Source organism: Teichococcus rhizosphaerae, from assembly GCF_002631185.1.
Taxonomy (GTDB): Bacteria; Pseudomonadota; Alphaproteobacteria; order Acetobacterales; family Acetobacteraceae; genus Pseudoroseomonas; species Pseudoroseomonas rhizosphaerae.
Genome location: NZ_PDNU01000006.1, coordinates 53,777 through 156,939, shown reverse-complemented (window position 1 = coordinate 156,939; position 103,163 = coordinate 53,777). Strand labels below are relative to the sequence as shown.

Here is a 103,163-nt window from a genome sequence, read left to right as displayed (position 1 = left end):
TGCCCGCCCACCCGCGTCGCCGCGATGGACTGCGCCAGCGTGCCGGGGCCGCCCACCTCCACCACATGGTCCACGCCGCGCCCGCCGGTCCAGTCGCGCGCGCGGCGGCCCCAGTCCTCATGCGCGCGGTAGTTGATGGTGCAGGCGGCGCCGAGCGCGCGGGCGCGCTCCAGCTTGGCGTCCGAGGAGGAGGTGACGATCACCTGCGCGCCCATCATGCGGGCGAATTGCAGCGCGAAGATGGAAACGCCGCCGGTGCCCAGCACCAGCACCACATCCCCCGCCTTCAGCGCGCCATCCGGCACCAGGGCGCGCCAGGCGGTGAGGCCGGCGGTGGTGAGCGTCGCCGCCTCGGCATGGCTCCAGCCGCGCGGGGCGCGGGTGAACCAGGTGGCGGGGCGCAGCACCGCCTGCCGCGCATAGCCGTCCACCCCGTCGCCCGGCACGGTGGAGAAGTCCCCCAGCGTCGGCCCGCCATCCTGCCAGCCGGGAAAGAAGACGGAGACCACATGGTCGCCCGGCGCGAACTCCGCCACGCCCTCGCCCACCGCCTCCACCACGCCCGCGCCGTCCGACATCGGAATGCGCCCGTTCGCTGCCGGCATCCGCCCCGACACCACGCCGTAATCGTGGTAGTTGAGCGAGCTGGCATGGAGGCGGAGGCGGATCTCGCCGGGGCCGGGGGCGCCGGGGTCGTCCATCTCCACCCGCTCCAGCCGGTCCAGCCCGCCCGGGGCGTGCAGCACGATGCCTTTCATTCCGAGGCTCCCTTGTCCCTGGTCCGCGTGATCGGTGGGAGAATGAAGCCGGGCGGCGCATCGTTGCAGGCGGGGCGTGAGGGGCAGGAGCGGGCGGGGCGGCAGGCGGCGCGCCCCGGGGCGCTCAGGCATCCACCAGCGTGGAGAAGCCGCCATGGATCATGCGCCGGCCGTCGAAGGGCATGGGGTTCCCACCCTCCATCATGGCCTTCATGCGCGGGTCGGCCATCACGCGCGCATGCGCCGTGTCGCGTGCCGCCTTGCTCGGGAACTCCATCCAGCTGAAGACCACCACCTCGCCAGCCTCCGCCTTCACCGCGCCGCGGAAGTCGGTGACCTTGCCGTCCGGCACGTCGTCGCCCCAGCACTCCACCACGCGGGTGGCGCCGAACTCCCTGAACAGCGCCGCCGCCTCGGCGGCGTGGCGGCGAAAGATCTCCCTGTTGCCGGCCGGCACGGCCAGCACGAAGCCTTCCACATACTGCATCCCGCTTTCCTCCCGATCGGATGAGGCGGCAGGTCGCACCGGGGAGCGCCCGCCTTGACAAATAAGTTGATATCAACTTAAATGGGCCATGTCAAAACCCGTCCCCTTCACGACCACGCTAGAAGTCCGGGATGCCTGTCTCTGCCTGCACGCGCAACGCGCCGCCCGCGCCCTGGCCCGCCGCTTCGACGAGGCGCTGCGCCCGCTGGGGCTGACCAATGGCCAGTTCTCCCTGCTGATGGCGCTGAACCGCCCCGAGCCGCCGCGGCTGGGCGCGGTGGCAGCCCTTCTGGCCATGGACCGCACCACGCTGACGGCCGCGCTGAAGCCCCTGGAGCGGGATGGCCTGGCCACCTCCGAGGCCGACCCGGCGGACCGGCGCTCCCGCCGCCTGCGGCTGACGGAACCGGGGGAGGCGCTGCTGGCGCGGGCCGTGCCGGTCTGGCGCGCGCTGCACGGGGCGGTGGAGGCGGAGCTGGCCGCGATGCCCGGCCTGCCGCCGGCCGGCGCGCTGCGGGCGGCGTTGCGCGCCCTCTCCTGAGGCGCGCCCCCCCCGGCCCCCTGGCCTCGCGGGCCCTCAGCCTCCCATCAGCCGCTGGAACATCGGCACCGCCGCCGCCAGCCGCGCCAGATGGGCGCGCTCGCGCGGGGAATGGGCGGTGTCCATCACCTCGGGGCCGAGGATCACGCAGGGGGCGATCTCCTGCAGCTCGCTCGCATCGGTGCCGAAGGGGCGGGTCTCGGCGGCATGGCCGGTGGCGGCCTCGGCGGCGCGGATGAAGGGGTGGGCGGCCGGCGTCTCGGGCGGCCTGCCCTGGCGGACGATGCTGAGCCCGATGCCCGCGCGCGCGGCCGCCGCCTCCACCGCCGCCACCACGGGGCTCGGGTCGATGGAGCGGCTGTAGCGGAACTTGATGCGCGCGGTCGCCTTCGGCACCGTCACGTTCACCGCCGCGCCGTGATTGTCCAGCACCAGGTTGAAGTCGCTGAAGGGCGGCGCGTAGGTGGCGTCGTGCAGGCTGGCATCCGCGCGCAGCCGCTCGGCCAGGGCCTTCATCTCCACGAGGAACGGGATCAGCGCCCAGTTGGCGTTGCGCCCGGTGCCGAGGGAGGAGTGCGCCTGCACCCCCTCGGCCACCGCGATGAAGTCGATGTTGCTGCGGTGGCCGCGCACCGGGACCATGCCGGTGGGCTCGGCCACCACGATGCCGCGCGGCGCCGCCCGCCGCGCCAGGGCGGAATGGTCGGCGATGCGGCGCGCGCCCATCTTGGTGGTCTCCTCGTCGGTGGTGATGAGGAGGGTGGCGGGGAGATGCGCGGGCAGGGTGCGGGCGGCCACGACGCAGGCGGCGAGCGGCCCCTTCATGTCGGCGGCGCCGAGGCCGTGCAGCACGCCATCGGCATCGATGCGGCCCGAGAAGGGGTCGTCGGTCCAGCCCGTGTCCGGCACCGTGTCCATGTGGCCGGACAGCGCCACGCCTCCCGGCGGGCCGCGATGCGCGACGATCACCTGCTTGGCGACGCCGGCGGCGTCGGCGTAGTCGAGCCGCTCCAGCTCGAACCCTTCCAGCTCCGCCGCGAGCCGGTCGGCCACCGCGCGGTTGGAGACGAAGCTCCGGCTGTCCAGGCGGACGAGGTCGGCGGCGAGGCGGGCGACGGCATCGGCGTGTTGCATGGGGGCAAGGGCCTACCCTTGCCGGGCGCCGCCGCGCAAGCCAGGGTGCGACATCATGCGACACCCCGCCTATCTCGACCCCCGCACCGGCCGCACCTGGCCGCTCGCCACGCCGCGCTGGCGCGGTCCCGAGGGCCAGCCCCTGCTGCTGACCGACCTGCCCGGCATCACCCGCGCCGAAATCCGCCGGGAGGAGCGCAGCCTGTGGCGCTACGCCGCCGCGCTGCCCTTCCTGCCCGAGGCGCCGATCAGCCTGGGCGAGGGCTGCACGCCCTTGCTGCGCGGCGAATGGGCCGGGGCGCCGGTGCGCTTCAAGTGCGAGTGGTTCATGCCGAGCGGCAGCTTCAAGGACCGCGGCGCCTCGGTGATGCTCTCGCTGCTGCGGGCGCAGGGGGTGGACCATGTGCTGGAGGACAGCTCCGGCAATGGCGGCGCCGCCATCGCCACCTATGCGGCGGCGGGGGGGATGCGGGCGCGCATCATGGTGCCGGCCTCCACCAGCCCGGCCAAGACGGTGCAGTCCCGGGCGCTGGGCGCCGCGATCGAGCTGGTGCCCGGCAGCCGGCAGGACTGCGCCGATGCCGCGCTGGCGCTCGGGAACGACCCGGCGGGGTCGGTCTTCTACGCCAGCCACAACTGGCACCCCTTCTTCCTGCACGGCACCAAGACCCTGGCCTACGAGCTGTGGGAGGATCTCGGCTTCCGCGCGCCGGACAACGTCATCGTCCCGTGCGGGGCGGGCTCCAACGTGCTGGGCTGCGGCATCGGCTTCGGCGAGCTGCTGCGGGCGGGGGAGATCGGGCGGCTGCCGCGCATCTTCGCCGCCCAGCCGGAGAATTGCGGCCCCATCGCCCGCGAATGGCTGGGCGAGGACGCTGCCGACCCCATCCCCACCATCGCCGAGGGCACGGCCATCGCCCAGCCGCTGCGCATGGCCGAGGTGCTGGCGGCGCTGCGCGGCAGCCGCGGCGGCGCCGTGCTGCTGAGCGAGAGCGAGATCGTCCGCGCCACGCGCGGCCTGGCGCAGCGCGGCCTTTACGTGGAGCCGACCTGCGCCCAGGCCGCCGCCGCCTTCGCCCGGCTGCTGGAGGACGGCACCATCCGCGCGGACGAGACCACCGTGGTGGTGCTGACGGGAAGCGGCCTCAAGGCCACGCAGCGCCACGCCGAGCTGGCGGGCGTGCCGCTCTAGCGGGGCGGCCCCCCAGCAAGGCGCGGGAGGGGGCGGCCCCCTTCTCCCGTGCCCTTCCTGTCATCGTGGCGCCGGAGCCGACACCATGCGCGAAAACCCCCGCATCGCCCTGCTGGGCTTCTCCATCGAGTGCAACCGCTTCGTGCCGCCGGTCGGGCGGGAAGGGTTCCGCTGCTGGCTGGAAGGGGAGGAGATCCTCCGCGATGCCCGCGCCGTGGCGCCGGTGGCGCTGGCGGAGATGCCGGGCTTCGTGGCGGAGATGGACGCGGCCGGGCCATGGCGGCCCTGTCCCATCCTGCTCGCCATGGCCGAGCCGAACGGGCCGGTGGAGCAGCCCCTGTTCGATGCCATGCTGGCGCAGTGGCGGGCGGGGCTCGAGGCGCTGCGCGGCGCGGTCGATGGCGTCTATTGCGTGATGCACGGCGCCGGGCTCGCCACCGGGATGGACGACCCGGAAGGGACGATCCAGGCCATGATCCGCGAGGTGCTGGGGGAGGGCGTGCCGCTGGTGTGCAGCTACGACCTGCACGCCAACGTCTCGGACGAGATGGTGCGCCATTGCGACGCCTTCGTGGGCTACCGCACCAACCCGCATCTCGACATGCGCGAGCGCGGCGCGGAATCGGCGCGGCTCCTGCGCCGGCTGCTGGCGGGCGAGCGCTTCCACCGCGCCTTCCGCCGGCTGCCCATCGTGGCGCCGACGGTCAGCCTGCTCACCGCCCACGGCCCCTATGCCGAGGTGATCGACCTCGGGCAGGAGCGGCTGGCGGCGCTGGGGCCGGGGCGCGTGGTCAATGTCTCCGCCATGGCCGGCTTCGCCTATGGCGACACGCCCTTCAACGGCTTCGCCATCGTCGTCACCGGCGCGGATGCGGCAGCCTGCGAGGCGCTGGCCCGCGAGCTGGCCGAGGCCGCCTGGGCGCGGCGCGGCCGCTTCGTGGCGAGGCTGACGCCGCTCGCCGAGGCGGTGGAGCGCGCCCTGACCTCCGAGGTGCCGCTGGCCTTCGCCGATGTGGCGGACAATCCCGGCGGCGGCGGTGGCGGCAACACCATGTTCATCCTGCGCGCCTTCCACGAGGCGGGGGTGCGGGACGCCATCTTCGGCGTCATCCACGACCCCGCCCTGGCCGCCGAGGCGCACGCGCTGGGCAGGGGCGCCCGCTTCACCGCCCGCTTCAACCGCGACAGGGAAGGCCATGACGGGGCGGCGGCGGATTTCGCCCACCCCTTCGCCGCCGAGGCGGAGGTGGTGGCGCTCTCGGACGGGCGGGTGACGGGCCGGCGCGGCATCTTCGCCCGCACCGCCATGCGCCTCGGCCCCACCGCCGCGCTGCGGATGGGCGGCATCACCGTGGTGGTGATCAGCCGCCGCACGCAATGCGCCGACCCTGCCTTCCTGGAGCATCTGGGCCTCGACATCGGCGCGGCGCGGGCGGTGGTGGTGAAGTCGCGCGGGCATTTCCGCGGCGGCTTCGACGAGTTCTTCTCCAACGGCCGGATCGTCGAGGTGGACGCGCCCGGCCTGACCTCCCCCATCCTCGACCGCTTCCACTGGACCAGGCTGCCGCGCCCCGTGCTGCCGCTGGACCCTGAGACGCGCTGGAGCCCCGCATGACCACGCTCGACGACCTGCCCACCCCCGCCCTGGTGCTCGACCTCGGCATCCTGAAGCGCAACCTGGCGCGCATGGCCGCGGCGGTGGCGCGCCACCCCGGCGTGGCGCTGCGCCCGCACATGAAGACGGCCAAGAGCCTCGACGTGGCGGCGCTGGCCGCGCCCGGCCACGGCCCCATCACCGTCTCGACGCTGGCCGAGGCGCGGTACTTCGCCGCGGGCGGTTATCGTGACCAGATCTACGCGGTCGGCGTCACGCCACGGAAGCTGGACGGGATCGCCGCGCTGAACGCCGCCGGCGCCTCCGTGAAGGTGATCCTGGACGACCCCGAGGTGGCGCGTGCCGTGGCGGCGCATCCCGGGCCGCTCGCCGCGCTGGTCGAGGTGGATGTGGGCGAGGGCCGGGGCGGGGCGGCGCCCGATTCGCCGCTGCTGGCCGAGCTGGCCGCCGCCCTGGGCGGGCGGCTGGCGGGGGTGATGACCCATGCGGGCCATTCCTATGCCGGGCGCTCGGCGGCCGAGATGGCGCGCATCGCCGAGGCGGAGCGGGCGGGCGTCACGCAGGCGGCGGAGCGGCTGCGGGCCGCGGGGCACGCGGTCGGCATCGTCTCGCTCGGCTCCTCCCCCACCGTGCTCCATGCCGAGCGGCTGGACGGCGTGACCGAGGTGCGCGCGGGTGTCTACATGTTCGGCGACCTGTTGCAGATGCAGCTCGGCGTGCACGCGCCGGAGGACATCGCCCTGACGGTGCTGGCCAGCGTCACCGGCCGCAAGCCGGAGCGCCAGGCGGTGCTGCTCGACGCCGGGGCGCTGGCGCTTTCCAAGGACCGCAGCACCCAGGCCGCGCCACGCGACTACCAGTTCGGCTGGGTGCTGGGCGAGGATGGCGCGCCGCGCTTCGGCGATGCGCTGGTGGTGCGCACCCACCAGGAGCATGGCGAGGCGCGCGGCGGCGAGGGGCTGCTGGCGCTCCGCCCCGGCGAGCTGGTGCGGGTGGCCCCCAACCATGCCTGCCTGACGGCGGCGGCCTTCGACCGCTACCATGTGGTGGATGGCGGGCGCGAGGTCGTCGCCGTGTGGGACCGCGTGAACGGCTGGTGAGAAAGGGGCGGCGGGAGCGGGGCGCGCGCTCTCCCCCGCCTTCAGTCCGGGTAGTCCCGCCCCGGCCTCGGCCTGTAGGTGGGGAGCGACCAGCTGTTGCGCAGCGCGGCGGCGCGGATGAGGAAGGCGGCGGCCATGCCCGCGCACACCGCCAGGCCCCGGTCCATCCCGAGCAGGGTCATCGCCACGAACAGCGCCGCGCCGGCCGCGGCGGCCGTGGCGTAGATCTCCTTGCGCAGGATCAGCGGCAGCTCGCCGCAGACCACGTCGCGCAGGGCGCCGCCGAAGGTGGCGGTCATCATGCCGAGCAGGATGGCGGCCCAGGGGCTGGCGCCCTCGTCCAGCGCGGCCTCGGCGCCGAGCACGGCGAACAGCGCCAGGCCCACCGCATCCGCCCAGAGCAGCGGCACGAAGCGGCGCTCCAGCCGGTGCGCGGAGAAGAACACCGCCAGCGCCAGCAGCGCCACCATCAGCGCCAGCCCCGGCGTGCCGAGCCATTGCGCGCTGCGGCCGAGCAGCACGTCGCGCACCGTGCCGCCGCCGAAGGCGGTGGTGGCGGCGATCAGGATGAAGCCCACCGGGTCCATCTGCTTGCGCGAGGCGACCAGGGCGCCCGACAGCGCGAAGGCCGCCGAGCCGGTCCAGTTCAGCACCTCCAGCAGGAGGCCAAGGCCCGCCACCGTGATCGGCTCGGCCCCTATTCGGCGGGGGCGGGGCTGGGGGCGCGGGGAGCGCGCGCCGCGCCGCGCGCGCCGCCCATGCAGAGCAGCGAAAGGCCGAGCAGCCCGGCCGCCAGCGGCAGCACCAGGTCGGGCCGGCCGGCATCCATCACCATGCCGAAGGCCGGCGTCAGCGCGCCGCCCAGCGGCAGGCCGGCGGAGATGAAGCCGAACACCTTGCCGATCTGCCCCGGCGGCGCCGCGTCCTTCACCATCACGTCGCGCGGGGTGCGGCTCGCACCCAGCGCCAGCCCGGCCAGCAGCGCCACGCCGATGGCGCCGAAGCCGGGCAGCGGCACCAGGCCCAGCACCAGGATCAGCGCCATGGCCACCAGCGTCAGGCTGACCACGAAGGTGCCATGCCGGCGCGAGCGGTCGGCGAACCAGCCGCCCACCAGCACGCCGAAGATGTTGCCGGTGAAGTAGCCGGTCAGCAGCGTCGAGCCGAGCGCCAGCGGCAGGCCCCAGAGCTGGTTCATCACCGGGATGGCGAAGGCCTGGATCGCCGAGCCCGCCATGGAGGAGAGCAGGAAGAACACGAAGAACAGCAGCATCGGCCGCGACATCAGCACGCCGGCGCCGTCCTGGCCGGGCTTGCCGCCGCGCGGCTTGGGCTGGTCGGCCAGGATGCGGCTCTGCCACAGGATGGCGCCCACCACCGGCACGCCGAGCAGGCCGACCAGCAGCAGCGCCTCGCGCCAGCCGATCCACAGCGCCAGCACCGCGATGGCCGGCGGCGCCGCCGCGAAGCCCAGATTGCCGGTGAGCGTGTGCATGGCGAAGGCGCGGCCCATGCGCGACTTGTTGATGCTGCCGGCCAGGATGGCGTAGTCGGCCGGGTGGATGACGCTGTTGCCGATGCCGGACAGCACCGCGAGCAGCAGGATCACCCAGTAGTTCGGCGCAAAGGCCATGGCGGAGATCGACAGCGCCATGACCAGCGTGCCGCCCACCAGGTAGCCCCGCGCGCCCTGCCGGTCCACCAGGAAGCCCACCGGCGTCTGCAGCGCCGCCGTCACCACCCCCATCAGCGCGACCGAAAGGGCGAGCCAGGTGTAGGAAACGCCGAACTCGGCGCGCCACATCGGGAACAGGGGCGCCAGGCACAGCATGTAGAAGTGCGACAGGAAGTGGCCGGTGCCGATCAGGCCGATGATGCGCCAGTCATTGCCGGAACCCCCGGCTTCGGCCGGGGGCGGGGTGTCGGGGCCGGAGGGGGCCATGGGGTGTTTCCTCGCGCGGGCTTTGCGCCCGAGGCTGCGCCCGGCGCCGGGCGCCTGTCAAACGCATGCCGGGCGCCTCTCGAACGCGCGCGGGGCGTCCGCCGGGGAGGGGTCTTTCCCCAGCTCTCAGCCGCCCAGGCTTTCCCGGATCAGCGCGATCAGCGGCTCGACGAGCTGGGTCTGGTTGGTGGCGTCGCCGAACACCGCCATCTCGGCCACGCCGAGCGGCGGCAGGCCGGCAAGCTCCGCCAGCCCGTCCGGCAGGCCGGAGCGGCCGAGCACCGTGGCCGCCAGCCCCGCCTGCGCCGCGGCCGCCACGCCGAGCAGGCTGGCCGAGACATACACCACCTCGAAGGCCAGCCCGGCGCGGGCCAGAGCGGCCAGCGCCCGGTCGCGGAACATGCAGCCCTGGGGCAGCATGGCCACGGGGAGGGGGCGGCCCTCGGGCGGCATCCAGCCCGGCGGCGCCACCCAGACGATCGGCTCGGTCCAGATGGGGCGGCCTTCCGTCTCGCCCTCGCGCCGCTTGCCCAGCACCAGGTCCAGCGCGCCGCGCTCCTGCGAGGCGCGCAGCTCGTGGCTGCGGCCCACCTCGATCTCCAGCCGCAGCTCGGGGAAGGTGCGGGCGAAGCGGGCCAGGATCGGCGCCAGGTTGCGCGGCACGAAATGGTCGGCGACACCGAGGCGCAGCCGGCCCGTGACGGGCGGCGCCACCAGCCGGCGCACCGCCTCGTCGTTCAGCGCCAGCATGCGCCGGGCATAGGCCAGCAGCGTCTCGCCTTCCCGCGTGAGCGCGATGCTGCGGCTGGTGCGCTCCAGCACGCGCTTCTGGAGCAGGTCCTCCAGCCGCTTCACCTTCAGGCTGACGGCCGATTGCGTCAGGCCGAGCGCCGCGGCGCCGGCGGTGAAGCCGCCGCGCTCGGCCACCTGCACGAAGCAGCGCAGCAGGTCGAGGTCGAGATCGGGGATGCGCATGGCGCCAGCTTTCGCTCCTGGGGGCGCCGCGGGCAAGCGGGCATGAAAAAAGGCCGGGGGAGGTTCCCCCGGCCCGGCGCCGGCCCGGCCCCGCCCCGGAAGGGGGCGGAGGGGCTCAGATCTCCTCGTCGAAGCCGCCATCCTCGAAGCCGCCGGCATCGTCGCCATAGGCGTCGTTGCCATAGCTGTCGGCGGCGGCGTCCTGGGCGCCGGGATCGGTCCAGGGGCTGGAGGCGGGCACGGCGTCCTGCGCGAAGTCGCCGGCCGCGTCCGTCGCGGCGGTGGCGGCTTCCGCCGCGCCGCCGGAGAAGGCGCCCATCAGCATGTTGCCGAGCACCATGCCGCCGGCGACGCCCGCCGCCGTGGTCAGCGCCGAGCCCAGGAAGCCCGAGCCGCGGCCCTGCTGCATCATGGCGGGGTTCATGCCCTGCGGCGGCATCACCGGCTGCGGGCGCGGCGTCATCGGCACGGGGCGGTTGTTGTTGCCGCCGCCGAACATGCCGCCGAACAGGCCGCCACGGCCCTGCTGCTGCGCGGCCTCGGCCTGGCGCTGGGTGTTCTCCAGCTGCCACTCCAGCTCCTGGATGCGGTTCTGCGCCTGCACCAGGGCGTGCTCCTGCACGAAGGCGGTCTGCGTCAGCCGGTAGCGCGCCTCGGGGTAGCGCGCGAAGAGGTCCGAGATCAGGCGGTCCGCCTCGGGATCGACCGGGGGCAGGGGCGGGCGGGACTGGGTGGCCGGCACGCTGCTGCCGCCCCAGGGCGAAGGCGCCTGTTGCGGGGCGGAAACCCCGGCCATGCGCTCCACGAAGGCGGAAATGATGCGGCGTTCTTCTTCGGTCATGTCCGATCCCCGGGTGGGGCCTTTCCAGACGGGTTGTCATTCGCGCTCTGCCCAGGGAGTCGCGTATCTCCCATGCGCCAAGAGCGAGGCTGGCATCTGGACCGCCCCGGGCCGGCTTTCAAGCGAAAATTAAAAACCGGACATGTTTTGTCACGGGCCGCCCCGCCGCGCCCTTCGTCCCGGCTATCGGCGGGAAGCCTCAGGCGGCGGTGGAAAGCCGCAGGCGCGACCACTCGATCACCGGGCAGCGGTCCATCACCGCCACCAGCCCAGCGCCGCGCGCCCGCTCCGCCGCCGCCTCGTCGATGACGCCGAGCTGCATCCAGACGCAGCGCGCGCCGAGGCGGATGGCCTCGTCCACCACGGCGCCGGCCTCCTCGCTGCGGCGGAAGATGTCCACCATCTCCAGCGGCACCGCCGCCTCCAGCGATTCGGCCACCGCGCTGCCATGCAGGCGCTGCCCCGCCAGGCCCGGATTGACCGGCGTCACGTCGAAGCCGCGCCCGACGAGAAAGGCGGTGACCTCGTTGGAAGGGCGCATCGGATTGGCCGAGGCCCCCACCACCGCGATGCGCCGCGTGTTCAGCAGCACCTCGCGGATCGTCTCGTCGCTCAGTCCGTCGATCGCCATGGTCGTCCTTCCTTTCCGTAGGGCCTTTCCGTGGGCCTTGCCGCCGGCGCTTCCGGCGCGCCGCCCCCCGGCATGAGGCTCGTGAAGCGCCTCATCCCGCCCCGCAACGGAAGGAACGCGCCAGCGCCGCGGCCGGTTGAGCCGCGCGGGGCGGGTGCCCGCCCCGCGCGGGGCCCGGTCAGTAGACCACGACGCCGCGGATGCTCTCGCCCCGCGTCATCAGGTCGAAGCCCTCGTTGATCCGCTCGAGCGGCATGGTGTGGGTGATCAGGTCGTCGATGTTGATCTTGCCGTCCATGTACCAGTCGACGATCCTCGGCACGTCGGTGCGGCCGCGCGCGCCGCCGAAGGCCGAGCCGATCCAGCGCCGGCCGGTGACGAGCTGGAAGGGCCGCGTGCTGATCTCCTGCCCCGCCGCCGCCACGCCGATGATGGTGGAGACGCCCCAGCCCTTGTGGCAGCACTCCAGCGCCTGGCGCATCAGCGTGGTGTTGCCGACGCACTCGAAGGAATAGTCGGCGCCACCCTTGGTCAGCTCGACGAGGTGGCCGACCAGGTCGCCCTTGACCTCGCTGGGGTTGACGAAGTGGGTCATGCCGAACTTGCGCGCCATGGCCTCGCGCTCGGGGTTGATGTCCACGCCCACGATCATGTCGGCGCCCACCATCCGGGCGCCCTGGATGACGTTCAGCCCGATGCCGCCCAGGCCGAACACCACCACATTGGCGCCCGCCTCTACCTTGGCCGTGAACAGCACCGCGCCGATGCCGGTGGTGACGCCGCAGCCGATGTAGCAGACCTTGTCGAAGGGCGCGTCGTTTCGGATCTTGGCCAGCGCGATCTCCGGCACCACGGTGTGGTTGGCGAAAGTGCTGGTGCCCATGTAGTGGTGGATGGGCTTGCCGCGGCAGGAGAAGCGGCTGGTGCCGTCCGGCATCTGCCCGCGCCCTTGCGTCACGCGGATCTTCTGGCACAGGTTGGTCTTGCGGCTGAGGCAGTAGTCGCACTCGCGGCATTCCGGCGTGTAGAGCGGGATGACGTGGTCGCCCGGCTTCAGCGTCCTCACCCCGGGCCCGACATCGACCACCACGCCGGCGCCCTCATGGCCGAGGATGGCGGGAAAGATGCCCTCCGGGTCGGCGCCGGAGAGGGTGTACTTGTCGGTGTGGCACAGGCCGGTGGCCTTGATCTCCACAAGCACCTCGCCCTCGCGCGGGCCTTCCAGGTCCACCTCCTCGATGGACAGCGGCTTTCCGGCTTCCCAGGCGATCGCGGCGCGGGTCTTCATGGGCGGCTTCTCCTTCAGGGTATCGGGTGGCGGGCCGTGAACGGGCGCGCGTTCGTCGCACTTCTTGTTCCGGCGGGAAAGGTGGTCATCTCCTGGGGCATGCAAATCCCTTTCCTGAAGCGCCCCCCGCAGGTGGCGCTGGTCCGCCTGTCCGGCGTCATCGCCGCGCGGGGCGGGGTGGGGCCCGCCGGGCTGAGCCTGGAGGGCATCGCCCCCGTGCTGGAGCGCGCCTTCACCCTGAAGCGCCTGGCCGGCGTGGTGCTGGCCATCAACTCGCCCGGCGGCTCGCCCGTGCAGTCAAGCCTGATCGGCGCCCGCATCCGCCTGCTGGCCGAGAAGCACAAGGTGCCGGTGATCGCCTGCGTCGAGGACGCGGCGGCCTCGGGCGGCTACTGGATCGCCTGCGCGGCGGACGAGATCGTGGCCGACCCGTCCTCCATCGTGGGCTCCATCGGCGTCATCTCGTCGGGCTTCGGGCTGGAGGGGCTGGCGGAGAAGCTCGGCGTCGAGCGGCGCCTGACCACGGCGGGCGGCCAGAAATCCTTTCTCGACCCGTTCCGCCCGGTGGAGCCCTGGCAGCAGGCGCGGCTGGAGGAGCTGCTGTCCGCCCTGCACACCGAGTTCGCCGGCTGGGTGAAGGGGCGGCGCGGCGCGCGGCTCTCGGCGCCGGAGGGGGAGCTGTTCACCGGCCGCTTCTGGACGGGGCGGGAGGCGCTGCCGCTCGGCCTGATCGACCGGCTGGGCGACGCCAAGGGCGAGATCCTGCGCCGCTTCGGCGACAAGGCGCGGGTGGTTCCGCTCGGCCAGCGCCGGCCGCCGCTGCCGCTGCGCCTGCTGCGCGGCGCCGCCGCCGAGATGCTGGCCGCGGCCGAGGCGCGGGCGGCCTGGGCGCGGCTCGGCCTGTAGCCCCCGGGGAGGGTGCGCCTGGGGCCACCCCACGCGCCGCGCGGCATTTTTCCGCTTGCGGCGTGGCCGGCCCGGGCCGAGCCTTTCCGCCCCCTCCGGAGATGCGCGCCCATGGACATCCTGGTCTCGAACGACGCCTATGAAGCCTTCCTGCGCGCCGAGCTGGGGCATGAGCTGGTGGAGGAAGGGCTGGCGGAGAAGCGGCTGGAGATGGCGGGGGACGCCTTCGGCTTCCTGCGCGCCACCTATTTCCGCTGGGCCGAGACGGCGCTGGAACTGTTCCCCGAACTCGCCGGGGCGCCCACCGTGCTGGCGGTGGGCGACATCCACCTGGAGAATTTCGGCACCTGGCGGGACGCCGAGGGCCGCCTCGTCTGGGGCGTGAACGACTATGACGAGGCGGCCGAGATGCCCTACGCCCTCGACCTGGTGCGGCTGGCCACCAGCGGCCTGCTGGCCAGCCCGGACCCGGACTGGCGCGAGGCGGGGCCGATCGCCGAGCGGCTGCTGGACGGCTACGCGAAGGGCCTGCGCAAGCCGGGCCCCACCCTGCTGGACCGCGACCACCGCTGGCTGCGCCACACCGTGATGGTGCCCGACGAGCACCGCGACGCCTTCTGGCAGAAGCTGAAGAAGAAGCGGAAGCATTTCGGCCGCCGCCCCGATGACGAGCGGCCGGTGTTCTTTCCCCGCTACGAGGCCGCGCTGCGCGCCGCCCTGCCGCAGGGCGCGGGCCGGCCGCGCTTCTGGTACCGCAGCGCGGGCCTGGGCAGCCTCGGCCGGCCGCGCTGGGTGGCGCAGGCGAAGTGGCGCGGCGACTGGGTGCTGCGCGAGGCCAAGGCCGTGCTGCCCTCCGCCTGGGTGCGGCTGCACGGCCGGCACGGCCGCGCCGTGCGCTGCCTCGAGCTCGCTTCCGGCCGGCACCGCGCGCCGGACCCGTGGTACCGGGTGAACGATGGCGTGGCCGTCCGCCGCCTTTCGCCCAACAACCGCAAGATCGAGACGGACCGCCCCATCTCCCCGGGCTGGGAGCACGGGCCGGAGGAGCCGCTGGGCCGCGAGGTGCTGCTGGGCGAGAGGATGCTGCGCGCCATGGGGCGGGAGATGGCCGCCATCCATCTCGGCGCCGGCGACCACGCGGCGGCCATCCGCGCCGACCTGGCGAAGCGCCCGGCGGGCTGGCTGCGCGAGGCCGCGCTGCGCGCCGCCCAGGCCACGGCGGCGGAGCACCGGCAGTTCGCGGCGCACATGGCCCGGCACGCGGAGGCGGGGCCTTCCCCTTGACAGGGCGCCCGCCCGGGGCCGCATTGGCGGGGGCCGCGCCCCTTCCGCCCGGGGCGGCGCGGCGCCAGATCGGTTCCCAACGGGCCGCGTGCCGGGCCGCCCCTTTCCCGCCCGGCGCACCGCCGCCACCTGCCGAGGACACGCCGCATGGACCAGCCAGTGCCAACCACCGCCCAGACCTCCGCCGCCCCGGCCGAGGACCCGCGCCTGGACCGGCTGGCCGAGCTCGCCGTGCATGTCGGCCTCGGCGGCATGAAGCCGGGGCAGGAGCTGGTGATGACCGCCCCCATCGAGTCGCTGCCGCTGGTGCGCCGCATCGTGGCCGAGGCCTACCGGGCGGGCGCCTCCCTGGTGACGCCGCTCTTCTCCGACGACGAGACGGCGCTGGCCCGCTACCGCTTCGCCGCCGATGGCAGCTTCGACGTGGCGCCGGCCTGGATGTATGAGGGCATGGCCGCAGCCTTCCGGGGCGGCGCGGCGCGGCTGGCCGTGGTGGGGGAGGACCCCAACCTGCTGGCGGGCCAGGACCCCGAGAAGGTGTCCCGCGCCAACCGCGCCCGCTCCAGGGCCTACCGCCCGGCGCTGGAGCTGATCACCGCCTCCGCCATCAACTGGACGCTGGTGCCCTTCGCCTCCGCCGCCTGGGCGCGCGCCGTGTTCCCCGAGCTGCCCGAGGCGGAGGCGGTGGCGCGGCTGTGGGACGCCATCTTCGCCGCCACCCGCGCCGACGCGCCGGACCCGCGCGCCAACTGGGCCGCGCACAACGCCGCGCTGATGGCCCGCCGCCGGATGCTGAACGAGCGCCGCTTCCGTGCGCTGCGCTTCACCGGCCCCGGCACCGACCTCACCGTCGGCCTGGCGGACGGGCATTCCTGGATGGGCGGCTCCTCGAAGGCGCTGAACGGCATCACCGGCAACCCCAACATCCCGACCGAGGAGGTGTTCACCACCCCCCACGCCGCGATGACCGAGGGCACAGTGGCCGCCACCAAGCCGCTGGCCCATGCCGGCACGCTGATCCGCGACATCCGCGTCCGCTTCGAGGGGGGGAGCATCGTGGAGGCCCATGCCGGCACCGGGCAGGACGTGCTGCAGAAGATGATCGGCACCGACGAGGGCGCGCGGCGCCTGGGCGAGGTGGCCCTGGTGCCGCATTCCTCGCCCATTTCGCAGACGGGGCTGCTGTTCTTCAACACGCTGTTCGACGAGAACGCGGCCAGCCACATCGCCCTCGGCCAGGCCTACAAGAAGTGCTTCACCGACGCCGAGGGGATGAGCGACGAGACCTTCGCGGCGCGCGGCGGCAATTCCAGCCTGATCCATGTGGACTGGATGATCGGCTCGGCCGGGGTGGACGTGGACGGCATCGGCTTCGACGGCTCGGCCACGCCGGTGATGCGCAAGGGCGAGTGGGCGTGACGGGGCCGGGGCGCGGGAAGGCCGCGCCCCGGCGCGGTCGTCAGAGCCGCGCCACGAAGGCCGCCGCGTCCTCGTAGCAGTCCATGTGCGGCACGATCTCGGTGTTGCCGTCCCGCTCCGCCAGAAAGGTGGGGAAGCTGGTGGCGCCCACACGCTGCATCAGCCGCCGCGTGGTGTTGATGTGCGCCTCGACCGGCGCGGCGGCGAGGCCGGCGCGGAACGCCGCCTCCTCCAGCCCCAGCGCCAGGGCGAGCGAGACCAGCACCCCTTCCTCCACCACCCGCTGCCCTTCCACGTAGTGCGCGCGCTGGATGGCGCGCAGCATGGCGGGGGCGAGCGCCTCGGGCACCGCCAGCAGGGCGGCGATGGCGGGGCGGGAATGCAGCACCGTCTCCGGGTCGGCGAGCAGGCTCCGGTAGGCCGCGCCGAAGGGCTGGCCGGTCAGGGCGGCGATGCGGGCATCGGCTTCCAGGATGTGCTGGCGCTGCCCGTCCCGCAGCCGCGTGGCGGGGTGCCAGAGGCCGCCGCCATGCATCCGCAGCCGGATCTCGGGCCGCGCCCGGGCGGCCTCCAGCATGGCGGTGGCGGCGTAGCACCAGCCGCAGAGCGGATCGTGGATGTAGTGCAGGATGGTCATCGATATCCAACGCTGAAGGGGCGGAGCCGGGGGTGCCGGCGAGGGAAGCCCGCCAGCCCTTGCCCCGGCATGTTCGGCGAAGGAGATGGGGCGCGCCTCCCTTCCGTACACCGCTGGCCGTGCCGCTGCGCCGGGAAAGGAGGGCCCGGGCCCTTGAAAGCGCGGCCCCGCGCGAGTCGCGGTCGCGCGCCGTGCCCTGTTGGGGGGGCTCAGCCGCCCACCTGGGCGATCCAGTCGGCCAGGTTGTAGTGGTTGGAGACGCGGGCGATCCGGCCTTCCCGCACCTCGAAGAAGGCGCCGGCCGGCAGGACATAGGCCTGGCCGCGCGCCTCGGGCAGGCCGGCATCGGTGGCCAGGTAGGTGCCGTGGACGGTGAACTCGGCCGCCGCGCGGGTGCCGTTCTCGCCCACCATCACCACCACGTCGCGCAGCTGCTCGCGGTAATGCGCGTTCATCCGGGCCATGAAGGCGCGGAAGGCCGGAACCCCCGTTTCGCGGGCGCCCTGGTTGATGTCGTGCGCCACGTCCTCGGTCAGCAGGGCCAGCATGCCTTCCACGTCGCCGGCGTTGAAGGCGTCGTAGTAGCTGCGGATCAGGGTTTCGGTGGCGCTCATGTGCGGCATGCCCTTCCTTGCCGGGGGGTGGGGCGGGTCTTATGGTGCGGTGCATAACACGGCCGCAAGCCCAAGAGCATGATGACCGAGACGCAGATCACACGCCCCCCCGCGACGACGCCCGCGACGCCGGCCGGCAAGCCGCTCAGCTTCCAGGACATCATCCTGACGCTGCACCGCTTCTGGAGCGCGCAGGGCTGCGTGATCCTGCAGCCCTACGACATGGAGATGGGCGCCGGCACCTTCCACCCGGCCACCACCCTCCGTGCCCTGGGGCCGAAGGACTGGAAGGCCGCCTATGTGCAGCCCTCCCGCCGCCCCTCGGATGGCCGCTACGGCGAGAATCCCAACCGCCTGCAGCACTACTACCAGTACCAGGTGATCCTGAAGCCGAGCCCGGCGGACCCGCAGGCTTTGCTGATCGAGAGCTACCGCGCGCTCGGCATCGACCCCGCCCTGCACGACATCCGCTTCGTCGAGGATGACTGGGAAAGCCCGACGCTCGGCGCCTGGGGCCTGGGCTGGGAGGTGTGGTGCGACGGCATGGAGGTGACCCAGTTCACCTACTTCCAGCAGGTCGGCGGCATTCCGGTGGAGAAGCCCTGCGCCGAGCTGACCTACGGCCTCGAGCGCCTGGCCATGTACATCCAGGGCGTGGAGAACGTGTACGACCTGGACTTCAACGGCCAGGGCGTCACCTATGGTGATGTCTTCCTGCGCGCGGAGAAGGAATTCTCGGCCTACAACTTCGAGCACGCCGACACCGCCCTGCTGTTCCAGCACTTCCGGGACGCCGAGGCGGAATGCGCGGCGCTGGTGGACAGGGCGCTGGCCCTGCCGGCCTATGACCAGTGCATCAAGGCCAGCCACTGCTTCAACCTGCTGGATGCCCGCGGCGCCATCAGCGTGACCGAGCGCGCCGCCTATATCGGCCGCGTCCGGGCGCTGGCGAAGCGCTGCTGCGAAACCTGGCTCGCCCCGGAACCCTCCCGGGGCTGAGGCCGCCCGCCCGCCTTATTGCCGCCCGAACCCGCGCGCAGCCTTTCCCCGGCCAGCCTCCCTTCCGGCCCTCGACCCTCCGCCAAGGCCCACGATGCCCGAACTCCTGCTCGAACTCTTCTCCGAGGAAATCCCCGCCCGCATGCAGGCGCGCGCGGCCGAGGACCTGGCGCGGCTGCTGGGCGAGGCGCTGAAGGGCGCGGGCCTGGCGGCGGAGGGGCTTCGCACCCTGCACGGCCCGCGCCGGCTGGCCCTGGTGGCCGAGCTGCCCGCCGGCACCGCGGCGGTGGAGGAGGAGCGGCGCGGCCCGCGGGCGGACGCCACCGGCCCGGCGCTGGAGGGCTTCCTGCGCTCCACCGGCCTGACGCGGGACCAGCTCGAGGCGCGCGAGGGCAAGGGCGGCACCTATCTCTACGCCGTCATCCGCCGCCCCGGTCGGCCGACGGCGGAGGTGCTGGCCGAGATCATCCCCGGCCTCCTGCGCCGCTTCCCCTGGCCCAAGTCGATGCGCTGGGGCGGCACCAGCAACTTCGTCTGGGTGCGGCCGCTGAAGCGCATCCTCTGCCTGTTCGACGGCGCGGTGGTGCCCTTCGGCCTCGCCCCGGGAGACAGGCCCGGCGAGGATGACGGGCATGGCCTGGCCAGCGGCGACCGCACGGAAGGGCACCGGATCCTCTCCCCCGGCGACTTCGCGGTGAGGAATTTCTCGGAATATGCGACGCAACTCGCCGCACGACACGTCGTTATCGACCCCGTTGAGCGCGCCAAGCTTGTGCGTGACGGTATCGCGGCCCTGGCCGCGGCGGAGGGGATGACGGTGGTGCCGGATGAGGGGCTCGTGGCGGAGGTGGCGGGGCTGGTCGAATGGCCGGTTCCCCTGCTCGGCCGCATCGACGACGCCTTCATGGACCTGCCGCCGGAGCTGATGCGCACCACCATGCGCGTCAACCAGCGCTACTTCGCCCTGCGCCGGCCGGATGGGGGGGCGGCGCCGTTCTTCGCCGTGGTGTCCAACATCGCGGCCCGTGACGGCGGCGGGGCGGTCGTCGGCGGCAATGAGCGGGTGCTGCGCGCCCGCCTCGCCGATGCCCGCTTCTTCTGGGACCTCGACCGGCGGCAGCGGCTGGAGGACTTCCTGCCGAAGCTCGACAGCGTGGTGTTCCACGCGAAGCTCGGCACACAGGGGCAGCGCGTTTCCCGGCTGGAGCGGCTGGCCGGCTGGCTGGCGCGGAGGGTGGGCGCCGACCCGTTGCTGGCCGGCCGCGCCGCGCGCCTCGCCAAGGCCGACCTCGCTTCCGGACTGGTGGGCGAGTTCCCCGAGCTGCAGGGCGTCATCGGCCGCTACTACGCGCTGAAGGACGGCGAGGATGCCCGCGTGGCCGAGGCCATCGCCGCGCATTACCGCCCCATGGGCCCGGGCGACGCGGTGCCCGCCGAGCCCGTCGCCATCGCCGTGGCGCTGGCCGACAAGCTGGACCAGCTCGCCGGCTTCTTCGCCGCCGACGAGCGCCCGACCGGCTCGGGCGACCCCTACGCGCTGCGCCGCGCGGCGCTCGGCGTCATCCGCATCCTGCGCGAGAACGGGCTGCGGCTCGACCTGTCGGACGCGCTGGCCGAGGCCTTCTTCGGCTACCCGCAGGCGGTGGGCAGCACGGCCGAACCGGAATTCGGCATGGCGGTGGCGCAGGAGGCGATGAAGGCGGGCTTCCAGCCCGACCCGAAATCCGCCCACCCGCCGATGGTGGCGGCCTTCGCCGCCGGGCTGCTCGACTTCCTGGCCGACCGGCTGCGCGTGCAGCTCCGCGCCGAGGGCGAGCGGCACGACGTGCTGGCGGCGACGCTCGGCGCCAACGGGGCATCGGGCGGCGGCGCCGACCTGGTGCGGGTGCTGACCCGCGCCGCGGCGCTGCGCGCCTTCCTGGAAGGCGAGGACGGCGCCAACCTGCTGGCCGCCTACCGGCGCGCCGCCAACATCCTCCGCATCGAGGACAAGAAGGACGGGCCGCACCGTCCCGAGACCGATCCCGCCCGCTTCACGGCGGCGGAGGAGGCGGAACTCTCCGCCGCGCTGGACGGCGCGCTGCCGGAAGCGCGGGCGGCGCTGGCCGCCGAGAACGACATGGCCGCCATGGCCGCGCTGGCCCGCCTGCGCGCGCCGGTGGACGCCTTCTTCGAGAAGGTGGTGGTGAACGACGCGGATGCGCAGCGAAGGCGCACCCGCCTAGGCTTGCTGGCCCGACTCCGGGCCGCGATCGACCAGGTGGCCGATTTCTCCAAGATCGAAGGCTAAGGGAAACCCGAGATGCAGAAGTGGGTGTATGGCTTCGGAGCCGGCCGGAATGACGGCAAGGCCGAGATGCGCAATCTGCTGGGTGGCAAGGGCGCCAACCTGGCGGAGATGGCCTCGATCGGCCTGCCGGTGCCACCGGGCTTCACCATCACCACCGAGGTCTGCACCTACTACTACGACCACGGCAAGCAGTACCCGGCCGAGCTGGAGGCCCAGGTGGCCGAGGCGCTGGCGCGCATCGAGCAGGCCGTCGGCCTGAGGTTCGGCGACGAGGCGAAGCCGCTGCTGGTCTCGGTCCGCTCCGGCGCCCGCGTCTCCATGCCCGGCATGATGGACACGGTGCTGAACCTCGGCCTGAACGACCGCACGGTGGAGGGGCTTTCCGCCGCCTCGGGCGACCCGCGCTTCGCCTGGGACAGCTACCGCCGCTTCATCCAGATGTATGGCTCGGTGGTGCTGGACGTCGATCACCACCGCTTCGAGGAGATCATCGAGGACACCAAGCTGGACAAGGGCGTCTCCGAGGACACCCAGCTCACGGCCGATGACTGGAAGCAGGTCGTCACCCAGTACAAGGCGATGGTGGAGGAGGTGCTGGGCCAGCCCTTCCCGCAGGATCCGCAGGCGCAGCTCTGGGGCGCCATCGGCGCCGTGTTCGGCTCCTGGATGAACCAGCGCGCCAACACCTACCGCCGGCTGCACGACATCCCGGCCAGCTGGGGCACGGCGGTGAACGTGCAGGCCATGGTGTTCGGCAACATGGGCGAGGACTGCGCCACGGGCGTCTGCTTCACCCGCGACCCCTCCACGGGCGAGAACATCTTCTACGGCGAGTACCTGATCAACGCCCAGGGTGAGGACGTGGTGGCGGGCATCCGCACGCCGCAGCCCATGTCCAAGGCCCGCGCCAAGCCCGGCGAGCGCAGCATGGAAGAGGCCATGCCCGCGGCCTACCAGGAGCTGGTGCAGGTCCGTGAGACGCTCGAGAAGCACTACACGGACATGCAGGACATCGAGTTCACGGTGCAGCAGAACAAGCTGTACATGCTGCAGACGCGCAACGGGAAGCGCACCGCCGCCGCCAGCCTCAAGATCGCGGTGGACATGGCGCGCGAGGGGCTGATCGACGAGGCGGAGGCGGTGAAGCGCGTGGCGCCGGGCTCGCTCGACCAGCTTCTCCACCCGACGCTGGACCCCAAGGCGCCGCGCAACTTGATCTCCAAGGGCCTGCCCGCCTCGCCGGGCGCCGCCTGCGGCACGGTGGTGTTCTCGGCCGACGAGGCGGAGGCGCGCGCCGCCAAGGGCGAGAGCGTGATCCTGGTCCGCATCGAGACGTCGCCTGAGGACATCCACGGCATGCACGCCGCCAAGGGCATCCTCACCACCCGCGGCGGCATGACCAGCCACGCGGCCGTGGTGGCGCGCGGCATGGGCCGGCCCTGCGTGGCGGGCGCCGGCGGCGTGGTGGTGGACTACAACAGCCGGCAGCTGCGCGCCGGCGGCCAGACGGTGCAGGCGGGCGACACCATCACCCTCGACGGCGCCACGGGCGAGATCTTCCTCGGCACGGTGGCGATGGTGGAGCCGCAGCTCTCGGGCGACTTCGCGACGCTGATGGGCTGGGCCGACAAGGTGCGCCGCCTGAAGGTGCGCGCCAATGCCGAGACGCCGCTCGATGCCGACACGGCCCGCAAGTTCGGCGCCGAGGGCATCGGCCTCTGCCGCACCGAGCACATGTTCTTCGACCCCGCGCGCATCGGCGCGGTGCGGCAGATGATCATGAGCGAGAGCGAGGGCGGGCGGCGCGACGCGCTGGCCAAGCTGCTGCCCTTCCAGCGCGAGGACTTCACCGAGCTGTTCCGCATCATGGCGGGGCTGCCGGTGACGATCCGCCTGCTCGACCCGCCGCTGCACGAGTTCCTGCCCCACAAGGAGGAGGAGCTGGCCGAGGTGGCGCAGAGCCTGGGCGCCGACCTCGCCGCCATGACGCGCCGCGCGGCCGACCTCTCGGAGGCGAACCCGATGCTCGGCCACCGCGGCTGCCGCCTCGGCGTGACCTTCCCCGAGATCTACGAGATGCAGGCACGCGCCATCTTCGAGGCGGCGGTCGCCATCGCCAAGGAAACGGGCCGCGCGCCGGTGCCGGAGATCATGATCCCGCTCGTCGCCGCCCGGAAGGAGCTGGAGATCACCCGCGCCCAGGTGGACAAGGTGGCGAAGGAGGTCTTCGCCGAGGCGGGGCAGGAGATCGAGTACCTGGTCGGCACCATGATCGAGCTGCCGCGCGCCGCGCTGACGGCCGATGCCATCGCCGGGGTCGCCGACTTCTTCTCCTTCGGCACCAACGACCTGACCCAGACCACCTTCGGCCTGTCGCGCGACGATGCCGGCAAGTTCCTGCCCTACTATGTCGAGAAGGGCATCCTGCCGAAGGACCCGTTCGTGTCGATCGACCCGGAGGGGGTCGGCGCGCTGGTGCAGATCGCCAGCGAGAAGGGGCGCGGCGTCAAGGAGGGCCTCAAGCTCGGCATCTGCGGCGAGCATGGCGGCGACCCGGCCTCGATCCAGTTCTGCGAGAGCATCGGGCTCGATTACGTCTCCTGCTCGCCCTACCGCGTGCCGGTGGCGCGGCTGGCGGCCGCGCAGGCGGCCCTTTCCGGCGGCGGCGACCGCACGGCGTGACGTCCCGGGGCGCCGATGGCGCCCCGACTGGCAGGAATAAAGATGGGGTCCGGGGAATTCCTTCCCCGGCCTTTCTTTTTTTACGGAGCCGCCTTCTCCGCCAGCCGCATCCAGTGCGGCACGCGCGGCAGGAGCGTGGCATCCCCGCAGCTCAGCGCCTCGTCGCCGGCGATGGGCAGGCGCAGCAGGGCGAGGCCGAGCCCTTCCGGGTGCCCTGAGCGCATCTCGCCCACCTCCGCCTCGCCGCGCCGGATGGGCGTGCCCGGCGCCGGCACCGGCCCCTGGATCTCGACCGGCACCAGGCGCCGCTTCAGCAGGCCGCGATACTTGGTGCGGGCCGTCAGCTCCTGGCCCATGTAGCAGCCCTTGGTCCAGGACACGCCGCCCAGCTCGTCGAAGCCGGCCTCCAGAAGCACGGATTTCTCCGGCTCCAGATCCGGCGCGCCGTCCGGCAGGCCGAGGGAAAGGCGGTGGCGGGCGTAGTCCCCGTCCCCTGCGGGCAGGCGGCCGGCGGGCAGCAGGGCGCGCCAGCCCGCTTCCGGCAGGCGCGGATCGGGCGCGGCGATGGCGCCTTCCGGCGGCGCCGCCTGGCCCCAGCCGGCCAGCACGGCGAGGTCGGGGCGCGGGGCCAGCGCCACCTTCGAGCGCAGGCGGAAGCGGGACAGGCGCTGCGACAGCATCTCCGCCTGAGGGGCGGCGCAGTCCAGCAGCAGCGCGTCCGGGGCCGCGAAGATGAAGAAATCGGCCAGCCACTTGCCCTGCGGCGTCAGCAGCGCGGACCAGACGGCGCGGCCGGGGCCGGCGAGGCCCACATCGTTGGAAACGAGGCCCTGCAGGAAGCCGGCGCGGTCCTCGCCGGTCAGTTCCACCACGGCGCGGTCGGGGAGGGGAGCGATGGACATGGGCTGAGAATTGGCATCGCATCGCGCCGGCACAAGCCATCACGGCCAAGCCCCCGGCATTCCCCTGCGCGCGGCGGGGAAACCGTGCTAGAGCCGCGCCCGACCATGCGCATCCTGTTCGTGACCGCCACCCGGATCGGGGATGCGGTGCTTTCCACCGGCCTGCTGGACCACCTGCTGCGGGCCTACCCTTCCGCGCGCATCACCATCGCCTGCGGGCCGGTGGCCGAGGGCGTGTTCGCCCGCATGCCCAACCGCGAGGCGACCATCCTGCTCGCCAAGCGGCGCTTCGCGGGGCACTGGGTCTCGCTCTGGGCGGAGGTGGCGCGGCAGCGCTGGGACCTGGTGGTGGACCTGCGCGGCTCCGCCCTCTCCTGGCTGGTGTGGACGCGGCGGCGGGCGGTGATGCGCGGCGGGCGCCGGCCGGGGCACAAGCTGCTGCAGCTGGCGGGCGTGCTGGGGCTGGAGCCCGCGCCGCGCCCGGTGGCCTGGTTCGGCCCGCAGGACGTGGCGCGGGCAGAGGCCCTGCTGCCGGGGGAGGGGCCCTATCTCGCCCTTGGCCCCAGCGCCAACTGGTCCGGCAAGGTGTGGCCGCCGGAGCGGTTCGTGGCGCTGTTCCAGGCGCTGGCGGGGCCGGGCGGGCGGCTGGAGGGCGCGCGCCCCGTGGTGCTGGGCGGCCCCGGCGCCACCGAGGCCGCCATGGCCGCGCCCGTGCTGGCGGCGCTGCCGCAGGCGGTCGACCTGGTGGGCCGGCTGGAGCTGCCGGAGGCGGCGGCGCTGCTGTCGCGCTGCGCGCTGTTCGTGGGCAATGATTCGGGGCTGATGCACCTTTCGGCGGCGGCCGGCACGCCGACGCTGGGGCTGTTCGGCCCCACCCCCGCGGCGGAATACGCGCCGGTGGGGCGCCGCGCCCGCGCCGTGCTGGCGCGCGGCCTGCCCGGCCGGGCACCGATGGGCGCGCTCAGCGCCGAGGCCGCGCTGGAGGCAGCCGTGGCGCTGCTCGACACGCCGGCGGAAGGCTGAGGGCTCAGCCTCCGCCCGATGTCGTGCCGGGTGCCACCTGGCGCATGAAGTCCCGCCATTGCGCCACCACCGCCGCCTCGGAGAAGCTCGCCTCATAGGCGGCGCGCCCCGCCGCGGCCAGGGCGGCACGGCGCTCGGGCGCCGCCAGAAGTTCCGCCAGCGCCCGGCCCAGCGCCTCGGGCGCGTCGCGCGGCACCAGCAGGCCGGTCTCGCCATGGCGGATCAGCTCGGCGGGGCCGGCGGCATCGGCGGCCACCACGGGGCGGGCGGCGCTCCAGCCTTCCAGCACCACATTGCCCAGCGGCTCGTGGCGGGACGGGCAGACCATCACGTCGCAGGCGGCCAGCAGCGCCGCCGTGTCCTGCCGCCAGCCGAGGAAGCGCACCCGCTCCGCCACGCCAAGCTCGGCGGCGAGGCGGGTGAGCGCCGCGCGCTCCGGCCCTTCGCCGGCCAGCAGCAGCACGGCGCCGGGCACCAGGGGCAGGGCGCGGAGCAGCGTGTCGAACGCCTTGTTGGCGTGCAGCCGGCCCAGCGCCAGCAGGCGCGGCGCGCCATCGGGCAGGTTCAGCCCGGCGGGCAGCTCGGCGGGCAGGACGCCGAACATGTCGTCGGCGAAGTTGGGCAGGTGGTGCACCCGCGCTTCCGGCCAGCCCTGCTCCACCATCCAGCGGCACAGGCCGCGCGTGTTGCCCACCAGATGGTCGCAATGGCGGTAGTGGCGCAGGTCGTAATAGCCGCCGAGGCGGCCCACCAGCGCCCAGGGTCCGCGTGGGGTGAAGCCGGCGGCGCGGTTCATCCAGGCCACCACCACCTGGGGCCGGAAGGCGCGCAGGTGACGGCGGAGCTGGAAATGAGTGGGCAGGTCCAGCCAGCGCTGGCCGAAGCGGAGCTGCACCGGCGCCGGCCCCCGCACCGCGATGCGCGCCGCACGGGCGGGGTTGGCGCGAATCAGGGGCAGCACCTCCTCCCCCGCCGCATGCAGCGCGCAGCAGAGGCGCTCATAGAAGCTCTCGGCGCCGCCCATCGGGGCGCCCGCCATCACCTGGGCCAGCCTCATGCTTTCTCCCCCGTTCCCGATCCGGGCGCCAATGCGCGGCCGCTCCTCATGGCGCCGCCCGCAGCCGGGCCAGGGCGGCAAGGCCCACCGCCAGCAGCAGCAGCACGCCGATCCACCAGGCCTGCCACACCCCGTAGCTCAGCATGCCCACCACGCCGCCCGAGGTCAGCAGCCCGGCGGCGGCCGGGGCGTGCAGCGCGGCGCCCCGCCAGCCCAGCCACAGCAGCAGTCCGGCCGCCAGCAGCGCGCCCACCGCGCCCAGCTCCAGCCAGATCTGCAGCGGCGCGTTGTGCGGGTGCAGCGGCAGTCGCTGCGCCCGCACGCCCTCGAACCAGGCGCGCGGCACGGGGCCGCCGAGGCCGAAGCGTTCCAGCGTGGCGGTGCCGAAGGTGTCGCGCCCGCCCGGCACGCTGCGGCTGGCCTCGCCGCCCCAGCCCAGCAGCGGGCGCTCGCCGATCCGCTCCAGCACGAAGTCCCAGATCAGCACGCGGTGCGCGGCGGAGGGTGGGAGGGCGTCCAGCGCCGGCAGGCGGGGCAGGGCGGCACCGAGCAGCAGCGGCGCCGCCAGCACCGCCACCGCCAGCAGGGCGCCCGCGGCGCGCGCCACCCAGGCGCCCAGCAGCCAGGCCGCCGCCATGGCCGCCAGCCCGGCCAGCACCGCGATCTTGGCCGATTCCGCCGGCAGCCACAGCACGGTGGCCACGCCCAGCGGCAGCAGCGCCCAGCGCACCACGGAGGGCAGCACCGCCGGAGGGGAAGAAGGCAGGCACAGCGCCAGCGGCAGCAGCACGGCGATGACCGAGACCGCCGGCTTCAGCCCGAAGGGCAGGTTGGGCGGCGCCTCGGCCGGGCTCATGCCGCGCACGGCGGCGCGCAGCCAGTGGCCGCTGGCATGGTCGAGAAGGGCGAGGGCGATGCCCGCCGCCAGCCCCCAGCCCAGGCAGCGCAGCACGGCGCGCAGCCGGTGCGGCGGCTGCTCCGCCACCGCCCGCGCCGCCATGGCGCCGAGCAGCACGTAAAGGCCGAGGGTGAGGGCGGTGGTGGCGGCGCGGCCGGGCTCGAGCGCCCAGGCGGCGCTGGCCAGCAGCCAGCCGAGGGGCAGCAGCACCGGCGCCAGCATGGCGGGCCGGGGGAGGGGGAGGCGCCGGTGCTCCCGCGCATGCAGCGCCACCGCCGCCAGGAAGCCCAGCACGGTGAGCAGCGCCAGGGCGCGGAACTGCAGCACCGCCACCGTGGGGGCGGCGGCCAGCATCAGGCCGGTCGGCAGGCTGGCGCCGCGCAGGCCGCGCGGGTCGGAGGCAGGCATGGGCGGGGCAACTCCCGGCTGGTGCGGCAAGAATGGGGGCGATGGGAATGGGGGGCGGCAAGCAGGGCGCGGGAAAGAACCATGCGGCCCCGAGGGTGGCAAGGATGGCCCCCGCCTTGTCGTGCCTTGACAGGAACCCCGCCGAGCCGCTTGGTAGTCCTGAGAAATCCATGCGCATGGCCCCGATGCTGCCGCAGATCCAGCCCCGCCCGGGGCGGCCAGGGCCAGTGCTCCGGCCCCGACGGGCGGCCTCCTTCCCGCTGCTCCCAGCCTTCGCCGCCACCTCGCGCGGCGGGGAAGGCTAGGCCATGTGCGGAATCGCCGGCCTGTCGCTGCATGGCCGCGCCGTGCCGGACGCGGCGCTGCTGCAGCGCCTGACCGACGCGCTGGCGCATCGCGGCCCCGATGGCGCGGGGCACCATGTGGCGGCCAATGTGGCGCTGGCGCACACCCGGCTGGCCATCATCGACCTGGCGGGGGGCGACCAGCCGCTGTTCGCCGGCCCCGCCGCGCTTGTGGGCAATGGCGAGGTGTACAACTACCGGGAGCTGCGCACCGAGAACCAGCTCGCCTGCGCCACGGGCAGCGACTGCGAGCCGCCGCTGCACCTGTTCCGGCGCGACGGGCTGGCCTTCGCGGAGCGGCTGCGCGGCATGTACGCCCTGGCGGTGCACGACCGCGCCACGCGGCAGGTGGTGCTGGCGCGCGACCCCTTCGGCATCAAGCCGCTCTACACCGCCGAGCTGCCGGGCGGCATCGCCTTCGCCTCCGAGCCGCAGGCGCTGATCGGCGCCGGGCTCGTGGCGCCGCGGCTGCGCCCCGAGGCGCGGGCCGAGCTGCTGCAGATGCAGTTCACCACCGGCGCCGAGACCATCTTCGAGGGCATCCACCGCGTTCTGCCGGGCGAGACCATCGCCATCGCGGAAGGGCGGGTGCTGGAGCGCCGCCGCCGCGCCGCCCTGCCCGAGGGCGGGCCGGCTCCCGTCACCGAGGCCGAGGCGCTGGTCCGCTTCGACGTCGCCTTCCGCTCCAGCGTCGAGCTGCACCAGAGGAGCGACGTGCCCTATGGCATGTTCCTTTCCGGCGGCACGGACAGCGCCGCGGTGCTGGCGATGATGGCGCGGCTGAACGAGGCGCCGGTGCGTGCCTTCACCGCCGGCTTCGACGTGCCCGATTCGCAGAAGGGGGGCGCGGCCGACGAGCGGGAGCGCGCCGCCGCCCTGGCGCGTGCCGCCGGCGCCCGGCACGAGACGGTGACGGTGGGCGAGGCCGATGTGTGGCGCCACCTGCCCGAGATCGTGGCCGGCATGGACGACCCCGCCGCCGACTATGCCATCATCCCCACCTGGTTCCTGGCGCGGCGGGCGCGGCAGGAGGTGAAGGTGGTGCTGTCCGGCGAGGGGGGGGACGAGCTGCTGGGCGGCTATGGCCGCTACCGCGCCGCCATGCGCCCCTGGTGGCTGGGCGGCAAGGCGCCCCGCACCCGTGGCGCCTTCGACCGGCTGGACGTGCTGCGCGAGGCGCCGACCGGCTGGCGCGACGGCATCGCCGCCGCAGAGGCCGCCGTGGCGCTGCCCGGCCGCACCCGGCTGATGGCCGCCCAGGCGCTGGATGTCGCCGACTGGCTGCCCAACGACCTGCTGATCAAGCTCGACCGCTGCCTGATGGCGCATGGGGTGGAGGGGCGCACCCCCTTTCTCGACACCGCCATGGCCGAGGCGGTGTTCCGCCTGCCGGACGGGCTCAAGGTGCGCAAGGGCGCCGGCAAGTGGCTGCTGCGCGAATGGCTGGCGCGCAACTTCCCCGCCTCCGAGCCGCACCGGCCGAAGCAGGGCTTCACCGTGCCGGTGGGGGCCTGGATCGGCGCGCGGGCCGAGCGGCTGGGGCCCCTGGTGGCGGCGCAGCCCGGCGTGATGGAGATCGCCCGGCCGGAGAAGGTGGTGGCGCTGTTCAAGGCCGCCGCCGGCAAGCGCGAGGGCTTCGCCGCCTGGCACCTGCTGTTCTACGCGCTGTGGCACCGCCGCCATGTGGAGGGCGTGATGCCGCAGGGCGACACCTTCGAGTATCTCGCCGCCCGCTGAGGGGCGGCTTCCTCCGCTCAGGCGTAAAGGTCGTCGAAGAACCGCCGCTCAAGCCGGACCGCCCGCCGGAACAGCGCGGCGCAGGCGGCCTCCTCCGCCGGCCCCACCCGGTCCAGCTCCGCCCGCAGCCAGCCGACGAAGCCGCGGAAGAAGTCGTTGTCGTGCAGGGTGATCCACTCGGCATGCACGAAGTCCGGCGGCAGGGGACCGCTGCGGCGGGTGGCCCAGCTCAGGTACAGCCATTCCGCCACCACCAGCACGGACAGCGCCTGCGCGTAGGAGCGGCTTTCCGCCGCTTCCCGCATCAGCGCCTGGAAGGCGCGGGTGGTCTCGCTCAGCGCAGGCGCGGCGCGCTCCGCTTCCGGCACGCCGAGCGCGTCGAAGGCCCGCTGGAAGTAGGTGTTCTCGTCGCTCACGATCATCGCCAGGAAGCCCGAAAGGCGCAGGCGGGAGGCATAGCTGTCGGCGCTGGCGATGGCGGCGCCGAGCAGCGCCACGAAGCGGTCGATGAACTGGTAGTCCTGCACCAGGTAGGCCCGCATCCGCGCCGGCTCGGCCGTGCCCGCCAGCATGGCATCGACGAAGCGGTGGCGGATGGCGGCGTTCCAGTCCTCGGCGCAGGCGCGGCGCAGCGCCTCGGAGAATCCGGTTCCGGTCATGGCGTGTCTCCCCTTGTGCGGGGAAGCGGATAGCAGAGCCGCGCCCGGGGGTCGCCCCCGCGCCCGGATCGGCCTACAGAGGGGGCCAGGTTCGGCCCCCACCTGACAAGGAATGCTCCGCATGACCAGCTACGACCTCATCCTGCGCGGCGGACGCTGCGTGCTCCCCTGGGGCGAGGAGGAGGTCGATGTCGGCGTGCGCGCCGGCCGCGTCGCGGCGATCGGCGACCTGCGCATGGCCGCGGCCGCGGAGGTGGTGGACTGCAAGGGCCTGCACGTCCTGCCCGGCCTGATCGACCCGCATGTGCACCTGCGCGACCCGGGGGACGCGGCGGTGGAGACCATCGAGACCGGCACCAGGGCCGCCATCCTCGGCGGCCTCACGGCGGTGTTCGACATGCCCAACACCAGCCCGCCCATCACCGGCCAGGCGGCGCTGGAGGCCAAGCGGGCCTATGTGAAGGGCCGCGCCTGGTGCGACATCGGCTTCTATGTCGGCGCCGCGCGCTCCAACATCGGCGCGCTGGCGGCGCTCGAGGCCAATGAGGATGTGTGCGCCATCAAGGTGTTCGCCGGCTCCTCCACGGGCGACCTGATGGTGGAGGACGATGCGAGCCTGGAGCGGGTGATGCGCTCCGGCCGCCGCCGCATCGCCTACCATTCGGAGGACGAGTACCGGCTGCAGGAGCGCAAGCCGCTCTATGCCGCGGGCGGCCCGCACCGGCTGCACGCCGAGTGGCGCGACGTGGAATGCGCCTTCCTGGGCACCCGCCGGCTGATGGCGCTGGCGCGCGAGACCGGCCGCCCGGCGCACATCCTGCACGTCTCCACCGCCGAGGAACTGGGATACCTGAAGGATTTCCGCGACGTCGCCACGGTGGAGGTGCTGGTCAACCACCTCAGCCAGACGGACGAGGCCTATGACCGCCTCGGCGGCTACGCGGTGATGAACCCGCCGATCCGCGACGCCCGCCACAAGGAGGCGGCCTGGGCGGCGGTGCGCGACGGCACGGTGGACTGCATCGGCTCCGACCACGCGCCGCACAGCCGCGCCGCCAAGGAGCGCCCCTGGCCGGCCACCGCCGCCGGCCTGACCGGGGTGCAGACCCTGGTGCCGCTGATGCTGGACCATGTGAACGCCGGCCGCCTCTCGCTCGGCCGGCTGGTGGACCTGATGGCCGCCGGCCCCGCCCGCGTCTACGGCGCCGTGGGCAAGGGCCGCCTGGCCGCGGGCTACGACGCCGACTTCACGGTGGTGGACATGAAGCGCGCCCGCACCATCGAGGAAAGCTGGATCGTCTCGCCCTGCGGCTGGACGCCCTTCGCCGGCCAGCGCGTCACCGGCTGGCCGGTGATGACGGTGCTGCGCGGCCATGTGGCGATGCGCGAGGACAGCGTGCAGGGCGCCCCGGAGGGCCGGCCCGTCAGCTTCCACGGCTGAGGCCGCGGCGGGGGCGCCCGGCCCCCGCCGCCAAAGGAGTGCCGCCAAAGGCTTAACGTGGCGCGCCGCGGCCGCTATGGTCCGCGCCACTTTTTACAGAGGCCGGACCTTGCCGGATATCTTCGACGAAGTGCAGGAGGAGCTGCGGGCCGAACGGGCCCGGCAGCTGGGTATGCGATATGGCGGCATGCTGGCCGGCGTGGCGCTGCTGGTTCTGGCCGGCCTCGGCGGCTGGCAGGGCTGGCAGTGGTACGAGCAGCGGCAGAACAGCCAGGCGGCCCTGACCTTCCTGGAAGCGCACCGCGCCGCCGAGGCGCCGGGCGCCGACCTGAAGGCGGTGGGCGACCGCTTCGCCGCGCTCGCCAATGACAGCCCGGCCGGCTACCGCACCCTCTCCCTGCTGCGCGCCGCCGCGCTGAAGGCCGAGACGGGGGACCGCGCCGCCGCCCTGGCGATGTGGGACCGGGTGGCCTCCGATGGCGGCACGCCGCAGCTCTACCGCGACCTCGCCAGCCTGATGTGGGCGCTGCACGGCATGGACAGCCAGGACCCGGCGCTGCTCGCCGCCCGGCTGGACCCGCTGGCCCAGGCGGGAAGCCAGGCGGCGGGAAGCCAGGCGGCGGGAAGCCAGGCGGCGGGAAGCCAGGCGGCGGGCAGTCCCTGGCGCGCCTCGGCGCGCGAGCTGCGGGCGCTGCTGGCCATCCGGCGGGGCGAGACCGCCGAGGCCCGGCGCGACCTGGAGGCCCTGGCGGCCGATGTGACCGCGCCACGCGGCCTGCGCGACCGCGCCGGCCGCCTCGCGGCGGGATTGGGGGGATGATGCGGGACAGGAAGATCTGGACACGGCGCGCCACGCTGCTGGGCGGCGCCGGCCTGCTGGGCGGCTGCGGCGTGCTGGATGGCATCTTCGGCGACACCAAGCCGCCCCTGCCGGGAGAGCGCCAGCCCGTGCTGGCGGCGCAGCGGGAGCTGGCGGCCGATGCCGGCATCGCCAGCCGCCCCGTGACGCTCCCCCCGCCCGAGGCGCGCGCCGAATGGCCGCAGCCCGGCGGCGGCGCCGCCCACGATGCCGGCCACAACGCCGTGGGGCCGCGCCTGGCCGAGGCGTGGCGCGCCTCGGTGGGCACGGGCAGCTCCTACCGCCGGCGCATCACCGCGGGGCCCGTCATCGCCCAGAACACGGTGTTCGCGGCCGATGCCTATGGCGTCGTCTCGGCCTTCGACCTCGGCTCGGGCGGCCGCCGCTGGCGCTTCGACACGCGCCCCGAGGATGACAGCACGGGCGCGGTGGGCGCGGGCTGCGCCTATGCCGACGGCACGCTCTATGTCGCCACCGGCATGGCGGAGCTGCTGGCGCTGGACCCGGCCACGGGCGCCGTGCGCTGGCGGGAGAGGCTGCCCGCGCCGAGTCGCGGCGCCCCCGCCGTGGCTGGCGGCCGCATCTTCGTGCCCACCATCGAGAACCAGCTCCTGGGCTACGCGGCCGAGAACGGCAAGCGGCTCTGGGCGTACCGGGCGCAGCCGACCACGGCGGTGCCGCTCGGCCTGCCGGCGCCGGCGGTGGAGGGCGAGTTCGTCGTCGCCGGCTTCCCCTCGGGCGAGCTGGTGGCGCTGCGGCCCGAGGATGGCCGGGTGCTCTGGACCGAGAGCCTGGCCGGCCAGGGCCTGCGGGGCCTGGGCGACATCTCGGGCGTGCGCGGCCTGCCGGTGATCCACCAGGGGCGGGTCTATGCCATGGGCATGGGCGGCACCTCGATGGCGGTGGACCTGCGCTCCGGCCGCCGGCTGTGGGAGCGCGAGGTGGGCGGCACAGCCAGTCCCGTGGCCGCCGGGGACTGGCTGTTCCTGGTGGGCGCCAATGGCGAGCTTCTGGCCCTGGGGCGCGAGGATGGCCGTGTCCGCTGGATCAACGAGCTGAACGCGCCCGTGCCGGGCCAGAAGAAGCAGGACGCGGTCTATTTCGCGACGCCCATCCTGGCCGGCGGGCAGCTCATCCTGCCCGGCAGCGGCGGCGAGGCCCTGCTGGTCGATCCGGCGGAAGGGCAGGTGGCGGGGCGGCTGCGCCTGCCGGGCGGCACGCTGCTGCCGGGCGCCGTGGCGCAGCAGACCCTGGTGCTGCTGACCGACGACGGCACGCTCGCCGCCTATCGCGGCGGCTGAGGCCACGGCCCGGGGGAGCGGCGTTTCCCCGGGCCCCGTCCGCGAGGGGGCGGGCATGCGCCGCAACATGGTTTCGCGCGCGCGCGATCTGCTCTAAAGCGGCGGCATCATGCTCCCCCGTATCGCCATCATCGGCCGCCCCAATGTGGGCAAGTCCACGCTGTTCAACCGTCTGGCCGGCCGCAGGATCGCCATCGTGGACGACACGCCGGGCGTCACCCGCGACCGCAAGGAGGTCGAGGCGCGCATCGGCGGCCGGCCCGTGCTGCTGCTGGACACGGCGGGGCTGGAGGAGGCGCCGCCCGACACCGTGGCGGGCCGCATGCGCGCCAGCTCCGAGGTGGCCGTGCGCCAGGCCGACCTCGTGCTGTTCGTCATCGACGCCCGCGCCGGCATCACCCCTTCCGACCGCGCCTTCGCCGCCTGGCTGCGCCGCCAGCCCGCGCCCGTGCTGCTGGTGGCCAACAAGACCGAGGGGCGTGGCGGCGGCCTGGCCGCCTACGAGGCCTATGAGCTGGGGCTCGGCGATCCCGTCGCCATCTCGGCCGAGCATGGCGAGGGTATCGCCGACCTCTACAGCACGGCCCTTCCCATGCTGCCCGAGGAGGACGAGCCCGGCCTGCGGGACCGCGACCGGCCGCTGCGGCTGGCCATCGTCGGCCGCCCCAACGCCGGCAAGTCCACCCTGCTGAACGCCCTGCTGGGCGAGGAGCGCATGATCACCGGCCCCGAGCCGGGCCTGACGCGCGACGCCGTGGCGGTGGAATGGATCGACGAGACGGGCGGCAAGGTGCGGCTGGTGGACACCGCCGGCATGCGCAAGAAGGCCCGCATCATCGAGAACCTGGAGCAGATGTCGGTGGGCTCCACCATCGCCGCGCTGAAGGAGGCGGAGGTGGCGGTGCTGGTGCTCGACGCCCTGCTCGGGATGGACGAGCAGGACCTGCGCATCGCCCGCCTGGCCGAGCGCGAGGGCCGCGCCGTGGTCATCGCGCTCAACAAGTGGGACGCGGTGGAGGACCGCACCGCCGCCCGCCGCGCGCTGGACGACGTGCTGGCGGCCTCGCTGGCGCAGCTCAAGGGCATCAGCGTGGTCACCCTCTCGGCCATGACGGGCAAGAACGTCAACCGCCTGATGCCGGCGGTGCGCGAGACCATGGAGCGCTGGAACCGCCGCGTGCCCACGGGCGAGCTGAACCGCTGGTTCGAGGCCGCCTTGGCGCGGCACAGCCCGCCGCTGGTGGATGGCCGGCGCATCAAGCTGCGCTACGCCACCATGCCCAAGGCACGGCCGCCGACGATCGCCGTGTTCGGGCCGCGCGCCGAGGACCTGCCGGAGGATTACCGGCGCTACCTCGTCAACAGCTTCCGCGAGGCCTTCGACATGCCGGGCGTGCCGATCCGCCTGCACGGGCGCGGCGGCAAGAACCCCTTCGCCGAGGAATAGCCGCCGGCGCCTTCCGGGGTGGCGGGGACAGGCTGCGGGCCGTGAGAAGGGGCGGCCCGGCGCCGGGGGCTTCCCCGCCGCCTGGCCCGTTGTCACGCGGCTGCGGCAGAAAAGCCGGTGGGCCTGTGCTATCTGCTCTGCCACCGACCGTGCCCCATCCGAAGGCCCCTTCCCGTGGACATCCTGCTCGCCCTTCTGCTGATCCTCCTGCTCAGCGGGGTGGGCGCGCTCATCTCGCTCGCGGAGATCGCCTTCGCGGCCGCGCGGGAGACGCGGATGCGCCTGCTGGCCGAAGGGGGAGAAGCCCGCGCCGCCACCTTCCTGGCATTGCGGCGCGACCCGGGGCCGGTCGTCACCGCGCTGCAGATCGCGGTCAACGCCCTTGGCGTGCTGGGCGGCGTGCTGGGCGAGGGGGCGTTGACGCCCGTGCTGGCGCCCTGGCTGGAGCGGAACGGCGCCGGGGAATGGTCCACGGGCGTGGCCTCGGTGGTGTCCTTTGTCACCGTCACCGCCTTTTTCGTGCTGTTCTCGGACCTGGTGCCGAAGCGCGTGGCGATGATGCAGCCCGAGCGCGTCGCCGTGCTCACCAGCTGGTTCCCCGCCCTGGCGGTGCGGCTGTTCCGGCCGCTGGTGTGGCTGTTCTCGCGGATGGCGGACGGGCTGATGCGCCTGCTCGGCCTGCCCACCGCGGTGGCGCATGAGACGGTGACGCCGGAGGAGCTGCGCGCCACCCTGGCCGCCGGCGCCGAGTCGGGCGCGCTGGACGCCGCCGAGCACAGGCTGATCGAGAATGTGCTGGCGCTGCGCGAGCGCACCGTGACCTCCGCCATGACCCCGCGCGACGAGATCGTCTTCCTCGATCTGCGGGAAACGCCGGAAAGCTGGCGCGACAAGGTGCGGCGCCAGCCCTATTCCCGCTACCCGGTCTGCGATGGCGGGCTGGACCATGTGGTGGGCTATGCCCGCGTCGAGGACGTGCTGGCCGAGGTGTTGCAGGCCGGCGTGGGCGCGCTGAAGCCCGAGGCGCTGAAGCCGGACGCCCTGAAGCCCGGCGCCGCCGCCCCGGGCCCGATGCGGCGGGACGTGCCCTCCGTGCCCGAGACGCTGGACCTGTGGGAGGTGCTGGCGCAGTTCGAGGCGCAGAAGGCGGGCTTCGCCCTGGTCGTCAGCGAATATGCCGTGGTGGTCGGGCTCGTCACCTACAAGGACGTGCTGGCGGCGCTGGTGGGCGGGCTGGCCGACCCCTTCGAGGAGCGCGCCATCCTGAAGCGCGACACGGATTCCTGGCTGGTGGACGGCGTCGCTCCGCTGGCCGACGTGGCGGTGGCGCTGAACACCGAGGCGCTGCCGTTGGAGGGGCCCTACCACACGGCGGGCGGCTTCGTGATGCACCGGCTGCGCCGCGTGCCGCGCAAGGCGGACAAGGTGGAGGTGGCGGGCTTCACCTTCGAGGTGGTGGATGTGGAGGGCTTCCGCATCAACCAGCTCCTCGTCACCCGCATCCCCCCCTCCATCCCCGAGATCCCGCCCGAGGCCTGAGGCGGCGGGGCGGGCAAGGGGAGAGGCTCCCTCCCCCCCCGCCGGCCGCCTCAGCGCGGCAGCAGCGCCTCGGCGATCTGCACGGCGTTCAGCGCGGCACCCTTCAGCAGCTGGTCGCCCACCACGAAGAGGCACAGCGAGCGGCCGGAGGGGTCGCCGCTGTCGGGACGGATGCGGCCGACCAGCACGTCGTCCTGGCCGGTGGCGTCGCTCGGCATGGGGAAGTGGTTGCGGGCGCGGTCATCCACCAGCTTCACGCCGGGCGCGGCGGCCAGCAGGGCGCGCGCCTCCTCGACGGGCACCGCCTCGCCGAACTCCACCGTCAGCGCCAGGGCATGGGCGCGAAGCACCGGCACGCGGATGCAGGTGATGCCGACCGGCAGCTCCGGCGTGCCCATGATGCGCCGGGTTTCGGCGACGACCTTGGTCTCCTCCCCGTTATAGCCCGTCTCCGGGTCCATCTCGGCATTGTGGCTGAACAGGTTGAAGGCGTAGGGGTGGGGGAGGACCCGGGGCTCGAAGCGTTCGCCCCGCAGATAGGCGGCGGTGGACTCGCGCAGCTCCTCCATGGCGGCGGCGCCGGCGCCGGAGGCTGCCTGGTAGGTGGCGGCGTGCAGGCGGCGGATGGGGTGCGCCCGGTGCAGCGGCGCCAGCGCCACGGTGGCGATGGCCGCCACGCAGTTGGGGTTGGCGATGATGCCGCGGTGGCGGGCGATGGCCGCGCCGTTCACCTCGGGCACCACCAGCGGCACGTCGGGGTCCATGCGGAAGGCGGAGGAATTGTCCACCACCACGGCGCCGGCCTTCACGGCGGCGGCGGCGTAGCGCTTGGAGACGCCGGAGCCGGCCGAGAACAGCGCGAGGCCCACGCCCTCGAAGCTGTCCTCGGTCAGCGCCTCGACCTCCACCGCCTCGCCGCGGAAGGTCATGGTGCGGCCGGCGGAGCGGGGGGAGGCCAGCAGGCGCAGCCGGGAAAGCGGGAAGTTCCGCGCCTCCAGGCAGCGCAGCAGCTCGACGCCGACCGCGCCGGTGGCGCCGACGATGGCCACCACGGGATTGGCGGCCACGTTCAGGTGCGGCTGGGCTTCGACGGTTTCTGGAAGGGTCAGCATGGGGGTCTCTGTCCGGTGGGCCGGGAGAGACGGGCGCCGGCTTGTCCGGCTGTGGCCCCGTCCGTCTCCGGCGGGGCCTTCTGGTGTTTTATGCCGCGGCGATCCGCGCAGCCACCAGAGGACGCCCCGCCGGAGCGGTCGTCTTGGTAATGCGCTTGATGATGATCGGGGCGGACATGGCCGGCATCATCACGCCGCCGCGAGAGCGGCGTCAAGCATCATTCGGCCCTGCCACGGAAAAGAACGGTCTCGCCATGCCGCGACTCGGCGGGCATGCAGAGATCGGCCAGGGCGGGGGCGACATCGGCAGGCTGGGCGATGGTGGCGGGGTCCTCGCCCGGCATCGCCTGGGCGCGCAGCTTGGTGGCCACCACGTCGGGGTCGAACAGGTTCACCCGGAGGTTGCCGCCCTCCACCTCCATGGCCCAGCTCCGCACCAGGTGCTCCATGCCGGCCTTGGTGGCGCCATAGGGGCCCCAATAGGGCTTCGGGCGCTGCACCCGCCCGGTGGTGACGAACACGGCGCGGCCCGCCGGCGCCGCGCGCAGCGGCGGGTCGCAGGTGCGGATCAGGCGCCAGGTGGCGGTGAGGTTGACGCCCACCAGCTCCGTCCAGTCGCGCGGCTGGATGTGCGCCACGGGCGTCAGGCTGCCCAGCGTGCCGGCATTGTGGACCAGGATGTCCAGCCGGCCGAAGCGCTCGATCAGCGAGGGGCCGAAGGCGTCGATCTTGTCGGCGTCCTTGGTCAGGTTGAAGGGCAGCAGCGTGGCGGTGCCGCCGATGGCGCGGATGGCGTCGTCCGTTTCCTCGAGGCCGCCCTGGGTGCGGGCCACCAGCACGCAATGCGCGCCGCGCCCGGCCAGCTCCAGCGCCAGCGCGGCGCCGATGCCCCGGCTGGCGCCGGTGACGAGGGCGACCTGCCCGGCCAGCGGCTTCGGCGCCGTGGCCGCCCCGGCGGAAGACGCGCCGGAAGAACCGGCGGCGGGGGCCGTCATGCCCGTCATGCCTCCGCTCACTGGCCGTTCGCCGCCAGCAGCACGGGCACGCGCTCCGGATGGCCTTCCAGGTCGGTCAGCGGGATGGCGTAGTCGCCGGTGAAGCAGGCATCGCAGTAGCCGGGGTTGCCGGCGTCGCGCTTGGCATGGCCGAGGGCGCGGTAGAGGCCGTCGAGCGAGATGAAGGCCAGGCTGTCGGCGCCGATGATGCGCGCCATCTCCTCCACGTCGTGCTTCGCGGCCAGCAGCTTCTCCCGCTCCGGCGTGTCGATGCCGTAGAAGCAGGAATGCGTCGTCGGCGGCGAGGAGATGCGCATGTGCACCTCGCGGGCGCCGGCCTGCCGCACCATCTCGACGATCTTCTTCGAGGTGGTGCCGCGCACGATCGAGTCGTCCACCAGGATGACGCGCTTGCCCTCGATCGTCGGCCGGTTGGCGCTGTGCTTCAGCTTCACGCCGAGATGGCGGATCTGGTCGGTCGGCTCGATGAAGGTGCGCCCGACATAGTGGTTGCGGATGATGCCCAGCTCGAAGGGGATGCCGCTCTCGGCCGCGTAGCCCATGGCGGCGGGCACGCCGGAATCCGGCACCGGCACGATCACGTCCGCCTCGACATGGCTCTCCCGCGCCAGCTCCGCGCCGATGCGCTTGCGGGTGCCATAGACGGGCGTGCCCTCCATCACGGAGTCGGGGCGGGCGAAGTAGATGTACTCGAAGATGCAGAAGCGGCTCTGGCCGCGGCCGAAGGGCTTGATGCTGCGCAGGCCGTTGTTGTCGATGACGACGATCTCGCCCGGCTCGACGTCGCGGATGAACTCGGCGCCGACGATGTCGAGGGCGCAGGTCTCGCTGGCCAGCACATAGGCGCCGCCCTCGGCCGCGCCGAGGCGGCCCAGCACCAGCGGCCGCACGCCCATCGGGTCGCGCGCGCCGATCAGCGCGCCGTCATGCAGCGCGACAAGGGAGTAGGCGCCCTGCACCTGCTTCAGCGCGTCGATCAGCCGGTCCACCACATTGGCGTAGAGGCTGATGGCGATGAGGTGGACGAACACCTCCGAATCGGTGGTGCTCTGGAACAGGCAGCCGCGGCGGACAAGCGCGCGCTTCAGCGTGGAGGCGTTGGTCAGGTTGCCGTTATGGGCCACCGCCAGCCCGCCGAACTCAAAATCGGCGAAGAGCGGCTGCACGTTGCGCAGCGCCGTCTCGCCGGTGGTGGCGTAGCGGTTGTGGCCCACCGCGCAACGCCCCTTGAGGCCGGCCATCACCTTGGCGTCGCCGAAGATGTCCCCCACCAGGCCGAGGCCGCGATGGGCGTGGAAGCCGCCCTTCTCGGACAGGGTGACGATGCCGGACGCCTCCTGGCCCCGGTGCTGGAGGGCGTGCAGGCCGAGGGCCGTCAGCGCCGCCGCGTCGGTCGCGTTCCAGACACCGAAGACGCCGCATTCCTCATGGAAGCCGTCGTCGTCATCCCAGGGGTTGGTGGAGGGCAGGGGCTGCATCGGCATCCTCGTTACCGGCTCCAGGCCGGCGTGCTCAGGTCCGGCATCGGGCCGGGACACTCAGGTCCGGCCTCTGGCCGGGGGTCGCAGCAGCTCGTCCATGCTGGGCATGCTGCGCTGCGGCAGGTCGGGAAGTCGCGGGCGATACTCCGGCGGAAGCTGCGCGACAAGCAGGTCGGACGCATCCGCCACCACGGGCAGGGTCCGTGCCTCCCGCACCGGCTCCGGCCAGCGCTCCACGGAGGGAAGGAAAAGCCCGCCCACGATATAGGCGAGGACCACCAGGAAAGCACCCCGCGCGAGGCCGAACACCATGCCGAGAGCGCGGTCCAGACCCCCGACAACCGAGTTCCGCACGCGGTTGGCGAACCAGGCGATGAGCAGCTTGAGCACCACCAGGGCCAGCAGGAAGGCGGCGCCGATGGCGATCAGCTCCGCCAGCCAGGCGGGCTGGATGGAGGCGGTGGCCAGCGGCCGCAGCCCTGGCAGGATGGCGATGGCGAACAGGGCGGCGCCGACCCAGGCGCCGACGCCCAGCACCTCGCGCACCAGGCCGCGAAAGAAGGCGATGAGCGCCGAAAGGGCGAGCACCGCGAGGACAATGCCGTCCACCCAGGTCATCGGGGGCAGCGTATAGCCAAGCACCGGGCGGGAGTCACGCAACGGACGCGCGGGGCGGCGCTCATTCCGCGGCCGGCTTCTCCTTCCGCTCCTTGTCCCTGTCCTTTTCCTTGCGGGCCGGCGGGGCGGCGGCGAGCGGCGCCACCAGGTCGACCAGGTGGCCGATCTCGGACAGGCGCAGCCCGTCATGCGCCGCCGCCGCGCGGCCGCCGCGCGCCACCCGGCGCGGCAGCATCGCGGCGGAGAAGCCGAGCTTGGCGGCCTCCCGCAGGCGCAGGTCGGTCTGCGACACCTGCCGCACCTCGCCCGAGAGCCCCACCTCGCCGAAGAACACCGAGCCGGGGTCGGTCGGCCGGTCGGTGGCGGCCGAGACCAGGGCGGCGGCCACGGCGAGGTCGGCCGCCGGCTCGTTGATGCGGAGCCCGCCCGCGATGTTCAGGTAGACGTCGTTCTGGCCGAGGCTGACGCGGCAGCGGGATTCCAGCACCGCCATCAGCATGGCCAGCCGCCCCGAATCCCACCCCACCACCTGCCGGCGCGGCGAGCCGCCCGAGGCGGAGGGCGAGAGCAGCGCCTGGATCTCGACCAGCACCGGCCGCGTCCCCTCCATGCCGGCGAAGACGGCGCTGCCGGAGATGTTGCCGCGCCGCTCGGCCAGGAAGAGGGCGGAGGGGTTGGCCACCTCCACCAGCCCCCGGTCGGTCATCTCGAAGACGCCGATCTCGTCGGTCGCGCCGAAGCGGTTCTTCACCGCGCGCAGGATGCGGAACTGGTGGCCGCGGTCGCCCTCGAAGTAGAGGGTGGCGTCCACCATGTGCTCCAGCACCCGCGGGCCGGCGAGCGTCCCCTCCTTGGTGACGTGCCCCACCAGCACCACGGCGAAGCCGCGCGTCTTGGCCAGCCGCGTCAGCTCGGCGGCGCAGGCGCGCACCTGGCTCACCGTGCCGGGGGCGGAATCGAGGCTGTCCAGCCACACCGTCTGGATCGAGTCGATGATGACCAGCGTCGCCTCCTTCTCCTCCTCCAGGCTGGCCGCGATGTCGCGCAGGCTGGTGGAGGCCGCGAGGCCGAGCGGGCTTTCCGAGAGGCCGAGGCGGAGCGCCCGCAGCCGCACCTGGTCGATCGCCTCCTCGCCCGAGATGTAGAGGACGCGCCGGCCGGCACTGGCGATGCGCGCCGCCGCCTGGAGCAGGATGGTGGACTTGCCGATGCCGGGGTCGCCTCCCACCAGCACCACCGAGCCCGGCACGAAGCCGCCGCCCAGCACACGGTCCAGCTCGGCCATGCCGCTTTCGGTGCGGGGCGGCGGCGCGGCGCGGCCCTTGAGGCTGACGAACTCCACCCGGCGCCCGCCGGCCGCCTTGCCCGCGGGGCCGGGGGCGCGGATCTCCGCCACCTCCTCGGTCAGGGTGTTCCATTCGCCGCAGGCGTCGCAGCGGCCCTGCCACTTGGGCGCGACGGCGCCGCAGCTCTGGCAGACGAAACGGGCGGTGGGTTTGGCCATGCGCCCTATATGGGGCAAAACGGGAACGAAGGGGAGGGGGCGTGGCCCCGCCCCGCCGCTACCCTTGCGCTACCGGCGCAGCTCCATGGTGATGGGCCCCTCGCGCGAGCCATTGGCGAACTGGTCCACCATGGCGTTGCCGCTGTGGCCGAGGGTGGAGGCGGGGCCGGTCCAGACGATGCGGCCCTTGTGGATCATCGCCGCGCTGTCGCCGATGCGGCGGGCGCTGGCCATGTCGTGGGTGATGGAGACCGCCGTGGCGCCGAGGCGCTTGACGCAATCGACGATCAGCCCGTCGATCACCGCGCCCATGATGGGATCGAGCCCGGTGGTGGGTTCGTCGAAGAAGATGATCTCCGGCTCGGCGGCAATGGCGCGGGCCAGGCCCACGCGCTTCTGCATGCCGCCCGACAGCTCGGAGGGCGAAAGGTCGCCCACGCTGGCGGCGAGGCCCACCTGGGCCAGCACCTCCGCCGCCTTGTCGCGCGCGCGGGCGCGGGTGATGCGCTTCTGCGCCAGCAGCTTGAAGCAGACATTCTCCCAGACGGGCAGGCTGTCGAACAGCGCGCCGTTCTGGAACAGCATGCCGATGCGGTCGTTCAGCGCCTCGCGCTCGCGGCGCGGCATGGCGAGGATGTCGCGGCCGTCGATCTCGATGCTGCCGGCATCGGGCTGGATCAGGCCGAGGATGCACTTGATGGTGACCGACTTGCCGGAGCCGGAGCCGCCCAGGATCACCAGCCCATGGCCGGCCGCCACGTCGAGATCGACGCCGTCCAGCACCGTCTTGGCGCCGAAGCGCTTGGAAAGGCCGCGCAGGCGGATTTTCGGGGTGCTGCTCATAGGCCGAAGAACATCGCCGTCAGGACATAGTCCAGCGCCAGGATGAGGATGGAGGAGGACACCACCGCCGTCGTGGTGGCGGCCCCCACGCCCTGCGCGCCGCCGCGGCTGGTGTAGCCGCTGTAGCAGCCCATCAGGGTGATGACGAAGCCGAACACCGCCGCCTTCACCAGGCCGGAGATGACATCCATGGGCTGCAGGAAGTTCAGCGTGGAGGTGAGGTAGGAGGCGGAGGTGAAGCCGAGCTGCGCCGTGCCCACCAGCCAGCCGCCCATGACGCCCAGGATGTCGGCGATCACCACCAGCAGCGGCATGGCGACGGTGCCGGCCAGCAGGCGCGGCGCCACCAGGTACTTCATCGGGTTGGTGGAGAGGGTGGTCAGCGCGTCGATCTGGTCGGTGACACGCATGGTGCCGATCTCGGCGGCGAAGGCGGCGCCGATGCGGCCCGCCACCATCAGCCCGGCCAGCACCGGCCCCAGCTCCCGCGTGATGGACAGCACGACCACGTTGGCGATGGCGCTCTCCGCGCCGAAGCGGGAGAAGCCGGAATGGGATTGCAGCGCCAGCACCATGCCGGTGAACACCGCCGTCAGCGCCACCACCGGCAGGGAGAAATAGGCGATCTCGACAAAGGCGCGGCCCACCAGCCGCGGATAGAAGGGCGGCCGGAGGATGTGCGAGACGCCCTCCAGCGCGAACAGCACCACCGCGCCGATGATGCGGCAGGCGCCGAGCACGCCACGGCCGATGGTGGCCAGGAAGTTCAGGATCAGGTTCAAATCAGAGGCGCCGCTTCATGCCGCCATGCCGGGAGGCCGGCCGGGTTCGAGGTGGCGCCGCCGGTAGCGGGCGCCGAGGGAGGTGAGGATCTCGTAGCCGATGGTGCCGGCCAGCGCCGCCACGGCGTCGGGCGTCTGCTCCGGGCCGATCATCTCCACGCGGTCCCCCACCCTGGCTTCCGGCACGTCCGTCACGTCGAGGGTGATGAGATCCATGGATACCCGGCCCACCAGCGGCACAGGGCGCCCGGCGAGAATGCCGATGCCCCGGCTGGACAGGCTCCGCAAATAGCCATCGGCATAGCCCGCCGCAATGGTGGCGATGCGGCTTTGGCGCGGCGCGGTCCAGCTGGCGCCGTAGCCCACCGTGGTGCCGGGGGCCACGTCGCGGATCTGGAGGATGGGCACGGCGAGGCGCAGCACCTGCCGCATCGGGTTGGGCCGGCCCGGCGTCGGGTTGATGCCGTAGAGGGCGCAGCCGGGGCGGGCGAGGTCGGAGGCGAAATCGGGGCCGAGGAACATGCCGGCCGAATTGGCGAAGCTGCCCGGCACGCCCGGCAGGGCGGCGCGGAGGGCGGCGAAGCGCGTGGCCTGGGCGGCGTTCAGCGGGTGGGCCGGCTCGTCGGCGCAGGCCAGGTGGGTCATGACGTAGCGCAGGCCGAGGCCGGACAGGTCGCCCGCCGCGCGCAGCTCCGCAGCGGTGAGCCCAAGCCGCTCCATGCCCGTGTCGGCGTGCAGGATGGCGCCCCGGAGGTCGGCGGCGCGGGCGGCCGCCACGTCCTCCGGCGCGTTCAGCACCGGCGTGAGCCCTGCCCCCGCATCCGCGCCGGGGGGGAAGCCGCCCAGCACGGCGACCATCGGGCCGTGGCCAAGCGCCTCGCGCAGCGCCAGCGCCTCGGAAAACTGCGCGACGAAGAAGTGGCGGCAGCCGGCAGCGGCCAGCGCCCGCGCCACGGGCGCGGCGCCGAGGCCGTAGCCATCGGCCTTCACCACGCCCGCCACGGGGCCGGATGGGTGCCGCGCGGCGAGGTCGCGCCAGTTGGCGGCGATGGCACCGAGATCGACCAGCAGCTCGCCCGCGAAATCGGCCGCGCCGCGCCGCAGTGCGGCGGCGGGAGCCTCCCTCTCAGTAATCGCTGCCGCCATGCATATCCCCATGGACGATGTCGAGATCCCCGAAGCGGGTGAATTCCGCCTCGAAGAAGAGCGGGATGGTGCCGGTGGGGCCGTGGCGCTGCTTGGCGACGATCAGGTCGGCGCGGTTGTAGGCCTTCTCCATGCGGTCCTTCCAGCTGGCCAGGGCCGCCTCGTATTTCTCCGGGTTGTCGAAGTTGGTCTGCTTCGGCTCCTGCATCTTCAGGTAGTAGTCGTCGCGGTAGACGAACATCACCATGTCGGCATCCTGCTCGATCGAGCCGGATTCGCGCAGGTCGGAAAGCTGCGGGCGCTTGTCCTCGCGGTTCTCCACCTGGCGGGACAGCTGGGACAGGGCGATGACCGGCACTGCCAGCTCCTTGGCGATGGCCTTCAGCCCCTGGGTGATCTGGCTGATCTCCTGCACCCGGTTCTCGGGGCGGGAGCCGGCGGCGGGGCGCATCAGCTGGAGGTAGTCGACCACGATCAGGCTGAGGCCGCGGGTGCGCTTGAGGCGCCGGCAGCGGGTGCGCATGGCCGAGATGGTGATGGCCGGCGTGTCGTCGATGAACAGCGGCAGGCGGGCCAGCTCGCGGCTCACCTCGACGAAGCGGTCGAAGTCGCGCTGCTGGATCTCGCCGCGGCGGATGCGGTCGCCCGAGACGCGGCTTTCCTCGGAAAGCAGGCGGGTGGCGAGCTGGTCGGCACTCATTTCCAGCGAGAAGATGGCGCAGCCGCCCTTGGGCACGGCGCCCGGCCCGTGCTCGTCCTCCGCCTCGCGCAGCACGGCCTTGGCGGCGCCGAAGGCGATCTTGGTGGCCAGCGCCGTCTTGCCCATGCCGGGGCGGCCGGCGAGGATCACGAGGTCGGACGGGTGCAGGCCGCCGGTCTTGGCATCGAGGTCGCGCAGGCCGGAAGGCAGGCCGGACACGCCGCCGCCGCTGGTGAAGGCCCGCTCGGCCAGGGTCACCGCATCGGTCAGCGCCCGGCCGAAGGTGACGAAGCCGCCCTCCGAGCCGCCATCCTTGGCGAGGTCGAACAGCGCCTGCTCGGCGGCTTCCAGCTGCTCGCGCGCCTCCAGCTCGGCCTCCGCGCCAAAGGCGCGGTTCACCACCATCTCGCCGAGGTCGATCAGCTGCCGGCGCAGCCAGCAATCGTGGATGACCTTGCCGTATTCGCCGGCATTGATGATGCCGACCATGGCGGACAGCAGCTTGGCCAGGTAGGCGGCGCCGCCCACCTCGTCGAGCAGGCCGGAATGCTCGAACTCGGCGCGCAGCGTGACGGCGTCGGCCAGCTGCCCGGCCTCGATGCGGCGCTGGATGGCGGCGTAGATGCGGCCATGCAGGGCATCGGCGAAGTGCTCCTGCGCCAGGAACTCAGAAACGCGCTCATAGGCCTTGTTGTTGGCCAGCAGCGCGCCGAGCAGCGCCTGCTCCGCCTCGAGGTTTGAAGGAGGGAGGCGCTGCGAAAGGCCGAGCAGTGCTTCGCCGGGCGGGGGTACGCTGTTCATGCCGGCAATCTAGCCCCTCCCGCCCGGGCTGTGCGAGGCCCGGCCTGTGGATAGCGGGGATGATGCGCTGCTGTAACCGGCAGGACACGGCGCGGCGGGGGCGCGGGCAAAAGGGCGCCCGCCGGCCGCCCTGGCTCCGGTCTCCCTCAGCGCCTGCGGCGCAGGCTGACGGGCGAGTCGATCTGGCCCGCCTGCGGGCCGGCCCCGCCGCCCTGGCGCGCCAGCGCCGGCGCGCCCGCTTCCGCCATGTAGTCGCGGGTCAGCGGCAGGGTGTCCACCGACCGGGTGAGCTGGAGCTGCCAGTTCATGTGGCCCAGGCGGCGGAAGGCCAGCTCCGATCCGGTCAGGTAGAACTCGAACATGCGGCAGAAGCGTTCGTCATAGAGGCTCTGGATGGCGTCGCGGTTGGCGGCGAAGCGGCGGCGCCAATGGGCCAGGGTCTGCGCGTAGTGCAGCCGCAGGATCTCGATGTCGGTCACCCAGAGCCCGGCCTTCTCCACCGCCGGCAGCACCTCCGACAGGGCGGGGGCGTAGCCGCCGGGGAAGATGTACCTGGCGATCCAGGGATTGGTGCTGCCCGGCCCGTCGCTGCGGCCGATAGCGTGGACCAGCGCCACCCCGTCCTCCCGCAGCGCGCCGCGCAGCGTGCGGAAGAAGCGGCGGTAATGGCCGATGCCCACATGCTCGAACATGCCGACCGAGACGATGCGGTCCACCGGCCGGGTCCAGTCGCGGTAGTCCATCAGCTCGAAGCGGACGCGGTCGGCCAGGCCCGCCTCGGCGGCGCGGGCGCGCGCCACCTCCAGCTGCTCGGCGGAAAGGGTGATGCCGGTGACGCGCGCGCCGTGCTCGCGCGCCAGGTGCAGCGCCATGCCGCCCCAGCCGCAGCCGATGTCGAGCACCTCCAGCCCCGGCCGGTCCAGCATCAGCTTGGCGGCGATGTGCCGCTTCTTGGCGAGCTGCGCCTCCTCCAGCGTTTCCTGGCCGGTGGGGAAGTAGGCGCAGGAATATTGCCGGTCCCGGTCCAGGAACAGGGCGTAGAGGCGGCCATTGAGGTCGTAGTGGTGCGCCACGTTGCGGCGCGCCCGCCCGGCCGGGTTGAGCTGGTCGATGTGCCGGCGCAGCCAGCGCAGGTTCTCCATCAGCCGCTCGGCCGGATAGGCGCGCGCCATCATGTTCAGCGCCAGCAGGTCCGTCAGCTCGTAGAGCGAGCAGTTCAGCGGCGCGATCTCGCCATCCATGTAGGCCTCGCCGAAGCCGAGGGCGGGGTTGAGCATCAGGCGGCGCAGGGCGCGCCAGCTGCGGATGTGGATGCCGGCGGCGGGGGCGGCGCGGGTGCCGGAGGAGCTGTCCGGGCTGCGGTCGGGGCCGCGGTAGAGCCGCACCCGGCCATCCGGGTAGCGGACTGTCAGGGTCCCGCAGCGGACCATGCGGGACAGAATGCGATCGAACGGCATCGCCCGAGCTCCCATCAACGCCAGGGGCGAAATGGTCGGGCGGGCCGGCGGGAACTGTCCAGTCAAGCAGGCGGGAGCGGGGCGGCGGAAGGGGCGGAACGCAGAAAGGGCGCCCGCGAGGGGGCGCCCTTTCCGGTGTCCGCAGGCCGGCCGGGCGGCCGGGCCGCGCGGGTCAGTCCTCGCTCGCGGCGCCCAGCTCGGACAGCTCGGCGGCCAGCTCGGCCTCCAGGCTCTCCTCCTCGGCCTGCTGCTCGGCGCGCAGATCCTCGCCGCGCGCCTGCTTCTCGGCTTCCTCGACCGAGCGGGCGACGTTGACGGCCAGCGGCAGGAACACCTCCGGGTGCAGCTCGACGCGGACGTTGGTCATGCCCAGCGTCTTGATCGGCTGCTCCAGCAGCACCTGGCTGCGGGAGATGGTCAGGCCGGCTTCCTTGGCCGCGTCCGCGATGTCGCGGCCGGACACGGAGCCGTACAGGCCGCCCGACTCGCCCGCCTGGCGGATGATGACGACGGTGAGGCCGTCCATCCGCTCGGCGATGCGCTCGGCCTCCTCGCGGCGCTTCAGGTTCTGCGCCTCCAGCTGGACGCGCTCGCGCTCGAAGCGGGCGAGGTTGTCCTTGTTGGCGCGGATGGCCTTGCCCTTGGGGAGCAGGAAGTTGCGGGCGTAGCCAGGGCGGACCTTCACCAGCTCGCCCATCTGGCCGAGCTTGTCGACCCGCTGCATCAGGATGACTTCGATCATCGGTGTAGCCCCGATCTCACATGTTGGCGGGCGGGTTGCGGCGCCCGTACTGTTCGAGGAGGCCGAGCGCCACAAGGATCAGGGCGCCCGGCAGGCTGAAGACGAGAAGCAGGACGTAGAACAGGATCAGCAGCGGCAGCCGGGCGCTGAAGCGCGCCAGGCGCGTGTGCATGACGGCCAGCCCCTGCAGCAGCAGCGGCACGGACATCACCAGGCACAGCGACAGCGGCAGCAGCTCCGCGCCGCTGCCGGCCAGCATCCAGGCCACCGCCGCCAGGGCGGGCAGGGCCGGGTACCAGCGCGGCAGCCGCGCGGCGCGCCAGTTCGGCGCCGGCGCCAGGGCCAGGCCGCGGCGCTGCAGGAAGCCCTGCGCGCCGGCGGCGTTGGCCAGCAGCGCCAGGCCGATCCAGAGGGCCAGCGCCGCCGCCTTCAGGCGGACGATCTGGTCCACCACCGCCTCCGGCGCCTCGGCGCCCATGCGCGTCAGCCCGATCTGCACGGCGTTGCGCAGCGCGGCCTCGAGGCCGCCCTCCGCGCCCGCGAGCAGGGCCGCCAGCAGCGTCAGCAGCGCCGGCCAGAGGCCGAGCAGCACCAGCGGCAGCGTCAGGTCGATGCGCGGCCCGGCCTGCAGGCCGCTGCCCAGCAGGAGCAGGGCCGGCACGCCATACACGCCGAGCCAGAGCAGCACCGGCAGCAGGCCCGGCGTCACCAGCAGCAGCCCCAGGGCGCCCACCACGACCGCGATGCCCATGGCGGCCCGGCCGAAGCCGAGGCCCGCCAGGAACAGCGGCAGCGGCGAGAGCCAGAACAGCCCCATGCCGAGCGGCAGGCCGTGGAAGGCCCACAGCGCCGCGAAGGCCGAGACGAGCCCGCCCGCCGCCCCCGCCAGGAGGCGGGGATCGTCGAACAGCCCGGTCCGGGGATTGCCCCCAAGGGTGCCCATGGCCACGGCGCCGATCCGTTCCTTTGTCCGTCGTCCCGTCCGCTGCCGTCAGTCGTTGATGACGTAGGGCAGCAGGGCCAGGAAGCGGGCGCGCTTGATGGCGTTGGCCAGCTCGCGCTGCTTCTTCCCCGACACGGCGGTGATCCGGGAAGGGACGATCTTGCCGCGCTCGCTCAGGAAGCGGGAAAGCAGGCGCACGTCCTTGTAGTCGATCTTCGGCGCGTTCGGGCCGGAGAAGGGGCAGGACTTGCGGCGGCGGTAGAACGGCCGGCGGGCGCCCACGGCGGGGCGGCGGGCGGCGATGTTCACGTCGGTGTTGGTGTCGGACATGATGGATTACTCCTCGCCGCCGGCGTTGTCGGAATCGTCGCGCGAACGGGCGCGGTACTCCTCGCGGTCGTCGTTCCGCTCGCGGCGGCCCGACGAGAAGCGGCCGGCCGCCGGGCGGGGGCCGCGGAAGCCGCGGTCGCGCTCACGGTCGTCGCCGCGCTTGGCCAGGATGGCGGACGGCGCCTCGGCGTCGATCGCCTCGACGCGGATCGTCATGTGGCGCAGCACGTCCTCGTTCAGGCCGAGCTGGCGCGCGGCCTCCTGCTCGGCGGCGGCCGGGCAGTCCAGGCCGAGGAGCATGTAGTGCCCCTTGCGGTTCTTCTTGATGCGGTAGGCGAGGCCGCGCAGGCCCCAGTATTCCCGCTTCTTCACCTCGCCGCCGGCTTCGGTGACGGTCGCGGTGACCTGGTCGGCGATGGCCTCGACCTGCGCCTGCGTCAGGTCGTTGCGTGCGATGAGCACGGTCTCATACAGCGGCATGGGATCTCCCTGTGGCTGTCTCAGCCCGGGGCCGCACCGGCCCATGCCGGAGGGCGCAAACGGGCATAGCCGGGCGCGATGCCTCACGCGCCCGGCAGGGGAGGCGCCGTAGACCACATTCCGGCGCCCGAGTCCAGCGCCAAGCGCCGCCGCCCACGTTGCGGCGTTGACAGCCCGGTGCGGCGCCGTTACCCCGCGCGGCTTCACGGACCGTCAACGGGCCGGACAGTGGACATGGACCGCAGGGCGCGCCAGCCTCCCGGCGCTCCGCCACGTCGCGGCGCCACACACCTGCGAGGACGCCAGCACCGCCATGTCGATCGCCTTCGTCTTCCCCGGCCAGGGCAGCCAGGCCGTCGGCATGGGCCGAGAACTGGCCGAGGCCTTCCCCGCCGCCCGCGAGGTGTTCGAGGCGGTGGACGAGACGCTGAAGCAGAATCTCAGCCGCCTGATGTTCGAGGGGCCGGCCGAGGAGCTGACGCTCACCGCCAACGCCCAGCCCGCCCTGATGGCCATGAGCATGGCCGTGCTGCGGGTGCTGGAGCAGGAGGGCGGCTTCGTGCTGAAGGAGCGGGTGGCGGTGGTGGCCGGCCATTCGCTCGGCGAGTACAGCGCGCTGGCCGCGGCCCAGACCTTCGACGTGCCCACCGCCGCCCGCCTGCTGCGCCTGCGCGGCGAGGCGATGCAGAAGGCGGTGCCGGCCGGCATGGGCGCCATGGCGGCGCTGCTCGGCGCCGAGATGGCCCAGGCGCAGGAGATCTGCGCCCGCGCCGCCGAGGCGCCGGAAGGCGCCACGGAGGTGGTCGAGGCCGCCAACGACAATGGCGGGGGCCAGGTGGTGATCTCCGGCCACCGCGGCGCGGTGGAGCGGGCGGTGGCGCTGGCCAAGGAGGCCGGCATCAAGCGCGCCATGCTGCTGCCCGTCTCCGCCCCCTTCCATTGCGCGCTGATGGCGCCTGCCGCCGACGCCATGGCCGAGGCCCTGGCGCTGGCCGAGCTGCGCCCGCCGCTGGTGCCGCTGGTGGCCAATGTGACGGCCGCCAAGGCGACCGACCCGGTGGAGATCCGCGAGCTGCTGGTGCGGCAGGTGACCGGCACGGTGCGCTGGCGCGAATGCGTGGCCGCCATGGCGGGGCTGGGCTGCGACCGCTTTGTCGAGATCGGCGCCGGCAAGGTGCTGACCGGGCTGATGAAGCGGCTGGCGCCCGAGGCGCAGGCGATGTCGGTGGGCGGGCCCGCCGAGATCGAGGCCTTCCTGAAGTCCCTGTGACAACAGTCCCCGCGACAATCCGCGTTGACGGCCCATTGACGGTTCACGCCGGGGGAAGGAGCTGAGAGCGATGTTCGGCCTGCAAGGAAAGGTGGCGCTGGTGACCGGCGCCACGGGAGGAATCGGCGCCGAGATCGCCCGCGCCCTGCACCGCCAGGGAGCGAAGGTCGCGCTCTCCGGCACGCGGGAGGCGGTGCTGGCGGAGCTGGCCGCCGAGCTGGGCGAGGGCGCGCTGGTGGCGCCCGCCAACCTGTCCGACCCCGCAGCGCCCCAGGCGCTGGTGGAGCAGGTGGAGGCCGGGCTCGGCCGGCTCGACATCCTGGTGAACAATGCCGGCTTCACCCGCGACGGGCTGGCCATGCGGATGTCCGACAAGGACTGGGCGGACGTGCTGGAGGTGGATCTCGCCGCCCCGTTCCGCCTGGCGCGCGCCGCCATGCGCGGCATGATGAAGCGCCGGGCGGGGCGCATCATCTCCATCGCCTCGATCGTCGGCACCACCGGCAATCCGGGGCAGGCGAATTATGCGGCGGCCAAGGCCGGCCTCGTGGGCATGAGCAAGTCGCTCGCCCAGGAGCTGGCCAGCCGCGGCATCACCGTGAACGTCGTGGCGCCCGGCTTCATCCGGACGCCGATGACGGATGCCCTGAACGACCAGCAGAAAACGCGCCTGATGGAGCGGATTCCGATGGGGCGCATGGGCGAGGCCGCTGACATCGCCGCCGCCGTTGCCTATCTGGCATCGGACGAGGCGGGTTGGGTGACCGGCGCCACCCTGCATGTGAATGGCGGGATGGCGATGATCTGAAACGGTGGGCCGGGAAATCTGTTCCCCGGCCTGCTTCCATGTTAATGCCGCGCGGGCCGAGGGCGGGGATTGTCCCCGCCCGGAGCGCCGGCAGCGTCTGCAAGCAGGAGAGACTCGGGCGATGAGCGATACCGCCGAGAAGGTGAAGAAGATCGTTGTCGAGCACCTCGGCGTCGAGGAAGCCAAGGTCACGGCCGAGGCGTCGTTCATCGACGACCTGGGCGCTGACAGCCTCGACACCGTAGAGCTGGTGATGGCGTTCGAGGAGGCCTTCGGGGTCGAGATCCCGGACGACGCCGCCGAGAAGATCACGACCGTGAAGGACGCGATCGACTACATCGAGGCGCAGAAGGCCGCCTGAAGGCCTTCCATCCGCGCCACCCAGGGGACGCCCAGGGGGATGCCTCCGGGCACGCCCCGATGGACCCTGCCGTGGACGCCAGGGGGAGATAACGCGTGTTTGGTTCTCTGACGACGCCGCGCCGCGTCGTCGTCACCGGGATGGGCATCGCATGCCCGCTCGGCGTCGGCGTCGCGCATGTGTGGCAGCGGATGCTGGCAGGCGAGAGCGGCATCGGCCCGATCAGCCTGTTCGATGCGACGGACCTGCCGGCACGGATCGCCGGCGAGGTTCCGAGCGGTTCCAGGGCCGAGGGGAAGCTCGACTTCAACGAGTGGATCCCGGTCAAGGACCAGAAGAAGATGGACCGCTTCATCCAGCTCGCCCTCGTGGCGGCGGCGGAGGCGGTGGAGGATTCCGGCTGGGTGGCCGAATCGGAGGACGACAAGAACGCCACCGGCGTGATGATCGGCTCCGGCATCGGCGGCCTTCCGACGATCTCCGAGAATTCCCAGCTCGTCGCCCAGGGCAAGTCGCGGCGGCTGTCGCCCTTCTTCATTCCCTCCGCGCTGATCAACCTGGCCTCGGGCCATGTCTCGATCCGCTACGGCTTCAAGGGTCCCAACCACGCGGTGGTCACCGCCTGCGCCACCGGCGTTCACGCGCTGGGCGACGCGGCGCGCCTCATCGCCCTCGGCGATGCCGACGTGATGGTGGCCGGCGGCGCCGAGGCCGCGATCTGCGACATCGGCATGGCCGGCTTCTGCGCCGCCCGCGCCCTTTCCACCGGCTTCAACGACCGCCCCACCGAGGCCTCCCGCCCCTGGGACAAGGACCGCGACGGCTTCGTCATGGGCGAGGGCGCGGGGGTGATGGTGCTCGAGGAGTACGAGCACGCCAAGAAGCGCGGCGCCAAGATCTATGGCGAGGTGATCGGCTACGGCATGTCCGGCGACGCCTACCACATCACCGCCCCGGCGGAGGGCCATGACGGCGCCTACCGGGCGATGAAGGCGGCGCTGAAGAACGCCGGCGTCACGCCGGACCAGATCCAGTACGTCAACGCGCACGGCACCTCCACGCCGATGGGCGACGACCTGGAGCTGGAGGCGGTGGAGAAGCTGTTCGGGGAGGCCGGCAAGGGCCTCGCCATGTCTTCCACCAAGTCGGCCATCGGGCACCTGCTGGGCGCGGCGGGCGCGGTCGAGGGGATCTTCTCGATCCTCGCCATCCGCGACGGCGTGGCGCCGCCCACGCTGAACCTGCACGCCCCCTCGCGGGAGAGCGTGATCGACCGGGTGGCGCTGCAGCCGCAGCAGCGCAGCATCGAGGTGGCGCTGTCCAACAGCTTCGGCTTCGGCGGCACCAACGCCTCCATCCTGTTCCGCAAGGCACCCTGAGAACCCCGCCGCCGCGCCCTTCCCGGCGCGGCGGCGGACCCACGCGGCGGAGGGGCCTGGCCTTTCGCGCCGGGCCGGCCGCCGCGCGGACCGGCCACCTGGGGAAGACGCCCTTTTCCTTCCCCAGCCTTTGCCACGCCGCCGGGCCCCCGCCCGGCCAATCCGACAAAGGCGCCTGTTCCATGCGAATCTTCCTGGCTGTGCTGCTGGTGCTCCTGGCCCTGGCGGGCGGCGGCGCCTGGTGGGCGCGCGACGCCTGGCTCTCGCCGGGACCGCTGCCGGAGCCCACCGCCATCGTCGTTCCGCGCGGCGGCGGCACCGGGGCCATCGGCGCGCTGCTGGCCGAGCGCGGCGTCATCGGCGACCCCCGCCTTTTCATGGCCGGGGTGTGGCTGACGCGCGGCGAGGGGCCGCTGCGGGCGGGCGAGTACCTGTTCCCGGCCCGGGGCTCGCTGCGCGAGGTGGTTTCGGTGCTGCGCACCGCCCGCCCCGTGCAGCGCCGCCTCACCCTGCCGGAGGGACTGACCGCGCGGCAGATGGCCACGCTGCTGGAGCAGGCGGAGGGCCTGACCGGCACGGTGCCCGTGGTGGACGAGGGCGAGCTGCTGCCCGAGACCTATGCCTATGTCTGGGGCGACAGCCGCGCCGCCGTGGTGCGCCGCGCCGGCGCCGCCATGCGCGAGGCGCTTGAGCGGCTGTGGAAGGAGCGCGCCGAGGGGCTGCCGCTCGCCTCCCCGCGCGAGGCGCTGGTGCTGGCCTCCATCGTCGAGCGCGAAACGGGGATGCCGGAGGAGCGGGGGCGGGTGGCGGGCGTGTTCATCAACCGCCTCCGGCGCAACATGCCGCTGCAATCCGACCCCACCGTGGCCTATGCCGCCGCCGATGGCGGGGTGCTGGACCGCCCGCTCAGCCGCGCCGACCTGGAGCGCGACCACCCCTTCAACACCTACCGCATCCGTGGCCTGCCGCCGGGGCCGATCGCCAGCCCAGGGCTCGATTCGCTGCGCGCCGTGCTGAACCCGGCCCGGACGGACGACCTCTACTTCGTCGCCGATGGCAGCGGCGGCCATGCCTTCGCCCGCACGCTGGAGGAGCACAACCGCAACGTGGCCCGCTGGCGGGCCATCGAGCGGCAGCGCGGCAGCCGGCCGTGACGGCCCCGTGCCGGTAAGCCGCGCCCGGCGATGATGCCGCTCAGCCGTGCCCGGCTTTGGGCGGAGCTGCTGCTGATCTCGGCGCTGTGGGGCTCCTCCTTCCCGCTGATGCGGCATGTGGCGGGGGTCATGCCGCCGCTGGCGCTGGCCACGGCGCGCGGTGCCTTCGCCGCGCTGGCGGTGGGGCTGTTCCTGTGGTGGCGCGGCTGGCTGCGCTGGCCGGGGCGGCGGAGCTGGCGGCACATCCTGGTCATCGGCACGGTGAATGGCTGGCTGCCCAACGTGCTGACCGCGCTCGCGCTGCGCGACATCGAGAGCGCGCCGGCGGCGCTGATCCAGTCCGCGACGCCGCTGCTGGTGGGCGTCATGGCCTTCTTCGTGTTGCGGGAGGAGCGGCCGGGGCCGCGCATGGCGCTGGGCCTCGGCCTTGGCTTCCTGGGCATCGCCGTGATCCTGGGGCCGCAGGCGCTGTCGGGCGGCGCCACGCTGGGCGCCGCGCTGCTGATGCTGGGCACCGCCGCCTCCTATGCCGCCGGCACCGTCTACATGCGCTGGGCGCGGCCGGAGGAGGCGGCGCATCTGGTGATGGGCCAGCAGGTGATGGCGGTGCTGATCGCCGGCACGCTGGGCCTGGCCTTCGGGCCGGCGGGCGGGTTCGACCAGCCGGCCTCCATCTGGCTTTCCCTGGTGGTGCTGGGGGTCTTCGCCTCGGCGGTGCCGCTTTCGCTCTATGTGCTGCTGCTGCGCCGCGCCCGCGCCACGGAGGCGGCCATGGTCGGCTATCTGGAGCCGCCCTTCGCCGCGCTGGTGGCGGCCTTGCTGCTCTCGGAGATCCCCGAGCCGCGCGTGGCGCTGGGCGGCGCGGTGGTGTTCCTGGGCGTCTGGCTGGCCACCCGCCGCTGAGGGCGGCGCGGAGGAACTCAGCCCTCCGGCTGCGTCACCGGCTTGGACGGCACGCGGGAGGCCAGCAGCGCCTGCAGCCACAGCGGCAGCGCCCCCGCCAACCGCGCCATGGCATAGGTCGGCCAGGGATAGGCGATGCGCGTGCGCCCCGCCGCGATGCCCGCCAGGGTGCGGCGGGCGGCCTCCTCCGGCTCCAGCATCAGCGGCATGGGAAAGCGGTTCACCGCCGTCATCGGCGTGCGGATGTAGCCGGGGCAGACGGCGTGCAGCCGGATGCCGCGATGCCGCTCCGTGGCGTCGGTGGCCTCGGCCCAGCGCTGCACGGCGGATTTGCTGGCGCAATAGGCGGCCGCCCCCGGCGCCGCGAAGAAGGCGGCCACCGAGGCGATCACCGCCACCCGCCCGCGCACCCCGTCCGCGCCCGGCGTCTGGCCGGCCATGCGCTCCATGGCGGGAAGGGCGGTGTTCAGCACGCCGGTGACATTGGTCTCGAAGATGGCGCGCACCTGCCCGGCGGGCTCGGCCACGCCGCCCGTGCCGCCGGAGATGCCGGCATTGGCGATCAGCAGGCCGATGGCCGGCATGCCGTCGATCCAGGCGGCGCAGGCGGCGCCGTCGCGCACGTCGAGCAGCGTCTCGCGCACCCCGGCGCCGCGGGCGCGGCAGGCGGCGGCGGTCTCGGCCAGGCGGGCGGCGTCGCGGGCGGCCAGGTGCAGCGTGGCGCCGGGCCGGGCGCAGGCCAGGGCCAGCGCCCGCCCCAGCCCGGAGGAGGCGCCCGTGACCGCAACCTGGTCGACCGCGACCTGGTCGACCGCGACCTGGTCGACCGCGAGCTGATCGGCCGTGAGCTGGTCGGGCGCGCCCTTGTTGCGTGCGATCTGGCGCCCGGACGTGTCTTCCATGCCTTGCATCCTGCCGCGGAGGGGAAGAGAAGGCCGGGCATGGCTCTCTCGTCGATGACCGGCTTCGCCCGGCACGCGGGCACCCTGCCGGACGGCACGGGTTTCGTGTGGGAACTGCGCAGCGTCAATGGGCGCGGACTGGATGTGCGGATCCGCCTGCCTCCCGGGCTGGACCCGCTGGAGGCGAGGCTGCGCGACGCCGCGACGGCCCGATTCAGGCGCGGCAACATCTCCGCCACCCTGACGCTCAAGCGCGAGGAGCGGGCGCCCCGCCTGACGCCCGACCCGGCGGCGCTGGCCCAGGCGATCCGGCTGGCGCTGGAGGTGGCGGCGCAGATCCCCGGCTGCCCGGCCCCGCGCGCCGAGGCGGTGCTGGCCCTGCCCGGCGTGCTGCGGGCCGAGGCCGTGGAGCCGGCCGAGGCCGAGCTGGAAACCCGCCATGCCGTCCTGGCCGAGGGTTTCGCCGTGGCGCTGGACGGGCTGGCCGAGGCCCGCCGCGCCGAGGGTGCCCGGCTGCACGCCATCCTCTCCGCGCTGCTCGACGAGATCGCCGCGCTGCGCAAGGCCGCCGCCGCCGAGGCCGCCGCCCAGCCCGCCGCGCACCGCGCCCGGCTGACCGCCGCCCTCGCCGCCCTGCTGGAAGGCGAGACCCGCGTGCCGGAGGAGCGGCTGGCGGCCGAGGTGGCGCTGCTGGCGCAGAAATCCGACGTGCGGGAGGAGCTGGACCGGCTGGGCGCGCATCTCGGCGCCGCGCGGGCGCTGCTCGCCTCGGCCGAGGCGGTGGGGCGGAAGCTTGAATTCCTCACCCAGGAATTCGGCCGCGAATCGAACACGCTGGGGGCGAAGTCGGCCAGTCTGGCGCTCACCCGGCTTTCCCTGGACCTCAAGGCCGCCATCGAGCGGCTGCGCGAGCAGGCGGCGAACGTCGAATGAACCGTATGTCCCGGCGCGGGCTCTGCCTCGTGCTTTCCGCCCCCTCGGGGGCCGGCAAGTCCTCCGTCAGCCGCGCCCTGCTCGAGCGCGAGCCCGAGCTGCGGCTTTCGGTGAGCGCCACCACCCGCGCGCCGCGCCCGGGCGAGCAGGAGGGGGTTCACTACTTCTTCCGCAGCGTGGCGGAGTTCGAGGCGATGGAGGCGTCGGGCGGGATGCTGGAAAGCGCCCATGTCTTCGGCCGCCGCTACGGCACGCCGCGCGCGCCGGTGGACGAGGCGCTGGCGGCGGGGCGCGACGTGCTGTTCGACATCGACTGGCAGGGCCACCGCCTGCTGCGCCAGGCGCTGCCGGGCGACGTGGTGGGGGTGTTCCTGCTGCCGCCGAGCCTCGAGGAGCTGGAGCGGCGCCTGCATGGCCGCGGGCAGGACCCGGCCGAGGAGATCGCCCGGCGCATGCGGGCCGCGCGCGACGAGATCAGCCACTGGGCCGATTTCGACCATGTGCTGGTGAACAGCGACTTCCACGAGACGGTGGCGGAGGTGCGCGCCATCATCCATGCCGCGCGCAGCGCCCGGGCGCGGCAGCCCTGGCTGCCCGGCTTCATCGACGGCCTGCTGCGCCCGTGACCCGGCGGCGGCGGCCCGGCGCGCCATGGCCGCCGCGCGCGAAGGCATCCCCATGTCCGTGCTGCTGAACGTCGTGGCCCCGATCTTCGCGATGATCGGGATCGGCTATGCCGCCGCGCGCCGCCGCTGGATCTCGGAGGAGGCGCTGCGGGGCATGACGGATTTCGTCTTCCGCCTCGCCATGCCCTGCCTGCTGCTGAACGGCGCCACCACGCCGCACCCGGATGGCGGCGCGACGGCGCTGGCCTTCTTCGCCGGCTGCCTCGCGGCCTATGCGCTGGCGCTGCTGCTCGGCCGCGTGGTGCTGCGCATGAAGCTGGACGAGGGCGGCACCTTCGCCCTCAACGCCGCCTTCGGCAACACGGCCATGATCGGCGTGCCGCTGGTCATCGCCGCCCATGGGCAGGCGGGGCTGGCGCAGCTTCTCGCCATTCTCGGCCTGCACTCGCTGATCCTGCTGCCGCTTGGCACGGTGGTGGGGGAGATCGCGCAGAATGCGCGGGCGCCGGTGCTGGGCATCGCCCGCTCCACCTTTCTCTCGGTGCTGCGGAACCCGATCGTGCTGGCCGTGCTGGCGGGGCTGGTGATCCACCAGTCCGGGCTGGAGGTGCCGCCGGTGGCGCGGCGCTTCCTGGAGATGACGGGCATGGCCGGGCCGCCGGTGGCGCTGTTCTGCCTCGGCGCCAGCCTGGTCGCCTTCGACGCGCGGCGGGACTGGCCCTCGGCGCTGCTCTGCTCGGCGCTGAAGCTGCTGCTGATGCCGGCGCTGGTGTGGCTGGCGGGATGGCTGCTCGGCCTGCCGAGGCTGGCGCTGGCCGTGGCGGTGCTGGCGGCCGGCATGCCGACCGGCGCCAACGCCTTCTTCCTGGCCCGCCGCTACGCCGCGGGCGCCGAGCGCTCCGGCGCCACGGTGCTGCTCTCCACCATCCTCTCGGTGGCGACGCTGGCGGTGCTGCTGGCCGTGCTGTGAGCGCGCCTCAGTGCAGGTTGAACTGCCCGGCGGCGTAGCGGAACTCGGCCGGACGGGTGAGGGCGGCGGAGGCCACGCGCACCGAGTGCAGCGGGCCATGGATCTCGCGCTGCCAGAAGTCGAGGAAGCGGTGCAGCTCGGGAAAGCGCGGCGCGTGATCCACCTTCTGCCACACGAAGCTCTGCAGCAGCCCGGGATGGTCGGGCATGTGGTAGAGGATCTCGGCCGTGGTCAGCCGCCAGTCCGGGATGCGGACGATGGCCTCGATATCCCGCAGCAGCATGGGCGCTTGTCTCCGTTCCGGTGCGGCCCGGCCTTGCCGGGCCAGTGGTGATTCCCCTCCTCGGGCTTCGGAGCATGCCATGGGAGGCCCGCGGCCTTGCAAGAAAAACCTTCACAATCAGGCAGTTAGCACTCATCGCAGGAGAGTGCTGCTTGGTGCTTGACGCGGTGCCGAGACTTCCCTAGATCGTCTGGCACTCGCCGGGGGTGAGTGCTAACAGGCTTGCCCGCCGGCCGAGGCAACCGTCGCTGAATGCGCCACACAGGGCGTCAGGAGAGGGCCAATGAAGTTTCGTCCGCTGCATGACCGCGTCGTCGTCCGCCGGCTGACCGCCGAGGAGAAGACGGCGGGTGGGATCATCATCCCCGACACCGCCAAGGAGAAGCCGATGGAAGGCGAGATCGTCGCCGTCGGTTCCGGCGCGCGCAACGAGCAGGGCGTCGTCGTCGCCCTGGACGTGAAGGTCGGCGACCGCGTCCTGTTCGGCAAGTGGTCCGGCACCGAGGTCAAGATCAGCGGCGAAGAGCTCCTGATCATGAAGGAATCCGACCTGATGGGCGTGATCGCGGCCTGATCTCGGCCTGCGGACCCCATCCTTTCCCAACAGATCAGACGAGGTAGAGAACCATGGCTGCTAAGGACGTGAAGTTCGGCGCCAACGCCCGTGAGCGGATGCTGCGCGGCGTGGACATCCTGGCCGACGCCGTGAAGGTGACGCTGGGCCCGAAGGGCCGCAACGTCGTCATCGACAAGTCCTTCGGTGCCCCGCGCATCACGAAGGACGGCGTGACGGTCGCCAAGGAAATCGAGCTGGCCGACAAGTTCGAGAACATGGGCGCGCAGATGGTGCGCGAAGTGGCCTCGAAGCAGAACGACCTGGCCGGTGACGGCACCACCACCGCGACCGTGCTGGCCCAGGCCATCGTGCGCGAGGGCGCCAAGGCGGTTGCCGCCGGCATGAACCCGATGGACCTGAAGCGCGGCGTCGACAAGGCCGTGACCGTGGTCGTCGAGGAGCTGAAGGCCCGCACCCGCAAGATCACCACCTCCGCCGAGGTCGCCCAGGTCGGCTCGCTCTCCGCCAATGGCGAGACCGAGATCGGCGAGATGATCGCGACGGCGATGGAGAAGGTCGGCAACGAGGGCGTCATCACGGTCGAGGAGGCCAAGGGCATCCAGACCGAGCTCGACGTCGTCGAGGGCATGCAGTTCGACCGCGGCTACGTCTCCCCGTATTTCATCACGAATGCGGAGAAGATGATCGCCGAGCTCGAGAACCCCTACATCCTGATCCACGAGAAGAAGCTGTCCCAGCTGCAGCCGATGCTGCCGCTGCTGGAGACGGTGGTGCAGTCCGGCCGCCCGCTGGTGATCGTGGCCGAGGACGTCGAGGGCGAGGCCCTGGCCACCCTGGTGGTCAACAAGCTGCGCGGTGGCCTGAAGATCGCCGCCGTGAAGGCCCCGGGCTTCGGTGACCGCCGCAAGGCGATGCTCGAGGACATCGCGATCCTGACCGGTGGCCAGGTGATCTCCGAGGATCTCGGCATCAAGCTCGAGACCGTCACGCTGCAGATGCTGGGCCAGGCCAAGACCATCCGCATCGAGAAGGAGAACACCACGATCGTCGACGGCGCCGGCTCCAAGGAGGACATCCAGGGCCGCGTGGAGCAGATCAAGGCGCAGATCGAGGAGACCACCTCGGACTACGACCGCGAGAAGCTGCAGGAGCGCCTGGCGAAGCTGGCCGGCGGCGTGGCCGTCATCCGCGTCGGTGGCTCCACCGAGGTCGAGGTGAAGGAGCGCAAGGACCGCGTGGACGACGCGCTGCACGCGACCCGCGCCGCGGTCGAGGAAGGCATCGTCCCCGGTGGTGGCGTGGCCCTGCTGCGCGCCGCGCAGAAGCTGTCCGACGTCAAGGGCCTGAACAACGACGAGCAGGTCGGCATCGAGATCGTCCGCCGCGCCATCCAGGCGCCGCTGAAGCAGATCGCCGAGAACGCCGGCAAGGACGGCGCCGTGATCGCGGGCGAGGTGCTGCGCGAGGATGCCTACGAGTACGGCTATGACGCCCAGCTCGACGGCTACAAGAACCTGGTCGAGGCCGGCATCATCGACCCGACCAAGGTTGTCCGCACGGCGCTGCAGGACGCGGCCTCGGTCGCCTCGCTGCTGATCACCACCGAGGCGATGATCGCCGAGCGCCCCGAGAAGAAGGCTCCGGCCGCTCCGGGCGGCATGGGCGGCATGGGCGGCGACATGGACTTCTGATCCCGCCAGGGATCAGGGTTCTCCCGCAGAGCCTGAGACGATGAGGGGGCGGCCCGCAGGGGCCGCCCCTTTTTCGTTGCGCGGCCGGCGCCAGGCATGCCGGTTTGCGTTGACAGCCTGTTAACGATCTGCCCCACTATCCGGGCCAGACGCTTCCGCTCGCCTTGCCGTGCCTCCGGAGACCCGGTCGCCCTTCAAGCCGTCCCCGGACGCCGGCTGGGTTATCGGCTCGGGCGCTCCTGCCCGGCCAGTGCGAACAAGGAGTGCGTCGCATGGCGACTGGCACCGTGAAGTGGTTCAACGCGACCAAGGGCTTCGGCTTCATCGTCCCCTCCGATGGCGGCAAGGACGTGTTCGTCCACATCACCGCCGTGCAGAAGGCCGGCCTCCAGGGGCTGAACGAGAACCAGAAGGTCAGCTACGACGTGGCGATGGAGCGCGGCAAGGCGGCCGCCACCAACCTCAAGCCGCTCTGATTCCGGCGCGGACAGGGGCGGGCCGACGCCACCCGGCTGTCAGCATGCCCCTGCCGCTTTTCCTCGCGCGATTCTCCAAGCTCGCCATGGTGGCGGGGCTCGCCGCCTTCGCCCTGCTGGTGGCCTGGAACAATCTGGTCGATTACGGCTCGAACTTCGCCTTCGTGGCGCATGTGCTGAGCATGGACACGACCTTCCCCGACACTGCGCTGCGCCACCGCGCCATCACCACGCCGGCGCTGTGGCATGCCGGCTACCTGCTCATCATCCTGGGCGAGGCGCTGACCGGCCTGGCCTACGCCGCCGCCGCGCTGCTGATGGCCCGCGGGCTGCGCGGCCCGGGCTTCGCCGCGGCCAAGGGCTGGGCACAGCTCGGCGCCGCGCTCGGCTTCCTGGTCTGGTTCCTGGGCTTCCAGGTGCTGGGCGGGGAATGGTTCCTGATGTGGCAATCGGCCAGCTGGAACGGGCAGGAAGCGTCCTTCCGCTTCACCACCACCCTCCTGCTCGTCACCCTCTATGTGGTGCTGCCGGAGAGCTTCGGCGGCGGCGGACCCGGCAGGGCCGGCCCGCCGCCGCCGGGCTGAGCCGCCTCAGCCCGCTTCCGGGTCCCAGCCGATGGCCCGGCGCAGGAAGGCGGCGCCCAGGGCCGAGAAGCTCGCGACCTCGCCATTGTCCTTGCCATAGCCGTGCCCGCCCGCCTCGGGCTCGTAGAACCATGCGTCATGGCCCATGGCCTGGAGCTTGGCGGCCATCTTGCGGGCATGGCCGGGATGCACGCGGTCGTCCCGCCGCGTGGTGGCCAGCAGGATGGGCGGGTAGGCCCGGCCCGGCTCCGCCGCGTGATAGGCGGAAAAGGCGCGGATGAAGTCCCATTCCTCGGGCTTCTCCGGGTCGCCGTATTCGGCAATCCAGCTCGCCCCCGCCAGCAGCTTCGTGTAGCGCCGCATGTCGATGAGCGGAATGGTGCAGAACAGGGCGCCGAACCGCTCCGGGTAGCGCGTCAGCATGTTGGCGATGAGCAGCCCGCCATTCGAGCCGCCCTCGGCGGCGATGCGCCCCGGCACGGTGACGCCGCGCGCCACGAGGTCGGCGGCGATGGCCGCGAAGTCGTCATGGCTGCGGCTCTTGGCGGCGCCGCGCCCGGCCTCGTGCCAGGCGGTGCCGAACTCGCCGCCGCCGCGGATCTGGCCGATCACGGCGGTGCCGCCCTTTTCCAGCCAGAGCCGCCCCGTGCCGGCCGAGTAGTAGGGCAGGCGGGAGACGCGGAAGCCGCCATAGGCGGAGAGATGCACCGGCGCGTTCCCGTCCCCCTCGCGCGGGCCGACCTGCACATAGGGGATGCGCTCGCCATCCGCCGAGGTGGCCTCGTGCCGCGTCACGGCGAGGCCCGTGGCGTCGAAGCTGGGGGTCGAGGCCTTCAGCAGCGCGGGCGCCGCGGGGGCGGTGCTGGTGAGCAGCAGGCGCGGCGGCGTCACCGGATCCTGCGCCAGGGCGAGCAGGGTGCCGTCGGATTCCTCCGCCTCGCTGTCCAGCGGCCAGAGATCGACCACGCCGATGCGCGGCAGGCCAGGGATCTCGGCGGCCGCCCAGTCGCCCGGGGTGAGCAGGGTATAGACCGGCGCCAGGTCGTCCAGCACCGACAGCACCAGCCTGCCATGGCACCAGAAGAAGCCCTGCAGCGCGCGGCGCGGCGCGGGGGTGAACAGCACGCGGGGCGAGAGCGTGCCGCCCAGCACGGCGGCAAAGTCGAAGGCCAGCAGCGTGTCGGGCGCGTATTCGGTGCCGCCGATCGTCCAGGGGCTGCGCGGCTTCACCGCCAGCCAGCCGGCCTGCCAGGTGAAGCTGGCATCGGTGGGCAGCTCCAGCCGCGCGGTGGGGCCGGCGCGGCCGCCCAGATGCACGACGGTGTCGTAGAAGCCGGTCTTTTCCAGGAAGACGATGCGCTCGGCCCCGCCCTCGCGGTCCACCGCGCCCCACAGCCCCATGCTCTCGGGCGCCGTCTCGAACAGCACGGGCGCTTCCAGGGGCGCGGCGCCGCGCTTCCACAGCCGCACCCGGCGTGGATAGCCGGACTGGGTGGCGTTGCCCTCGCCCAGGGCGGTGGACAGCAGCAGCGTGTCCCGGTCCAGCCAGGCGGCGCTGCTCTTGGCCTCGGGCAGGGCGAAGCCGCCCGGCACGGCGGCGCGGGCGGCGAGGTCGAACTCGCGCAGCACCACGGCGTCCCCGCCGCCGCGCGACAGGCGCAGCAGCGCGCGGTCATGCGTGCCGAACAGGGTGGTGGCGCCCTGCCACACCCAGTCCTCGCCCTCGGCGGCGGCCAGGGCGTCGAGGTCGAGCAGCACCTCCCATTCGGGCGCCTCCTCGCGGAAGGCCGCCTCGGTGGCGCGGCGCCACAGGCCGCGCGGGTGCTCCGCGTCCTGCCAGAAATTGTAGAGATGGGAGCCGCGCCGGGTGACGTGCGGCAGCTTGCCGGGGCGGTCCAGCGCCGCCTTCAGCCCGTCGCGGTCGGCGGCGAAGCGGGCATCGGCGAGGCGCGCCAGGGTGCGGGCGTTCTGCGCGGCCACCCAGGCCAGGGCCCGCCCGCCCTCGATCTCCTCCAGCCACAGATAGGGGTCGTCATCGGGGGCGGCGAGGGTGGGGCGCGGGTCCATGGCGTGGGCTTCCCGGGAAGAGGCGCGGCTCAGACGATCTGGTAGCGGGCCTTGGCGGCACGCTCGATGGCGCCGGCGATCAGGCGGTCGATGTCCATGCCGATGCGGAAATCCTGCAGGAAGCGCAGCTCCTCCTGCGTCGCGTCGCCATCGGCGGCGGCCACCTCGCAGGCCAGCAGGTAGGCGGTCTCGCGCAGGCGGGGCGGCAGCGCGTCGCGGATCAGACTGCAGGCGCGGTCCAGCCCGTCATTCTGGCCGAGCAGCATCAGGCAGGATTCGGTCACCGTCTCGATCTCCTGCGCCAGGAAGCCATCGAACACCGGCAGCTCCTGCACCAGGCGGGACATCATCTTCAGCTCCGCGTCGGACATCTGCCGGTCGGCGGCGGACATCAGCACCATGGCGCAGACCAGGGCCTCCTGGGCGTTGAAGCGGATCTTGGTGTGCGGCATCGGTCGGTTCCTTGCTTGGGCTATGCGTATCGCGCGGCGGTGCGCGGTTCAACGTCCGGCCAGGAAGGCGGTTGTCTGGCGCACCGTCTCGGCCAGGCCCAGGCGCTGGGGCGTGACGCCTTCCGGCAGGCCCGCCAGCAGGCGGGAAGGGGTGCGGGGGTCGAGCAGCACGAACACGCCGCGGTCGTCGGCGCGGCGGATCAGCCGGCCGAAGGCCTGGCGCAGCCGGTGCCGGGCGATGGCGTCGTCATAGGAGGAGGGGCGGCCGCCCGAGAGATGGATGCGCCGCTCCCGGTGCAGGATGGACGGGCGCGGCCAGGGCACGCGGTCGAACACCAGCAGGCGCAGCGCGCGGCCGGGCACGTCCACGCCATCCCGCAGCGCATCGGTGCCGAGCAGGCAGGAATCCTCCTCGGCGCGGAAGATGTCGACCAGCGTGGCGCTGTCCATGGCGTCCACATGCTGGGCGTAGAGCGGCAGGCCGGCCTCGGCCAGGGCGGGGGCGATGCGCGCATGCACCTCCCGCAGGCGGCGGATGGCGGTGAACAGGCCGAGCGCGCCGCCGCCGGCCGCCAGGAAAAGCTGCTGCATGGCGGCGGCGATCTGACCCGGGCTCTCCCGCGTGATGTCCTCCACCACGAAGGCGCGGGTGTTGGCGGCATAGTCGAAGGGGGAGGGCAGCGCCGCGCGGATGGCGGGGCTGGGCAGGTGCTGCACGCCGGTGCGCGCCTCGGCCTCGCGCCAGGCGGCCTCGGGGTCGGCGCGCGCCGCGTCGCGCAGCGTGGCGGAGGCGATCAGCACGCCATGGGCGGGCGCGGCCACCTGGGTGGCGAAGGGCACGGTGGGGTCCAGCCAGTGGCGGTGCAGCCCGGCGTCGATGTCCCGCCCCTCGCGCCGGGCGAGCGCCAGCCAGTCCACATAGGTGGGGCGCTGGCCGGGCTCGGCGGGGTTCTCGCGCAGGCGGCGCAGCATGGCGAGCCAGGCGGTGAGCGGCATCAGCGCGCGGCGCTCGATGCTGCGGCTGGCGGTCTCAAGCCGGATGCGGGCGCCGGTTTCCAGCTCCTGGTCCGGGTCCTCCAGGATGTCCACGATGAGCCGGGCCAGGTGCTTCAGCGGGTCGCGCAGGGCTTCCAGCGCGGTTTCCAGCGCGGCGGCGGCCTCGGGCAGGTCGTCATGCAGCGGGTGGAGGTCGCACTCGGCATCATAGAGCGGGTCGCCCTCGGCGGTGCGGGCGAGCACCTGGGCGCGGACAGCCCGGAGAAAATCCTCGGCCGGGGTGCCGTCGCGGAAGCCGGCGCGGCGGGGCATGCCGGGCGCGGGCAGGGAGGGTCCGCGCGGGTCCTCCGGCAGCTCCTCCCCGTCCTCGGCCAGGGTGGCCTCGGCCTCGGGCAGCGCCGCCCAGCGGTCCCACCAGCCGGAGGCGGGCAGGGCGCGGGCGGAGTGCTCGGTCAGCTCCAGCGGCGGGATCAGGGCCGGGTGCTCGGCCAGGGTCTCCTCCAGCCGGCGGCGCAGGCCGCGGGCGCGGCCCCGCCCGCCCTCGTTGCCCAGCAGCCAGCGGCGCAGCTCCGCCATCTCGGCGCCGGACAGCTCGGCCGAGAAGGCGCCGTCGGCGGCGTCGAACAGGTGGTGGCCCTCGTCGAACACGTAGCGCAGCGCCGGGCCGTCATCGCCGCCGCCGAGCGCCGCCTGCACCATCACCAGCGCGTGGTTGGCCACCACCAGATTGGCGGTGGCGGCGCGGCGGATCGAGTGCTCCACGTAGCAGCGCTTCCAGTGCGGGCAGGCGGAATGGATGCACTCGCCGCGCCGGTCGGCCAGCAGGGAGATGGCGCCGGCGGGGAACAGCTCCGCCAGCCAGCCGGGGAAGTCGCCGCCCAGCAGGTCGCCGTCCCGCGTGGCCAGCGCCCAGCGCGCCACCAGCCCCAGCGCCACCAGCCGCGCCGGCATGGCGCCGCTCACCGCCTCGTCGTAGTTCAGCAGGCAGAGGTAGTTCTCCCGCCCCTTGCGGATGACGACCTTCTGCCGCCGCTCCTCGGGCTCGGGGTAGAGGCGGGCCAGCTCCTGGTCGAGCTGGCGCTGCAGGTTGCGGGTGTAGGTGGCGATCCAGACGGGCGCGCCGTTGCGCTCCGCCCAGAGGCTGGCCGGCGCCACATAGCCCAGCGTCTTGCCGGTGCCGGTGCCGGCCTCGGCCAGCACCAGGCGCGGCTCGCCCGGCAGGTCGCGCGGGGTGAAGGCGAGGCTGGCGGCGGAGGCGAAATCGGCCTGGGACGGGCGCTGCTCCGCGTCTCCGCCCAGGATCTCGGCCAGCCTGGCGCGCGCCTCGGCGGGCGAGACGGGGTGGCTGCCGGGAGGCGGGGGCGGGGCGCCTTCCTCCCAGTCCGGCAGGGCGCGCCACACCTTCAGCGCATCGCGCGAGGGGCGGATGCCGGGCTGGCCGAGCGCCGCCAGCACCGAGGGGGTCCAGGGCCAGTCGGCGGCCTCGGCCAGGCGGGCGGCGAGCGCGCCGGCATCCCGGTTCAGCGGCGCGTTGCGGGCGCGCGCCAGGCGGCGCAGCAGCTCGGTGGCGATCTCGGGCAGCAGGGCGGCGGCGGATTCCGCGTCCGCGGGCGGCGGCATCTCCAGGGCGAGGGCCAGGCCGCGCGGCGTGGGCGGCGCGGGCTGCGCCGGCAGGCAGAAGGCGAACAGTTCCAGCAGGTCCCAGGCGCCGGGCAGGCCGGGCAGGTTCAGCCGCCTCGCCGTGGCCGGGGCGTGCACCAGGATGGGCGGCCCCAGCTCGCGCAGCGCCGCCGGCACCTGCGCCGCGCGCAGCATGGAAAGCTCGCCATCCGGCGTCAGCAGGGCGGCACGGCCGGGGGCCGGGGCGACCAGGGCGGGCGCGTCGGGCAACAGCAGGCGCGGGGGCAGGGCGCCGCCCTTGCCCGCGGGCGCCTGGGGGAGGGCCGGGATGGAGGACACGGGCGGAACCTAGGGGCAAAAGGCGAACGAGGCCAGGACGCGGCACGGTTTTTCCCAAAGGTGATGGCCGCGCATGGATGCGGGGGCAGCCCTGCCCAAGCGGCGCGTTGACCGGGCGCTGCGGCGCTGGCATGGGGCGCTGCATGACCGCCGATCCATCGCTCCGCACCGTCAAGGCCTGGCCCTTCGAGGAAGCCGCCAAGGTCGCCGATCGCATCGCCGCGGCCGGCAAACCGGCGGCGCTGTTCGAGACGGGCTACGGCCCCTCGGGCCTGCCCCATATCGGCACCTTCGGCGAGGTGGCGCGCACCACCTGGGTGCGCCAGGCCTTCGAGCGGATGACCGGCCTGAAGGGCCGCCTGCTGGCCTTCTCGGACGACATGGACGGGCTGCGCAAGGTGCCGGACAACGTGCCGAACGGCGACATGCTGCGGCAGCATCTCGGCAAGTCGCTGACCGCCATCCCCGACCCCTTCGGCACGCATGAGAGCTTCGGGCACCACAACAACGCCCGGCTGCGCGCCTTCCTCGACGCCTTCGGCTTCGAATACGAGTTCGCCTCCGCCACCGACTATTACCGCTCCGGCCGGTTCGACGCGGCGCTGCTGCGGATGCTGGCGGTGCATGAGGAGGTGCGGCAGATCATCTTGCCGACGCTGGGGCCGGACCGCCGCGCGACCTACTCGCCTTTTCTGCCGGTCCATCCCAGGACCGGCGTCGTGATGCAGGTGCCGCTGGAAGAAACCCGCCCGCAGGACGGCACCATCGTCTGGCGCGACCCGGACAGCGGCGAGCGCTTCGAGACGCCCGTCACCGGCGGCCATGTCAAGGCGCAGTGGAAGGCGGACTGGGCGATGCGCTGGTTCGCCCTCGGCGTCGACTACGAGATGTCGGGCAAGGACCTGATCGACAGCGTGAAGCTGTCCTCGGCCATCTGCCGGGTGCTGGGGGCGGAGCCGCCGGTCAGCATGACCTACGAGCTGTTCCTCGACGCCCAGGGGCAGAAGATCAGCAAGTCCAAGGGCAATGGCCTGACCATCGAGGAGTGGCTGCGCTACGCCCCGCCTGAGAGCCTGGCCTACTTCATGTACGGGCAGCCGGGACGCGCCAAGCGGCTGCATTTCGACGTCATCCCGCGCGCGACGGACGAGTATCTCTCCGCGCGCGAGAAGCTGCGCGCCAACCCGGATCCGGCCAACCCCGACTGGCACATCCATGGCGGCGAGGTGCCGAACAGCCCCGAGCCGCCGCTGACCTTCGGCATGCTGCTCAACCTCGCCACGGTGGCCGCCGCCGACACGCCGGAGCGGCTGTGGAAGTTCGTGCGCAACTACGCCCCCGGCGCCACGCCGGAAACGCAGCCGCTGCTCGGCCAGCTCGTGGAATACGCGGTGGCCTATGCGCGGGACTTCGTGCTGCCCGGGCTGAGGCCACGCGCGCCGACGCCGGAGGAGCGCCCCTGCTTCCAGGCGCTGATCGACCTGCTGCGCGCGCACAGGGAGGAGATCGAGGCGCTGCCGCCGGGCCTGCCCCAGGCCGAGCGCATCCAGGTGGACGTATATGACGCGGGCCGGCGCGAGCCCTTCATCCAGCTGATGAAGGACGGCTCGCCCGGCGTCGCGCGCGGCTGGTTCAACGCGCTCTACCAGGTGCTGGTGGGCGCCGACCAGGGGCCGCGCTTCGGCAGCCTCGCCGCCGCCTATGGCGTGCCGGAGACGATCCGGCTGGTGGAGGAGGCGCTGGCGCGCCCCTCCGCTTCCCCGGGCGCCATGCCGGAAGCGGAGGCGGCGTCCGCGTGAGCCGCATGGGCCGAGCCCTTGGCCTGCTGCGACGGCATGGGCCGACGGTGTTCGGCCTGCTGCTGCTGGTCGGCGCCCTGTATGTAGTGCAGCGCGAGCTGCGGGATCTCTCGATGGCGGAGATCCGCGCCGCCATCGCCGCCGTGCCCGGCCACGCGCTGTGGGTGGCGGGCGGCTGGACGCTGCTGGCCTATGCGGTGCTCACCATCTACGACCGGCTCGGCTCGGTCTATGCCGGCAAGCCGGTCAGCTATTCCCGCACCTCGCTGGCCTCGTTCTGCGCCTACACCCTGGCGCACAACCTGGGCTTCGCCGCGGTCTCGGGTGCCGCGGTGCGCTACCGCTTCTACGCCGCCTGGGGGCTGACGCCGGGCGAGATCGCCAAGGTCATCGCCTTCACCAGCCTCACCTTCGGGCTGGGGGGCATGGCGCTGGGCGGCATGGTGCTGATCTGGGAGCCCGAGGTGGTGCCCTGGATCGCCGAGAACCTGCCGCACTGGGCGATGCAGGCGGTGGGCGTCGCGCTGCTCGGCGTGGTGGGCGGCTACATCATGCTCTCGCGCTTCCTGCCGCACTTCACCCTCTTCGGGCACCGCATCGACCTGCCCGGCTTCCGCATGGCCTGCGCGCAGACGGTGCTGGCGGGCGTCGATGTCGCCGTCACGGCGATGATCTTCTACGCGCTGCTGCCGCCGGCCGAGGGGCTGAGCTTCGCCCGCTTCCTGGGTATCTACCTCGCCGCCTACACGGCGGGGCTGGCGGCCAACGTACCGGGCGGGCTTGGCGTGTTCGACACGGCGGTGCTGGTGGGGCTGCAGCCCTATGTGCCGGCGCCGCAGGTGATCGGCGCGCTGCTGCTGTTCCGCTTCTTCTACTACATCATCCCGCTGTTCCTGGCGGGCGCGCTGTTTGCCGCCTTCGAGATCAACCAGCGCCGCCACCTGCTGGGGCGGCTCGGCACCGAGAGCCGCGCGACCGATGCGCTGGAGGGGCCGGCGCTGGCCGGGCTTTCCGGCCTGGCGGGCGTCGCCCTGCTGTTCATCGGGGCGCTGCCGGCGCGGAGCTCGCGGCTGGCCGTCTGGGCGGGCGAATGGGCGGCGCTGGCCAGCCACTTCGCCGCCTCGGTGGTCGGCTCGCTGCTGCTGGTGGTGGCCTATGGCATGCTGCGGCGGCTGCGCCTCGCCTGGGTGTCGGGCATCGTGCTGCTGATGGCGGGCACGGTGGTGGCGCTGCTGCGCGGCGAGCCCTGGTTCATCTCGGGTGGCTTCCTGGCGCTGGCGGGCGTGCTGGCCTGCATCCGCACCGCCTTCTACCGCGATGCCCGCCTGACCGGGGAGCCGCTGACCGCCGGCACGCTGGTGCCGCTGGCGGCCAGCGCCGTGGCGGCGCTGGCCCTGGCGCGAATCGGCTGGCAGGGGCCGGTGGCGGACGAGCCCTGGTGGGCCGTGCCCTTCTCGGAGGAGGCGCCGCACACGCTGCGCTTCGCGGTGGGGCTGTGCGGCGTGCTGCTGCTGGTGGCGGTGGTGCGGCTGCTGCGCCCGGCGCGGATCCGCGCCATGCCCTACGATCTCGGCGCCCGCGCCAGGCTGGCCATGCTGGGCGCGCGGGTGCCGGCGCAGGCCGATGGCGCCATCTTCGCCGAGGGGGGCCGCGGCGCCGGCTTCGCCTTCCGACGACGGGGCGATGTGTGGGTGGGGCTCGGCGATCCGGCGGGCGACGAGGCGGCGCGCATCGCCGCGCTGTGGCGCTTCCGCGACCTGTGCGAGCGCAACGGCGTGGCGCATGCCTTCTGGCAGGTCGGCCCCGACATGCTGCGCGCCTATGAGGATACGGGGCTGGCCGCCGTGCCGCTGGAAGATGGCCGCTTCCTGGTCTGCCCCCCCGAGCGCGATCCGCAAGGGCTGCTGGAGCAGCTCGCCCGCTGACGCGCGGGCGGCCCGGAAAGGCCTTTTCCTCGGGCCTTCCGCCGCCTACTGGCTGGCCCAGAGGATGCGGTGCATCCACAGGATCTCCGACAGGTCGAAGCTGTAGTGCGGGTGGGCGGGGTTGAGGCTGGCCAGCTCGATCCGGCGGGCGGACTGGCGCACCAGCTCCTTGGCCATCACCTCGCCCTTCACCGTCCGCACCACCACGCGGTCGCCGCGCCGCACGGGGGAGTTGGGGGAGACAATGATGATGTCCCCGTCGCGGAACACCGGCTCCATGCTCTCGCCGGAGATTTCCAGCGCATAGGCGTTGGGGTCGGCCAGTTCGGGCGAGCTGATCTCGTCCCAGCCGGCGCCGACGGGGTAGCCCCCATCGCCGAAATAGCCGTCGCTGCCCGCCTGGGCCATGCCGATGAGCGGGATGCGGCGCCCGGACAGGGGGCGGCCGGTGGCGCTGTTGAGCGTCGGCGCGCCAGTCACCAGCGAGGCGAAGCTGTCCATTTCCGTGCCGGTGGCAGAGAGGATCTTGGCGATGCTTTCCGTCGAGGGCCAGCGGGCGCGGCCGTCGGCGCCGACACGTTTCGACGGATTGAAGGCGGTGGGGTCGAGACCAGCCTTGCGGGCAAGGCCGGAGGGAGACAGGCCGTGCTCGGCTGCCAGGGCATCGACCGCCCGCCAGATGTCGTCGTGACGCATGGGCCGATTATCCTAGGTCAGCAATCCGGAATCAATAGGAACATGATCACATTTAGGTGTTGACGCCTAGGATGAGCGCTCGCAATGATGAACAAGTCATCAACCTATTGGCGAGGCATAGCCCCCATGACGGCCGCTCTCCGCTCCAATGCCACCACGGTCCTGGCTTCCCTGGCGAAGGCCGAGCCGTTCCGCAGCGCCGACGAGGCCTGGTTCTGGACCATGGCCGCGCTGACCGCGCGCCGCGACGGCGCCCGGGTGGTGGCCGGCGCCGGGCGCGCCCTGCGGCCCTGCGATCCGGACGACGTGGTGAAGTGCCTGGACCGGCTCTATCGCCAGCGCCGCATCGACCTGGTTCATGCCCGCATCATGCGCCTCTGGGGCGAGCGTGGCATGGCCCCGGACCCCGCCTGCTTGGCGGAGAGGAATGACTGGCGGATCTGGTCGGAAGCCATGCAGCGCCTGGAGTGGCCTTTGCGTATCAAGGGGATCGTGGCTGGCCCGAGCCTTGGCGAGACGGCCGAGGTGGTGCCCCTGCCGCGGCGGTGGGAAGGGTGAGCGCCGCCATGCAGCCGGCCGCGCGGCCATGGCGGCTCTCGCCACGCCACGCCCTGGCGGAAGGCGAGCAGCAGGTGTGGATCGGCTTCGGCGGGCAGGCGGACCAGCCCTGGCTGCGGCTGCTGCGGCCCGGCTTCCGCCACTGCTTCGCGGCCATCCGCGACCGGCAGGGATGGAGCCTGGTCGAGCCGCTTTCGGGGCGGCTGCTGGTGAGCCGCGCCGGTGTGGCGGCCGAGTTCGATCTTCCGGCCTTCTACCGCCGCGCGGGTCTGTCGGTTGTGGGGCCCTTCCGCCCCGGGCCGCCGGCGGGGGATGGCTGGCTGCCGAATATAAGCCTTTATTCCTGCGTTCAGCTGTGCCGGGCTGTGCTGGGGGCGGGGGCGCCATGGGCCTTCACCCCCCACGGGTTGTACCAGGCCTTGGTGAACGAAAAAGAAAATAGGAAAAAAATCCTTGACGCGAGCCTTCCGGTTGGTTAAACAGGTCCTCGTCAACGGGTGAGTTGCGCCCTGAGGCATCCTCCCGCTCCCCGCAGACCTCTCGAACCCGCCCGGACCCGCTCCGGGCGGGTTCGTGGCTTTCCGGGAGCTTTCCCGCCGCATCCCGAAGGAGCCCGAACGCGCATGGGTGGCCTGTTCCGCGCCCCGAAGCCGGTGGTCGTGACCCCGACCACGCCGGCCGAGCCCCCGCCCGCCGGCCCCACCCCCGAGGCCGCCGCCCAGGCCGACCGGGCGGAGAACCAGACACGATCCCGCCGCGGGCTGGCGGGCACCATCACCACCTCCGCCCGCGGCGTGCTGGACGCCGCCCCCGCCGCCGGCTTGGCCGGTGCCCGCAAGACCCTGCTTGGGGAATGAACGCATGAGCCTGACGCCCGAGACCCTGCTGGCCCGCCACCAGGCGGCGCAGGACCGGCGCCGCCCCTGGGAAAGCGTCTGGCAGGAATGCTACGACCACGTCCTGGCCGGCACCCCCGGCAGCGGCGGCCCCGCCCTGTATGACGCGACGGCACCCGATGCCGCCGAGCAGCTCGCCGCCAGCCTGCTGGCCGAGCTGACGCCGCCCTGGTCGCGCTGGTTCGGCCTCGCCCCGAGCCGCGCCCTGGCCGAGGGGCCGGACGGCGCCGCCGCCGCCGCCGCGCTGGAGCACGCGGCCGAGACGCTGCAGGGCCATCTCGACCGCTCCAACTTCGCGCTGGAGATGCACCAGGCCTTTCTCGACCTGGTGGTGGCCGGCACCGGCGTGCTGCTGGTGGAGGAGGCGCCGCCCGGCGCGGCCTCGGCGCTGCGCTTCACCGCCGTGCCGCTGCGCGAGGCGGTGCTGGAGGAGGGAGCGGGCGGGCGGCTGGACACCGTCTATCGCAGCGTGATGCTGGAGCCGGCCGCGATCCGGGCCCGCTTTCCCGGCGCGGCGCTGCCGGCCGCGATGCTCGCCGAGCGGGCGCCGGAGCAGGCGCCGCCCCGCCACCGGGTGGTCGAGGCCGTCTGGCCGGAGGGGCATGGCAGCGCCTACCTCGCGGTGCTGGACTGGGAGGGACAGGCGGTGCCGCTGGCCACCGGCCGCTTCCTCGACAGCCCCTTCATCGCCTTCCGCTGGATGAAGCTGCCGGGCGAGGTCTATGGCCGCGGCCCGGTGATGAAGGCGCTGCCCGACATCCGCACCGCCAACAAGGTGGTGGAGCTGGTGCTGAAGAACGCCTCCATCGCCGCCACCGGCATCTGGCAGGCGGAGGATGACGGGGTGCTGAACCCCGCCACGGTGCGGCTGGTGCCGGGCGCCATCATCCCCAAGGCGCCGGGCTCCTCCGGCCTGACGCCGCTGGCGGCGCCGGGCAATTTCGATGTCTCGCAGCTCGTGCTGGACGACCTCCGGGCGCGCATCCGGAGCGCCCTGCTGGCCGACCGGCTGACCCTGCCGCGCCAGACGCCGATGACGGCGACCGAGGTGCTGGAGCGCAGCGCCGAGAGCGCGCGGATGCTCGGCGCCACCTATGGCCGGATGCAGGCCGAGCTGCTGACGCCGCTGATCGGCCGCTGCCTCGCCATCCTGCGCCGCCGCGGCGAGGTGCCGCCGGTGATGCTGGACGGGCGCGAGGCGCGGCTGACCTACCAGTCGCCGCTGGCCCGCGTGCAGGGCCGCGCCGACGCCGCCAACACGCTGCTGTTCCTGCAGGCCGTGGCGGCGCTGGGCCCCACGGCCGCGGCGCAGCTCGACCTGGCGGCGGCGACCCGCCACCTGGCCCGCACGCTCGCCGCGCCGGCCGGTCTCCTGAACCCCGTCGAGGAGTGACGACCCGCATGTCCGAGAATCTGCTGGAACCCGCGCCGGAGCCGGCTGGCCCGCCCCCCGGCCGGCCGGAGGATGTGCCGGAGAAGTTCTGGGATGCCGAGAGCCGGTCCCTGCGCGTGGACGCGCTGCTGAAGTCCTACCGTGAGCTGGAGAAGCGCCTGTCCCAGCGCGTTGCCCCCGCCAGCTTCGGGCCGCCGGGCGAGGACGCGCCGGAGGAGGAGCGCATCCGCTTCCTGCGCGCCATGGGCGTGCCGGAGACGCCCGAGGAATACGCCATCGAGCCGCGCCACGAGATGTGCGGGCCGGACGCGGCGGTGAACGCGCGGCTGCACGCGGCGGGCTTCACCTGCCAGCAGGTGCAGCTCGTCTACGACCTCGCGGCGGAGCGGCTGCTGCCGCTGATCGCCGAGGCGGCGGCCGATTACGAGGCGCAGAAGCAGCGCGGCAGGCTGGCCCAGGAACTGGGCGGCGAGGAGGCGTATCAGCGCCTCGCGCCGCAGATCGCCGCCTGGGGCCGCGCCAACCTGGCGCCGCCGGTGTTCGAGGCGCTGTCCACCACCGCCGAGGGCGTGCTGGCGCTGCACCGCATGATGGCCAAGGGCGAGCCCGGCCTGGTGCGCGACGCCGAGCCGGCCGAGCAGCTCGACGAGCAGGCGCTGCGCCGGATGATGCGCGACCCGCGCTACTGGCGCGCGCGCGAGCCGGAATACGTCAAGCGCGTGACCGACGGCTTCAGGCGCCTGTTCGGCCAGGGCTGACGCCCGCCCGGCCGGACGCGGCGCCAGCCTTCCGGCCGCCCTCGACCCTTTCCGCCGCCGCCCAACCCGGCCTTCCGCCGGGCGCGGCGGCATGCCCGCGCCGCCGGCCCCGCGGGGCCAACCGGTGGCGCGGGCGCGCGCCCACCCCGATCCCTGCCCATCCTGAAGGAACACGGTATGTCCGCTTCCATCGACCAGGTCTTCGCGAAGCAGTTCCAGTCCGAGGTGCACGATGCCTATCAGCGCCAGGGCAGCAAGCTGCGCCCGACGGTGCGCAGCAAGGGCGGCGTGCGCGGCGCCTCCACCATGTTCCCGGTGGTGGGCCACGGCACCGCGGCGGCCAAGGCGCGCAACGGCACCGTGCCGGTGATGAACCTGTCCCATTCCAACGTCGAGTGCTTCCTGCAGGACTACTACGCCGGCGAGTGGATCGACCGCCTGGACGAGCTGAAGACCAACATCGACGAGCGCCAGGTGGTGGCCAATGCCGGCGCCTACGCGCTTGGCCGCAAGACCGACGAGCTGATCATCGCGGCCCTCGACACCGCGACCAACGAGGCGGTGGGCACCGCCGCCGGCACCACCGACACGGACGGGCTGACCAAGGCCAAGGTGCTCAAGGCCTTCGAGATGCTGGGTGCCGCCGACGTGCCGGATGACGGCAACCGCTTCGCCATCGTCGGCTGGAAGCAGTGGAGCGAGCTGCTGCAGATCGAGGAGTTCGCCAACAGCAACTATGTGGGCGACGCCGACCTGCCCTGGAAGGGCACGCAGGTGAAGCGCTGGCTGGGTGCCACCTGGATGCCGCATTCCGGCCTGACCCGCAGCGGCAGCCTCCGCTTCTGCTACTTCTACCACCGCACGGCGGTCGGCCACGCCGTGGCGCAGGAGGTCTCGACCGACATCACCTGGCATGGCGACCGCGCCGCCTACTTCGTCAATAACATGATGAGCCAGGGCGCGGCGCTGATCGATCCGGCCGGCGTGGTGCGCATGCGCGCCGCCGAGTGACGCCCCCGCGGGCGCCGCCGCAGGCGCGCCCGCGAACCCGCAGAACGGGAGATAGGCCCGGGGGAGTTCCTTCCCCCGGGCCTTCTTTTTTCCAGCCGGAGGGATTCCCCGCGATGGCGCTGTCCGCCCTCATCCTCTGCTCGCGTGCCCTGCTGAAGATCGGCGCGCAGCCTGTCGCCTCCCTCGACGAGGGCACCGCCGAGGCGGAGGTGGCCGCCAACCTGTACCCGGCGGTGCGCGACGCGCTGCTCTCGGCGCACCCCTGGAGCTTCGCCACGGGGCAGGCGGCGCTGCCGCGTCTCGTCGCCGTGCCGCATGCCGACTACGCCCACGCCTTCCAGCTTCCCGCCGACTTCCTGCGCGTGATCTCCGCCGGAAGCGCCGGCGCGGGGCGCGGCATGGACTACCGCATCCACGAGCACCGGCTGCACAGCGATGCCGCGGCGGTGACGCTGACCTACCTGTTCCGCCCCGGCGAGAGCGCCTTTCCGGCCTTCTTCGCCAATGCGCTGGTGTCGCGCCTCGCGGCCGAGTTCTGCATCCCGCTCACCGAGAGCGGCAGCCGCGCCGAGATGCTGCACCGCCTGGCCGAGCACGAGATGCGCCAGGCGCGGCTGATCGACAGCCAGCAGCAGGCGGTGCGCGCGATCGAGGACTTTCCGCTGATTTCCGCGAGGGGATGAGACGCATGGCCGCCGGCCGCAGCACCAAGACCAGCTTCACCGCGGGCGAACTCGGCGACCAGCTGCTGGGCCGGGGCGACCTGCGCGCCTTCGAGAACGGCGCGCGACGCCTGCGGAACGTGTTCATCCAGCCCACGGGCGGCGTCACGCGCCGGCCCGGGCTGCGCCATGTGGCGATGCTGCCCGGCGCCGCGCGGCTGATCGCCTTCGAGTTCAACACGGAGCAGAGCTACCTGCTGGCGCTGACGCATCAGCGCCTCGACATCTTCCGCGACGACGTGGTGGTGGCGACCCTCGCCGCGCCCTGGACCGCCGCGATGCTCGACCAGATCGCCCATACCCAGAGCGCCGACACGCTGCTGCTGCTGCACCCCGCCATGCCGCCGCAGCGCGTGACGCGCAGCAGCCATACGAGCTGGAGCATCGGCGGCTGGGAATGGGCCGCGCCGCCCTTCTTCCGCTTCGCCGCGCCGGAGCTGGCGCTGACGCCGAGCGCCACCACCGGCAGCGTGACGCTGACGGCCAGCGCGCCCTTCTTCGCCCCCGGCCATGCCGGCGCGCAGCTGCGCATCGGGGGGCGGCGGGTGACGGTGACGGCGGTCGCCTCCGCCACCAGCGCCACCGCGCAGGTGGCGGAGGCGCTTTCCGCCGCGGCGCCCACGCCGGACTGGGACGAGGCGGCCTTCAGCGGCGCGCGGGGCTGGCCGGCGACCGCCTGCTTCCACCAGGACAGGCTGGTGCTCGGCGGCTCGCGCGACCTGCCGAACCGCCTGTGGCTTTCGCGCTCGGGCGACCTGTTCAACTTCGACCTCGGCACCGGCCTCGACGACCAGGCGATCGAGTTCGGCCTGCTGTCGGACCAGGTGAACGCCATCCGCGCGGTGTTCTCGGGGCGCCACCTGCAGGTCTTCACCTCCGGCGCGGAGTGGATGGTGACGGGCGACCCGATGACGCCCGCCTCGATCCAGCTTCACCGGCAGACGCGCATCGGCATGCCGAACAGCCGCATCCTGCCGCCCGTCGACGTCGATGGCAGCACCATCTTCGTCGCGCGCTCCGGCCAGGCGGTGCACGAATTCGCCTATACCGACGTGCAGCAGGCCTATCAGGCGAACGACCTGGCGATGATGGCGCGCCACCTGGTGCGCGACCCGGTCTCGCTCGCCTATGACCAGACGCGCCGCCTGCTGCACGTGGCGATGGCCGATGGCAGCCTCTCGACCCTGACGCTCTACCGCGCCGAGCAGGTGACGGCCTGGATGCGCCAGGAAACCGAGGGCGCCTTCCGCGCCCTGGCCGAGATCGACGGCACGGTGTGGTGCGCGGTCGAGCGCGCGGGCTCGGTGCGGCTGGAGCGCTTCGACGACGCGCTCGCCGTCGATGCCGGGCTGACCGGGGCGGCGGAGGCGCCGCGGGAGCGGTGGAGCGGCCTTGCCCACCTCCAGGGCCGCGCCGTGCAGGTGGTGGCCGATGGCGCGCCGCTCGGCGCCTTCGCCGTCGATGGCGGCGCGGTGACGATCGAGCCCGCGGCCCGCGCGGTGCAGATCGGCCTCGGCTTCAGCCATGTGATCGAGCCGCTGCCGCCGCAGCTGCTCAGCGCCGGCGGCAGCCGGAGCGGGCCGCTGCGCCTGGTTTCCGCCACCTTCCGGCTGCTGCAGACGGCCTCCCTTTCGGTCGATCTCGGCCGTGGCCCCCAGCCCGTGCCGTTCCGGCGCCTCGACACGCCGCTGCTGGACGCGGCGCCCCCGGGCTTCACCGGCGACGTGACGCTGCGCGCCTTCGGCTGGCGGCGCGACACGATGCGGCCGCTCTGGCGCATCGAGGGCGACACGCCGCTGCCGCTCACCCTGCTTTCCGTCACCATCGAGACGAGGATGACCGACTGATGGCCCAGCTCGCCCCCATCGCCACGCTTGTCGGCACGGGTGCCTCGCTCTACGGCACGGTGCGCCAGGGCCAGGCGCAGGCCGCCCAGGCCCGCGCGCAGCAGCAGCAGGAGGCCGCCAGCCTGAGCGCGCGGCAGCAGCAGCTCGCCGCCCAGGAGGGCGCCGACGCGCAGGCGCGGCAGGACAGGCTCGCGCGCACCGTGGCCTCCACCCGCGCCCGCCTCGCCGCGGCCGGCGTCAGCCCCGACGAGGGCTCGGCCGCCGCCATCACCACGGGGCTGGAGCGGGATGCGGCGGAAGCGGCGCGGAGCAGCCAGGAGGCGCTGGCGGCGCGCATGGCGGCGGGCCGCAGCTCCCTGCTGCGCGAGGACGGCTCGCTGACCACCTGGCTGCGCGCCGGCTCCAGCTTCGGTGGCGCGCTGCGCTCCCTGCTCGACTAGCGCGGCCCGGGCAGCGCCCCCGCGGCCACGCGGCCGCTCCAGACCACCATCCGCATGAGAGATCCGCATGGCCGAGCATATCCGCATCGGCGACATCACGCCGCGTGTGCACTACGCGGCGGATGGCGCGCTGACCGTCTTCGCCTATCCGTTCCCGATCTTCGAGCCGGAGGAGCTGGAAGTCCGCATCGACGGCCTGCCGCAATCCGGCGGCTACGCGGTGCGCGGCGCCGGTGCCTCGGAAGGCGGCACGGTGGTGTTCGACGCGCCGCCGGGTGCCGGGCGGCATGTCCTGCTCCGCCGCGTGCTGCCGATCCGGCGCGTCACGGACTTCCAGCCCAACGGCGTGCTGCGCGCCAAGGCGCTGAACGACGAGCTGGACCGGCAGACCGCGATCCTGCAAGGCCTGCGCGACGAGATCGCCAGCACGGTGCGCGCCGGCCCCGGCGACCTGCCGGCGCGCCTCGTGCTGCCCGATCGCGGCGGCCGCGCCAACCGGCTGCTCGGCTTCGACAGCCTGGGCAACGTCACCGCCGTGCCGCGCGCGCCGGTGCTGGAGGTGCCGTTCGGCGGCGCCATCCCCCGCAGCGTCGAGGACAAGCTGGCCGAGCGGCTGACGGCGCGCGACTTCGGCGCCATGGGCGACGGCATCAGCGATGACGGCCCCGCCCTGCAGGCGGCGATGAACGCCGCCGCCGCCGCCGGCAAGCTGCTGGAGATCGGCGAGGGCAGCCACCGCACCGGCATGCCGCTGGTGCTGCCGGGCGCCGCCGCCGGGCTGATCATGCATGGCAGCATCGTCTATGCCGGCTTCGGGGGAGAGGCGGCGCTGACCATCGGCGACGGCGCCGCCTCGCGCAACCAGGCGAGGCTCTACCAGGGGCTGCGCGTGCTGCGCGCCAGCATCTCCGACTGGGCGAACGAGGCGGATATCGGCCTGCTGCTGCGCAACCTCGATGCCTGCACCGTCGAGATCCGCCAGGTGGAGGGCTTCACCATCGGCGTGCGCACGCTGGGCGACGAGCTGGGCTTCGAGGACAGCACGCTGCATCTCGGCCGGCTGGTGAACAACCGCATCGGGCTCGACATCCGCACCAACAGCGCGGCGGGCTGGAACAACTCCATCCGCTACATCGGCGGCCACTTCGCCAACAGCGGCAGCGTGCATCCGGCCGTCTCGCGCTTCGGCGTGCGCTTCTCCTGCGCGCCGGGCGCCTATCCGCGCCACAACGCGCATGCCTTCCACGGCCCCGCCTTCGAGCTGCAGCGCCAGGGCACGCCGGGCATGGTGGACGCCATCCCCTTCCTGCTGGAGGCGGGGGACGAGCGCGGCATCGTCGCGCGCAACATCCGCATGGAGCAGTGCAGCCCCTATGTGGCGCGGCACGCGGGCGGCGCGAATGACTGCCTATACGAGGTCGCCTATGTCGGCACCTACGCCTTCACCGGCGCGGCCATCGACTACGCAGCCTCCGCCACCCGCGCGGGCGGCACGGTGGTGGCGCTGCACCAGGCCGCCGCCGCGCATGGCTCGCCGCGCCTCGTGGCGGCGGCGGAGAATGTGCGCCGCCGCGCCTTCCGCCAGACGATCGACACGGCCGATGGCGTGGGCTTCGAGCAGATGGCGGTGCTGTCGGGCAACCCGGCAGGGCCGCCCGCCACGCTGGGCGGCTTCGCCTTCGCCGGCCTGTCGCAGATGGCGCTGAACCCCGACAGCGTCGGCCTGCCCACCAGCCGCGCCCTCGCCTTCGTCGTCGATTGCGGCGAGTGCAAGGAGTTCTTCCTCGCGGCCGAGGGCAGCGAGCTGCGGCCGGTGGTGATGCAGTTCGATGCCGCAGAGACGGTGCTGGGCGAGGCGAGCCGCGTCATGTTCTCCAACATGAACACGCTCTGGGCCGGCAGCCCGAGCCATTTCTGGGAAGGCAACGCGGATCTCGACAGCCTGGTGGGCGGCGCTCCCATCAACCGCCTGCAGCGCGTCACGCTGCATTCCAACGCGCGCTATGCCGCCATCGGCGTGCGGGGCGGCAGCGCGGGGGCGGTGCTGAAGGCGTTGCGGCTCTACTGCTCGCCACTGCACGCGCCGGCCCTTGTCTATGGCGGCAGCCGCAAGTGGGGCGTGCGGGAATACACCGGCAGTGCCGGCTTCGACCTCGCCAGCCTCGGCCCCGGCGCCGCCGCCACGCAGCTCGTCGCCGTTCCGGGCATCGCGGGGGGGGACTTCGTGCAGGCCAGCTACACCGCCCTTTCCGCCTTTGTCGAGCTGGTGCCGACCATCACCACCTCGGCCGCCGGCGAGCTGCCGGGCACGGTGACGGTGCAGTTCCGCAACCGCCACCCCTCCACCGCCATCGACCTCGCGCCGGGCACGCTGTTCGTCCGCGCCGTGAAGCCGCTGCTGTGAGCCGGCCCGAGCTGGTGGCGGAGGAGCTGCGGCGCGCCATCCGCCATGTGGTGGACGACTACAACGCCTTCGTGGTGCGCGGGCCCGTGCCCGGCACGCATGACGATGCCAAGGCCTTCGCCGCGCACCATGCGGCGGCGAAATCCGCCCTGACGCATCTGGAGCACCTGATGAAACTCGCCCGCGCCGCCTGCGCGAGCGGGGAGGAGCAGGGCATGGCGCATGCCGTGGCTCTGCTGCGCCAGGCGCGCGGCGCGCTGGCGGAAGTGCCGCTGGAGGCTGATGAGGAGAGCGACGCCGATGATGGAGCCGCCGGCTGAATCGCCCGTCGAGCTGATCGAGTTCGTTTGGGTCTGGAACACCGAGGCGGGGCAGGGGACGCCGGCCGCGCACCGCCGCATCCTGCGCTGGCTCGCCGCCCGCCGCGCGGCGGGCGACCATCGCCTGCTGCTGATGGCCTTCCGCGGCTGCGGCAAGTCGACGCTGGTGGGCCTCTACTGCGCCTGGCTGCTGGCACGCTGGCCGGAAACGCGCATCCTGGTGCTGGCGGCGGACCATCAGCTCGCCACCAAGATGGTGGCCACGGTGCGGCGGATCATCGAGCGGCACCCGCTCTGCCGCCACCTCCTGCCGGACGCGCCGGAAGCCTGGGCGTCGGACCGCTTCGCCGTGCGCCGCGCCGGCGCGCTGCGCGACCCCTCCATGCTGGCCGCCGGCCTCGGCGGCAACATCACCGGCACCCGCGCCGACGTCATCATCTGCGACGATGTCGAGGTCGCCGGCAATTGCGACACGCCCGGCAAGCGCGCCGAGCTGCGCGAGCGGCTGGCCGAGACGGAGTTCATCCTGACGCCGGGCGGCACGCTGCTCTATGTCGGCACGCCGCACTGCGCGGAAAGCCTTTACGTGCCGCCGGGCACGGAGGGCGCCTATCTCGCCGGCTACCGCCGCCTGGTGGTGCCGCTGCTCGATGCCGCGGGGGAGAGCGCCTGGCCCGAGCGCTTTCCCGTGCCGGCGGTGGAGCTGCTGCGCGACCGCGTGGGCCCGCTGCACTTCACGCGGCAGATGCTGCTGCGCGCGGTCCCGTCCGGCGCGGCGCGCTTCGACCCGGCGCAGATCGTCCGCTACGCCGAGGAGATCGATTACCGCGAGGCGCTGGGGCGGCCGGTGCTCGGCCTGCTCGGGCGCCGCATGGTCTCGGGTGGCGGCTTCTGGGACCCGGCCTATGGCCGCCCCGGCCGGGGCGATGGCAGCGTGCTGGCCGCCTGCTTCGCCGACGCCGAGGGCAACCACTACCTGCACCGCCTGGCCTACCTGACGCACGACCCGGACTCCCCCGAGGACCCGGCGACGCAGCAATGCCGCCAGGCGGCGCGGATCGCCGCGGAACTGATGCTGCCGGTGCTGCGGGTGGAGACCAACGGCATCGGCCGCTTCCTGCCCAGCCTGCTGCGGCGGGAGCTGGCGCGCGCGGGCGCCGCCTGCGCCGTGGTGGAGCAGCACAGCCACCGTCCCAAGCAGGAGCGCATCCTGGCGGCGCTGGACCCGGTGCTGGCGGGGCGGCGGCTGCACGCCCATGCCCAGGTATTCCGCACCCCCTTCGCCACCGAGCTGGCGGAATGGAAGCCGGACACCCCCGGCACGCGCGACGATGCCTTGGACGCGCTTTCCGGCTGCCTGCTGGCCGAGCCGGTGCGCCTGCCCGGCCTGCCGCCGGCGCCACGCGGCCCGGGTTGGCGGGGAGCCACAGGCGAATAAAAAATTTGCCTATGTAATTCACTTTTTGTTGATAATGCCGCAAATGGCTCATACGCTCTCTTTGTCAGCGCCAGAGCTGCGCCTTGGCCCAGGCGGCAGGCCGGGCTCCCGCCACACCCATTCCCCGTCGCGCCTCCTCTTTCCCCTTGAGGGGAAGCGCCCGCCCCTGTGCCCCCTTCCGGGCCGCGCACCCTTGAACACGCGCCCCCGATGCACGCCGCCGAACGCACGCTCCACTCCGCATGCCCCAGGCCGCACGCTTCCGGATGCCTGTCCGGAGGCCGGACCCGCTTTTTCATCGCTTCGTCGCAATCGCCACGGCAGGCGCCGGCGCTCCCTTTCCCGAGGGCGGCGCCGGCGCCTGTGCCGTTCAGGAAGGCCGAGGAGGGCCGGATGAACCCGCTTGATCTGGAACCCCAGACGCTGGCCACCGCTGCGCAGGCCCCGATCCTGGTTCTGCTGGCCTGGATGCTGCGCGGGCTGCGCCGCGGCGCGGAGGAACGCTGCGGCGAGGACGCCGCGCGGCCCGACCCCGGCGCCCCGCCGCGCATGCGGCATGATCCCGATGCCCTGTCGCGCACGCGGGACGAGCTCGCCGCCTTCAAGCTGGAGGTGGCGCGCACCTATGTGCCCCTGTCGCTGATCCGCGATGTCGATCAGCGCCTCAGCCGGCAATTGCTGCGCATCGAGGAGAAGCTCGATGCGGCCACCCGAGCCGCCACCGCTGCTGCGGCCCTGCAATCCGCCCAGCGTGGCTGGCGCTCCGAAGACCGCAGCTGAGAGAGCCCCTCACATGAGCATCGCCCTGTCCCGCGCCATCGACGTGCAGACCCTGCCGGCCCAGGAGATCCTGGCCATGACCCTCTGGGCCGAGGCGGGCACCCGCCCCGTCCGCGCCATCGAGGCGCTGGCCGCGACCATCATGAACCGCGTCCGCCTGGCGGAGGAGGAGCGGGTGACGCATTGGGGCAACGGCCTGTCGGCCGTCTGCCGCGCGCCCTTCCAGTTCTCCTGCTGGAACCGCAACCATCTGCGGCACCTGCTGATGATGGCGATCCCGGCCGGCGACCCGGCCTTCGCCATCTGCCGCCGCATCGCGCTGCGCGCGGCCTCGGGCACGCTGGCGGACCCCACGGGCGGCGCCACCCACGCGCATGACGTGGACGAGCTGCCGCCCTGGGCGATCGGCGTGCCGCCGCTGGCCGAGATCGGCTCCATGCTGTTCTACCGCCTCGGGCCCGGCTAAACGGGAGGGCATGGAGCCCCTCATCTACACCATGGTCCGCGATGCCGACTGGCGCGAGGCCCGCGCCGCCGGCCAGTACCGCGGCAGCGCCGAGGATGCGCGGGACGGTTTCCTGCACTTCTCGACCGCCGCCCAGCTCCGCGCCAGCGCCGCCAGGCATCGCGCCGGCCAGCCCGATCTGTGGCTGGTCGCCGCCGATGCGGCCGCGCTCGGCGTGGCGCTGCGCTGGGAACCGGCCGGCGGCGGCAGCCGCCCCGGCCTGTTCCCGCATCTCTACGGCCCCCTGCCGCTGGCGGCCGTGCGCTGGTCGATGCCGCTGCCCCTGGGGCCGGACGGCGCCCACCGCTTTCCCGAGGACATCCCCTGAGCCGGCGCCCCGGCCTCGGCGCGGTCCTCGCCCCGCCGCTTCACTCGACCCGCAGCGCCGCGCGCAGCTCCGCCGCGCCGGCCGGGTCGCACAGGCCCTGCAGCCGCCCCGCCGCCAGCCGCGCGTAGCGCAGCAGCAGCGCCTTGCGCCGCGCCGGGGCCAGCCGGTGCTCTGCCGGCTGGCGCAGAACCGCCGCCTCCCCCCCCTCCGCCACGATCAGCCCCACATCACCCGGCAGCAGGTCCTGCGGGAAGTCGAGATCCACCGCGAAGAACAGCCGGTCGCACCATTCGCGGTATTCCTGCCACTTCCCGTCGCTCAGGAAGTCGCGCGCGCAGCTCTTCACCTCGATGGCGGTGAACCCGCCATCCGGCTCCAGCGCCAGGATGTCGAGCCGGCGCCCCGTGGGCAGCGGCACCTCCATCACCGGCGCCCAGCCCAGCCGGCCGCAAAGGCGGGCGGCGGCGCGGCAGACATGCAGCGTCCGCTCTGGAATGGAGAGGAGGGGAGAGGGTATGTCGGACATCCCCGGCATGTTCGCTCTCCGTTCCCTCCCCCGTCAAGCCATGCCGGCCTAGAGTGATCCGATGGGCGCCGAAACCCCTTTCTGGAAGACCAAGTCCCTCGCGGCGATGAGCCGCGCCGAATGGGAAAGCCTGTGCGATGGCTGCGGCCGCTGCTGCCTGCACAAGCTGCGCGACGAGGACACCGAGGAGCTGGCCTGGACCACCGTGGCCTGCCGCCTGCTCGACACGCGGAGCTGCCTTTGCCGCGACTACCCCAACCGCCGCGCGCATGTGCCGGATTGCGTGAAGCTCACGCCCCGGCGCCTGGCGAAGATCGACTGGCTGCCGCCCTCCTGCGCCTATCGCCTGGTGTCGGAGGGGCGGGACCTGCCCTGGTGGCACCCCCTGGTGTCGGGCGATCCGGAGACGGTGCACCGCTCCGGCGCCTCGGTGCGCGGCCGGGCCGTGCCCGAGCGCGCGGCGCGCGACCTGGAGGACCATGTGGCGGCCTGGCCCGGGGAATGGCCGCGCGGCGATGCCGCCGAGGCGCCCGAGGCACCGGCCGCCCCGCCCGAGGCCGGCCCCGGTGAGCCCCGCCGATGAGCCCCGCCGATGAGCCCCGCCGATGAGCCCCACTGGCGAGCCTCGCCGCGCGACCTCCAGGGCGTGCCAGGGCCGCTGGCCCGAACGCGCCCCCTGCCTGCTCCACCGCTGGAAGACCCCGAGATGAGCGAACCGCTGCGCTGCCGCCCGCCTGCCACCCCCACGGTGCAGATCGACAATGACGACCTGCGCGTGACCCGCTGGGACTTTCCCGTGGGCGGGGAGACCGGCTGGCACCGGCATGGCTGGAAATATGTCGTGGTGCCCGTCTCGGCCGGCACCATGACGCTGGAACTGCCGGGCGGCGGGACCGCCGAGGTCCAGCTGACCCCCGGCACCTCCTATGAGCGCGCCGCCGGCACCGAGCACAACGTCGTGAACACTGGTGCCATGCCCTTCAGCTTCGTCGAGATTGAGCTGAAGGCCTTTCCCGGCTGAGGCCTGGCGCCGGGTCTTCCCCTTCCGGGCGGCCCGGCCCTCGCCATCCGCGGGAAGCCGGGCGGTCCGCCGCCACCAATTGCGTGCCGGCCTTTTCCACGGCCGCGTCGCCCCCATCTGATCACGGAGATCGTGATCATGGCCGCCGCGCCGTTCGCTCGAGGGATTCCCATTTATTGCGCTCCGCCTTCGCACCCCTGGATTTCGAGGCTTTGCTGGAGGCGGCGCCGCATCCCTATATGGTCATGGATGCCCGCTTCGTCCTGGTCTGGGCCAATCATGCCTATTGCCGGGTCACCGGCCGCACGCGCGCCGAGATCGTCAGCCGCAACATCTTCGACGCCTTTCCCTCCGGGCCGCACGACCCGAGCGGCGAGGGCGCACGGCAGCTGCGCCATTCCCTCCAGACGGTGCTGCGCACCCGGGCGCCGCACACCCTGGCGCTGATCCGCTACGCCATCCCCCATGCGGAAGGCGGCGGCACGGCGTTCGAGGAGCGCTTCTGGAGCGCGACCCACACCCCGATCCTCGATGAGCAGGGCGAGGTCCGCTACATCCTCCAGCAGACCGACGACGTGACGGAGATGCAGACGCTGCGCCGCCGCGCCGGCCTGGATACGGAACTGGCCGAGACCGCCCTGGAGGGCGCCGTGTTCCGCCGCGCCCAGGAGGTGCAGGCCGCGAACTGGGCGCTCGACGCCGAGCGGACGCAGCTGCGCCAGCTGGTGGAGCAGGCGCCCGCCTTCGCCGCCTTCCTGCGCGGGCCCGAGCATGTGTTCGAGATCGCCAACCAGGCCTATCTGGGCGTGGTGGGCCGTGACGACATCCTGGGCCGGCCGGTGCGCAAGGCGCTGCCGGAGCTGGAAGGCCAGTCCTTCTTCGGCGTCCTCGACGAGGTCTACCGCACCGGCCAAGCCTTCAACGGCCGCTCCATACCCATCCGGCTGCGCCAGGAAGGCGATGAGCCGGTGGCCGAGCGCTTCCTCGACTTCGTCTACCAGCCGATCACCGATGCCGACGGCCAGGTCGCGGGCATCTTCGTGCTGGGCTACGACATCACCGAGCAGAAGCGCTTGACGGACGAGCTGGAGCGCTACAAGAACCAGCTTGAGGAGATGGTGCGCCTGCGCACCCAGGCCCTGGAACGGAGCGAGGCCGAGCGCCGCCGCACCGAGGACGCGCTGCGCCAGAGCCAGAAGATGGAGGCGATCGGCCAGCTCACCGGCGGCGTGGCGCACGACTTCAACAACCTGCTGCAGATCCTGAGCGGCAACCTGCAGATGCTCCAGCGCACGGCGCTCGCCGCCGGCGACATGCGCCGGCTGGACGCGGCGCTGGAGGCGGTGGAGCGTGGCGCCAAGCTGTCCTCCCAGCTTCTGGCCTTCGCCCGCCGCCAGCCGCTGGAGCCGCGCCCGGTCAGCCTCGGCCGGCTGGTGCGGGAGATGGACGACCTGCTGCGCCGCGCGCTCGGCGAGGCGATCGAGATGGAAACGGTGATCGCCGGCGGGCTGTGGAACACCCTGGCCGATCCCGACCAGGTGCAGAACGCCCTGCTCAACCTCGCCGTGAACGCGCGCGACGCGATGGACGGCGCGGGCCGCCTGACCATCGAGGCCGGCAACGCCATGCTGGACGATTTCTACGCGCTCCAGCACGAGGAGGTGCAGCCGGGGCAGTATGTCATGCTGGCCGTCTCCGACACCGGCTGCGGCATTCCGCCCGAGCTGCTGGAGAAGGTGTTCGAGCCCTTCTTCACCACCAAGCGCGAGGGGCGCGGCACCGGCCTCGGCCTTTCCATGGTCTATGGCTTCGTCAAGCAGAGCCACGGCCACATCAAGATCTATTCCGAGCCGGGCCAGGGTACCACGGTGCGCATCTACCTGCCGCGCAGCCGCGAGGCGGAGGAGGTGGTGCCGGCGCTCGCCCTTTCGCCCGTGCGGGGCGGCAGCGAGACCATCCTGGTGGTGGAGGACGACCCCGTGGTGCAGGCCACCGTCGTCGACCTGCTGAACGACCTGGGCTACACCGTGCTGCGCGCGTCGGACGGGCAGAGCGCGCTCACCCTGGTGCGCAGCGGCGTTTCCATCGACCTGCTCTTCACCGACGTGGTGATGCCCGGCCCCGTGCGCGCGCCCGAGCTGGCGCGGCAGGTGCAGGCCATGCTGCCGCACGCCGCCGTGCTGTTCACCTCCGGCTACACCGAGAACGCCATCGTCCATGGCGGGCGGCTGGACCCGGGCGTCAGCCTCCTCTCCAAGCCCTACCGGCGGGAGGACCTGGCCCGCAAGGTCCGCCACACCCTCAACAACCGCCGCCAGGCGCTGAACGCCGCCGCCTCGCCGCGCATCCCGGCGCCCTCGCGCCCGCCCGCGGCCGGAGCGGGCGCGGGGGGCGGCATCCGCGTCCTGCTGGTGGAGGACGACCCGCTGATCCTGATGGACAGCGAGGACATGCTCTCCGCCCTCGGCTTCCAGGTGGTGGGGGCGGGCGATGGCCGCGCCGCCCTGCGCCTGCTGGAGCGGCAGGAATTCGACGTGCTGCTGACCGATATCGGCCTGCCCGGCCTGAGCGGGCCGGAGCTGGCGCGGCAGGCGCTGGAGCGCTGGCCGGGGCTGCGCGTCATCTTCGCCTCGGGCTTCGGCGGGCAGCAGGAGGCGGAGGTGCTGCCGGGCGCCATGTTCCTCAACAAGCCCTATGGCATGCGCGACCTCGAGGCGGCGATCCACCGCGCCGTCGCGGCCTGAGGGCCCTGCCGGGCGCGCCCTCCGGCCCGCCGCCCGTGGGGGCGGAGGCGCTGCGGCTGCGCATGCCGGCGGCGCCCGCCCCGGCTGTGTCCGCGCCCACCCTGCCCATTTCGGCCCCGCCATCCCCCTTTCTTGCCTGCCCATCCCCTTTTCTCGCCTGCACGGTGCGCTGGCGCCCGCTGGCGCGCGCGCGGCACGTCTCGCTGCGGATCGACCCGGTGGCGGGAGAGGTGGTGGTGGTCCTGCCGCCAAGCGCCGGCCGGCGGGAGGGCCTGGCCTTGCTGCGCCGGCACGCCGCCTGGGTGGCGCGGGAGCTGGAAGGGCTGGCGCCGCGCCGGCCGTTCCGCCCCGGCGCGCTGGTGCCGCTGGGCGACGTGCCGCACCGCCTCCTGCACCGCCCGGAGCGGCCCGATGGCCGGGCGGAGCTGCGCCGCGGCCGCATCCTGGTGGGCGGCGCGGCGGAGGCGCTGCCCCGCCGCGTGCTGGAGCTGCTGCGGGCGGAGGCGGCGCGCCGCATCGCTCCCCATGCCGGGCGCCACGCGGCGGCGCTGGCGGTGGCGCCCCGCGCCATCCGGCTGAAGGACACGCGCAGCCGCTGGGGAAGCTGCGCGCCGGATGGCACCCTGGCCTTTTCCTGGCGGCTGGCGATGGCGCCGGACTGGGTGCTCGACTCGGTGGTGGCGCATGAGGTGGCGCATCTGGCCGAGCCCAACCATTCGCCGCGCTTCTGGGCCACGCTGGACCGCCTCGCGCCGCGCCACGCCGGGGCGCGGGACTGGCTGCGCCGGCACGGGCCGGGGCTGCTGCGCGTCGGCTGAGGCGCTTTCCGCCGCGCGGCCGCCCTGCCATACCGGCGGGGCAATGCCTGCGCAGGGGGGTTCTCCATGATTCTTCTCGTCACCGGGGCGAGCGCCGGGTTCGGCGCCGCCATCGTCCGCCGCTTCGCGCGGGAGGAGGCGGGGGCGCGCATCATCGCCGCCGGCCGCCGGCTGGACCGGCTGGAGGCGCTGGCGGCCGAGCTGGGGGCGGAAAGGGTGCGGCCCCTGGCGCTGGACGTGCGGGACGGCGCGGCCGTCGCCGCCGCCATCGGCGCCCTGCCGGAGGATTGGGCGGGGATCGACCTGCTGGTCAACAATGCGGGGCTCGCCCTCGGCCTGGAGCCGGCGCAGCGCGCCAGCCTCGGCGACTGGGAGACGATGATCGATACCAACGTGAAGGGCCTCGTCGCCGTCACCCATGCGGTGCTGCCGGGCATGGTGGCGCGCAACCGCGGCCATGTGGTCAACATCGGCTCCACCGCCGGCGAGTGGCCCTATCCGGGCGGCAACGTCTATGGCGCCACCAAGGCCTTTGTCCGCCAGTTCAGCCTCAACCTGCGCGCCGACCTGTTCGGCACCGCCGTGCGGGTGACGGACATCGAGCCGGGCCTGGTCGGCGGCACGGAGTTCTCGAAGGTCCGCTTCGGTGACGAGGCCCGCGCCGCCGCCGTCTACCAGGGCACCGAGGCGCTGACGCCCGAGGACATCGCCGATGCCGTCCACTGGGTGGCCTCGCGGCCGGCGCGGGTCAATGTCAACACCTTGCAGGTGATGCCGGTCTGCCAGAGCTTCGGCCCGCTGCGCGTCCACCGCGAGGGCTGAGGACGCGCCGGCCCCAGGACTTGTCGCCTGGGGCTTTGTCGCCTGGGGTGCTGTGGCCTCAGGCGGCCGCGCTGCCGCGCAGGCCGAGCTCCTCGGGCGGCAGCGGCTCGCCGAACAGGTAGCCCTGCGCCTCGGCGCAGCCCTCGGCGCGCAGCAGGGCGCGCTGCTCCTCCGTTTCCACCCCCTCGGCCAGCACCGGCACGCCGAGCCCCTGGCCGATCGCCAGCACGGCGCGGAGAATGGTCATCGCCTGCCGGCTGCTGCCGATCTCGCGCAGGAAGCTGCGGTCGAGCTTGATCTTGTCGAAGGAGAAGGCCCGCAGCGTGCCGAGCGAGGAATAGCCGGTGCCGAAATCGTCCATCGCCACCTGCACGCCGAGCGCCCGGATCTGCCCCACCATGACGGTGGCGCGGTCCTGGTCCTGCATCAGCGTGCTTTCGGTGATCTCCAGCTCCAGCCGCCCCGGCGGCAGGCCCGTCTCGGCCAGGATGGTGGCGATGGCCTGCGGCAGCCCGGGCTGCATGAACTGCAACGGCGAGAGGTTCACCGCCACCCGCCCCATGCGCGGGTCGGCCGCGGCGGCGGCGCAGGCGGTGCGCAGCGCCCATTCCCCGAGCGTCAGGATCAGCCCGCTCTCCTCCGCCAGCGGGATGAACTCGGCGGGCGAGACGAAGCCGCGCATCGGGTGCCGCCAGCGCATCAGCGCCTCGTGGACGGTGCGCCGGCCGGTCGCCAGCTCCACCTGGGGCTGGTAGAACAGGCGAAGCTGGCCCATCGCCAGGGCGCCGCGCAGGTCCTCCGCCAGCCGGCGGCGCACCCGCACGCTGGCATCCATCTCCGCCTGGTAGAAGCAGGCGCCGCCGCTGCGCAGCGCCTTGGCGCGGCGCATCGCCACGTCCGAATCGGCCAGCAGCGCCTCGCCCGCCTGGGCGTCGAGCGGAAACAGCGCGACGCCGATGGCGGCGCTGGCCAGGATCTCCGCGGGCCCGACCCAGTGCGGCTGCCGCGCCAGCGCCTCCAGCGCGTCGAGCACGGCGCGCAGCTCGCCCTCGGCCACATAGGGCAGCAGCAGGGCGAACTCGTCGCCGCCGAGGCGGGCCGCCACGCTGCCGGGCGGCGCCAGGGTGGAGATCTGCCGCGCATAGCTGCGCAGCACCGCGTCGCCCGCCATGTGGCCGTACAGGTCGTTGATCTCCTTGAAGCGGTCCAGCCCCAGCCGGATCAGCGCCACGCTCTGCCGTGCCAGGCCCGCGGCGCGCAGCGTCTGCTCGAGCTGCTGGGTGAAGCGGGCGCGGTTGGGCAGGCCGGTCAGGGCGTCGTGCAGCGCCAGGTGGCGGATGCGCCGCTCCTGCTCGCGCCGCTCCCGCAGGTCGCGCAGCGCGAAGACGCGCTTGCCGGGGCGCGGCACGTTGTCCCGCACCACCAGCTCCACATCCAGCAGCGTGCCGTCCGCCCGGCGCAGCTGCGTCTCCACCGTGGCCTCCGGCCGGCCCTCCGGCAGGTGCAGCGGCGGCAGCAGCGCGCCCGGCATCTCCTGGCCCACCAGCGCCGCGCGCGGCAGCCCGGCCATGGCCTGGAAGCTCTGGTTGGCCTCCAGGATGCGGCCATTCTGCACGATCGCCAGCCCCTCGATCGCGGAGTCCACGAGGCGGCGCATGCGCAGCATCCCGTCCTCCTCGTTGCGGTGGTCGATCAGGTGGGCGGCGGCGGCGGCGGCCATCACCATCAGCGTCACCAGCCCCACCGTCAGGGCCAGCGCGGCATGGGTGCCGTTGCCCTCCATGTCGAGCGGCAGGGGCAGCACCTGCACCGCCGCCATGCCGGTGAAGTGCAGCGCGACGATGCCGGCGCTGAACAGCAGCGCGCCGCCCAGGATGCCGCGCCAGCCGCCGCCGCGCAGGCCGCGCCAGAGCGCCGCCATGCCGAACAGCACCGACAGCGCCAGCGAGGCGGCGAGGTAGAGCCGGTCATAGGTCACCACCCCGCCCGCGCCATAGGCCAGCATGCCGGTGTAGTGCATGGCGCCCACCCCGCCGCCCACCAGCGCCCCGCCCAGCAGCGCCGCGCCGCGCGCCCGCCCCGCCGCCACGGCGAAGCCGCCGGTGCAGGCGAGGATGGCGATCACCAGGCTGGCCAGGGTCAGTCCCGGCTCGAAGCCCAGCCGGGTGCCGGGTTCATAGGCCAGGATGCCGATGAAGTGGGTGCACCAGATGGCCGAGCCGCCCGCCATGCCGCTCAGCAGCAGCCAGCCGGCGCGCGACCAGGAGCGGGCCTGCGCCGCGCGCCGCAGCACCCCGAGCGCGGTGACCGAGCCCGCCAGGCACACCAGCGCCGCCAGCAGCACGAGCCGCAGGTCATGCTGTTCCGTCACGCACCAATAGACCCGCATCATCCGCCGTGAACCCTCGAGTTTTTCTGGCAACGGCTCCGGCCGAAACGGCGCCAGCGATGCACCATGCCTATCTGAGCGGCGTATAGGTTACCAAAACATTTCCCGAAAGCGTTTGCCGAATCCCGCCGCCACACGCGGGGCGCGAGGGGCCGCGCCATCCGCACGCCCGCCGCGGCGGGGCAGGCGTGGGGCTGCCACCGGTTTTCCTGCCGGCGTGGCTCTGGCGGCCCGGGCGGCGCGTGCCGGCGGTGGCGAAACGGCAGGCGCCGGAGCGCCGCGGCGCGATTCGTGGAGGGCGGAAGGGCGGCCGGCTCAGCGCGCCGGGCCGGGCGGCGGTGGGGCGGCGCTCAGCGCCTCCAGCTCCCGCAGCGTTTCCTGGGCGGCCAGGCTGAGCTGCGGCAGCAGCTGCGCGGGCGGGGTTGCGTCGCGCGGGTTCATGGCCTGGCGCGCGAGGCTTTCCAGCCGCCGCGCCCCGATGGCCCCGGCCGCCCCGGCCAGGCCATGCGCGCCCCGCCGGTAGCCCTCCAGGTCCCCCCGCTCGGCCGCGGCGACCATCTGCGCGGCCAGCCGCGACAGATCGTCCTCGAAGGTGCGGAGCACGTTGATGAAAACATCCGAGGGGAGATCCTCGGCAAGCTGGCGGGCGATCTGGGGGTCAAGGGCATTCACGCCGCGAGCCTGACAAACCCGCCGCGAGCGGTCAATGTGGCGAATTGTAAGAGCGTGGCCCTGGCGGTGAACTCTCCCGCCTTTCCCCCATCCGCTTCCCCGGCCCGCCCAGATGGCCAACCGGATGGCCAACCGGACGGCCCCCTCTGGCCGAGCCCTAACCCTGGTCTTCCCGCGCCCTTCGCGCGCCGCGCAGGGCGAGCTGGGCGCCCAGCGCGCAGCCGGCCATGGTGGCCGCGGTGCCGATGCCCGAGCCCAGCTCCACCGCGCTGGCCAGCAGCGTCATCACCGCGCCGAAGCCCATCTGCAGCGCGCCCACCAGCCCCGAGGCGGTGCCGGCGAGCTGCGGCTTCACGCTCACCGCCGCCGCCACCGCGTTGGGCTGGGACACGCCGTTGCCGAGCGCCACGATGGTCATGGGCAGGAAGAAGACGACGATGGACAGCGGCAGCAGCGCCTGCCCCAGCACCGCCAGCACCGCGCCCGCGCTGCTCACCACCAGCCCCCAGCGCAGCATCCGCGCCAGGCCGAACCGCGCCGAATAGCGCCCCGCCAGGAAGGAGCCGCCGCCGAAGGCCACCGAGATGGCCATGAAGGCGATGGCATAGGCGCGCGGCGTGTAGCCCATGCCGTCCATCAGCACGCGCGGCGCGCCGGCCATGAAGGCGAAGAACACGCCGGTGGTGCAGGTGGTGATGGCGGCGTAGCAGCGGAAGCTGCGGATGCGGGCGAGCTGCCAGTAGGCGCGCAGCATGCCGGCCAGCCCGGGGAGCGGCTGCTTCTCCGCCAGCGTTTCCGGCAGGCGCAGCGCCAGCAGGCCGAGGGCGACGCCGAAGCCCACGCAGGCCAGCATGGTGGTGCGCCAGCCGAAGGCGGTGGTCAGCTCCGCCCCCAGCAACGGCGCCAGCATCGGCGCCACCGTCATGCCCATCATGACGAAGCCGATCTTGCTGGCCGCCTGGTCGCGCGGAAAGACGTCGCGGATGATGGCGCGCGTCAGCACCATGCCGGCGCAGCCGCCCGCCGCCTGCGCCGCCCGCGCCAGGGTGAGGGCGCCGATCGAGGGCGCCAGCAGCGCCGCCAGCGAGCCCGCGAGATAGATGGCCAGCCCCGCCAGCAGCACCGGCCGCCGCCCGTAGCGGTCCGACAGCGGCCCGTAGATGAGCTGGCCCAGCGCGATGCCGATGAGGTAGATGGTCAGCGTCATCTGCGCCGTGGCGTAGGGCACGGCGAAGATCCCGGCCAGCAGCGGCAGGGAGGGGATGAGGATCTGCATGCTGAAGGGGCCGAGGCCCATCAGCAGGGTCAGCAGCCATGTCGCCGGCACGCGGCGCGGCGGCGGGGAGGCGAGTCCCTCGGGTTTTTCCCGGACGAGATTTTCGTGGGCCGGATTCTCGTGGACGGTGTCGCGGGGGCTCATGCCGCCAACCTATGGGCTGCGCCCCCGGCGGGCCACCCGCGCCCGATCACCTTTGCCGGCTTTTCCATGCGCCCCGCGCGGGGCAGCCCCGGGGCGGGGCGGGCGGGACGGGCGGGGAAACGCCTCCCCCGCCCGCCGCCTCACCAGCGCAGGCTGCGCAGCGCGGCCACCGGCGAGACGCCTTCCCGCGCCGCCTCGGCATCCAGCGCCTCCGGCGACGGGTCCGGGCCGAAATGGTCCCCCGCCAGCCCGGTCAGCGCCCAGATGGCGTCGATGCCCACCGCGGCGGCGCCGGCCAGGTCGGTGTGCGGCGTGTCGCCCACGGCGGCGATGCGGCCGGGCGGCAGGCCCAGCGTGGCGAGCACCGTCTCGTAGACCATCGGGTCCGGCTTGCCGATCTCGATCACCGCGCCGCCGAGGCCGGTGTAGCGGTCGGCGAAGGCGCCGGCGCAGATCAGCCGCTGGCCCGCCACCATCACCGCGCGGTCGGGGTTGGTGCAGACCATGGGCAGCTTCCGCGCCGCCGCCGCCTCCAGCATCGGCAGGTAGGGCGCCACGCTTTCCCGGCCATGCTCGAAATCCGGGCCCGTGTTGAGCACGAAGTCGGCCGCCGCCGCGTCCCGCGTCACCGCGATGTCGAGGCTCTCGATCACCGAAAGGTCGCGTTCCGGCCCGATGTGGAAGGCGCGGCGGCCGAGGGGCGCGAAGAAGGGGTGGGTGCGGTCGCGCAGCAGCGTCCAGGCCACCTCGCCCGAGGTGACGATGCCGTCGAACAGCTCGGGCCCGAGGCCCATGCCGGCCAGCGCCTCGCCCACCGTCCAGGCGCGGCGCGGCGCGTTGGACAGCAGCACGACGCGCTTGCCCCGCGCGCGCAGTTCGCGCAGCGCCTCGGGCACGCCGGGATAGGGCTTCTCGCCATCGTGCAGCACGCCCCAGATGTCGAGGACGAAGCCGTCATACCGCTCGGCCAGGGGGGCGGCGCTTTCGAGGATCTTCATGCGTTGTCGGCTCCCACCGCGTCATGGACATGGGCGAAGCCGTCGCGCCGCAGCAGCGCGGCCAGCTCCCGCTTGATCTGCGGCACCAGGGCGGGGCCGGCATAGGCGAAGGCGGCGTAGAGCTGCACCAGCGAGGCGCCGGCGCGGATCTTGGCATAGGCCTGCGCGCCATTGGAGACGCCGCCGCAGCCGATCAGCGTCAGCCGCCCGGCGGCCAGGCGGTGGACCCGCCGCAGCAGCGCCGTGGAGGGCTCGAACAGCGGCTGGCCGGACAGCCCGCCCGTCTCGCCCCGGTGCGCGCCGCGCAGGCTGGCGGGGCGGGCGATGGTGGTGTTGGAAACGATCAGCCCGGCGACGCCCGCCGCCACGCAGGTCCCGACCAGGGCGGGCACCGCCGCATCGGCCAGGTCGGGGGCGATCTTGACCAGCACGGGGGGCTGGCGCGGCGCTTCCGCCCGCGCGGCGGCGACCGCCTCCAGGATGGCGGCGAGCCGCGCCTCGCCCTGCAGGTCGCGCAGGCCCGGCGTGTTGGGGGAGGAGACGTTGATGGTGACGTAGTCCGCCACCCCCGCCACGGCGCGGTAGAGCGCCGGGTAGTCCCGCTCCGGCTCCGCGCCTTCCTTGTTGATGCCGATATTGGCGCCGAGCACGGCGGGCAGCGGGCGCCGCAGCGCGGCCAGCCGCGCGGCGAAGGCCTCCACCCCCTCGTTGTTCATGCCCATGCGGTTGATGACCGCCGCGTCCTCCGGCAGGCGAAACAGCCGCGGCCGCGGGTTGCCCGCCTGCGGGCGCGGCGTGGTGGTGCCGGGCTCGACGAAGCCGAAGCCCAGGCGCATCAGCGCCGCCACCGCCACCGCGTCCTTGTCGAAGCCCGCCGCCAGCCCGAGCGGGTTGCGGAACGCCAGCCCCAGGGCATGGGTGGCGAGGACGGGGTCGTCCGGCGTGGCGTCGCGCCCGGCGAGGCCGAGGGCCAGCGCCTTCAGCGCCAGGCGGTGCGCGCGTTCGGGGTCCACGCCGCGCATCAGCGGCATCAGGGCGGAGGCGAGGGCAGGGGTCATGGCCGGCCGCTTGTGCCTTGCCGCGCCGCACAAGGGAAGGGCGGAGATTGACGCCGCCCCGCCGCGGCCCGAGAAGCCGCCCCACCCGCCGCTGCGAGAAGGACCTGACACGGGGATGCGCGGTTCCGTGCTGATGCTGGCCGCGCTCGGCCTGTTCGCCCTGCTGGACACCAACAGCAAGCTGCTGTCGGGGAGCTATCCGGTGGAGCAGGTGGTGCTGCTGCGCCACCTGGTGCTGCTCGGCCTGCTGCTGGCGCTGCGCGCGCTGCGGCCGGGAGCGGGGGGCACGCTCGGCACGGCGCATCCGGCGCTGCACCTGCTGCGCGCCGCCGGCATGATGGGCTCGGCGCTGGGCTTCTTCCTGGCGCTGCGCGAGATCCCGCTGGCCGAGGGATACCTCGTCTATTTCACCGCCCCCTTCATGACGCTGGGCCTGGCCACGCTGGTGCTGGGCGAGCGGCTGCCGCGCGCGGTGTGGCTGTGGTGCGGGGTGGGCTTCGGCGGCGTGCTGTTGGCCATGCTGCCGGGGCTGCGCGCGGGGGGCAGCCTGCTGGCCTATGGCTACGCGTTCATGGCCACCTTCAGCTACGCGCTGGTGATGACCATCAACCGGCGCCTGCGGCACGAGGCGGGGGTGGCGCGGCTGATCCTGTGGTCCTCGCTGCCGGGGGCGCTGGTGCTGGCGCCCTTCGCCGTGGCCCACTGGGTGCCGCCCCTGGGGACGGACTGGCTGTTCCTGTCGCTGAACGGCGTGCTGGCGGGGGGCGGCACCATCTGCCTGGCGCTGGCCTTCCGCAACGCCAGCGCGGCGCAACTCGCGCCGCTGGAGTTCTCGGCGCTGCTCTGGGCGGTGCTGGCCGACTTCGCCGTCTGGGGCGTGCTGCCGGCGCCGATGACGCTGGCGGGCGCCGCCATCGTGGTGCTGGGCTGCGTGATGAGCCAGCGCGCGCACCGGAGCCATGGCTAGGGGCGCCGGCCAGAAGGCGGGGAAGTAAGAAAGCGGGGAAGTAAGGAGGTAAGGCGGCTCAGCGCCGCCGCGGGCCGGCCTCGTTCAGCGCCAGGTTCTGCCGCGCGAGGTCGGCCGCCGCGCTGTCGGGGGCGAGGGCGATGATGCGCTGCCAGTCGCCGCGGGCGCCGCCCGCATCGCCCTTGAGCTGGCGCAGGATGCCGCGCTCCAGCAGCGCCTCCGGGCTCTCGGGGTTCAGCCGCAGCGCCGCCTCGATGTCCTGCATCGCCGCTTCCGGGCGGTCCAGGTGGCGCAGCGCGGCGGCGCGGAACACCAGCGCATCCGCGCGGCCGCGATCGAGGGAAAGCGCGCGGTTGAGGTCCTCCAGCGCCTCGGCGTAGCGGCCCTGGGCGCCGGCGGCCAGCGCCCGGTCCACCAGCAGGGCGGGGTCGTCCGGCATCAGCACCAGCGCCAGGGTGGCGGCGCCATAGGCGCGGCCGGGGTCGCCCGCCATCATCCAGGCCTGCGAGGCCTGGGCATAGACCGAGGCCCGCGCCGCGTTGCCGCCCGGCCCGCCGCCCGCGAGGCCGCCCGCCAGCCGCTCCAGCCGGGCTGCGGCGCGGTCCGGCTCGCCCAGGGCCAGCAGGGCGAGCGCCAGGCAGTGGCGGGCGCCATCGCCGCCGCCGCGCTCCTCCCATTGCATGGCGCGCTGCGCGGCGCCTTCCGGGTCGATGCGCAGCAGGGCGAGGCAGGCCTCGTATTCCGGCCCTTCCGCCAGGCGCGGCGGCTCCGGCGGCAGCGGCAGGGCCGCCTCCGGGGGCGAAGCCGGGGCTGCCTCTGGCGAGGCGCCGGCGGGGCCCGGCGCCTCCGCCGCCTCGGGCGAGGCGGGGGCGTGCAGCAGCAAGGCGCCCCCGGCCAGCCCCGCCAGCAGGGCGGCGGCGAGGATGCCCAGCACGGCGTGGCGGAGGGGGGCTCGCATCCGGCCCACTCTAGCCGGGGGGCGGCCCGGGCGCCACATGGGGGGCGGCAAGGCGCAGGAGATGTTGATGGCGATGCTCGTGCTGGGGCTGGGATATGCCGGGTTGGCCGTGGCGGCGGCGGCGCGGGCGGCGGGATGGGCGGTGGCCGGCACCCGCCGCGCGCCGCGCCCCGGTGATGAGGCGCCGCCCGGCCTGGCCGTGCTCCCCTTCGCGGAGGCGGGCGCGGCGATCGCCGCCGCCACCCATCTCGTCGTCACCGTCCCGCCCGGGGAGGGGGGCGACCCGGTGCTGGAGGCCCATGCCGGGGCGCTGGCCCGCGCCACGGCGCTGCGCTGGGTGGGCTACCTTTCCACCACCGGCGTCTATGGCGACCGGCAGGGCGGCTGGGTGGACGAGGCGACGCCGCCTGCCCCGGCGCAGGAACGCTCCCGCCGCCGCCTGGCGGCCGAGGAAGCGTGGTGGGCGGCGCTCGCCGGGCGCGGCGTGGCGCTCGACATCTTCCGCACCGCCGGCATCTACGGCCCCGGCCGCAGCGCGCTGGACGAGCTGCGCGCCGGCCGCGCCCGCCGGGTGGACCGGCCCGGCCACCTGTTCTCCCGCATCCACCGCGACGACATCGCCGCCGCCGTGCTGGCCGCCGCCGGCCAGGGGGGGTGGGACGTGGAAGCCCCGCGCGTGCTGCACCTGGCCGATGACGAGCCCGCCGCCGGCGCCGCCGTAACGGCGGAGGCGGCGCGGCTGCTGGGGGTTGCGCCGCCGCCGCTGGTGCCGTTCGAGGAGGCGTGGGCGGGGATGTCGCCCATGGCGCGCTCCTTCTGGGCGGAGAACCGGCGGGTGGACAGCCGCGCCACGCGGGCGGCGCTGGGCCTGCGCTGGCGCCATCCGGACTACCGCGCCGGGCTGCGCGCCATTCTCGCGGAGGAGCCGGGCACGGCGTTTGGGCAGGGCTGATCCGCCACCATCGCCGCTGCAAGGAGATGACGCAGGGTTTATAGAGGCCGCCCATGAATACGCGTCAGACCCTGCTCGACCATTGTTCGCGGCACCTCGGCGCCCTGCGCAGCGAGGGCCGCTACCGCGACTTCACGCGGCTGGAGAAGATCGCCGGCCGCTTCCCGACCTATCGCTGGCACGGCCCGGGCGGCGCGCGCGAGATCACCGTCTGGTCGGCCAACGACTATCTCGGCATGGGCACGCACCCGGCGGTGCAGCGGGCGGCGGCCGAGGCGGTGGCGGCGCATGGCGCGGGCGCGGGCGGCACGCGCAACATCTCCGGCACCTCGCCGCTGCACGCGGCCCTGGAGGCGGAGCTGGCCGGCTGGCACGGCAAGCCGGCGGCGCTGCTGTTCGGCAGCGGGTATCTCGCCAACCAGGCCGCGCTGTCCGCCCTGCTGGCCGCGCTGCCGGGCATGGAGGTGTTCTCGGACGCGATGAACCATGCCTCGATGATCGACGGCATGCGCCGCAGCCCGGCCAGGCGCCACATCTGGCGGCACAACGACCTGGACCACCTGGAAAGCCTGCTGCGCGCCGCCGACCCGGCGGCGCCGAAGGTCATCGCCTTCGAGAGCGTCTATTCCATGGAGGGCGACATCGCGCCGCTGCACGCCCTCTGCGACCTCGCGGAGAAATACGGCGCGCTCACCTATCTGG

The 103,163-nt window shown here is 73.4% G+C and carries 97 protein-coding genes (1 of these 97 cut by a window edge); 55 read left to right on the top strand and 42 right to left on the bottom strand.

Annotated elements, in window-relative coordinates; all coding sequences use genetic code 11:
- Together CR162_RS06310 and CR162_RS06305 are read right to left on the bottom strand one after the other, a co-directional pair.
- Nucleotides 1–758, bottom strand: a 758-nt coding sequence (locus tag CR162_RS06310) for a zinc-dependent alcohol dehydrogenase family protein (RefSeq protein WP_099094678.1), incomplete at its 3' end; no start/stop codon positions are given.
- Between the two features lie 124 nt (nucleotides 759–882).
- Entirely contained in the window at nucleotides 883–1,245 is a 363-nt protein-coding gene (locus tag CR162_RS06305) for a DUF1428 domain-containing protein (RefSeq protein ID WP_099094677.1), read from the bottom strand.
- 88 nt (nucleotides 1,246–1,333) lie between these two features.
- Here CR162_RS06305 and CR162_RS06300 point away from each other — a divergent pair, with 88 nt between their 5' ends.
- Entirely contained in the window at nucleotides 1,334–1,786 is a 453-nt protein-coding gene (locus CR162_RS06300) for a MarR family winged helix-turn-helix transcriptional regulator (protein WP_099094676.1), read from the top strand.
- Between the two features lie 36 nt (nucleotides 1,787–1,822).
- On the opposite strand, the gene CR162_RS06295 is transcribed toward CR162_RS06300, so the two are convergent.
- Nucleotides 1,823–2,920 (bottom strand): M20 family metallopeptidase, encoded by a 1,098-nt coding sequence (locus tag CR162_RS06295; protein WP_099094675.1) that lies wholly within the window; start codon nucleotides 2,918–2,920, stop codon nucleotides 1,823–1,825.
- A gap of 55 nt (nucleotides 2,921–2,975) precedes the next feature.
- Between CR162_RS06295 and CR162_RS06290 the strand changes: the two genes are divergently transcribed.
- The 3 genes from CR162_RS06290 (at nucleotide 2,976) to CR162_RS06280 (ending at nucleotide 6,827) form a co-directional block, all read left to right on the top strand.
- Nucleotides 2,976–4,112, top strand: a complete 1,137-nt coding sequence (locus CR162_RS06290; protein ID WP_099094674.1) for a threonine synthase — start codon at nucleotides 2,976–2,978, stop codon at nucleotides 4,110–4,112.
- An 85-nt stretch (nucleotides 4,113–4,197) separates the two neighbouring features.
- Nucleotides 4,198–5,727, top strand: coding sequence for a M81 family metallopeptidase (locus CR162_RS06285; RefSeq protein WP_099094673.1), 1,530 nt, complete (start codon nucleotides 4,198–4,200; stop codon nucleotides 5,725–5,727).
- Nucleotides 5,724–6,827, top strand: a complete 1,104-nt coding sequence (locus tag CR162_RS06280; RefSeq protein WP_099094672.1) for an alanine racemase — start codon at nucleotides 5,724–5,726, stop codon at nucleotides 6,825–6,827. The genes CR162_RS06285 and CR162_RS06280 overlap by 4 nt, the downstream gene beginning before the upstream one ends.
- A 41-nt stretch (nucleotides 6,828–6,868) precedes the next feature.
- Here the strand turns inward: CR162_RS06280 and CR162_RS06275 are convergent, their stop codons facing one another.
- The 6 genes from CR162_RS06275 to CR162_RS06250 form a co-directional block, all read right to left on the bottom strand.
- Nucleotides 6,869–7,507 carry a trimeric intracellular cation channel family protein gene (locus CR162_RS06275; RefSeq protein WP_099094671.1) on the bottom strand — a complete coding sequence of 213 codons (639 nt, stop codon included), beginning with the start codon at nucleotides 7,505–7,507 and terminating at the stop codon, nucleotides 6,869–6,871.
- Between the two features lie 17 nt (nucleotides 7,508–7,524).
- Nucleotides 7,525–8,769: an MFS transporter gene (locus CR162_RS06270; protein ID WP_099094670.1), complete on the bottom strand. Its 1,245-nt coding sequence runs from the start codon at nucleotides 8,767–8,769 to the stop codon at nucleotides 7,525–7,527.
- Between the two features lie 126 nt (nucleotides 8,770–8,895).
- A complete protein-coding gene (locus CR162_RS06265; RefSeq protein ID WP_099094669.1) occupies nucleotides 8,896–9,744 on the bottom strand; it encodes a LysR family transcriptional regulator in 849 nt (282 codons plus the stop codon).
- A gap of 115 nt (nucleotides 9,745–9,859) precedes the next feature.
- The gene (locus tag CR162_RS06260) at nucleotides 9,860–10,585 is read right to left on the bottom strand and encodes a DUF2076 domain-containing protein (RefSeq protein WP_099094668.1); all 726 of its coding nucleotides are present in this window, start codon (nucleotides 10,583–10,585) and stop codon (nucleotides 9,860–9,862) included.
- A 199-nt stretch (nucleotides 10,586–10,784) separates the two neighbouring features.
- Entirely contained in the window at nucleotides 10,785–11,216 is a 432-nt protein-coding gene (locus CR162_RS06255; RefSeq protein WP_099094667.1) for a CoA-binding protein, read from the bottom strand.
- 178 nt (nucleotides 11,217–11,394) lie between these two features.
- Complete coding sequence (locus tag CR162_RS06250) at nucleotides 11,395–12,504, bottom strand: S-(hydroxymethyl)glutathione dehydrogenase/class III alcohol dehydrogenase (protein ID WP_099094666.1); 1,110 nt, start codon at nucleotides 12,502–12,504, stop codon at nucleotides 11,395–11,397.
- Between the two features lie 99 nt (nucleotides 12,505–12,603).
- Between CR162_RS06250 and CR162_RS06245 the strand changes: the two genes are divergently transcribed.
- From CR162_RS06245 to CR162_RS06235, 3 genes are all read left to right on the top strand, one after another.
- Entirely contained in the window at nucleotides 12,604–13,410 is an 807-nt protein-coding gene (locus CR162_RS06245) for a S49 family peptidase (protein WP_099094701.1), read from the top strand.
- A gap of 111 nt (nucleotides 13,411–13,521) precedes the next feature.
- Nucleotides 13,522–14,694, top strand: a complete 1,173-nt coding sequence (locus CR162_RS06240) for a DUF2252 family protein (RefSeq protein ID WP_099094665.1) — start codon at nucleotides 13,522–13,524, stop codon at nucleotides 14,692–14,694.
- Nucleotides 14,695–14,841: 147 nt separating this feature from the next.
- Nucleotides 14,842–16,113, top strand: coding sequence for an aminopeptidase (locus CR162_RS06235; RefSeq protein ID WP_099094664.1), 1,272 nt, complete (start codon nucleotides 14,842–14,844; stop codon nucleotides 16,111–16,113).
- 40 nt (nucleotides 16,114–16,153) lie between these two features.
- Here CR162_RS06235 and CR162_RS06230 read toward each other — a convergent pair whose 3' ends face one another.
- Together CR162_RS06230 and CR162_RS06225 are read right to left on the bottom strand one after the other, a co-directional pair.
- Complete coding sequence (locus CR162_RS06230) at nucleotides 16,154–16,750, bottom strand: DsbA family protein (RefSeq protein WP_099094663.1); 597 nt, start codon at nucleotides 16,748–16,750, stop codon at nucleotides 16,154–16,156.
- Nucleotides 16,751–16,959: 209 nt separating this feature from the next.
- Entirely contained in the window at nucleotides 16,960–17,364 is a 405-nt protein-coding gene (locus CR162_RS06225) for a ketosteroid isomerase-related protein (protein ID WP_099094700.1), read from the bottom strand.
- A gap of 81 nt (nucleotides 17,365–17,445) precedes the next feature.
- Between CR162_RS06225 and CR162_RS06220 the strand changes: the two genes are divergently transcribed.
- The 3 genes from CR162_RS06220 to ppdK all read left to right on the top strand — a co-directional run bounded on the left by CR162_RS06220 (nucleotide 17,446) and on the right by ppdK (nucleotide 23,335).
- The gene (locus CR162_RS06220) at nucleotides 17,446–18,363 is read left to right on the top strand and encodes a glycine--tRNA ligase subunit alpha (protein ID WP_099094699.1); all 918 of its coding nucleotides are present in this window, start codon (nucleotides 17,446–17,448) and stop codon (nucleotides 18,361–18,363) included.
- Between the two features lie 94 nt (nucleotides 18,364–18,457).
- Nucleotides 18,458–20,653, top strand: coding sequence for a glycine--tRNA ligase subunit beta (glyS, locus tag CR162_RS06215; protein WP_099094662.1), 2,196 nt, complete (start codon nucleotides 18,458–18,460; stop codon nucleotides 20,651–20,653).
- Between the two features lie 12 nt (nucleotides 20,654–20,665).
- Nucleotides 20,666–23,335, top strand: coding sequence for a pyruvate, phosphate dikinase (gene ppdK / locus CR162_RS06210; RefSeq protein WP_099094661.1), 2,670 nt, complete (start codon nucleotides 20,666–20,668; stop codon nucleotides 23,333–23,335).
- Between the two features lie 80 nt (nucleotides 23,336–23,415).
- Here the strand turns inward: ppdK and ygfZ are convergent, their stop codons facing one another.
- On the bottom strand, nucleotides 23,416–24,237 hold the full coding sequence (gene ygfZ / locus CR162_RS06205) for a CAF17-like 4Fe-4S cluster assembly/insertion protein YgfZ (RefSeq protein WP_099094660.1): 822 nt from the start codon (nucleotides 24,235–24,237) through the stop codon (nucleotides 23,416–23,418).
- 105 nt (nucleotides 24,238–24,342) lie between these two features.
- On the opposite strand from ygfZ, the gene CR162_RS06200 reads away from it, so the two are divergent.
- Nucleotides 24,343–25,260: a glycosyltransferase family 9 protein gene (locus CR162_RS06200; RefSeq protein ID WP_099094659.1), complete on the top strand. Its 918-nt coding sequence runs from the start codon at nucleotides 24,343–24,345 to the stop codon at nucleotides 25,258–25,260.
- A 4-nt stretch (nucleotides 25,261–25,264) separates the two neighbouring features.
- Here CR162_RS06200 and CR162_RS06195 read toward each other — a convergent pair whose 3' ends face one another.
- Both CR162_RS06195 and CR162_RS06190 read right to left on the bottom strand, forming a co-directional pair.
- A complete protein-coding gene (locus CR162_RS06195; protein WP_099094698.1) occupies nucleotides 25,265–26,317 on the bottom strand; it encodes a glycosyltransferase in 1,053 nt (350 codons plus the stop codon).
- A 46-nt stretch (nucleotides 26,318–26,363) separates the two neighbouring features.
- Nucleotides 26,364–27,623, bottom strand: a complete 1,260-nt coding sequence (locus CR162_RS06190; RefSeq protein ID WP_099094658.1) for an O-antigen ligase family protein — start codon at nucleotides 27,621–27,623, stop codon at nucleotides 26,364–26,366.
- Nucleotides 27,624–27,931: 308 nt separating this feature from the next.
- On the opposite strand from CR162_RS06190, the gene asnB reads away from it, so the two are divergent.
- Nucleotides 27,932–29,704, top strand: a complete 1,773-nt coding sequence (asnB, locus tag CR162_RS06185; protein WP_099094657.1) for an asparagine synthase (glutamine-hydrolyzing) — start codon at nucleotides 27,932–27,934, stop codon at nucleotides 29,702–29,704.
- A gap of 17 nt (nucleotides 29,705–29,721) precedes the next feature.
- Here the strand turns inward: asnB and CR162_RS06180 are convergent, their stop codons facing one another.
- Nucleotides 29,722–30,363, bottom strand: coding sequence for a TenA family protein (locus tag CR162_RS06180; protein WP_099094656.1), 642 nt, complete (start codon nucleotides 30,361–30,363; stop codon nucleotides 29,722–29,724).
- A gap of 121 nt (nucleotides 30,364–30,484) precedes the next feature.
- On the opposite strand from CR162_RS06180, the gene CR162_RS06175 reads away from it, so the two are divergent.
- The 5 genes from CR162_RS06175 to CR162_RS06155 all read left to right on the top strand — a co-directional run bounded on the left by CR162_RS06175 (nucleotide 30,485) and on the right by CR162_RS06155 (nucleotide 36,950).
- On the top strand, nucleotides 30,485–31,804 hold the full coding sequence (locus tag CR162_RS06175; RefSeq protein ID WP_099094655.1) for a dihydroorotase: 1,320 nt from the start codon (nucleotides 30,485–30,487) through the stop codon (nucleotides 31,802–31,804).
- 109 nt (nucleotides 31,805–31,913) lie between these two features.
- Nucleotides 31,914–32,624 (top strand): tetratricopeptide repeat protein, encoded by a 711-nt coding sequence (locus CR162_RS06170; protein ID WP_099094654.1) that lies wholly within the window; start codon nucleotides 31,914–31,916, stop codon nucleotides 32,622–32,624.
- Nucleotides 32,621–33,964 carry an outer membrane protein assembly factor BamB family protein gene (locus CR162_RS06165; protein ID WP_245870152.1) on the top strand — a complete coding sequence of 448 codons (1,344 nt, stop codon included), beginning with the start codon at nucleotides 32,621–32,623 and terminating at the stop codon, nucleotides 33,962–33,964. Before CR162_RS06170 ends, CR162_RS06165 begins: the two co-directional genes overlap by 4 nt.
- Nucleotides 33,965–34,073: 109 nt before the next feature.
- Nucleotides 34,074–35,411, top strand: a complete 1,338-nt coding sequence (der, locus tag CR162_RS06160) for a ribosome biogenesis GTPase Der (RefSeq protein WP_099094653.1) — start codon at nucleotides 34,074–34,076, stop codon at nucleotides 35,409–35,411.
- A 174-nt stretch (nucleotides 35,412–35,585) separates the two neighbouring features.
- Nucleotides 35,586–36,950, top strand: a complete 1,365-nt coding sequence (locus CR162_RS06155) for a hemolysin family protein (RefSeq protein ID WP_099094652.1) — start codon at nucleotides 35,586–35,588, stop codon at nucleotides 36,948–36,950.
- A 50-nt stretch (nucleotides 36,951–37,000) separates the two neighbouring features.
- Here CR162_RS06155 and CR162_RS06150 read toward each other — a convergent pair whose 3' ends face one another.
- The 14 genes from CR162_RS06150 to rpsF form a co-directional block, all read right to left on the bottom strand.
- Nucleotides 37,001–38,062 (bottom strand): aspartate-semialdehyde dehydrogenase, encoded by a 1,062-nt coding sequence (locus tag CR162_RS06150; RefSeq protein WP_099094651.1) that lies wholly within the window; start codon nucleotides 38,060–38,062, stop codon nucleotides 37,001–37,003.
- Nucleotides 38,063–38,280: 218 nt separating this feature from the next.
- Entirely contained in the window at nucleotides 38,281–39,057 is a 777-nt protein-coding gene (locus tag CR162_RS06145) for an SDR family NAD(P)-dependent oxidoreductase (protein ID WP_099094650.1), read from the bottom strand.
- A 17-nt stretch (nucleotides 39,058–39,074) separates the two neighbouring features.
- Entirely contained in the window at nucleotides 39,075–40,562 is a 1,488-nt protein-coding gene (gene purF / locus CR162_RS06140) for an amidophosphoribosyltransferase (RefSeq protein WP_176559746.1), read from the bottom strand.
- 54 nt (nucleotides 40,563–40,616) lie between these two features.
- Nucleotides 40,617–41,201, bottom strand: a complete 585-nt coding sequence (locus CR162_RS06135; RefSeq protein ID WP_245870151.1) for a CvpA family protein — start codon at nucleotides 41,199–41,201, stop codon at nucleotides 40,617–40,619.
- A gap of 37 nt (nucleotides 41,202–41,238) precedes the next feature.
- Nucleotides 41,239–42,681, bottom strand: coding sequence for a DNA repair protein RadA (gene radA / locus CR162_RS06130; protein WP_099094648.1), 1,443 nt, complete (start codon nucleotides 42,679–42,681; stop codon nucleotides 41,239–41,241).
- A gap of 69 nt (nucleotides 42,682–42,750) precedes the next feature.
- Nucleotides 42,751–43,524, bottom strand: a complete 774-nt coding sequence (locus tag CR162_RS06125; protein WP_099094647.1) for an ABC transporter ATP-binding protein — start codon at nucleotides 43,522–43,524, stop codon at nucleotides 42,751–42,753.
- Nucleotides 43,521–44,306: an MlaE family ABC transporter permease gene (locus CR162_RS06120; protein ID WP_099094646.1), complete on the bottom strand. Its 786-nt coding sequence runs from the start codon at nucleotides 44,304–44,306 to the stop codon at nucleotides 43,521–43,523. The genes CR162_RS06125 and CR162_RS06120 overlap by 4 nt, the downstream gene beginning before the upstream one ends.
- A gap of 15 nt (nucleotides 44,307–44,321) precedes the next feature.
- Complete coding sequence (gene alr, locus CR162_RS06115) at nucleotides 44,322–45,452, bottom strand: alanine racemase (protein WP_245870150.1); 1,131 nt, start codon at nucleotides 45,450–45,452, stop codon at nucleotides 44,322–44,324.
- Nucleotides 45,433–46,953: a replicative DNA helicase gene (locus CR162_RS06110; RefSeq protein ID WP_099094644.1), complete on the bottom strand. Its 1,521-nt coding sequence runs from the start codon at nucleotides 46,951–46,953 to the stop codon at nucleotides 45,433–45,435. Before CR162_RS06110 ends, alr begins: the two co-directional genes overlap by 20 nt.
- Nucleotides 46,954–47,099: 146 nt before the next feature.
- Nucleotides 47,100–48,410, bottom strand: coding sequence for an SAM-dependent methyltransferase (locus tag CR162_RS06105; RefSeq protein WP_099094643.1), 1,311 nt, complete (start codon nucleotides 48,408–48,410; stop codon nucleotides 47,100–47,102).
- A gap of 172 nt (nucleotides 48,411–48,582) precedes the next feature.
- Nucleotides 48,583–49,152: a 50S ribosomal protein L9 gene (gene rplI / locus CR162_RS06100; protein WP_099094642.1), complete on the bottom strand. Its 570-nt coding sequence runs from the start codon at nucleotides 49,150–49,152 to the stop codon at nucleotides 48,583–48,585.
- A gap of 16 nt (nucleotides 49,153–49,168) precedes the next feature.
- A complete protein-coding gene (locus CR162_RS06095; protein ID WP_099094641.1) occupies nucleotides 49,169–50,095 on the bottom strand; it encodes a DUF2232 domain-containing protein in 927 nt (308 codons plus the stop codon).
- A gap of 48 nt (nucleotides 50,096–50,143) precedes the next feature.
- Nucleotides 50,144–50,425: a 30S ribosomal protein S18 gene (gene rpsR / locus CR162_RS06090; protein ID WP_007003584.1), complete on the bottom strand. Its 282-nt coding sequence runs from the start codon at nucleotides 50,423–50,425 to the stop codon at nucleotides 50,144–50,146.
- 6 nt (nucleotides 50,426–50,431) lie between these two features.
- Entirely contained in the window at nucleotides 50,432–50,905 is a 474-nt protein-coding gene (gene rpsF / locus CR162_RS06085) for a 30S ribosomal protein S6 (protein WP_099094640.1), read from the bottom strand.
- A gap of 313 nt (nucleotides 50,906–51,218) precedes the next feature.
- Between rpsF and fabD the strand changes: the two genes are divergently transcribed.
- The 6 genes from fabD (at nucleotide 51,219) to CR162_RS06055 (ending at nucleotide 56,780) form a co-directional block, all read left to right on the top strand.
- Complete coding sequence (gene fabD / locus CR162_RS06080) at nucleotides 51,219–52,175, top strand: ACP S-malonyltransferase (protein WP_099094639.1); 957 nt, start codon at nucleotides 51,219–51,221, stop codon at nucleotides 52,173–52,175.
- 70 nt (nucleotides 52,176–52,245) lie between these two features.
- Nucleotides 52,246–52,983 (top strand): 3-oxoacyl-[acyl-carrier-protein] reductase, encoded by a 738-nt coding sequence (gene fabG / locus CR162_RS06075; RefSeq protein ID WP_099094638.1) that lies wholly within the window; start codon nucleotides 52,246–52,248, stop codon nucleotides 52,981–52,983.
- Nucleotides 52,984–53,104: 121 nt separating this feature from the next.
- Nucleotides 53,105–53,344 carry an acyl carrier protein gene (locus CR162_RS06070; RefSeq protein WP_007434665.1) on the top strand — a complete coding sequence of 80 codons (240 nt, stop codon included), beginning with the start codon at nucleotides 53,105–53,107 and terminating at the stop codon, nucleotides 53,342–53,344.
- 95 nt (nucleotides 53,345–53,439) lie between these two features.
- Nucleotides 53,440–54,723 (top strand): beta-ketoacyl-ACP synthase II, encoded by a 1,284-nt coding sequence (fabF, locus tag CR162_RS06065; RefSeq protein WP_099094637.1) that lies wholly within the window; start codon nucleotides 53,440–53,442, stop codon nucleotides 54,721–54,723.
- 182 nt (nucleotides 54,724–54,905) lie between these two features.
- Nucleotides 54,906–55,877, top strand: a complete 972-nt coding sequence (gene mltG, locus CR162_RS06060; protein WP_099094636.1) for an endolytic transglycosylase MltG — start codon at nucleotides 54,906–54,908, stop codon at nucleotides 55,875–55,877.
- A gap of 30 nt (nucleotides 55,878–55,907) precedes the next feature.
- Nucleotides 55,908–56,780 carry a DMT family transporter gene (locus tag CR162_RS06055; protein WP_099094635.1) on the top strand — a complete coding sequence of 291 codons (873 nt, stop codon included), beginning with the start codon at nucleotides 55,908–55,910 and terminating at the stop codon, nucleotides 56,778–56,780.
- A gap of 17 nt (nucleotides 56,781–56,797) precedes the next feature.
- Here the strand turns inward: CR162_RS06055 and CR162_RS06050 are convergent, their stop codons facing one another.
- Nucleotides 56,798–57,682, bottom strand: a complete 885-nt coding sequence (locus CR162_RS06050) for an SDR family NAD(P)-dependent oxidoreductase (RefSeq protein WP_099094634.1) — start codon at nucleotides 57,680–57,682, stop codon at nucleotides 56,798–56,800.
- A 39-nt stretch (nucleotides 57,683–57,721) separates the two neighbouring features.
- Between CR162_RS06050 and CR162_RS06045 the strand changes: the two genes are divergently transcribed.
- The 3 genes from CR162_RS06045 to CR162_RS06035 are packed head-to-tail and all read left to right on the top strand — an operon-like array spanning nucleotide 57,722 to nucleotide 60,211.
- Entirely contained in the window at nucleotides 57,722–58,615 is an 894-nt protein-coding gene (locus tag CR162_RS06045) for a YicC/YloC family endoribonuclease (RefSeq protein ID WP_099094633.1), read from the top strand.
- Nucleotides 58,612–59,241 carry a guanylate kinase gene (gene gmk, locus CR162_RS06040; RefSeq protein WP_099094632.1) on the top strand — a complete coding sequence of 210 codons (630 nt, stop codon included), beginning with the start codon at nucleotides 58,612–58,614 and terminating at the stop codon, nucleotides 59,239–59,241. Before CR162_RS06045 ends, gmk begins: the two co-directional genes overlap by 4 nt.
- Before the next feature lie 52 nt (nucleotides 59,242–59,293).
- Nucleotides 59,294–60,211 (top strand): AEC family transporter, encoded by a 918-nt coding sequence (locus tag CR162_RS06035; RefSeq protein WP_099094695.1) that lies wholly within the window; start codon nucleotides 59,294–59,296, stop codon nucleotides 60,209–60,211.
- 7 nt (nucleotides 60,212–60,218) lie between these two features.
- On the opposite strand, the gene CR162_RS06030 is transcribed toward CR162_RS06035, so the two are convergent.
- Nucleotides 60,219–60,494 carry an usg protein gene (locus CR162_RS06030; RefSeq protein ID WP_218014839.1) on the bottom strand — a complete coding sequence of 92 codons (276 nt, stop codon included), beginning with the start codon at nucleotides 60,492–60,494 and terminating at the stop codon, nucleotides 60,219–60,221.
- Nucleotides 60,495–60,777: 283 nt separating this feature from the next.
- On the opposite strand from CR162_RS06030, the gene groES reads away from it, so the two are divergent.
- The 4 genes from groES to CR162_RS06010 all read left to right on the top strand — a co-directional run bounded on the left by groES (nucleotide 60,778) and on the right by CR162_RS06010 (nucleotide 63,822).
- The gene (gene groES, locus CR162_RS06025; protein WP_040612562.1) at nucleotides 60,778–61,068 is read left to right on the top strand and encodes a co-chaperone GroES; all 291 of its coding nucleotides are present in this window, start codon (nucleotides 60,778–60,780) and stop codon (nucleotides 61,066–61,068) included.
- Between the two features lie 53 nt (nucleotides 61,069–61,121).
- Nucleotides 61,122–62,762, top strand: a complete 1,641-nt coding sequence (gene groL, locus CR162_RS06020; protein ID WP_099094630.1) for a chaperonin GroEL — start codon at nucleotides 61,122–61,124, stop codon at nucleotides 62,760–62,762.
- A 272-nt stretch (nucleotides 62,763–63,034) separates the two neighbouring features.
- Entirely contained in the window at nucleotides 63,035–63,238 is a 204-nt protein-coding gene (locus tag CR162_RS06015) for a cold-shock protein (RefSeq protein ID WP_099094629.1), read from the top strand.
- 44 nt (nucleotides 63,239–63,282) lie between these two features.
- Complete coding sequence (locus tag CR162_RS06010) at nucleotides 63,283–63,822, top strand: DUF2165 family protein (RefSeq protein WP_099094628.1); 540 nt, start codon at nucleotides 63,283–63,285, stop codon at nucleotides 63,820–63,822.
- Between the two features lie 6 nt (nucleotides 63,823–63,828).
- Here CR162_RS06010 and CR162_RS06005 read toward each other — a convergent pair whose 3' ends face one another.
- Genes CR162_RS06005 through CR162_RS05995 form a run of 3 tightly spaced genes read right to left on the bottom strand, consistent with a single transcriptional unit; the run spans nucleotide 63,829 to nucleotide 69,230 of the window.
- Entirely contained in the window at nucleotides 63,829–65,889 is a 2,061-nt protein-coding gene (locus CR162_RS06005) for a prolyl oligopeptidase family serine peptidase (RefSeq protein WP_099094627.1), read from the bottom strand.
- 29 nt (nucleotides 65,890–65,918) lie between these two features.
- A complete protein-coding gene (locus CR162_RS06000) occupies nucleotides 65,919–66,341 on the bottom strand; it encodes a tellurite resistance TerB family protein (protein ID WP_099094626.1) in 423 nt (140 codons plus the stop codon).
- A gap of 48 nt (nucleotides 66,342–66,389) precedes the next feature.
- On the bottom strand, nucleotides 66,390–69,230 hold the full coding sequence (locus CR162_RS05995; protein ID WP_099094694.1) for an ATP-dependent DNA helicase: 2,841 nt from the start codon (nucleotides 69,228–69,230) through the stop codon (nucleotides 66,390–66,392).
- 209 nt (nucleotides 69,231–69,439) lie between these two features.
- Here CR162_RS05995 and CR162_RS05990 point away from each other — a divergent pair, with 209 nt between their 5' ends.
- Nucleotides 69,440–71,095 carry a lysine--tRNA ligase gene (locus CR162_RS05990; protein WP_099094625.1) on the top strand — a complete coding sequence of 552 codons (1,656 nt, stop codon included), beginning with the start codon at nucleotides 69,440–69,442 and terminating at the stop codon, nucleotides 71,093–71,095.
- A gap of 5 nt (nucleotides 71,096–71,100) precedes the next feature.
- Complete coding sequence (locus tag CR162_RS23075; protein ID WP_099094624.1) at nucleotides 71,101–73,020, top strand: phosphatidylglycerol lysyltransferase domain-containing protein; 1,920 nt, start codon at nucleotides 71,101–71,103, stop codon at nucleotides 73,018–73,020.
- Nucleotides 73,021–73,065: 45 nt separating this feature from the next.
- Here the strand turns inward: CR162_RS23075 and CR162_RS05980 are convergent, their stop codons facing one another.
- Nucleotides 73,066–73,716 (bottom strand): S24 family peptidase, encoded by a 651-nt coding sequence (locus CR162_RS05980; RefSeq protein ID WP_099094623.1) that lies wholly within the window; start codon nucleotides 73,714–73,716, stop codon nucleotides 73,066–73,068.
- A 126-nt stretch (nucleotides 73,717–73,842) separates the two neighbouring features.
- On the opposite strand from CR162_RS05980, the gene CR162_RS05975 reads away from it, so the two are divergent.
- The 15 genes from CR162_RS05975 (at nucleotide 73,843) to CR162_RS05905 (ending at nucleotide 87,116) form a co-directional block, all read left to right on the top strand.
- On the top strand, nucleotides 73,843–74,274 hold the full coding sequence (locus tag CR162_RS05975; RefSeq protein WP_099094622.1) for a hypothetical protein: 432 nt from the start codon (nucleotides 73,843–73,845) through the stop codon (nucleotides 74,272–74,274).
- Nucleotides 74,275–74,348: 74 nt separating this feature from the next.
- Nucleotides 74,349–74,753 (top strand): hypothetical protein, encoded by a 405-nt coding sequence (locus tag CR162_RS05970; RefSeq protein WP_245870149.1) that lies wholly within the window; start codon nucleotides 74,349–74,351, stop codon nucleotides 74,751–74,753.
- A 144-nt stretch (nucleotides 74,754–74,897) separates the two neighbouring features.
- Nucleotides 74,898–75,131, top strand: a complete 234-nt coding sequence (locus CR162_RS05965) for a hypothetical protein (RefSeq protein WP_099094620.1) — start codon at nucleotides 74,898–74,900, stop codon at nucleotides 75,129–75,131.
- 4 nt (nucleotides 75,132–75,135) lie between these two features.
- Nucleotides 75,136–76,563: a portal protein gene (locus tag CR162_RS05960; protein WP_099094619.1), complete on the top strand. Its 1,428-nt coding sequence runs from the start codon at nucleotides 75,136–75,138 to the stop codon at nucleotides 76,561–76,563.
- An 8-nt stretch (nucleotides 76,564–76,571) separates the two neighbouring features.
- Nucleotides 76,572–77,321 (top strand): capsid assembly protein, encoded by a 750-nt coding sequence (locus tag CR162_RS05955; protein ID WP_099094618.1) that lies wholly within the window; start codon nucleotides 76,572–76,574, stop codon nucleotides 77,319–77,321.
- 177 nt (nucleotides 77,322–77,498) lie between these two features.
- Nucleotides 77,499–78,332 (top strand): phage capsid protein, encoded by an 834-nt coding sequence (locus CR162_RS05950; protein WP_099094617.1) that lies wholly within the window; start codon nucleotides 77,499–77,501, stop codon nucleotides 78,330–78,332.
- A 113-nt stretch (nucleotides 78,333–78,445) separates the two neighbouring features.
- Complete coding sequence (locus CR162_RS05945) at nucleotides 78,446–79,015, top strand: hypothetical protein (protein WP_099094616.1); 570 nt, start codon at nucleotides 78,446–78,448, stop codon at nucleotides 79,013–79,015.
- A 5-nt stretch (nucleotides 79,016–79,020) separates the two neighbouring features.
- Nucleotides 79,021–80,901: a hypothetical protein gene (locus CR162_RS05940; RefSeq protein ID WP_099094615.1), complete on the top strand. Its 1,881-nt coding sequence runs from the start codon at nucleotides 79,021–79,023 to the stop codon at nucleotides 80,899–80,901.
- A complete protein-coding gene (locus CR162_RS05935) occupies nucleotides 80,901–81,341 on the top strand; it encodes a hypothetical protein (RefSeq protein ID WP_099094614.1) in 441 nt (146 codons plus the stop codon). The genes CR162_RS05940 and CR162_RS05935 overlap by 1 nt, the downstream gene beginning before the upstream one ends.
- Nucleotides 81,342–81,408: 67 nt before the next feature.
- Entirely contained in the window at nucleotides 81,409–83,745 is a 2,337-nt protein-coding gene (locus CR162_RS05930; protein ID WP_099094613.1) for a hydrolase, read from the top strand.
- Nucleotides 83,742–84,065, top strand: a complete 324-nt coding sequence (locus CR162_RS05925; protein WP_245870148.1) for a hypothetical protein — start codon at nucleotides 83,742–83,744, stop codon at nucleotides 84,063–84,065. The genes CR162_RS05930 and CR162_RS05925 overlap by 4 nt, the downstream gene beginning before the upstream one ends.
- Nucleotides 84,046–85,503, top strand: coding sequence for a phage terminase large subunit (gene terL / locus CR162_RS05920; protein ID WP_099094612.1), 1,458 nt, complete (start codon nucleotides 84,046–84,048; stop codon nucleotides 85,501–85,503). The genes CR162_RS05925 and terL overlap by 20 nt, the downstream gene beginning before the upstream one ends.
- A gap of 393 nt (nucleotides 85,504–85,896) precedes the next feature.
- A complete protein-coding gene (locus CR162_RS05915; RefSeq protein WP_099094611.1) occupies nucleotides 85,897–86,283 on the top strand; it encodes a hypothetical protein in 387 nt (128 codons plus the stop codon).
- 13 nt (nucleotides 86,284–86,296) lie between these two features.
- The gene (locus tag CR162_RS05910) at nucleotides 86,297–86,749 is read left to right on the top strand and encodes a cell wall hydrolase (RefSeq protein ID WP_099094610.1); all 453 of its coding nucleotides are present in this window, start codon (nucleotides 86,297–86,299) and stop codon (nucleotides 86,747–86,749) included.
- Between the two features lie 10 nt (nucleotides 86,750–86,759).
- Nucleotides 86,760–87,116 carry a DUF952 domain-containing protein gene (locus CR162_RS05905; protein ID WP_099094609.1) on the top strand — a complete coding sequence of 119 codons (357 nt, stop codon included), beginning with the start codon at nucleotides 86,760–86,762 and terminating at the stop codon, nucleotides 87,114–87,116.
- Nucleotides 87,117–87,156: 40 nt separating this feature from the next.
- Here the strand turns inward: CR162_RS05905 and CR162_RS05900 are convergent, their stop codons facing one another.
- Complete coding sequence (locus tag CR162_RS05900) at nucleotides 87,157–87,642, bottom strand: MmcB family DNA repair protein (RefSeq protein ID WP_099094608.1); 486 nt, start codon at nucleotides 87,640–87,642, stop codon at nucleotides 87,157–87,159.
- Nucleotides 87,643–87,703: 61 nt separating this feature from the next.
- Between CR162_RS05900 and CR162_RS05895 the strand changes: the two genes are divergently transcribed.
- From CR162_RS05895 to CR162_RS05875, 5 genes are all read left to right on the top strand, one after another.
- Nucleotides 87,704–88,225 (top strand): YcgN family cysteine cluster protein, encoded by a 522-nt coding sequence (locus CR162_RS05895; protein WP_141563083.1) that lies wholly within the window; start codon nucleotides 87,704–87,706, stop codon nucleotides 88,223–88,225.
- Nucleotides 88,226–88,348: 123 nt separating this feature from the next.
- Nucleotides 88,349–88,663: a cupin domain-containing protein gene (locus CR162_RS05890; RefSeq protein ID WP_099094607.1), complete on the top strand. Its 315-nt coding sequence runs from the start codon at nucleotides 88,349–88,351 to the stop codon at nucleotides 88,661–88,663.
- Nucleotides 88,664–88,839: 176 nt separating this feature from the next.
- Nucleotides 88,840–91,407 (top strand): response regulator, encoded by a 2,568-nt coding sequence (locus CR162_RS05885; RefSeq protein WP_218014838.1) that lies wholly within the window; start codon nucleotides 88,840–88,842, stop codon nucleotides 91,405–91,407.
- 164 nt (nucleotides 91,408–91,571) lie between these two features.
- Nucleotides 91,572–92,225: a M48 family metallopeptidase gene (locus tag CR162_RS05880; RefSeq protein ID WP_245870147.1), complete on the top strand. Its 654-nt coding sequence runs from the start codon at nucleotides 91,572–91,574 to the stop codon at nucleotides 92,223–92,225.
- 66 nt (nucleotides 92,226–92,291) lie between these two features.
- Entirely contained in the window at nucleotides 92,292–93,047 is a 756-nt protein-coding gene (locus CR162_RS05875; RefSeq protein WP_099094606.1) for an SDR family NAD(P)-dependent oxidoreductase, read from the top strand.
- Nucleotides 93,048–93,105: 58 nt separating this feature from the next.
- Here the strand turns inward: CR162_RS05875 and CR162_RS05870 are convergent, their stop codons facing one another.
- From CR162_RS05870 to CR162_RS05850, 5 genes are all read right to left on the bottom strand, one after another.
- A complete protein-coding gene (locus CR162_RS05870) occupies nucleotides 93,106–95,439 on the bottom strand; it encodes a bifunctional diguanylate cyclase/phosphodiesterase (RefSeq protein WP_099094605.1) in 2,334 nt (777 codons plus the stop codon).
- A gap of 312 nt (nucleotides 95,440–95,751) precedes the next feature.
- Nucleotides 95,752–96,108 carry an Hpt domain-containing protein gene (locus CR162_RS05865; RefSeq protein ID WP_099094604.1) on the bottom strand — a complete coding sequence of 119 codons (357 nt, stop codon included), beginning with the start codon at nucleotides 96,106–96,108 and terminating at the stop codon, nucleotides 95,752–95,754.
- 157 nt (nucleotides 96,109–96,265) lie between these two features.
- Nucleotides 96,266–97,528, bottom strand: coding sequence for a multidrug effflux MFS transporter (locus CR162_RS05860; RefSeq protein ID WP_099094603.1), 1,263 nt, complete (start codon nucleotides 97,526–97,528; stop codon nucleotides 96,266–96,268).
- A 140-nt stretch (nucleotides 97,529–97,668) separates the two neighbouring features.
- The gene (locus CR162_RS05855; RefSeq protein ID WP_099094602.1) at nucleotides 97,669–98,526 is read right to left on the bottom strand and encodes a TIGR01459 family HAD-type hydrolase; all 858 of its coding nucleotides are present in this window, start codon (nucleotides 98,524–98,526) and stop codon (nucleotides 97,669–97,671) included.
- Nucleotides 98,523–99,584: a quinone-dependent dihydroorotate dehydrogenase gene (locus tag CR162_RS05850; RefSeq protein ID WP_099094601.1), complete on the bottom strand. Its 1,062-nt coding sequence runs from the start codon at nucleotides 99,582–99,584 to the stop codon at nucleotides 98,523–98,525. The genes CR162_RS05855 and CR162_RS05850 overlap by 4 nt, the downstream gene beginning before the upstream one ends.
- Before the next feature lie 115 nt (nucleotides 99,585–99,699).
- Between CR162_RS05850 and CR162_RS05845 the strand changes: the two genes are divergently transcribed.
- Nucleotides 99,700–100,551: a DMT family transporter gene (locus CR162_RS05845; RefSeq protein ID WP_245870146.1), complete on the top strand. Its 852-nt coding sequence runs from the start codon at nucleotides 99,700–99,702 to the stop codon at nucleotides 100,549–100,551.
- 58 nt (nucleotides 100,552–100,609) lie between these two features.
- Here CR162_RS05845 and CR162_RS05840 read toward each other — a convergent pair whose 3' ends face one another.
- Nucleotides 100,610–101,509 (bottom strand): tetratricopeptide repeat protein, encoded by a 900-nt coding sequence (locus tag CR162_RS05840; protein WP_099094600.1) that lies wholly within the window; start codon nucleotides 101,507–101,509, stop codon nucleotides 100,610–100,612.
- A 67-nt stretch (nucleotides 101,510–101,576) separates the two neighbouring features.
- Here CR162_RS05840 and CR162_RS05835 point away from each other — a divergent pair, with 67 nt between their 5' ends.
- Together CR162_RS05835 and hemA are read left to right on the top strand one after the other, a co-directional pair.
- Nucleotides 101,577–102,461 (top strand): Rossmann-fold NAD(P)-binding domain-containing protein, encoded by an 885-nt coding sequence (locus CR162_RS05835; RefSeq protein WP_367604093.1) that lies wholly within the window; start codon nucleotides 101,577–101,579, stop codon nucleotides 102,459–102,461.
- Nucleotides 102,462–102,514: 53 nt separating this feature from the next.
- Nucleotides 102,515–103,163 carry the 5' portion of a 5-aminolevulinate synthase gene (gene hemA / locus CR162_RS05830; protein WP_099094599.1) on the top strand. Its footprint extends 566 nt past the window's final position, so the window shows 649 of its 1,215 coding nt (coding positions 1–649); its start codon is at nucleotides 102,515–102,517; its stop codon lies beyond the right edge, outside the window.

Bases quoted from the DNA above. Each gene is read 5' to 3' on its own strand.
- CR162_RS05960 (WP_099094619.1), top strand. From the start codon at position 75,136: ATGAGCCTGACGCCCGAGACCCTGCTGGCCCGCCACCAGGCGGCGCAG.
- CR162_RS06230 (WP_099094663.1), bottom strand. From the start codon at position 16,750: ATGACCATCCTGCACTACATCCACGATCCGCTCTGCGGCTGGTGCTAC.
- CR162_RS06290 (WP_099094674.1), top strand. From the start codon at position 2,976: ATGCGACACCCCGCCTATCTCGACCCCCGCACCGGCCGCACCTGGCCG.
- CR162_RS05915 (WP_099094611.1), top strand. From the start codon at position 85,897: ATGAACCCGCTTGATCTGGAACCCCAGACGCTGGCCACCGCTGCGCAG.
- terL (WP_099094612.1), top strand. From the start codon at position 84,046: ATGATGGAGCCGCCGGCTGAATCGCCCGTCGAGCTGATCGAGTTCGTT.
- CR162_RS06265 (WP_099094669.1), bottom strand. From the start codon at position 9,744: ATGCGCATCCCCGATCTCGACCTCGACCTGCTGCGCTGCTTCGTGCAG.
- CR162_RS05835 (WP_367604093.1), top strand. From the start codon at position 101,577: ATGGCGATGCTCGTGCTGGGGCTGGGATATGCCGGGTTGGCCGTGGCG.
- CR162_RS06000 (WP_099094626.1), bottom strand. From the start codon at position 66,341: ATGCCGCACACCAAGATCCGCTTCAACGCCCAGGAGGCCCTGGTCTGC.
- CR162_RS06295 (WP_099094675.1), bottom strand. From the start codon at position 2,920: ATGCAACACGCCGATGCCGTCGCCCGCCTCGCCGCCGACCTCGTCCGC.
- groL (WP_099094630.1), top strand. From the start codon at position 61,122: ATGGCTGCTAAGGACGTGAAGTTCGGCGCCAACGCCCGTGAGCGGATG.
- CR162_RS06095 (WP_099094641.1), bottom strand. From the start codon at position 50,095: ATGGGCACCCTTGGGGGCAATCCCCGGACCGGGCTGTTCGACGATCCC.
- CR162_RS06285 (WP_099094673.1), top strand. From the start codon at position 4,198: ATGCGCGAAAACCCCCGCATCGCCCTGCTGGGCTTCTCCATCGAGTGC.
- rpsR (WP_007003584.1), bottom strand. From the start codon at position 50,425: ATGTCCGACACCAACACCGACGTGAACATCGCCGCCCGCCGCCCCGCC.
- CR162_RS05855 (WP_099094602.1), bottom strand. From the start codon at position 98,526: ATGAAGATCCTCGAAAGCGCCGCCCCCCTGGCCGAGCGGTATGACGGC.
- CR162_RS06280 (WP_099094672.1), top strand. From the start codon at position 5,724: ATGACCACGCTCGACGACCTGCCCACCCCCGCCCTGGTGCTCGACCTC.
- CR162_RS05955 (WP_099094618.1), top strand. From the start codon at position 76,572: ATGTCCGAGAATCTGCTGGAACCCGCGCCGGAGCCGGCTGGCCCGCCC.
- radA (WP_099094648.1), bottom strand. From the start codon at position 42,681: ATGGCCAAACCCACCGCCCGTTTCGTCTGCCAGAGCTGCGGCGCCGTC.
- groES (WP_040612562.1), top strand. From the start codon at position 60,778: ATGAAGTTTCGTCCGCTGCATGACCGCGTCGTCGTCCGCCGGCTGACC.
- CR162_RS05850 (WP_099094601.1), bottom strand. From the start codon at position 99,584: ATGACCCCTGCCCTCGCCTCCGCCCTGATGCCGCTGATGCGCGGCGTG.
- CR162_RS06055 (WP_099094635.1), top strand. From the start codon at position 55,908: ATGATGCCGCTCAGCCGTGCCCGGCTTTGGGCGGAGCTGCTGCTGATC.
- alr (WP_245870150.1), bottom strand. From the start codon at position 45,452: ATGGCGGCAGCGATTACTGAGAGGGAGGCTCCCGCCGCCGCACTGCGG.
- CR162_RS06165 (WP_245870152.1), top strand. From the start codon at position 32,621: ATGATGCGGGACAGGAAGATCTGGACACGGCGCGCCACGCTGCTGGGC.
- CR162_RS05845 (WP_245870146.1), top strand. From the start codon at position 99,700: ATGCGCGGTTCCGTGCTGATGCTGGCCGCGCTCGGCCTGTTCGCCCTG.
- CR162_RS06010 (WP_099094628.1), top strand. From the start codon at position 63,283: ATGCCCCTGCCGCTTTTCCTCGCGCGATTCTCCAAGCTCGCCATGGTG.
- CR162_RS05840 (WP_099094600.1), bottom strand. From the start codon at position 101,509: ATGCGAGCCCCCCTCCGCCACGCCGTGCTGGGCATCCTCGCCGCCGCC.
- CR162_RS06240 (WP_099094665.1), top strand. From the start codon at position 13,522: ATGGACATCCTGGTCTCGAACGACGCCTATGAAGCCTTCCTGCGCGCC.
- CR162_RS06260 (WP_099094668.1), bottom strand. From the start codon at position 10,585: ATGACCGAAGAAGAACGCCGCATCATTTCCGCCTTCGTGGAGCGCATG.
- CR162_RS05910 (WP_099094610.1), top strand. From the start codon at position 86,297: ATGAGCATCGCCCTGTCCCGCGCCATCGACGTGCAGACCCTGCCGGCC.
- ppdK (WP_099094661.1), top strand. From the start codon at position 20,666: ATGCAGAAGTGGGTGTATGGCTTCGGAGCCGGCCGGAATGACGGCAAG.
- CR162_RS06070 (WP_007434665.1), top strand. From the start codon at position 53,105: ATGAGCGATACCGCCGAGAAGGTGAAGAAGATCGTTGTCGAGCACCTC.
- CR162_RS06255 (WP_099094667.1), bottom strand. From the start codon at position 11,216: ATGGCGATCGACGGACTGAGCGACGAGACGATCCGCGAGGTGCTGCTG.
- CR162_RS06190 (WP_099094658.1), bottom strand. From the start codon at position 27,623: ATGCCTGCCTCCGACCCGCGCGGCCTGCGCGGCGCCAGCCTGCCGACC.
- CR162_RS05905 (WP_099094609.1), top strand. From the start codon at position 86,760: ATGGAGCCCCTCATCTACACCATGGTCCGCGATGCCGACTGGCGCGAG.
- CR162_RS05890 (WP_099094607.1), top strand. From the start codon at position 88,349: ATGAGCGAACCGCTGCGCTGCCGCCCGCCTGCCACCCCCACGGTGCAG.
- CR162_RS06180 (WP_099094656.1), bottom strand. From the start codon at position 30,363: ATGACCGGAACCGGATTCTCCGAGGCGCTGCGCCGCGCCTGCGCCGAG.
- CR162_RS05900 (WP_099094608.1), bottom strand. From the start codon at position 87,642: ATGTCCGACATACCCTCTCCCCTCCTCTCCATTCCAGAGCGGACGCTG.
- CR162_RS06045 (WP_099094633.1), top strand. From the start codon at position 57,722: ATGGCTCTCTCGTCGATGACCGGCTTCGCCCGGCACGCGGGCACCCTG.
- CR162_RS06030 (WP_218014839.1), bottom strand. From the start codon at position 60,494: ATGCTGCTGCGGGATATCGAGGCCATCGTCCGCATCCCGGACTGGCGG.
- CR162_RS05980 (WP_099094623.1), bottom strand. From the start codon at position 73,716: ATGCGTCACGACGACATCTGGCGGGCGGTCGATGCCCTGGCAGCCGAG.
- CR162_RS06250 (WP_099094666.1), bottom strand. From the start codon at position 12,504: ATGAAGACCCGCGCCGCGATCGCCTGGGAAGCCGGAAAGCCGCTGTCC.
- CR162_RS06015 (WP_099094629.1), top strand. From the start codon at position 63,035: ATGGCGACTGGCACCGTGAAGTGGTTCAACGCGACCAAGGGCTTCGGC.
- CR162_RS06305 (WP_099094677.1), bottom strand. From the start codon at position 1,245: ATGCAGTATGTGGAAGGCTTCGTGCTGGCCGTGCCGGCCGGCAACAGG.
- CR162_RS06300 (WP_099094676.1), top strand. From the start codon at position 1,334: ATGTCAAAACCCGTCCCCTTCACGACCACGCTAGAAGTCCGGGATGCC.
- CR162_RS05950 (WP_099094617.1), top strand. From the start codon at position 77,499: ATGTCCGCTTCCATCGACCAGGTCTTCGCGAAGCAGTTCCAGTCCGAG.
- mltG (WP_099094636.1), top strand. From the start codon at position 54,906: ATGCGAATCTTCCTGGCTGTGCTGCTGGTGCTCCTGGCCCTGGCGGGC.
- CR162_RS05975 (WP_099094622.1), top strand. From the start codon at position 73,843: ATGACGGCCGCTCTCCGCTCCAATGCCACCACGGTCCTGGCTTCCCTG.
- CR162_RS05870 (WP_099094605.1), bottom strand. From the start codon at position 95,439: ATGATGCGGGTCTATTGGTGCGTGACGGAACAGCATGACCTGCGGCTC.
- glyS (WP_099094662.1), top strand. From the start codon at position 18,458: ATGCCCGAACTCCTGCTCGAACTCTTCTCCGAGGAAATCCCCGCCCGC.
- CR162_RS06125 (WP_099094647.1), bottom strand. From the start codon at position 43,524: ATGAGCAGCACCCCGAAAATCCGCCTGCGCGGCCTTTCCAAGCGCTTC.
- CR162_RS06220 (WP_099094699.1), top strand. From the start codon at position 17,446: ATGACCGAGACGCAGATCACACGCCCCCCCGCGACGACGCCCGCGACG.
- CR162_RS05875 (WP_099094606.1), top strand. From the start codon at position 92,292: ATGATTCTTCTCGTCACCGGGGCGAGCGCCGGGTTCGGCGCCGCCATC.
- CR162_RS06235 (WP_099094664.1), top strand. From the start codon at position 14,842: ATGGACCAGCCAGTGCCAACCACCGCCCAGACCTCCGCCGCCCCGGCC.
- asnB (WP_099094657.1), top strand. From the start codon at position 27,932: ATGTGCGGAATCGCCGGCCTGTCGCTGCATGGCCGCGCCGTGCCGGAC.
- CR162_RS06150 (WP_099094651.1), bottom strand. From the start codon at position 38,062: ATGCTGACCCTTCCAGAAACCGTCGAAGCCCAGCCGCACCTGAACGTG.
- CR162_RS06050 (WP_099094634.1), bottom strand. From the start codon at position 57,682: ATGGAAGACACGTCCGGGCGCCAGATCGCACGCAACAAGGGCGCGCCC.
- CR162_RS06035 (WP_099094695.1), top strand. From the start codon at position 59,294: ATGTCCGTGCTGCTGAACGTCGTGGCCCCGATCTTCGCGATGATCGGG.
- CR162_RS06005 (WP_099094627.1), bottom strand. From the start codon at position 65,889: ATGGACCCGCGCCCCACCCTCGCCGCCCCCGATGACGACCCCTATCTG.
- ygfZ (WP_099094660.1), bottom strand. From the start codon at position 24,237: ATGTCCATCGCTCCCCTCCCCGACCGCGCCGTGGTGGAACTGACCGGC.
- CR162_RS06105 (WP_099094643.1), bottom strand. From the start codon at position 48,410: ATGCCGTTCGATCGCATTCTGTCCCGCATGGTCCGCTGCGGGACCCTG.
- CR162_RS06245 (WP_099094701.1), top strand. From the start codon at position 12,604: ATGCAAATCCCTTTCCTGAAGCGCCCCCCGCAGGTGGCGCTGGTCCGC.
- CR162_RS05990 (WP_099094625.1), top strand. From the start codon at position 69,440: ATGACCGCCGATCCATCGCTCCGCACCGTCAAGGCCTGGCCCTTCGAG.
- CR162_RS05860 (WP_099094603.1), bottom strand. From the start codon at position 97,528: ATGAGCCCCCGCGACACCGTCCACGAGAATCCGGCCCACGAAAATCTC.
- CR162_RS05930 (WP_099094613.1), top strand. From the start codon at position 81,409: ATGGCCGAGCATATCCGCATCGGCGACATCACGCCGCGTGTGCACTAC.
- CR162_RS05935 (WP_099094614.1), top strand. From the start codon at position 80,901: ATGGCCCAGCTCGCCCCCATCGCCACGCTTGTCGGCACGGGTGCCTCG.
- CR162_RS06200 (WP_099094659.1), top strand. From the start codon at position 24,343: ATGCGCATCCTGTTCGTGACCGCCACCCGGATCGGGGATGCGGTGCTT.
- CR162_RS06175 (WP_099094655.1), top strand. From the start codon at position 30,485: ATGACCAGCTACGACCTCATCCTGCGCGGCGGACGCTGCGTGCTCCCC.
- CR162_RS05940 (WP_099094615.1), top strand. From the start codon at position 79,021: ATGGCCGCCGGCCGCAGCACCAAGACCAGCTTCACCGCGGGCGAACTC.
- fabG (WP_099094638.1), top strand. From the start codon at position 52,246: ATGTTCGGCCTGCAAGGAAAGGTGGCGCTGGTGACCGGCGCCACGGGA.
- CR162_RS06270 (WP_099094670.1), bottom strand. From the start codon at position 8,769: ATGGCCCCCTCCGGCCCCGACACCCCGCCCCCGGCCGAAGCCGGGGGT.
- fabD (WP_099094639.1), top strand. From the start codon at position 51,219: ATGTCGATCGCCTTCGTCTTCCCCGGCCAGGGCAGCCAGGCCGTCGGC.
- CR162_RS23075 (WP_099094624.1), top strand. From the start codon at position 71,101: ATGGGCCGAGCCCTTGGCCTGCTGCGACGGCATGGGCCGACGGTGTTC.
- purF (WP_176559746.1), bottom strand. From the start codon at position 40,562: ATGCCGATGCAGCCCCTGCCCTCCACCAACCCCTGGGATGACGACGAC.
- CR162_RS05945 (WP_099094616.1), top strand. From the start codon at position 78,446: ATGGCGCTGTCCGCCCTCATCCTCTGCTCGCGTGCCCTGCTGAAGATC.
- rplI (WP_099094642.1), bottom strand. From the start codon at position 49,152: ATGATCGAAGTCATCCTGATGCAGCGGGTCGACAAGCTCGGCCAGATG.
- CR162_RS06145 (WP_099094650.1), bottom strand. From the start codon at position 39,057: ATGACGGCCCCCGCCGCCGGTTCTTCCGGCGCGTCTTCCGCCGGGGCG.
- CR162_RS05895 (WP_141563083.1), top strand. From the start codon at position 87,704: ATGGGCGCCGAAACCCCTTTCTGGAAGACCAAGTCCCTCGCGGCGATG.
- gmk (WP_099094632.1), top strand. From the start codon at position 58,612: ATGAACCGTATGTCCCGGCGCGGGCTCTGCCTCGTGCTTTCCGCCCCC.
- CR162_RS06195 (WP_099094698.1), bottom strand. From the start codon at position 26,317: ATGAGGCTGGCCCAGGTGATGGCGGGCGCCCCGATGGGCGGCGCCGAG.
- CR162_RS06110 (WP_099094644.1), bottom strand. From the start codon at position 46,953: ATGAACAGCGTACCCCCGCCCGGCGAAGCACTGCTCGGCCTTTCGCAG.
- CR162_RS06225 (WP_099094700.1), bottom strand. From the start codon at position 17,364: ATGAGCGCCACCGAAACCCTGATCCGCAGCTACTACGACGCCTTCAAC.
- rpsF (WP_099094640.1), bottom strand. From the start codon at position 50,905: ATGCCGCTGTATGAGACCGTGCTCATCGCACGCAACGACCTGACGCAG.
- CR162_RS05965 (WP_099094620.1), top strand. From the start codon at position 74,898: ATGGGTGGCCTGTTCCGCGCCCCGAAGCCGGTGGTCGTGACCCCGACC.
- der (WP_099094653.1), top strand. From the start codon at position 34,074: ATGCTCCCCCGTATCGCCATCATCGGCCGCCCCAATGTGGGCAAGTCC.